This window comes from Streptomyces sp. NBC_01012, from assembly GCF_045162755.1.
In the GTDB taxonomy this organism is placed as follows: Bacteria; Actinomycetota; Actinomycetes; order Streptomycetales; family Streptomycetaceae; genus Streptomyces.
The window spans coordinates 1,890,854-2,006,196 of record NZ_CP108688.1; the positions used below are offsets into that span (position 1 = coordinate 1,890,854).

Annotated in this window: 85 protein-coding genes, 1 tRNA gene, 3 rRNA genes, 2 pseudogenes and 1 riboswitch (2 of these 92 running past the window's edge); of the genes and pseudogenes, 29 read left to right on the top strand and 62 right to left on the bottom strand. The window is 69.9% G+C overall.

The window, feature by feature from the left end; translation table 11 throughout:
* Positions 1–372, top strand: partial view of a SpoIIE family protein phosphatase gene (locus OG623_RS08170; RefSeq protein WP_406145547.1) — the 3' end only. The gene continues 2,256 nt to the left of window position 1, outside the view; 372 of the gene's 2,628 nt are visible here — the last part of the coding sequence; the start codon falls outside the window, past its left edge; its stop codon occupies positions 370–372.
* A gap of 73 nt (positions 373–445) precedes the next feature.
* Here OG623_RS08170 and OG623_RS08175 read toward each other — a convergent pair.
* The 7 genes from OG623_RS08175 to thyX form a co-directional block, all read right to left on the bottom strand.
* Positions 446–518: transfer RNA gene (locus OG623_RS08175), tRNA-Thr, on the bottom strand.
* 143 nt (positions 519–661) lie between these two features.
* Positions 662–778 (bottom strand): 5S ribosomal RNA (rrf, locus tag OG623_RS08180).
* Positions 779–857: 79 nt separating this feature from the next.
* A 23S ribosomal RNA gene (locus tag OG623_RS08185) occupies positions 858–3,982 on the bottom strand.
* A gap of 296 nt (positions 3,983–4,278) precedes the next feature.
* Positions 4,279–5,804, bottom strand: a 16S ribosomal RNA gene (locus tag OG623_RS08190).
* Together the 16S, 23S and 5S rRNA genes with 1 tRNA gene alongside form the textbook arrangement of a ribosomal RNA operon.
* Positions 5,805–6,435: 631 nt before the next feature.
* On the bottom strand, positions 6,436–8,121 hold the full coding sequence (locus OG623_RS08195; RefSeq protein WP_406145549.1) for a ribonuclease J: 1,686 nt from the start codon (positions 8,119–8,121) through the stop codon (positions 6,436–6,438).
* 130 nt (positions 8,122–8,251) lie between these two features.
* Entirely contained in the window at positions 8,252–9,151 is a 900-nt protein-coding gene (gene dapA / locus OG623_RS08200; RefSeq protein WP_406145551.1) for a 4-hydroxy-tetrahydrodipicolinate synthase, read from the bottom strand.
* 152 nt (positions 9,152–9,303) lie between these two features.
* Positions 9,304–10,041 carry an FAD-dependent thymidylate synthase gene (gene thyX / locus OG623_RS08205; RefSeq protein ID WP_406145553.1) on the bottom strand — a complete coding sequence of 246 codons (738 nt, stop codon included), beginning with the start codon at positions 10,039–10,041 and terminating at the stop codon, positions 9,304–9,306.
* Positions 10,042–10,259: 218 nt separating this feature from the next.
* Here thyX and OG623_RS08210 point away from each other — a divergent pair, with 218 nt between their 5' ends.
* Both OG623_RS08210 and OG623_RS08215 read left to right on the top strand, forming a co-directional pair.
* Complete coding sequence (locus OG623_RS08210) at positions 10,260–10,499, top strand: hypothetical protein (RefSeq protein WP_406145555.1); 240 nt, start codon at positions 10,260–10,262, stop codon at positions 10,497–10,499.
* Positions 10,500–10,592: 93 nt separating this feature from the next.
* Positions 10,593–11,144 (top strand): hypothetical protein, encoded by a 552-nt coding sequence (locus OG623_RS08215; RefSeq protein WP_406145556.1) that lies wholly within the window; start codon positions 10,593–10,595, stop codon positions 11,142–11,144.
* Positions 11,145–11,220: 76 nt separating this feature from the next.
* On the opposite strand, the gene OG623_RS08220 is transcribed toward OG623_RS08215, so the two are convergent.
* The 6 genes from OG623_RS08220 to eccD form a co-directional block, all read right to left on the bottom strand.
* On the bottom strand, positions 11,221–11,673 hold the full coding sequence (locus OG623_RS08220) for a hypothetical protein (protein ID WP_362891505.1): 453 nt from the start codon (positions 11,671–11,673) through the stop codon (positions 11,221–11,223).
* A gap of 13 nt (positions 11,674–11,686) precedes the next feature.
* Positions 11,687–12,439: a 4-hydroxy-tetrahydrodipicolinate reductase gene (dapB, locus tag OG623_RS08225; RefSeq protein WP_406145557.1), complete on the bottom strand. Its 753-nt coding sequence runs from the start codon at positions 12,437–12,439 to the stop codon at positions 11,687–11,689.
* Positions 12,440–12,470: 31 nt separating this feature from the next.
* On the bottom strand, positions 12,471–13,850 hold the full coding sequence (locus OG623_RS08230) for a M16 family metallopeptidase (protein WP_406145558.1): 1,380 nt from the start codon (positions 13,848–13,850) through the stop codon (positions 12,471–12,473).
* Entirely contained in the window at positions 13,847–16,060 is a 2,214-nt protein-coding gene (locus tag OG623_RS08235; protein WP_406151735.1) for a polyribonucleotide nucleotidyltransferase, read from the bottom strand. Before OG623_RS08235 ends, OG623_RS08230 begins: the two co-directional genes overlap by 4 nt.
* Before the next feature lie 277 nt (positions 16,061–16,337).
* Complete coding sequence (gene rpsO, locus OG623_RS08240; protein ID WP_003965855.1) at positions 16,338–16,628, bottom strand: 30S ribosomal protein S15; 291 nt, start codon at positions 16,626–16,628, stop codon at positions 16,338–16,340.
* A 176-nt stretch (positions 16,629–16,804) separates the two neighbouring features.
* Positions 16,805–18,313: a type VII secretion integral membrane protein EccD gene (eccD, locus tag OG623_RS08245; protein ID WP_406145559.1), complete on the bottom strand. Its 1,509-nt coding sequence runs from the start codon at positions 18,311–18,313 to the stop codon at positions 16,805–16,807.
* A gap of 253 nt (positions 18,314–18,566) precedes the next feature.
* On the opposite strand from eccD, the gene eccCa reads away from it, so the two are divergent.
* Positions 18,567–22,535 carry a type VII secretion protein EccCa gene (gene eccCa / locus OG623_RS08250; RefSeq protein ID WP_406145560.1) on the top strand — a complete coding sequence of 1,323 codons (3,969 nt, stop codon included), beginning with the start codon at positions 18,567–18,569 and terminating at the stop codon, positions 22,533–22,535.
* A 767-nt stretch (positions 22,536–23,302) separates the two neighbouring features.
* The gene (locus OG623_RS08255) at positions 23,303–24,376 is read left to right on the top strand and encodes a (+)-(1(10)E,4E,6S,7R)-germacradien-6-ol synthase (RefSeq protein WP_406145561.1); all 1,074 of its coding nucleotides are present in this window, start codon (positions 23,303–23,305) and stop codon (positions 24,374–24,376) included.
* Positions 24,377–24,518: 142 nt separating this feature from the next.
* Here OG623_RS08255 and OG623_RS08260 read toward each other — a convergent pair whose 3' ends face one another.
* From OG623_RS08260 to eccB, 8 genes are all read right to left on the bottom strand, one after another.
* The gene (locus OG623_RS08260) at positions 24,519–27,086 is read right to left on the bottom strand and encodes an ABC transporter permease (RefSeq protein ID WP_406145563.1); all 2,568 of its coding nucleotides are present in this window, start codon (positions 27,084–27,086) and stop codon (positions 24,519–24,521) included.
* Between the two features lie 9 nt (positions 27,087–27,095).
* A complete protein-coding gene (locus tag OG623_RS08265) occupies positions 27,096–27,866 on the bottom strand; it encodes an ABC transporter ATP-binding protein (RefSeq protein WP_406145564.1) in 771 nt (256 codons plus the stop codon).
* A 373-nt stretch (positions 27,867–28,239) separates the two neighbouring features.
* Entirely contained in the window at positions 28,240–28,539 is a 300-nt protein-coding gene (locus OG623_RS08270; protein WP_406145565.1) for a WXG100 family type VII secretion target, read from the bottom strand.
* A gap of 63 nt (positions 28,540–28,602) precedes the next feature.
* Complete coding sequence (locus OG623_RS08275) at positions 28,603–28,959, bottom strand: WXG100 family type VII secretion target (RefSeq protein WP_406145566.1); 357 nt, start codon at positions 28,957–28,959, stop codon at positions 28,603–28,605.
* Between the two features lie 77 nt (positions 28,960–29,036).
* Positions 29,037–30,296: a S8 family serine peptidase gene (locus OG623_RS08280; protein WP_406145568.1), complete on the bottom strand. Its 1,260-nt coding sequence runs from the start codon at positions 30,294–30,296 to the stop codon at positions 29,037–29,039.
* Positions 30,297–31,982: 1,686 nt separating this feature from the next.
* On the bottom strand, positions 31,983–32,435 hold the full coding sequence (locus OG623_RS08285) for a hypothetical protein (RefSeq protein WP_406145569.1): 453 nt from the start codon (positions 32,433–32,435) through the stop codon (positions 31,983–31,985).
* Between the two features lie 147 nt (positions 32,436–32,582).
* The gene (mycP, locus tag OG623_RS08290) at positions 32,583–33,845 is read right to left on the bottom strand and encodes a type VII secretion-associated serine protease mycosin (RefSeq protein ID WP_406145570.1); all 1,263 of its coding nucleotides are present in this window, start codon (positions 33,843–33,845) and stop codon (positions 32,583–32,585) included.
* 11 nt (positions 33,846–33,856) lie between these two features.
* Entirely contained in the window at positions 33,857–35,383 is a 1,527-nt protein-coding gene (gene eccB / locus OG623_RS08295; protein ID WP_406145571.1) for a type VII secretion protein EccB, read from the bottom strand.
* Between the two features lie 184 nt (positions 35,384–35,567).
* On the opposite strand from eccB, the gene eccE reads away from it, so the two are divergent.
* From eccE to OG623_RS08340, 9 genes are all read left to right on the top strand, one after another.
* Positions 35,568–36,908, top strand: a complete 1,341-nt coding sequence (eccE, locus tag OG623_RS08300) for a type VII secretion protein EccE (protein ID WP_406145572.1) — start codon at positions 35,568–35,570, stop codon at positions 36,906–36,908.
* Positions 36,905–37,615, top strand: a complete 711-nt coding sequence (locus OG623_RS08305; protein ID WP_362891457.1) for a hypothetical protein — start codon at positions 36,905–36,907, stop codon at positions 37,613–37,615. The genes eccE and OG623_RS08305 overlap by 4 nt, the downstream gene beginning before the upstream one ends.
* Before the next feature lie 84 nt (positions 37,616–37,699).
* Positions 37,700–37,933: a DUF397 domain-containing protein gene (locus tag OG623_RS08310; protein WP_406145574.1), complete on the top strand. Its 234-nt coding sequence runs from the start codon at positions 37,700–37,702 to the stop codon at positions 37,931–37,933.
* A gap of 456 nt (positions 37,934–38,389) precedes the next feature.
* Positions 38,390–41,440, top strand: a complete 3,051-nt coding sequence (locus OG623_RS08315) for an SCO5717 family growth-regulating ATPase (protein ID WP_406145577.1) — start codon at positions 38,390–38,392, stop codon at positions 41,438–41,440.
* Between the two features lie 241 nt (positions 41,441–41,681).
* A complete protein-coding gene (locus OG623_RS08320; RefSeq protein ID WP_406145579.1) occupies positions 41,682–43,553 on the top strand; it encodes an ABC transporter substrate-binding protein in 1,872 nt (623 codons plus the stop codon).
* A gap of 3 nt (positions 43,554–43,556) precedes the next feature.
* On the top strand, positions 43,557–44,648 hold the full coding sequence (locus OG623_RS08325; protein ID WP_406145581.1) for an ABC transporter permease: 1,092 nt from the start codon (positions 43,557–43,559) through the stop codon (positions 44,646–44,648).
* Complete coding sequence (locus OG623_RS08330; protein WP_406145583.1) at positions 44,645–45,565, top strand: ABC transporter permease; 921 nt, start codon at positions 44,645–44,647, stop codon at positions 45,563–45,565. Before OG623_RS08325 ends, OG623_RS08330 begins: the two co-directional genes overlap by 4 nt.
* Entirely contained in the window at positions 45,562–46,623 is a 1,062-nt protein-coding gene (locus OG623_RS08335; protein WP_406145585.1) for an ABC transporter ATP-binding protein, read from the top strand. The genes OG623_RS08330 and OG623_RS08335 overlap by 4 nt, the downstream gene beginning before the upstream one ends.
* A complete protein-coding gene (locus OG623_RS08340) occupies positions 46,620–47,618 on the top strand; it encodes an oligopeptide/dipeptide ABC transporter ATP-binding protein (RefSeq protein ID WP_406145586.1) in 999 nt (332 codons plus the stop codon). The genes OG623_RS08335 and OG623_RS08340 overlap by 4 nt, the downstream gene beginning before the upstream one ends.
* A 39-nt stretch (positions 47,619–47,657) precedes the next feature.
* Here OG623_RS08340 and OG623_RS08345 read toward each other — a convergent pair whose 3' ends face one another.
* The 10 genes from OG623_RS08345 to rimP form a co-directional block, all read right to left on the bottom strand.
* Complete coding sequence (locus OG623_RS08345; RefSeq protein WP_406145588.1) at positions 47,658–48,764, bottom strand: XdhC family protein; 1,107 nt, start codon at positions 48,762–48,764, stop codon at positions 47,658–47,660.
* A gap of 77 nt (positions 48,765–48,841) precedes the next feature.
* Positions 48,842–49,795, bottom strand: coding sequence for a bifunctional riboflavin kinase/FAD synthetase (locus OG623_RS08350; protein WP_406145589.1), 954 nt, complete (start codon positions 49,793–49,795; stop codon positions 48,842–48,844).
* Between the two features lie 43 nt (positions 49,796–49,838).
* Positions 49,839–53,390 (bottom strand): trypsin-like peptidase domain-containing protein, encoded by a 3,552-nt coding sequence (locus OG623_RS08355; RefSeq protein ID WP_406145590.1) that lies wholly within the window; start codon positions 53,388–53,390, stop codon positions 49,839–49,841.
* A 213-nt stretch (positions 53,391–53,603) separates the two neighbouring features.
* Complete coding sequence (gene truB / locus OG623_RS08360; RefSeq protein ID WP_406145591.1) at positions 53,604–54,545, bottom strand: tRNA pseudouridine(55) synthase TruB; 942 nt, start codon at positions 54,543–54,545, stop codon at positions 53,604–53,606.
* The gene (rbfA, locus tag OG623_RS08365) at positions 54,542–54,994 is read right to left on the bottom strand and encodes a 30S ribosome-binding factor RbfA (RefSeq protein WP_406145592.1); all 453 of its coding nucleotides are present in this window, start codon (positions 54,992–54,994) and stop codon (positions 54,542–54,544) included. Before rbfA ends, truB begins: the two co-directional genes overlap by 4 nt.
* 25 nt (positions 54,995–55,019) lie before the next feature.
* Positions 55,020–55,316, bottom strand: a complete 297-nt coding sequence (locus tag OG623_RS08370; RefSeq protein ID WP_406145593.1) for a DUF503 domain-containing protein — start codon at positions 55,314–55,316, stop codon at positions 55,020–55,022.
* Between the two features lie 201 nt (positions 55,317–55,517).
* Positions 55,518–58,652 (bottom strand): translation initiation factor IF-2, encoded by a 3,135-nt coding sequence (gene infB / locus OG623_RS08375; RefSeq protein ID WP_406145594.1) that lies wholly within the window; start codon positions 58,650–58,652, stop codon positions 55,518–55,520.
* 150 nt (positions 58,653–58,802) lie between these two features.
* Positions 58,803–59,081, bottom strand: coding sequence for a YlxR family protein (locus tag OG623_RS08380; protein ID WP_406145595.1), 279 nt, complete (start codon positions 59,079–59,081; stop codon positions 58,803–58,805).
* A 108-nt stretch (positions 59,082–59,189) separates the two neighbouring features.
* The gene (nusA, locus tag OG623_RS08385; protein WP_406145596.1) at positions 59,190–60,230 is read right to left on the bottom strand and encodes a transcription termination factor NusA; all 1,041 of its coding nucleotides are present in this window, start codon (positions 60,228–60,230) and stop codon (positions 59,190–59,192) included.
* Between the two features lie 2 nt (positions 60,231–60,232).
* Positions 60,233–60,730 carry a ribosome maturation factor RimP gene (gene rimP, locus OG623_RS08390; protein WP_406145598.1) on the bottom strand — a complete coding sequence of 166 codons (498 nt, stop codon included), beginning with the start codon at positions 60,728–60,730 and terminating at the stop codon, positions 60,233–60,235.
* Positions 60,731–60,901: 171 nt separating this feature from the next.
* Between rimP and OG623_RS08395 the strand changes: the two genes are divergently transcribed.
* The 3 genes from OG623_RS08395 (at position 60,902) to OG623_RS08405 (ending at position 62,921) form a co-directional block, all read left to right on the top strand.
* A complete protein-coding gene (locus OG623_RS08395) occupies positions 60,902–61,441 on the top strand; it encodes a hypothetical protein (protein WP_406145599.1) in 540 nt (179 codons plus the stop codon).
* Positions 61,442–61,446: 5 nt separating this feature from the next.
* The gene (locus OG623_RS08400; RefSeq protein ID WP_406151736.1) at positions 61,447–61,941 is read left to right on the top strand and encodes a ferritin-like domain-containing protein; all 495 of its coding nucleotides are present in this window, start codon (positions 61,447–61,449) and stop codon (positions 61,939–61,941) included.
* A gap of 62 nt (positions 61,942–62,003) precedes the next feature.
* Positions 62,004–62,921, top strand: a complete 918-nt coding sequence (locus OG623_RS08405; protein ID WP_406145601.1) for an aminoglycoside phosphotransferase family protein — start codon at positions 62,004–62,006, stop codon at positions 62,919–62,921.
* 68 nt (positions 62,922–62,989) lie between these two features.
* On the opposite strand, the gene OG623_RS08410 is transcribed toward OG623_RS08405, so the two are convergent.
* The 12 genes from OG623_RS08410 to OG623_RS08465 all read right to left on the bottom strand — a co-directional run bounded on the left by OG623_RS08410 (position 62,990) and on the right by OG623_RS08465 (position 80,103).
* Positions 62,990–64,690 (bottom strand): proline--tRNA ligase, encoded by a 1,701-nt coding sequence (locus OG623_RS08410; protein ID WP_406145602.1) that lies wholly within the window; start codon positions 64,688–64,690, stop codon positions 62,990–62,992.
* Positions 64,691–64,773: 83 nt separating this feature from the next.
* Complete coding sequence (locus OG623_RS08415; protein ID WP_406145604.1) at positions 64,774–65,349, bottom strand: GNAT family N-acetyltransferase; 576 nt, start codon at positions 65,347–65,349, stop codon at positions 64,774–64,776.
* Between the two features lie 29 nt (positions 65,350–65,378).
* Entirely contained in the window at positions 65,379–66,224 is an 846-nt protein-coding gene (locus OG623_RS08420; protein WP_406145605.1) for a GNAT family N-acetyltransferase, read from the bottom strand.
* Between the two features lie 142 nt (positions 66,225–66,366).
* Positions 66,367–67,524: a flavodoxin-dependent (E)-4-hydroxy-3-methylbut-2-enyl-diphosphate synthase gene (gene ispG / locus OG623_RS08425; protein ID WP_406145606.1), complete on the bottom strand. Its 1,158-nt coding sequence runs from the start codon at positions 67,522–67,524 to the stop codon at positions 66,367–66,369.
* Between the two features lie 183 nt (positions 67,525–67,707).
* A complete protein-coding gene (locus tag OG623_RS08430; protein WP_406145608.1) occupies positions 67,708–69,018 on the bottom strand; it encodes a M50 family metallopeptidase in 1,311 nt (436 codons plus the stop codon).
* The gene (gene dxr, locus OG623_RS08435; RefSeq protein ID WP_406145609.1) at positions 69,015–70,277 is read right to left on the bottom strand and encodes a 1-deoxy-D-xylulose-5-phosphate reductoisomerase; all 1,263 of its coding nucleotides are present in this window, start codon (positions 70,275–70,277) and stop codon (positions 69,015–69,017) included. Before dxr ends, OG623_RS08430 begins: the two co-directional genes overlap by 4 nt.
* Positions 70,278–70,347: 70 nt before the next feature.
* Positions 70,348–70,878, bottom strand: coding sequence for a nucleotidyltransferase domain-containing protein (locus OG623_RS08440; protein ID WP_406145610.1), 531 nt, complete (start codon positions 70,876–70,878; stop codon positions 70,348–70,350).
* A gap of 21 nt (positions 70,879–70,899) precedes the next feature.
* Positions 70,900–72,138: a 3-phosphoshikimate 1-carboxyvinyltransferase gene (gene aroA / locus OG623_RS08445; protein ID WP_406145611.1), complete on the bottom strand. Its 1,239-nt coding sequence runs from the start codon at positions 72,136–72,138 to the stop codon at positions 70,900–70,902.
* A 77-nt stretch (positions 72,139–72,215) separates the two neighbouring features.
* Positions 72,216–74,165, bottom strand: coding sequence for an acyl-CoA dehydrogenase family protein (locus OG623_RS08450; RefSeq protein ID WP_406145613.1), 1,950 nt, complete (start codon positions 74,163–74,165; stop codon positions 72,216–72,218).
* 186 nt (positions 74,166–74,351) lie between these two features.
* Positions 74,352–75,797, bottom strand: coding sequence for an aldehyde dehydrogenase family protein (locus OG623_RS08455; protein ID WP_406145614.1), 1,446 nt, complete (start codon positions 75,795–75,797; stop codon positions 74,352–74,354).
* 155 nt (positions 75,798–75,952) lie between these two features.
* Complete coding sequence (locus OG623_RS08460) at positions 75,953–77,533, bottom strand: PucR family transcriptional regulator (protein ID WP_406145615.1); 1,581 nt, start codon at positions 77,531–77,533, stop codon at positions 75,953–75,955.
* A 185-nt stretch (positions 77,534–77,718) separates the two neighbouring features.
* The gene (locus OG623_RS08465; protein WP_406145617.1) at positions 77,719–80,103 is read right to left on the bottom strand and encodes an ATP/GTP-binding protein; all 2,385 of its coding nucleotides are present in this window, start codon (positions 80,101–80,103) and stop codon (positions 77,719–77,721) included.
* Between the two features lie 245 nt (positions 80,104–80,348).
* On the opposite strand from OG623_RS08465, the gene gabT reads away from it, so the two are divergent.
* Positions 80,349–81,689 (top strand): 4-aminobutyrate--2-oxoglutarate transaminase, encoded by a 1,341-nt coding sequence (gene gabT, locus OG623_RS08470; protein ID WP_406145618.1) that lies wholly within the window; start codon positions 80,349–80,351, stop codon positions 81,687–81,689.
* A gap of 421 nt (positions 81,690–82,110) precedes the next feature.
* Positions 82,111–82,659, top strand: a complete 549-nt coding sequence (locus OG623_RS08475; protein ID WP_406145620.1) for a phosphatase PAP2 family protein — start codon at positions 82,111–82,113, stop codon at positions 82,657–82,659.
* Here OG623_RS08475 and OG623_RS08480 read toward each other — a convergent pair.
* From OG623_RS08480 to OG623_RS08515, 8 genes and pseudogenes are all read right to left on the bottom strand, one after another.
* A pseudogene (locus tag OG623_RS08480) lies at positions 82,644–83,660 on the bottom strand (chitinase); the annotation flags it as partial. The gene OG623_RS08475 and the pseudogene OG623_RS08480 overlap by 16 nt on opposite strands.
* A gap of 257 nt (positions 83,661–83,917) precedes the next feature.
* On the bottom strand, positions 83,918–84,379 hold the full coding sequence (locus OG623_RS08485; protein WP_406145621.1) for a hypothetical protein: 462 nt from the start codon (positions 84,377–84,379) through the stop codon (positions 83,918–83,920).
* A 143-nt stretch (positions 84,380–84,522) separates the two neighbouring features.
* Complete coding sequence (locus tag OG623_RS08490) at positions 84,523–85,938, bottom strand: NAD(P)/FAD-dependent oxidoreductase (RefSeq protein ID WP_406145623.1); 1,416 nt, start codon at positions 85,936–85,938, stop codon at positions 84,523–84,525.
* Positions 85,939–85,957: 19 nt separating this feature from the next.
* Complete coding sequence (locus OG623_RS08495) at positions 85,958–86,764, bottom strand: ABC transporter permease (RefSeq protein ID WP_406145624.1); 807 nt, start codon at positions 86,762–86,764, stop codon at positions 85,958–85,960.
* Positions 86,764–87,687: an ABC transporter permease gene (locus tag OG623_RS08500; protein ID WP_406145626.1), complete on the bottom strand. Its 924-nt coding sequence runs from the start codon at positions 87,685–87,687 to the stop codon at positions 86,764–86,766. Before OG623_RS08500 ends, OG623_RS08495 begins: the two co-directional genes overlap by 1 nt.
* Positions 87,684–88,871 (bottom strand): ABC transporter ATP-binding protein, encoded by a 1,188-nt coding sequence (locus tag OG623_RS08505; RefSeq protein WP_406145627.1) that lies wholly within the window; start codon positions 88,869–88,871, stop codon positions 87,684–87,686. Before OG623_RS08505 ends, OG623_RS08500 begins: the two co-directional genes overlap by 4 nt.
* 66 nt (positions 88,872–88,937) lie before the next feature.
* On the bottom strand, positions 88,938–90,188 hold the full coding sequence (locus tag OG623_RS08510; RefSeq protein ID WP_406151737.1) for a spermidine/putrescine ABC transporter substrate-binding protein: 1,251 nt from the start codon (positions 90,186–90,188) through the stop codon (positions 88,938–88,940).
* Positions 90,189–90,237: 49 nt separating this feature from the next.
* A complete protein-coding gene (locus tag OG623_RS08515) occupies positions 90,238–91,752 on the bottom strand; it encodes a gamma-aminobutyraldehyde dehydrogenase (protein ID WP_406145629.1) in 1,515 nt (504 codons plus the stop codon).
* Between the two features lie 217 nt (positions 91,753–91,969).
* On the opposite strand from OG623_RS08515, the gene OG623_RS08520 reads away from it, so the two are divergent.
* The gene (locus OG623_RS08520; RefSeq protein WP_406151739.1) at positions 91,970–92,509 is read left to right on the top strand and encodes an NADAR family protein; all 540 of its coding nucleotides are present in this window, start codon (positions 91,970–91,972) and stop codon (positions 92,507–92,509) included.
* A gap of 67 nt (positions 92,510–92,576) precedes the next feature.
* Here OG623_RS08520 and OG623_RS08525 read toward each other — a convergent pair whose 3' ends face one another.
* Complete coding sequence (locus OG623_RS08525) at positions 92,577–93,287, bottom strand: DUF4190 domain-containing protein (RefSeq protein ID WP_406145630.1); 711 nt, start codon at positions 93,285–93,287, stop codon at positions 92,577–92,579.
* 120 nt (positions 93,288–93,407) lie between these two features.
* Between OG623_RS08525 and OG623_RS08530 the strand changes: the two genes are divergently transcribed.
* The 3 genes from OG623_RS08530 to OG623_RS08540 are packed head-to-tail and all read left to right on the top strand — an operon-like array spanning position 93,408 to position 96,030.
* Entirely contained in the window at positions 93,408–94,442 is a 1,035-nt protein-coding gene (locus tag OG623_RS08530; protein WP_406145632.1) for an adenosine deaminase, read from the top strand.
* 22 nt (positions 94,443–94,464) lie between these two features.
* On the top strand, positions 94,465–95,169 hold the full coding sequence (locus OG623_RS08535) for a glycerophosphodiester phosphodiesterase (RefSeq protein WP_406145633.1): 705 nt from the start codon (positions 94,465–94,467) through the stop codon (positions 95,167–95,169).
* A 51-nt stretch (positions 95,170–95,220) separates the two neighbouring features.
* A complete protein-coding gene (locus OG623_RS08540; RefSeq protein ID WP_406145634.1) occupies positions 95,221–96,030 on the top strand; it encodes an SAM-dependent methyltransferase in 810 nt (269 codons plus the stop codon).
* Between the two features lie 89 nt (positions 96,031–96,119).
* On the opposite strand, the gene OG623_RS08545 is transcribed toward OG623_RS08540, so the two are convergent.
* The 4 genes and pseudogenes from OG623_RS08545 to OG623_RS08560 form a co-directional block, all read right to left on the bottom strand.
* The gene (locus OG623_RS08545) at positions 96,120–97,994 is read right to left on the bottom strand and encodes a right-handed parallel beta-helix repeat-containing protein (RefSeq protein ID WP_406145635.1); all 1,875 of its coding nucleotides are present in this window, start codon (positions 97,992–97,994) and stop codon (positions 96,120–96,122) included.
* Positions 97,995–98,030: 36 nt separating this feature from the next.
* Positions 98,031–99,845, bottom strand: coding sequence for a glycosyl hydrolase family 28-related protein (locus OG623_RS08550; protein ID WP_406145636.1), 1,815 nt, complete (start codon positions 99,843–99,845; stop codon positions 98,031–98,033).
* Positions 99,846–100,190: 345 nt separating this feature from the next.
* A pseudogene (locus OG623_RS08555) lies at positions 100,191–100,367 on the bottom strand (twin-arginine translocation signal domain-containing protein); the annotation flags it as partial.
* A 190-nt stretch (positions 100,368–100,557) separates the two neighbouring features.
* Positions 100,558–101,997 carry a gamma-aminobutyraldehyde dehydrogenase gene (locus tag OG623_RS08560; RefSeq protein ID WP_406145638.1) on the bottom strand — a complete coding sequence of 480 codons (1,440 nt, stop codon included), beginning with the start codon at positions 101,995–101,997 and terminating at the stop codon, positions 100,558–100,560.
* A 177-nt stretch (positions 101,998–102,174) separates the two neighbouring features.
* Between OG623_RS08560 and OG623_RS08565 the strand changes: the two genes are divergently transcribed.
* The 4 genes from OG623_RS08565 (at position 102,175) to OG623_RS08580 (ending at position 106,151) form a co-directional block, all read left to right on the top strand.
* On the top strand, positions 102,175–102,666 hold the full coding sequence (locus tag OG623_RS08565; protein WP_406145639.1) for an Lrp/AsnC family transcriptional regulator: 492 nt from the start codon (positions 102,175–102,177) through the stop codon (positions 102,664–102,666).
* Positions 102,651–104,030 (top strand): aspartate aminotransferase family protein, encoded by a 1,380-nt coding sequence (locus OG623_RS08570; RefSeq protein ID WP_406145641.1) that lies wholly within the window; start codon positions 102,651–102,653, stop codon positions 104,028–104,030. The genes OG623_RS08565 and OG623_RS08570 overlap by 16 nt, the downstream gene beginning before the upstream one ends.
* A gap of 238 nt (positions 104,031–104,268) precedes the next feature.
* Complete coding sequence (locus tag OG623_RS08575) at positions 104,269–105,006, top strand: ABC transporter ATP-binding protein (RefSeq protein ID WP_406145643.1); 738 nt, start codon at positions 104,269–104,271, stop codon at positions 105,004–105,006.
* Positions 104,988–106,151: a hypothetical protein gene (locus tag OG623_RS08580; protein ID WP_406145644.1), complete on the top strand. Its 1,164-nt coding sequence runs from the start codon at positions 104,988–104,990 to the stop codon at positions 106,149–106,151. Before OG623_RS08575 ends, OG623_RS08580 begins: the two co-directional genes overlap by 19 nt.
* A gap of 14 nt (positions 106,152–106,165) precedes the next feature.
* Here OG623_RS08580 and OG623_RS08585 read toward each other — a convergent pair whose 3' ends face one another.
* The gene (locus tag OG623_RS08585; protein WP_406145646.1) at positions 106,166–107,308 is read right to left on the bottom strand and encodes a glycosyltransferase family 4 protein; all 1,143 of its coding nucleotides are present in this window, start codon (positions 107,306–107,308) and stop codon (positions 106,166–106,168) included.
* On the bottom strand, positions 107,305–108,513 hold the full coding sequence (locus tag OG623_RS08590) for a hypothetical protein (RefSeq protein WP_406145647.1): 1,209 nt from the start codon (positions 108,511–108,513) through the stop codon (positions 107,305–107,307). Before OG623_RS08590 ends, OG623_RS08585 begins: the two co-directional genes overlap by 4 nt.
* Positions 108,514–108,656: 143 nt before the next feature.
* On the opposite strand from OG623_RS08590, the gene OG623_RS08595 reads away from it, so the two are divergent.
* Positions 108,657–109,766, top strand: a complete 1,110-nt coding sequence (locus tag OG623_RS08595) for a sensor histidine kinase (RefSeq protein WP_406145648.1) — start codon at positions 108,657–108,659, stop codon at positions 109,764–109,766.
* A complete protein-coding gene (locus tag OG623_RS08600; protein WP_406145649.1) occupies positions 109,760–110,434 on the top strand; it encodes a response regulator in 675 nt (224 codons plus the stop codon). The genes OG623_RS08595 and OG623_RS08600 overlap by 7 nt, the downstream gene beginning before the upstream one ends.
* A 71-nt stretch (positions 110,435–110,505) precedes the next feature.
* On the opposite strand, the gene OG623_RS08605 is transcribed toward OG623_RS08600, so the two are convergent.
* From OG623_RS08605 to rlmN, 4 genes are all read right to left on the bottom strand, one after another.
* Positions 110,506–111,534 (bottom strand): ABC transporter ATP-binding protein, encoded by a 1,029-nt coding sequence (locus OG623_RS08605; RefSeq protein ID WP_406145650.1) that lies wholly within the window; start codon positions 111,532–111,534, stop codon positions 110,506–110,508.
* Positions 111,535–111,536: 2 nt separating this feature from the next.
* Positions 111,537–113,150 carry an ABC transporter permease gene (locus OG623_RS08610; RefSeq protein ID WP_406145652.1) on the bottom strand — a complete coding sequence of 538 codons (1,614 nt, stop codon included), beginning with the start codon at positions 113,148–113,150 and terminating at the stop codon, positions 111,537–111,539.
* Between the two features lie 71 nt (positions 113,151–113,221).
* The gene (locus OG623_RS08615; RefSeq protein WP_406145654.1) at positions 113,222–114,316 is read right to left on the bottom strand and encodes a thiamine ABC transporter substrate binding subunit; all 1,095 of its coding nucleotides are present in this window, start codon (positions 114,314–114,316) and stop codon (positions 113,222–113,224) included.
* Positions 114,317–114,389: 73 nt separating this feature from the next.
* A riboswitch (TPP riboswitch) is annotated at positions 114,390–114,506 on the bottom strand.
* Between the two features lie 74 nt (positions 114,507–114,580).
* Positions 114,581–115,343 carry the 3' portion of a 23S rRNA (adenine(2503)-C(2))-methyltransferase RlmN gene (gene rlmN, locus OG623_RS08620; protein ID WP_406145656.1) on the bottom strand. The gene runs 344 nt beyond the window's last position, so only the last 763 of its 1,107 coding nucleotides appear in the window; its start codon lies beyond the right edge, outside the window; it ends in the stop codon at positions 114,581–114,583.

The following is a 115,343-nucleotide window of genomic DNA, read 5'->3' on the forward strand; positions in this document are numbered from 1 at the left end:
GCCCTCCTGAAGGTGGTCTGCGCCGGCCATCCGCTGCCTCTGCGTCTGCGCCAGGACGGCTCCGTGGAAGCTGCGGCCGAACCGCAGCCGCTGCTCGGCGTCATCGAGGACCTCGAACTCTTCGAGCAGGAGGTCACCTTGGAGCCCGGCGATGTGCTCCTGTGCGTCACCGACGGAGTGACCGAACGCCGTGAGGGCACCCGCATGCTGGGCGACGACGGCCTGGCCGATGTCCTGGCCGTGTGCACGGGCCTGACGGCCGGCGCGGTGGCCGGGCGCATCCTGCGGGCCGTCGAGCGCTTCGCGGCTGAGCCCGCGTCCGACGACATGGCCATCCTGGCCATGCGCGTCCCGGAGCCGCAGACCCTCTGACGGACGTTGCAGCGAGCGGATACGCACACATGACAAAGGCCCCCGCCAGTGGCGGGGGCCTTTCTCCGTGCTGAGCCCCAATGCGGAATCGAACCGCAGACCTTCTCCTTACCATGGAGACGCTCTACCGACTGAGCTATTGGGGCCTGCTGCCTTGCGGCAACGAGATAGAGCATACCCCGAACACGGGGGTAATCACAAAACCGCCGGCCACGGATGGGCATGTGTCTCCCATCCGAACGCAGAAAAGCCCCGTGCCACAAGGGCACGGGGCTAGTCCGCAATAATAGTTCGGCGGCGTCCTACTCTCCCACAGGGTCCCCCCTGCAGTACCATCGGCGCTGAAAGGCTTAGCTTCCGGGTTCGGAATGTAACCGGGCGTTTCCCTAACGCAATGACCACCGAAACACTATGAAATTAACCAACACCGGACAAAAACACGGCCGTTCGTTATTTCAGAACCAACACAGTGGACGCGAGCAACTGAGGACAAGCCCTCGGCCTATTAGTACCAGTCAGCTCCACCCGTTACCGGGCTTCCACATCTGGCCTATCAACCCAGTCGTCTACTGGGAGCCTTAACCACTCAAGGTGGTGGGAACACTCATCTCGAAGCAGGCTTCCCGCTTAGATGCTTTCAGCGGTTATCCTTTCCGAACGTAGCCAACCAGCCATGCCCTTGGCAGAACAACTGGCACACCAGAGGTTCGTCCGTCCCGGTCCTCTCGTACTAGGGACAGCCCTTCTCAATATTCCTACGCGCACAGCGGATAGGGACCGAACTGTCTCACGACGTTCTAAACCCAGCTCGCGTACCGCTTTAATGGGCGAACAGCCCAACCCTTGGGACCGACTCCAGCCCCAGGATGCGACGAGCCGACATCGAGGTGCCAAACCATCCCGTCGATATGGACTCTTGGGGAAGATCAGCCTGTTATCCCCGGGGTACCTTTTATCCGTTGAGCGACAGCGCTTCCACAAGCCACTGCCGGATCACTAGTCCCGACTTTCGTCCCTGCTCGACCCGTCGGTCTCACAGTCAAGCTCCCTTGTGCACTTACACTCAACACCTGATTGCCAACCAGGCTGAGGGAACCTTTGGGCGCCTCCGTTACTCTTTAGGAGGCAACCGCCCCAGTTAAACTACCCATCAGACACTGTCCCTGATCCGGATCACGGACCCAGGTTAGACATCCAGCACGACCAGAGTGGTATTTCAACGACGACTCCACAACCACTGGCGTGGCCGCTTCAAAGTCTCCCACCTATCCTACACAAGCCGAACCGAACACCAATATCAAACTATAGTAAAGGTCCCGGGGTCTTTCCGTCCTGCTGCGCGAAACGAGCATCTTTACTCGTAGTGCAATTTCACCGGGCCTATGGTTGAGACAGTCGAGAAGTCGTTACGCCATTCGTGCAGGTCGGAACTTACCCGACAAGGAATTTCGCTACCTTAGGATGGTTATAGTTACCACCGCCGTTTACTGGCGCTTAAGTTCTCAGCTTCGCACACCCGAAAGTGCACTAACCGGTCCCCTTAACGTTCCAGCACCGGGCAGGCGTCAGTCCGTATACATCGCCTTACGGCTTCGCACGGACCTGTGTTTTTAGTAAACAGTCGCTTCTCGCTGGTCTCTGCGGCCACCCCCAGCTCACCGAGTAAATCGGATCACCAGAAATGGCCCCCCTTCTCCCGAAGTTACGGGGGCATTTTGCCGAGTTCCTTAACCATAGTTCACCCGAACGCCTCGGTATTCTCTACCTGACTACCTGAGTCGGTTTAGGGTACGGGCCGCCATGAAACTCGCTAGAGGCTTTTCTCGACAGCATAGGATCATCCACTTCACCACAATCGGCTCGGCATCAGGTCTCAGACTATATGCACGACGGATTTACCTACCGTGCGTCCTACACCCTTACCCCGGGACAACCACCGCCCGGGCTGGACTACCTTCCTGCGTCACCCCATCGCTTACCTACTACAAGTCTGGTTCATCGGCTCCACCACTACCCTCAACTCCGAAGAGATCAGGCCGGCTTCACGGACTTAGCATCGCCTGATTCAGTACTGGGCGTTTCAAAGCGGGTACCGGAATATCAACCGGTTGTCCATCGACTACGCCTGTCGGCCTCGCCTTAGGTCCCGACTTACCCTGGGCAGATCAGCTTGACCCAGGAACCCTTAGTCAATCGGCGCACACGTTTCTCACGTGTGTATCGCTACTCATGCCTGCATTCTCACTCGTGAACCGTCCACAACTCGCTTCCACGGCTGCTTCACCCGGCACACGACGCTCCCCTACCCATCCACACAGGCGTTGGCCCTATATGTGTGAATGACACGACTTCGGCGGTACGCTTGAGCCCCGCTACATTGTCGGCGCGGAATCACTTGACCAGTGAGCTATTACGCACTCTTTCAAGGATGGCTGCTTCTAAGCCAACCTCCTGGTTGTCTCTGCGACTCCACATCCTTTCCCACTTAGCGTACGCTTAGGGGCCTTAGTCGATGCTCTGGGCTGTTTCCCTCTCGACCATGGAGCTTATCCCCCACAGTCTCACTGCCGCGCTCTCACTTACCGGCATTCGGAGTTTGGCTAAGGTCAGTAACCCGGTAGGGCCCATCGCCTATCCAGTGCTCTACCTCCGGCAAGAAACACACGACGCTGCACCTAAATGCATTTCGGGGAGAACCAGCTATCACGGAGTTTGATTGGCCTTTCACCCCTAACCACAGGTCATCCCCCAGGTTTTCAACCCTGGTGGGTTCGGTCCTCCACGAAGTCTTACCTCCGCTTCAACCTGCCCATGGCTAGATCACTCCGCTTCGGGTCTAGAGCGTGCAACTCAAACGCCCTATTCGGACTCGCTTTCGCTACGGCTTCCCCACACGGGTTAACCTCGCTACACACCGCTAACTCGCAGGCTCATTCTTCAAAAGGCACGCAGTCACGACTGCATGTGCAAGCACACACAGCGACGCTCCCACGGCTTGTAGGCACACGGTTTCAGGTACTATTTCACTCCGCTCCCGCGGTACTTTTCACCATTCCCTCACGGTACTATCCGCTATCGGTCACCAGGGAATATTTAGGCTTAGCGGGTGGTCCCGCCAGATTCACACGGGATTTCTCGGGCCCCGTGCTACTTGGGTGTCTCTCAAACGAGCCGCTGATGTTTCAGCTACGGGGGTCTTACCCTCTACGCCGGACCTTTCGCATGTCCTTCGCCTACATCAACGGTTTCTGACTCGTCTCACAGCCGGCAGACTATGAAAAAGAGATCCCACAACCCCGCATGCGCAACCCCTGCCGGGTATCACACGCATACGGTTTGGCCTCATCCAGTTTCGCTCGCCACTACTCCCGGAATCACGGTTGTTTTCTCTTCCTGAGGGTACTGAGATGTTTCACTTCCCCTCGTTCCCTCCACACTGCCTATGTGTTCAGCAGCGGGTGACAGCCCATGACGACTGCCGGGTTTCCCCATTCGGAAACCCCCGGATCAAAGCTTGGTTGACAGCTCCCCGGGGACTATCGTGGCCTCCCACGTCCTTCATCGGTTCCTGGTGCCAAGGCATCCACCGTGCGCCCTTAAAAACTTGGCCACAGATGCTCGCGTCCACTGTGCAGTTCTCAAACAACGACCAGCCACCCACCACCCCACCCTTACAGGCGAGTTCACTGGGGCCGGCAACCAAAGGCAGCCTTACGGCCATACCTTCAGATACCCAACAGCGTGCCCGACCCGACCGATCACCCTCACGTTCCACGCCGAAGCAGTACTAGTGAAAACAACCTGTCGCGCCGAATAGTCAACGTTCCACCCATGAGCAACCACCGTCGAACATTTGCCGACGAAATGGTCTCTGGATTCCCCGAAAGGAACCTAGATGCTCCTTAGAAAGGAGGTGATCCAGCCGCACCTTCCGGTACGGCTACCTTGTTACGACTTCGTCCCAATCGCCAGTCCCACCTTCGACAGCTCCCTCCCACAAGGGGTTGGGCCACCGGCTTCGGGTGTTACCGACTTTCGTGACGTGACGGGCGGTGTGTACAAGGCCCGGGAACGTATTCACCGCAGCAATGCTGATCTGCGATTACTAGCAACTCCGACTTCATGGGGTCGAGTTGCAGACCCCAATCCGAACTGAGACCGGCTTTTTGAGATTCGCTCCGCCTCGCGGCATCGCAGCTCATTGTACCGGCCATTGTAGCACGTGTGCAGCCCAAGACATAAGGGGCATGATGACTTGACGTCGTCCCCACCTTCCTCCGAGTTGACCCCGGCAGTCTCCTGTGAGTCCCCATCACCCCGAAGGGCATGCTGGCAACACAGAACAAGGGTTGCGCTCGTTGCGGGACTTAACCCAACATCTCACGACACGAGCTGACGACAGCCATGCACCACCTGTATACCGACCACAAGGGGGGCACCATCTCTGATGCTTTCCGGTATATGTCAAGCCTTGGTAAGGTTCTTCGCGTTGCGTCGAATTAAGCCACATGCTCCGCTGCTTGTGCGGGCCCCCGTCAATTCCTTTGAGTTTTAGCCTTGCGGCCGTACTCCCCAGGCGGGGAACTTAATGCGTTAGCTGCGGCACCGACGACGTGGAATGTCGCCAACACCTAGTTCCCAACGTTTACGGCGTGGACTACCAGGGTATCTAATCCTGTTCGCTCCCCACGCTTTCGCTCCTCAGCGTCAGTAATGGCCCAGAGATCCGCCTTCGCCACCGGTGTTCCTCCTGATATCTGCGCATTTCACCGCTACACCAGGAATTCCGATCTCCCCTACCACACTCTAGCTAGCCCGTATCGAATGCAGACCCGGGGTTAAGCCCCGGGCTTTCACATCCGACGTGACAAGCCGCCTACGAGCTCTTTACGCCCAATAATTCCGGACAACGCTTGCGCCCTACGTATTACCGCGGCTGCTGGCACGTAGTTAGCCGGCGCTTCTTCTGCAGGTACCGTCACTTTCGCTTCTTCCCTGCTGAAAGAGGTTTACAACCCGAAGGCCGTCATCCCTCACGCGGCGTCGCTGCATCAGGCTTTCGCCCATTGTGCAATATTCCCCACTGCTGCCTCCCGTAGGAGTCTGGGCCGTGTCTCAGTCCCAGTGTGGCCGGTCGCCCTCTCAGGCCGGCTACCCGTCGTCGCCTTGGTAGGCCATCACCCCACCAACAAGCTGATAGGCCGCGGGCTCATCCTTCACCGCCGGAGCTTTTAACCCCGTCCCATGCGGGACAGAGTGTTATCCGGTATTAGACCCCGTTTCCAGGGCTTGTCCCAGAGTGAAGGGCAGATTGCCCACGTGTTACTCACCCGTTCGCCACTAATCCACCCCGAAAGGCTTCATCGTTCGACTTGCATGTGTTAAGCACGCCGCCAGCGTTCGTCCTGAGCCAGGATCAAACTCTCCGTGAATGTTTTCCCGTAATCGGGATCACAACACGAGAGCGGAACAACCAAGTCGGAATAAGACCGGTCGTTCACAGCGTCCTCGCTGTTGTTGCCTACCCGACCCGAAGGACCGGTAGGACTTTTCAAAGGAACCACCAACCTGCCGAAGCAGGCCGGGGTATCAACATATCTGGCGTTGACTTTTGGCACGCTGTTGAGTTCTCAAGGAACGGACGCTTCCTTCGGTCCCGTTTCACCGGGCCCCTCCGGGCGCTTCCCTTCGTGTTCTTGCGTTTCCGACTCTATCAGACTCTTTCGTGTCCGATTCCCGGCCGAAGCGGGATCTCACTGTTTCGCGTCCAGTTCTTCGCTTTCGCGTTTCCCTTTCGGCGTTTCCAACTTTACCAGACTCTTTTCGTTCCGTTTCCGGTCCGAATTTGATTCCAGCGGCCTGTGGAGTGGCCTTTGCCCTTCGGCGGACCCGACTTTATCAGAGATTCTGAGCCGGATTTCCCGCCTCCTCGAAGGGCTCCCGGCGCACATGTGCGCGGAGGGCTTCCCGTTCGGGCGGAATGGCAAACGTACTGGAGCGGGGCGCCCCGATGCAAATCGGGGCGCCCCGCTCCTGGTTGGCGGCCCAGCGGCCGCGCGTACGTCAGACCTCGACGACGACCGGAAGGATCATCGGACGCCGGCGGTAGGTGTCCGACACCCACTTGCCCACCGTGCGCCGGACCAGCTGCTGGAGCTGGTGCGGCTCCATCACGCCGTCCTGCGCCGACTTGTTGAGCGCGTCCTCGACCTTGGGCACCACCGCGGTGAACGCACCGTCATCGATGCCTGAGCCGCGGGCCTGGATATGGGGCCCGCCCACGATCTTGCCGGAGGAGCTGTCGACCACGATGAAGACCGAGATGATGCCCTCGTCACCGAGGATGCGGCGGTCCTTGAGCGAGGTCTCCGTGACATCGCCGACCGAGAGGCCGTCGACGTACACGTAACCGGCCTGGACCTTGCCGACGATCTTCGCCTTGCCGTCGATGAGGTCGACGACCACGCCGTCCTCGGCGATGACGATGTGGTCCTTCGGCACGCCGGTCAGCGCACCGAGTTCGGCGTTGGCCCTGAGGTGGCGCCATTCGCCGTGCACCGGCATCAGGTTCTTCGGCTTGCAGATGTTGTAGAAGTACAGCAGCTCGCCGGCCGAGGCGTGGCCCGAGACATGGACCTTGGCGTTGCCCTTGTGGACGACGTGCGCGCCCCAGCGGGTCAGGCCGTTGATCACGCGGTAGACCGCGTTCTCGTTGCCCGGGATCAGCGACGACGCCAGGATCACCGTGTCGCCCGGAACGATCCGGATCTGGTGGTCACGGTTGGCCATACGGGAGAGGGCTGCCATCGGCTCGCCCTGCGAGCCCGTGCAGACCAGCACGACCTCGTCGTCGGGCAGATCGTCGAGGGTCTTGACGTCGACGACCAGTCCTGCGGGCACCTTCAGGTAGCCCAGATCGCGGGCGATGCCCATGTTGCGGACCATGGAGCGTCCGACGAAGGCCACCCGCCGGCCGTACTCGTGGGCGGCGTCCAGGATCTGCTGGATGCGGTGGACGTGGCTGGCGAAGCTGGCCACGATGATGCGCTTCTGCGCGTTGGCGAACACCGTCCGCAGGACGTTGGAGATGTCCCGCTCCGGCGGGACGAATCCCGGGACCTCGGCGTTCGTCGAGTCGGAGAGGAGAAGGTCGATGCCTTCCTCGCTCAGCCTGGCGAAGGCGTGCAGGTCGGTGAGACGGCCGTCCAGCGGGAGCTGGTCCATCTTGAAGTCACCGGTTGCCACGGCCATGCCCGCAGGGGTGCGGATGGCGACGGCGAGTGCGTCCGGGATGGAGTGGTTGACCGCGACGAACTCGCAGTCGAACCCGCCGATGCGCTCGCGCTGCCCCTCGGCCACCTCGAGGGTGTAGGGACGGATCCGGTGCTCCTGGAGCTTCGCCTCGATGAGCGCGAGGGTCAGCTTGGAGCCGATGAGGGGGATGTCCGGCTTCAGCCGGAGCAGATACGGGACACCCCCGATGTGGTCCTCGTGGCCGTGCGTGAGGACGATGCCCTCGATGTCGTCCAGGCGGTCCCGGATGGTGGTGAAGTCCGGGAGGATCAGGTCGATGCCGGGCTGCTCCTCCTCCGGGAAGAGCACACCGCAGTCGACGATGAGCAGGCGGCCGCCGTACTCGAAGACCGTCATGTTGCGGCCGATCTCGCCCAGGCCGCCCAGCGGGGTGACCCGCAGGGCGCCCTTCGGCAGCTTCGGCGGGGTACCGAGTTCAGGATGCGGATGACTCAAAAGACTCTCCTTACCACGCGCGCCACGTACCGCTGAGGGCACGTGGCGCGCATGTCGATCGTGCACTTGCTGTTGTCAGGTGGTGTTTCCGTCGCGAGTGTCCTCGCGTATTCAGTTGTGAAGTCCGTGGTTAGAGCTGTACCCCACCGGCAGCCAGATCGATCTTGAGCTGGGCCGTCTCCTGTGCGGTGAGTTCCACCAGAGGGAGGCGCAGCGGGCCGGCGGGCAGGCCCTGGAGGGTGAGCGCGGCCTTGGTGGTGATCACGCCCTGGGTGCGGAACATCCCCGTGAAGACCGGGAGCAGCTTCTGGTGGATCTCCGTCGCCTTCTGTACGTCGCCGCCGAGGTGGGCCTCGATGAGCGCGCGCAGCTCCGGGGTGACGACATGGCCGACGACGGAGACGAATCCGACGGCGCCGACCGACAGCAGGGGGAGGTTGAGCATGTCGTCACCCGAGTACCAGGCGAGGCCCGACTGGGCGATGGCCCAGCTGGAGCGGCCCAGGTCTCCCTTGGCGTCCTTGTTGGCGACGATCCTGGGGTGCTCGGCGAGTCGTACGAGCGTCTCCGTGTCGATCGGCACACCGCTGCGGCCCGGAATGTCGTACAGCATGACCGGGAGTTCCGTGGAGTCCGCGATGGCGCCGAAGTGCCGCAGGAGGCCCTCCTGCGGCGGCTTGTTGTAGTACGGCGTGACCGCGAGGAGGCCGTGGGCGCCGGTGCGCTCGGCGGTGCGGGCCAGCTCGACGCTGTGCCGGGTGTCGTTGGTCCCGATGCCTGCGATGACGAGGGCCCGGTCTCCTACGGCTTCCAGCACAGCCCGTACGAGCTGGTCTTTCTCCGCGTCGCTGGTGGTCGGCGACTCACCGGTGGTGCCGTTGATGATCAGGCCGTCGTTGCCTGCGTCCACCAGATGGGTGGCGAGCCGCTGGGCACCGTCGAGGTCGAGTGCGCCGTCCGCCGTGAACGGCGTGACCATAGCGGTGAGGACCCTCCCGAAGGGGGTCTGCGGAGTGGAGATCGGAGCCATGGGTAACACGCTACTCGTTGCTCGGAGCGCTGTGGCCCCTCGGGGGGACGAGGAAGAGGAGCCCGGCACTGCCTGCTCGGGGGTTCAGGCAGTGCCGGGTCCGTTTGATCAGCCTAGATGAACTTCACGAAACGTCGCAATACGGACACCGCCTACGGGGCTACCCGTCCGTTTTTGTTGAAGGCGGCATGAGTGAGCGGCATCAGGCGCCGCCAGTGGTCTTCCATCTGTTCGCCGACCATTTCGATCTCGCGCTGTGGGAAGGACGGGACCTTGGCCAGCTCGTGCTGCGTACGCAGTCCCAGGAAGTGCATCAGCGAGCGGGCGTTGCAGGTGGCGTACATCGAGGAGAACAGGCCGACGGGGAGCACCGAGCGGGCGACCTCGCGGGCGACTCCGGCGGCGAGCATCTCCTGGTAGGCGTCGTACGCCTGGCGGTAGGAGTCCTCCATGGCGCGGCTGGTGACCCGGTGCTGCTCCGGGGTCCCCTCGACGAATTCGTACTTGCCCGGGCGGCCCTGCTGGATGAGCTTGCGGGACTCCCCCGGGACGTAGAAGACCGGTTCGAGCTGCCTGTAGCGGCCCGATTCCTCGTTGTACGACCAGCCCACGCGGTGCCGCATGAACTCGCGGAACACGAAGATCGGGGCGCTGATGAAGAAGGTCATCGAGTTGTGCTCGAACGGGCTGCCGTGCCGGTCCCGCATCAGATAGTTGATGAGCCCCTTCGAGCGCTCCGGGTCCTTCGCGACCTCTTCGAGGGACTGCTCCCCCGCCGTCGACACACGGGCGGCGAACAGCACATCGGAATCGCCGGCGGCGGATTTCACCAGGTCGACGGTGACGTCGCTGCGGAAATGAGCCTTCGTGGGCTCGGGAGTGTCGGTCACCGACGGGTCCTTCCAATGGCGTCGCTCGGGCGGCGTCCACTCTACGGGCCACGGGACCGGCCCCCTGTCGGCGGGAAAGCCGGTGGGAAGCCATGGGAGGTCGATGGGAAGTCGGTGGGAAAATCTGGACGGGTTCGGCGATTCGGGGCACGGATCGGGCTCCTCGTACGTCTGACTCATTAGCAGCACCCGTCACAGAGTTCAAGGAGAGCTTCCTCATGTTCCGCCGGCGTGAGTCCGTCCCGTTCTCGTTCGTTGCCGAGGCCGACCGATTCCGCAGTAATGTCACTCCCCCTCCCCGTCGTCGCGCCAGCCGCTCCCAGCTGGCCGCTCATTCGCTCCTGGGCCTGACCCTGGTCGCCGGCTTCGCCGGTTCGCTGCTCTTCGGTCTGCCCGCTCTCGACACCGAGCGGACGCCCGCGCACAGCCAGACGTCCGAGGCCTCGCAGCACCGCTGACCCGTACGGGCCCCCTGGGGTGGTCGGCCGCGGGGCTGCTCGGTAGCCTCACCGGGCACAGCAATCGAGCGTGCTTGTGAGTGAGGATCAGTCGTGCCCCTGCCCTTCCTGACGGCCGACCGCGCATTCGACGCGGGCGCAGAGGACATCGCGCTGCCGTTCGACGACCACGACAGCTGGCGGCGGCCCTACCGCCCCGGCCCGTGGCGGGTCGCGGCGGCAGCCACTCTGCTGCTGCTGGCGTCCTTCGTCCTGCTGGCCGCGATGATCATCACGTTCGCCGGGTCCCTGTCCGGTGCCACCGTGTGTTTCGTGCTCGCCGCCCTGGTGATCGCCGGAGCGCTGCGGCTGCTTCGGGTCGGTGCCTGGGTGAGCCGGCACGGCGTGCGCAGGGTGGGCTTCTTCCGTACGACCACCCTGCGGTGGCGGGACACCGCGGTGGTCCGCACGGTGCAGCAGCCGGTGAAGTGGCTCGGTTTCCCACGCACCGTCCAGGGACAGGCCCTGGTCGTGGTGCGCAGGGGCGGCGAGCAGCTGGCCCCGCTGGTCACCGACCACAACGCGGACTTCCTGTCCCGCGCCGAGGCGTTCGAGCGTGCCACGGACTCCATCGAGGCCTGGGCCGACGAATACCGCCGGAGCTGACGGCATGGGCCCCCAGGGGTCCGCAGCCAGGCCCCCAGGGGCCGCAGCCACACCCCACAAGCCGGTACGGCGCCACTCAGGCGCGTACCGGCTTGTTCATGTGGAGGGCGATGGCGCGCTGCATCGCCTTACGGGCGCGAGGGGTGTCCCTCGCGTCCTGGTAGGCGACCGCGAGGCGGAACCAGCAGCGCCAGTCGTCCGGGCTGTCCTCGGTCTCCTCCCGGCGCCGCGCGAACACGGCGTCGGCGGAGTCACGGTCGATGCGTCCGGAGGGCGTGCGCACCAGCTCGTCGACGGGAAGGCCGTCCTCCGCGTCCAGTTCGGCGGCCAGGGCGTTGGCCCTGCGCACGAACTGGGTGTTCTTCCAGAGGAACCAGACGCCGATCACCGGCAGGATCAGTACCGCCACGCCGAAGGTGACCGTGAGCAGTGTGCCGTGCCGGATGAGCAGCACTCCTCGGCTGCCGGCCAGGACGAAGTAGAAGACCAGGACGGCGGCGGTGACGACGTAGGTGAGCTTTGCGCGCATGGGGTGGGCCCAGTCAGTTCAGGTCGAGGAAGTGTTCCAGGCCGAAGGTGAGGCCGGGAGTGGTGACCACGCGTCGGGTGCCGAGCAGGATGCCCGGCATGAAGCTGCTGTGGTGCAGTGAGTCATGGCGCAGGGTGAGGGTCTCGCCCTCGCCGCCCAGCAGGACCTCCTGGTGGGCGAGGAGGCCGCGGAGCCGGACCGAGTGGACCGGGACCCCGTCGACGTCCGCGCCGCGGGCCCCGTCGAGTGCGGTGGCGGTGGCGTCGGGCTGCGGCGCGGCTCCGGCCTTCTCGCGGGCGGCGGCGATGAGCTGGGCGGTGCGGGTGGCGGTGCCGGAGGGGGCGTCCGCCTTGTTCGGGTGGTGGAGCTCGATGACCTCCACCGACTCGAAGTAGCGGGCGGCCTTCTCCGCGAACTTCATCGTGAGGACCGCGCCGATGGAGAAGTTCGGCGCGATGAGCACACCGGTCTCCGGGGAGCCGGCGAGCCAGGTGTTCAGCTGCGCGAGCCGTTCGTCGGTCCAGCCCGTGGTGCCGACGACGGCGTGGATGCCGCGGCGGACACAGAAGTCGAGGTTGTCCATCACCGACGCGGGTGTGGTCAGCTCGACGACCACTTGGGCACCGCCGGTCTCAAGGGCCTCCAGCGAGTCGCCGCGGCCGAGCGCGGCCACCAGCTCCATGTCGTCGGCGGCCTCCACGGCCCGCACCGCTTCGGACCCGATGCGTCCCTTGGCTCCGAGAACGGCCACGCGCAACTTGCTCATGTGCTCTTTTCCTTACGAGTGGTACGGGTGGTCAGGAGACGGCTTCCTGGAGGCGGTCCGCCTGCTTGTCCTTCAGCGCGCCGATGACCGAGAGCGAGGGCCGCTGTCCGAGGACGTCGGCGGCGACCGCCCTGACCTCGTCCGGGGTGACCGCCGCGATCTTCGCCAGCATGTCATCCACGGACATCTGCTCGCCCCAGCAGAGCTCGCTCTTGCCGATACGGTTCATCAGGGCGCCCGTGTCCTCCAGGCCGAGGACGGTGGATCCGGCGAGCTGGCCGACGGCGCGGCCGATCTCATCGGCGCCGAGACCGTCCGTCGCCACCCGGTCGAGCTCGTCGCGGCAGATCTTGAGGACGTCGTGCACCTGGCTCGGCCGACAGCCCGCGTACACACCGAAGAGGCCGCAGTCGGCGAAGCTCGAGGTGTACGAGTAGACGCTGTAGGCGAGGCCGCGCTTCTCCCGTACCTCCTGGAAGAGGCGGGAGCTCATGCCGCCGCCCAGCGCGGTGTTCAGGACGCCGAGTGCCCAGCGGCGCTCGTCGGTCCTGGCGAGGCCGGGCATGCCGAGGATGACATGGGCCTGCTCGGTCTTGCGGTTCAGCAGGTCGACGCGGCCCGTGGCACGCAGTGTGCGGGAGCCCTGGCGGGGTTCCGTGGGCACGGCGTCGGTGCGGTCCAGCGCGCCGGCGCGCTCGAACGCCCTGCGGACCTGTCGTACGACCGTGGCGTGGTCGACGTTGCCCGCGGCGGCGACGACCAGATGCGTGGGGTCGTAGTGCTTCTTGTAGAAGCGGGAGATCTGGCCCCGGTTCAGCGCGTTGATCGTGTCGACGGTGCCGAGGACCGGGCGGCCGATCGGGGTGTCGCCGAGCATGGTGTGCGCGAACAGATCGTGCACACAGTCGCCCGGGTCGTCCTCCGTCATCGCGATCTCCTCGAGGATGACACCGCGCTCGGCGTCGACGTCCTCGGGGGTGATCAGGGAGCCGGTCAGCATGTCGCAGACGACATCGATGGCCAGCGGGAGGTCAGTGTCCAGGACCCGCGCGTAGTAGCAGGTGTACTCCTTCGCCGTGAAGGCGTTCATCTCGCCGCCGACCGCGTCGATCGCGGACGAGATGTCGAGGGCGCTGCGCTTGGCCGTGCCCTTGAAGAGGAGGTGTTCGAGGTAGTGCGTCGCGCCGTTCAGGGTGGGTGTCTCGTCGCGTGAACCGACGTTGGCCCATATCCCGAAGGTGGCGGAGCGTACGGAGGGCAGTGTCTCGGTGACGACCCGGAGACCGCCGGGGAGGACGGTACGGCGGACGGTTCCGATGCCGTTGCTGCCCTTGAGAAGCGTTTGGGTACGGGCGACGGCCCGCCCCTTCGATGAGGGGCGGGCCGTCGTCACGGAACTACGGGACGTCACTTGGCGGCGTCGTCCTTCTTCTCGTCTTCCTCGCCCTCGATCACGGGGATGAGGGAGAGCTTGCCGCGGGAGTCGATCTCCGCGATCTCGACCTGGACCTTGGCGCCGACGCCGAGCACGTCCTCGACGTTCTCCACGCGCTTGCCACCGGCGAGCTTGCGGATCTGCGAGATGTGCAGCAGACCGTCCTTGCCGGGCATCAGGGAGACGAACGCACCGAAGGTGGTGGTCTTGACGACCGTACCCAGGTAACGCTCGCCGACCTCCGGCATGGTCGGGTTGGCGATGGCGTTGATCGTGGCGCGGGCGGCCTCGGCCTGCGAGCCCTGCTGGGCACCGATGTAGATGGTGCCGTCGTCCTCGATCGTGATGTCGGCGCCGGTGTCCTCCTGGATCTGGTTGATCATCTTGCCCTTCGGGCCGATGACCTCACCGATCTTGTCCACCGGGATCTTGACGGTGATGATCCGCGGGGCGTTGGGGGACATCTCGTCCGGGACGTCGATGGCCTCGTTCATCACGTCGAGGATGTGGAGGCGCGCGTCACGGGCCTGCTTCAGCGCGGCGGCCAGGACCGAGGCGGGGATGCCGTCGAGCTTGGTGTCGAGCTGGAGCGCGGTCACGAACTGCTTCGTGCCGGCGACCTTGAAGTCCATGTCGCCGAAGGCGTCCTCCGCACCGAGGATGTCGGTGAGGGCGACGTAGTGGGTCTTGCCGTCGATCTCCTGCGAGATCAGGCCCATGGCGATACCGGCGACGGCGGCCTTGAGGGGCACACCGGCGTTCAGCAGGGACATGGTGGAGGCGCAGACCGAGCCCATGGACGTCGAGCCGTTGGAGCCCAGCGCCTCGGAGACCTGGCGGATCGCGTAGGGGAACTCCTCGCGCGTCGGCAGCACCGGCACGATGGCGCGCTCGGCGAGCGCCCCGTGGCCGATCTCGCGGCGCTTGGGCGAACCCACGCGGCCGGTCTCACCGACGGAGTACGGCGGGAAGTTGTAGTTGTGCATGTAGCGCTTGCGGGTCACCGGGGAGAGGGTGTCCAGCTGCTGCTCCATGCGGAGCATGTTGAGGGTGGTGACGCCCAGGATCTGGGTCTCGCCACGCTCGAACAGCGCCGAGCCGTGCACGCGCGGGATGGCCTCGACCTCGGCGGCGAGCGTACGGATGTCCGTGACGCCACGGCCGTCGATGCGGACCTTGTCCTTGATGACGCGCTCGCGGACCAGCTTCTTGGTCAGCGCGCGGTAGGCACCGGAGATCTCCTTCTCGCGGCCCTCGAAGGCCGGGAGCAGCTTCTCGCCGGCGATCTCCTTGATGCGGTCCAGCTCCGCCTCGCGCTCCTGCTTGCCGGCGATGGTGAGCGCCTTGGCGAGCTCGGTGCTGACGGCCTTGGAGAGCGCCTCCAGGACGTCGTCCTGGTAGTCGAGGAAGACCGGGAACTCGCCGGTGGGCTTGGCGGCCTTGGCGGCGAGGTCCGACTGGGCCTTGCAGAGCGACTTGATGAAGGGCTTCGCCGCTTCGAGACCGGCGGCGACGACCTCTTCGGTCGGGGCCTCGGCGCCGTCCTTGACGAGCTGGATGGTCTTCTCGGTGGCCTCGGCCTCGACCATCATGATCGCGACGTCGCCGTCCTCGAGGACGCGACCGGCGACGACCATGTCGAAGACGGCGTCCTCGAGCTCGGTGTGCGTCGGGAAGGCGACCCACTGGCCCTTGATCAGGGCGACGCGGGTGGCGCCGATCGGGCCGGAGAAGGGCAGGCCCGCCAGGATCGTGGAGGCGGAGGCGGCGTTGATCGCGACCACGTCGTACAGGTGGTCGGGGTTGAGCGCCATGATCGTCTCGACGATCTGGATCTCGTTGCGCAGGCCCTTCTTGAAGGAGGGGCGCAGCGGGCGGTCGATCAGGCGGCAGGTGAGGATCGCGTCCTCGGAGGGGCGGCCCTCCCGGCGGAAGAAGGAGCCGGGGATCTTGCCGGCCGCGTACTGCCGCTCCTCGACGTCCACCGTGAGGGGGAAGAAGTCGAGCTGGTCCTTGGGGCGCTTGGAGGCGCTGGTGGCCGACAGCACCATGGTGTCGTCGTCCAGGTACGCGACGGCGGAGCCTGCGGCCTGCTTGGCCAGGCGGCCCGTCTCGAAGCGGATGGTGCGGGTGCCGAAGGTTCCGTTGTCGATAACGGCCTCGGCGTAGTGGGTCTCGTTCTCCACTAGTGATTTCTCCATACTCGTCGTCTTTCGTCCTGCCGCCCGTGTGGCGGAGGACGGTGCGGAGAAGCGCACCCTGTGTGCGGGCCGGTCTTCGATCGAAGCTCCCGGGCGTTGTCCCGGGGGCCACTACCGAGGACCGGCGGCGGCCGTGGGGCGCTTCTCCTCGTTCTGTTGTCGTGCGTCCAGGTTACTGAGCACTGCCCGGGTCACGCACGTACACGTACAGCAAAGGGAGCGGCCCCCTGGAATCGGGGTGCCGCTCCCTCCCACAGCGTCCTTACTTGGCGCCGCCGGCCGCACCACGGCGGATGCCGAGGCGGTCGACGAGCGCACGGAAGCGCTGAATGTCCTTCTTGGCCAGGTACTGCAGAAGACGGCGGCGCTGGCCGACGAGGATCAGCAGACCCCGGCGGGAGTGGTGGTCGTGCTTGTGCGTCTTGAGGTGCTCCGTCAGGTCCGAGATCCGGCGGGAGAGCATGGCGACCTGGACCTCGGGGGATCCGGTGTCACCCTCCTTCTGGGCGAACTCGGACATGATCTGCTTCTTCGTAGCGGCGTCGAGCGGCACGCGTACTCCTCTTGATGTTCGATGCGCCCACGAGTGCCCCTGGTCTTGATCTCAGGGGAGCTTCCATGACTCGGAGGCGAAGGTCCGATGAGCGCAGCCCCCAGGATGATCCGGGGACGCGTACACAAACGGCCACTGGTCAGAGTACCAGTCGTTCGGAGCGCCCCCGACGGGCGTCAGCTGGTGAGGGCCCGGATCGAGTGGTAGACGTCGAAAACGGCGAGGCAGAGCGGCAGCAGCGTCAGGAGCACGGCGGCCTCGGCGACCTCCAGGAAGCGTCCCCAGAACGGGGTGACTCCCTTGCGCGGCACGATCAGCCCGATGGCGGTGATCAGCGCTGCGACACCGGCGACCGCGGCGGTGAGCCAGATCGTACGGATGTCGAGTCCCGCGCTGTCGCCCATGAGCGCGTCCCGGAACAGCTCGACCGGCGGGTTGAGCGAGAGCCCGAGGCCGAGGAGCACGAGCGCGGCGAGGCCGGCCCCCAGGGCGCAGCCGACCTGCGCGGTGTAGCGGAACAGATGGGCGCGCATCAGCATCGCGGCGCCGGTGGCGAGAGCCAGCAGCTGGCCCCAGACGCTGTCGGAGAAGCCGAGCACCGCCGCGGCGCCCACGGCGACCAGGGCGCATCCGCCGACCAGGCCGAGGAGCAGTTCGTGGCCGCGCCGCGCCTGGGCGGTGATCCGGTCGGCGTCGACGGGGCCCTGCGGGGCCGGCTCGGACGTGCCGTAGTCACCGACGGTGGTGCGGGGCGGCTCGAAGCCGATCGGGAGGCGGGCGAAGCGGGTGGAGAGTCCGGGGAGGAAGGCGAGGAGGCCCACGGAGAGCGGCGCGCACACGGCGGCGGTCTCGGCCGGGGCCATGCCGGTCATGATCGCGATGAAGGTGACCAGTACGCCGATGGCGGAGGCGAACACGAACGCGACGAAGGTGCCGTCGCCCTCGGGCGCCGCGATCATGAGGATCACCGATGCCACCAGCACGGCGGCGCAGGCGAGCAGGAACTGGAGCCTGCCGATGCCCTGCCCCGCGCTGAGGGGCAGCAGCCCGGCGCCGGCGACCGCGGTGCTGGTGAGGGCGCCGATCCCGAGCGCGATGGACGACCCGCGGTCCGCGTAGACACGCGCGCGTACACACGCGAGCGCGAGAAGGAGCAGGGCGGTGACGGCGGCCAGGATGCCCGGCAGCCCGTGCATGTCGTGCCGGATGTCGGAGGTCCACAGCACGAAGCTCAGCAGGGCCAGCAGGACCGAACCGCCGAAGAGGCCGGCCGAGCGCATGAGGCCGTCGCCCCAGAGGGTGCGGTCCCGGGCGACGGCGGTGGCCACGGCGTCGGATACGTCGTCGAAGACCGCGGGGGGCAGCGACTCGGCGAAGGGCCGCAGGGACAGCAGCTCGCCGTCGAGGATGCGCTGGCCTGCCAGCGTGCGCCCGCTGTCGAGCACGGTGCCGTCACGGCGCACCAGGTGATAGCCGACCGGGGCGTCCTGGGCGGGGCTCTGTCCCGACAGCCGGAGGATCTCCGGGTAGAGGTCGGCGACGGGGATGTCCTCGGGCAGCGCCACGTCGACGCGGCTGTCGGGCGCGACGACCGTGACGCGGCAGAAGCCGGTCGCGTTGCCGGCGGGTACTCCGGGACCCGGCCGGCCTGATCCGGTGGCCGCCGTTTGGGCCGTCGTAGTCACGTGCTGCTCCCCCTCATGATTCTCCTGGACCTCCCGTGGCACGCACCCCTGGATCACGGGCTTCCGCAGCGTCCCGAATGACCCGTTTTTTTGCGGTAGTTAGCGGATGCGTACACGCGTCGCGACACCCTACCGCCCTCGGGTCGCCGGGTACGGTCGCCGGGTACGCCAGTAGGATCCTCCCGCGGACGGAGCCCGTCGCCACGGGGGCGCCGATAGGAACAGTTCCGTCCGGCAAGGGAATTGGTGAGCTGTGAGCCAGATTGTCGTCAAGCGCCCACCGCGGGCCCTCCCCGCCGAGATTCCGGGCGAGCAGGTGCAGTTGCAACCTCCTCCGGAGTTGCCCCGAGGGCAGCAGGAGGGCGTGATGATGCAGCTGCTGCCGATGCTCGGCATGGGTGGCTCCGTCGTCTTCTTCTTCATGACGCCGAACCCGATCATGCGGATCATGGGCATGATCATGATCGCGTCGACGGTCGCGATGGCGATCTCGATGGTCATCCGCTTCCGGCGCGGCACCCAGGGTCAGCTGGCGGACATGCGGCGCGACTATCTGAAGTACCTGACGCAGACCCGGCGGGCCGTGCTGAGGACCGCAAGGCAGCAGCGTGACGCGCAGTTCTACCTCCACCCGTCCCCCGAGCAGCTGTGGGCGCTCGTCGCCGAGGGCAGCCGGGTGTGGGAGCGCCGCGTCGGGGACGCGGACTTCGCGCACGTACGGATCGGGCTGGGCAGCCAGGAGCTCGCCACGCCGCTCGTCGTGCCCGACACCGCGCCGGTCGACGAGCTGGAACCGCTGACCGCGGGGGCCATGCAGCAGTTCCTGACGACGCACAGCACGCTGGACGGGCTGCCGATGGCGGTCTCGCTCCGCGCCTTCTACCACCTGACGATCAGCGGCGACGCGGAGTCCGCGCGTGCCACGGCCCGCGCGATGGTCGGGGCGCTCGCCTCGCTGCACTCCCCCGAGGATCTGATCATCGCCGTCGCGACCGGCCGCGAGGCCGCTCCGCGCTGGGAGTGGACGAAGTGGCTCCCGCACGTCCAGGTGCCCGGCGCCATCGACGGCGCCGGCAGCCGGCGTCTGATCACCACGAGCGTCGCCGAGCTGGAGGAACTGCTCGCGGGCCGCCTCGACGGACGCCCCCGCTTCCAGCCCGGCGGCCAGCCCATCCTCGACCAGCCGCACGTCGTGGTCGTGCTCGACGGCCAGTCCGTACCGGCGACGTCCGCGCTCGCATCGGCGGAGGGCCTCCAGGGCGTCTCGGTCGTCGAGATCGTCGGCGGCGAGGTCACCGGGGCGCGCGGCGGCCTCTCCATCGTGGTGGACCCCCGCTCGCTCCAGCTGGAGTCGGGCCACGGCCTGGTGTACGACGGCCTTCCCGACCTGCTGAGCCTCGAGGCCGCGGAGGCCCTGGCACGGCAGCTTGCCCCCCTCCACGTGGCCTCGGGCGGGGACGACGACGAACCGCTGCTCGCCAACCTGGAGTTCACGGACCTGCTGAATCTCGGTGACGCCGCATCGGTCGACGTCAGCCGGACCTGGCGGGCCCGCTCGCAGGCCGAGCGGCTCCGGGTCCCGATCGGCGTCGGTGAGGACGGCGCCCCCGTGATGCTGGACCTCAAGGAGGCAGCGCAGGAGGGCATGGGGCCGCACGGCCTGTGCGTCGGCGCCACCGGTTCCGGCAAGTCCGAACTGCTCCGTACGCTCGTGCTCGGCCTGGCCGTCACCCATACATCGGAGACGCTGAACTTCGTCCTCGCCGACTTCAAGGGCGGCGCCACCTTCGCCGGCATGGCGCAGATGCCGCACGTGGCCGCGGTGATCACCAACCTCGCGGACGACCTGACGCTGGTGGACCGCATGGGCGACTCCATCAGCGGGGAGCTCAACCGCCGCCAGGAGATGCTGCGCGACGCCGGCAACTACGCCAACATCCACGACTACGAGAAGGCGCGCGCCGCGGGTGCGCCCCTTCAGCCCATCCCCTCCCTCGTCCTGGTCATCGACGAGTTCAGCGAACTGCTCACGGCCAAGCCGGACTTCATCGAGATGTTCGTGCAGATCGGGCGTATCGGCCGTTCGCTGGGCGTCCATCTCCTGCTGGCCTCGCAGCGCCTGGAGGAGGGGCGGCTGCGCGGCCTGGAGACCTATCTCTCGTACCGGATCGGTCTGCGGACGTTCTCCGCGGGCGAGTCCAGGTCGGCGCTGGGCGTGCCCGACGCCTACCACCTGCCCAATGTTCCCGGCTCCGGCTATCTGAAGTACGGCACGGACGAGATGGTGCGCTTCAAGGCCGCGTACGTCTCCGGGGTGTACCGCTCGGGCGCCGAGCCCACCGTGTCCTCCGGGCCCCTGCCGGTGGACCGCAGGCCCGTGGTCTTCACGGCGGCTCCGGTGCCGGTGCGCTACGTGCAGCCGGAGGCCCAGGCGGGCGTGCCCGACGCCCGTAAGTCCGAGGACGACGCCCTGGCCGACACGGTGCTCGATGTGATCGTGCGCCGGCTCGAGGGCCGGGGGGCCTCCGCGCACCAGGTGTGGCTGCCCCCGCTGGACAATCCGCCGTCGCTGGACGAGATCCTGCCGGGGCTGTCCGCGGTGGAGGGCCGCGGGCTGACGCAGCCGGGGTTCGAGGGCGCGGGACGGCTCGTCGTACCGCTGGGTGTGGTCGACAAGCCGTACGAGCAGCGCCGCGACACGCTGTACCGGGACTTCTCCGGCGCGGCGGGCCACATGCAGATCACCGGTGGCCCGCAGTCGGGCAAGTCGACGCTGCTGCGCACGCTCATCGCGGGCTTCGCTCTCACCCACACACCCCAGGAGGTCCAGTTCTACGGCCTGGACTTCGGCGGTGGCGGCATGGCCTCCGTCTCCGGGCTGCCCCATGTCGGCGGGGTCGCCTCCCGTCTCGACCCCGAGCGGGTACGTCGTACGGTCGCCGAGGTGTACGGGGTCATGACGCGCCGCGAGGAGTACTTCCGCAGCGCGGGCATCGACTCCATCGCCACCTACCGCAGGCTCAGGGCGCGCGGCGAGATCTCGGTGACGGACCAGCCGTGGGGTGACGTCTTCCTGCTCATCGACGGCTGGGGCAACTTCCGCACGGACTACGAGGCCCTGGAACCGGCCGCCGTGGACATCGCACAGCGCGGCCTCGGCTACGGCATCCACCTGATCGTCACCGCGTCACGCTCCATGGAGGTCAGGGCCAACCTCAAGGACCACCTGATGAACCGGCTGGAGTTGCGGCTCGGTGACGTCATGGACTCCGAGCTGGACCGCAAGTCCGCGGTCAACGTGCCCGCGGGCGTCCCCGGACGCGGTCTCACCCCGGAGAAGCTGCACTTCATGGCCGCGGTGCCGCGGATCGACGGCATCAAGTCCGACAGCGACCTCTCCGAGGCCACGGCCGCCATGAACCAGGAGGTCGCCCGGCACTGGACAGCGGCGCCGGCCCCGGCGGTGCGACTGCTGCCGCGTCAGCTCCCGGCGCACGAGCTGCCGGCCGGCTACGCGCAGAGGGATCGGGGCATCGCGTTCGGGATCGACGAGAACAACCTGGAGCCGGTCTACCTGGACTTCGACCGGGACCCGTTCTTCCTGGTGTTCGGCGAGAGCGAGTCCGGCAAGTCCAACCTGCTGCGCCTGCTCATCAAGCAGCTCACCGAGCGGTACGACGGGAGCGAGGCCAAGTTCTTCGTCATCGACAACCGGCGAGCGCTGCTGGACGTCACCCCGGCGACGCACCTGGCCGAGTACGTGCCCATGTCCAACAACATGGAGCACCACGCGGACGCGATGTACGACCTGATGAAGCGCCGCACCCCGTCGTCCGAGGTCACGGCCCAGGAGCTGCGCGAACGCAGCTGGTGGAGCGGCCCGTCGGTGTTCGTGGTGGTCGACGACTACGACCTGGTCTCGACGTCCAGCGGGAACCCGCTGGCGAAGCTGACGGAGATGCTGCCGTTCTCGCGTGACGTCGGCGTACGGTTCATCATCGCCCGCAGCACGGCGGGCGCGAGCCGCGCCCTGTACGAGCCCTTCATGCAGCGCATCCTGGAGCTGGGCGCACAGGGCCTAATGCTCTCGGGCGACCCCATCGAGGGCGACATCCTCGGCAACGTACGGCCGCGCCCGATGCCACCGGGGCGCGGGGTGTTCGTCACGAGGCGCCGCGGGAATCCGCTGGTGCAGTCGGGGCTGATGGACGGGGAGAGGTAGACGTACGACGGCAGTACCGGGCGGGCGGCGACAGGCAGGCGGATCCATCCGCGCCACTGTTGCCGCCCGCTTCGGCTTGCGGGGGCGGGGGGCGGGGGGCGGGGCCCGCCTTGCGGGGTCGCCGCCCTGGCTCTGCTTCAGATGCTCCGCGCTTCCAGATGCAGATCGGCGATCTCCTCAACCGTTTCGCGGACGAATTCCTTCTGACTGCGGCGTTCAAGCCTGCCCGGTCAGCGCGGCGGCCCGGCGGCCCGCGCAGAGGTTCCGGCCCTGCAACTTCGCTGCCGCCCGGCTCGTCGTCCCCGCACCGTCCTTGTACGTGCTGGTGAGATGTGCCACCTCGCGCTCGACAGGTACGGCGTGCCGCCGTGTTCACGCTTGGCCGGAGTGGTTCGCGGGGCACAGGTCCTCGTCGGCCGGCCCATGCTCGCCGGTCCGGTTCCCCCTGAAGGGCGATCACCTGGGCGCGTGCCACTCCGCAGAGCGCCGAGGGCCCTTTCGTATGCGCGAAATTGATGAATCCTGAACTGGCAAGAGGCACTTTCGGGCCAACTCCACGCCGGAACCGATCAACCGCAAACGGTGCGTGATCAACCGCTTACGCACGTCTCACGAGCGCCGGAAACCCAGCCAGAACCCTGCCCCCTCGCTGGAGGCGACAGCCTCCGCGAGCCAACCAGGCTGGAAACGGCTGTACCCGTTCCCCCTACACCTTGCTAACTTCCGGATCTCAGAGGCATTGAAAAGTACATGCGAAAGGGCGGTAGATGACCTCGCCAGCTCCAGCGCCGAAGATCCCTCAGCTTTGGGTTCCGCTCCCGTCCGGGATCCATCCCGGTTGGCGCGAGATCGACGAAGGCTCGGCCGCCTGGTTGGACCGATTCGGCCTCTACTCCGACCAAGAGCAACGCGATCGGCTGACACGGATCTCCGTGGGCGAGATAACCAGCCGCGGCGCCCCCTCCGGACGCCTGGCGGCGTTGCAGTGGACCTCGGACTTCCTGATGTGGCTCTTCGCCTTCGACGACGAGTTCTGCGACGAAGGGCCGGTCGCCGCATCCCCGGACGCCACCCTGCTCATCGTCACCAAGCTCCAGCGCATCGTCGAGGTCCCCTGGGCCGCTCCGACCGACGACAACTACAGCGCGGCGCTGCGTGAATTACGTCTGCGACTCGACGACCTGACCACGCCCGTACAGACCGCCCGCTGGTCAGCCAGCTTCCGCACCTACCTCCAGGGCCAGATCTGGATGGCCGCCAACAGTGCCGAGGGACGGATACCCACCCTCTCCGACCACCTGGCGGTTCGGCTCGACTCCTCCGGGGTCAAGATCTTCTCGACCCTCAGCGAGATCATCCATGGCTACGACCTCCCCGCGTCCGACTACGAACGCCCCGACATCCGCGGGTTCGTCGAGGTCTTCGCCTCGATCATCGGCTGGTCCAACGACCTGGTCTCCTACCACAAGGAGCGCGAACGCAGCCAGGAGGGATACGGCAACATCGTCGACCTGATCGCGTACGAGCGGAACTGCTCACTCGACGAGGCGGTCAGCGAGACCGCCATGATGCACACCCGTGCCATGGCGCTGTATCTCCGCCTCCGCGACCAGATCCTGCGGGACGCCGGTCCTGAACTCCATCGCTGGATCACGGACTGCGACTCCTGGATCCGCGCCGACTACGACTGGTCCCTGACGACGAATCGCTACGTCAATCCGGAGAATCCGGCCGACCTGCCCGCCGGCAGCGCCGTTTCGCCCTTCCAGGAGCGGGAAGCGGACCAGCCGCTGCCGATCGCCAGCATCGCCTGGTGGTGGGACCTGGTGGAGGACCGGTAGGGCCCGGCCGGGTACGACCTGTGCCGGCGGGTCTCGCCGATCGGCAGCTTGCTGATCCCCTGTGCGGAACGTCCGGCAAGGGATCCACCGTTGAGACGGCGGTGACCGCCGGCGGTTTACCGCGGGCGGTCACTCCGTTCACTCACTCACCCGCGTACACCGCGTCGATGGGGCGGCCCCGCAGTGCCGAGCGGGTCGGCAGGCTGATCGACAGCCACCCCAGCAGGGCGACGAAGACCACGATGCCGCCCGCGACCAGCGGTTGGATGTACGGGATCGGCTGGCCCGTGGTGCCCAGCGCGGCGCCCACGCTCGGCGGGACGGCGATGGCGATGCCGACGACGACGGCGGTGAGGATCACGACCCAGGACTCCAGAAACATCATTCGCCGCGTCTGCTGCTTGCTGGTGCCGAACAGCCGCAGCATGCCGAACTCGCGGCTCCGGCCCGTCGTCGCCATGACCAGAGTGTTCACCACGGCGATGAGGACGTAGAGAATCAGCAGCGCGTTGGCGATCAGGCTCGTCCAGGACTGCTGGGTGAACTGCCCCTGCTCCATGGCCCCGAACTCCTGCGGGCTCTGCACCCCGACGCCGGGGGTGGCCTCGGCCAGCTTCCGCAGCCCGGCCTCCACCTGCCCGCCCGAACTGTCGTCGGCGGCGCTGACCAGCAGGGCGGAATCCTGCTGGTGCGCGGTGTGCTCGGTCAGCATGCCGTGCGGCAGGGTCACGTCGCCGAAGCCCAGGCCCTTGCCGTAGAGGGCGACGACCTTGAGGTCCTTGTGGGTGCCGTCGCCGAGGTCCACGTCGGCGGTGTCACCGACCTCCAGCCGCGCGGTATCGGCGGCGATCCGGCTGAGCGCCACCGTGTCTCCCCGGAGCTGGTCCATGCTGCCCTCGCGCACGTCCAGGTCGAGGGTGCGGTCCAGGTCGCGCGGCTCCAGGCCCTGGGCACCGAAGGGGTTGGAGACCGGCTTGTCGATCTCGACGTAGGTGATGATCACCTGCGAGCGGGCCACCGGTGTGACGGTCCCGACACCGTCGACGGCGCGGACCTTCTGCGCCAGGTCGGTGGACAGGCCCGTGGTCCCACTGGTGATCACGTAGTCGGAGACGACACCGGTCGCCGCCTGGTCCTGCGCCGTCGCCTCGACCGTGTTCAGCATCGAGAGCTGCATCAGCGCCATCGCCGTACCCAGTGCCAGGGGCACGACCGCGCTGCTGAGCCTGCGGGCGTTCGCGCTGCTGTTGGCCGCGGCCAGATAGCCGCTCACCCGGGAGCGCATGAGCAGCGGCGTCAGCACACGGGTCGTCGTCCGCACCAGGACGGGGCTGATCAACGCGCTGCCCACCATGAGCAGCACGAGCGACCCGCCGGCCCCTGCGATCGCCAGCTGTCCCGGGATCAGCACCGGCAGCACGATCGACGTCACCAGGCCCAGCGCGAGCAGGCCCACTCCGACGCCCTTGCGGGTACGGCCCAGCTCGCCCTGTTCCACCTGGGACTGGCTCAGCGCCTCGATCGGCTTGGTCTTGGCGATCCGGAAGGCCGCGATGAACCCGGCCAGCAGCGCGCCCAGTACGGACAGCAGCACAGCGGCCACGGCCGGCAGCGGGTTGAGGGACAGGTCGAAGTCGGACGGCAGTACGCCGATGTCCGCGAAGGCGTCCCGCAGCAGCCCGGCCACCAGGAAGCCCGGCACCGCGCCCAGCACCGCACCGACGGACGCCACCAGCAGCACCTCGCTGCCGATCAGCTTGTGCACCTGACGGGGCGTCGCCGCGATGGCACGCAGCACGGCCAGTTCGCGACGGCGCTGGTGGATGACCAGACCGAGGGTCGAGGAGACGACGAAGACGACCACGCCGAGCGCCGTGCCTCCGAACGAGGCGGACAGCAGAACCAGGAAGCCGCGGGACTGGCCGACGTCCAGGAATTCCAGGTCTCCGATCGCGTCACCGGTGTAGGTGACGACCTCGGTGCCGCTGACGGCATCCTCGATCTTCCCCGCGAGATCGCCCGCGTCGGCGCCGTCCTCGCCCAGGACGCCGATCGCCGTCAACTGATCGGGACGCTGGGAGAGGTGCTCGGCCTGTGCGTCCGTGAAGAACGCGGCCGACTGCCGGTCCAGGCCGTTGGCGGGCGTGTCGACCAGGCCGACGACCTTGTAGACGCGCGGTGTGGTCCCGACCGAGAGCTGCGCGGTGTCCCCGACCTTCAGCCCTGCCGTACGGGCGAGGCCGGCGTCCAGCACCGTCTCCCCGGCGCTGCCCGGCTTGCTGCTGCCCTCAGTCAGCTCGAAGGGGCCCAGAGCGGCTGACGACCAGCCGTGGCCGTAAAGGGGGTGTTCCAGTGGCAGGGGCTCGCCGCGTGCGCTGCCGTCGTCCTTCTGCAGGCTCATTTCGACGGAGTGGTCGCGGACGACCTTGTCGACGCCGTCGACGCGTGAGATTTGCTCGGCCACCGAGGCCGGAACGGTGACGCGCTCGGCGTAGTACGGGTCGAAGTTCTCCTTGACGTCCTTGGTCTGCCGGCCGCCGACCATCACGGTCGCAGCGGCGTACCGCTCAGGGGCGACGCCCGAGAGCAGCCCTGACGTGAACAGCACGCCACAGGCGGTGATGACGGCCGAGCCACAGATCACGGCGATGAAGGCCGCGATGAAACCGCCCTTGCGGTTCTTGATGGTGCTCCATGCGATGTCGAACACGGACGCCCCCTACCAGTTGCCGAGGCGCGTCATGCGCTCCGCGACCTCGGACGGTGAGGGCCGGTCCAGTTGGCCGGCCAGCTGGCCGTCGGCGAGGAAGAGCACCGTGTCGGCGTAGGAGGCGGCGACCGGGTCGTGCGTCACCATCAGCACGGTCTGGCCTATCTCGTCCACGATCTGCCGGAACAGCCTGAGGACGTCCTGGCTGGTGCGGGTGTCCAGCGCGCCGGTCGGCTCGTCCGCCAGCAGCGCGTCCGGGCGCGTCGCCAGAGCACGGGCGATCGCGACACGTTGCTGCTGACCGCCGGAGAGCTGGTTGGGCAGGCGGTCGACGTGTTCGTGCATCCCCACCCGGGTCAGCATCTCGCTCAGCCACGCCTCGTCCACGATCTTGTCGGCCAGCCGCGCGACGAGGGTGATGTTCTGCTTGACCGTCAGCGCCGACATGAGGTTGTAGGCCTGGAAGACGTAGCCGATCCGTTCCCGGCGGACTGCGGTCAGCTCCGCCTCCTTCAGGGCGGACAGCTCGGTGTCACCCAGGAAGACGCGGCCGGAGGTCGGCTGGTCGAGCCCGGCGATGCAGTGCAGGAACGTGCTCTTGCCTGAACCCGACGGGCCCATGACAGCGGTGAACGTACCGCGTGGAACGTCCAGGGAGATCCCCCGCAACGCGGTGACGGCACCGTCTCCCTTGCCGTACGTTTTAGTGACGGAGTCCAGCCTCATGGCCGTTGCCCGCGTGCCCACCGTGGCCGCGAACTCTCCCCATTGCGTGGTCATTTCCTTGCCTTCCCCTTGTTGGCAGCTTCACCGTAGGTGGTCGCCGGGGAGAGACTCGAACCCCCTGCACCCCGTATCGATGGTGGAGCCAGCTACACCGTCGTCGGGGTGGGCACCAGCCGGACGGTTCGGCCCTGCTGGGCACGTCATGGCCCGGAGGGGATGGTGGTGGGCAAGAAAACGGCGGTACGGGGTGTCCTGGTCGAACTCCACGGCGAGTGGGGCTCCTTGCGCTCGCCGCTGCCTCTCCACAGGGGGCGTGGACAGGCCTTCCTCCACCTGTTCGGTCCCACGACCGCGCCATGACAAAGGTCAGGGTGGGCACCTCCCGTGCGTGCCCACCCTGACCCGGTTGTTCGTCGGCGCGTGCGTCCTAGTCGAAGTTGGCCCTCGCCCGCTTGTCACCGGCGTGGTAGGACGTGCTGGCGTCGCGCACCTTGCGGGAGATCTCGCCCAGGGCGGCGTGGATCCCCTTGGCGTCGCGGTCCCAGCCGGCCTGCGCGTGGTCGTACGCCGACTTGGCCTCGCCCTGCCAGAGCTCGGAAGCACTGGCAACCATCCGCTTGATGGCCGCAAGGTCTTCGTCGAGCCGCTTGCTCTGCCGGTCGATGTCACCGGCGGCCAGCTCCAGGCTCGCGTAAGTGACAACCATCGTGCCGTCGTTGGTCGACATATGGTCCTCCAGTTCAATCTAGTTCGGTGTCATGGCCCGTACGCGGTACGGGAACAGCAACGTTCAGAGGTTGTTGATCGCCGACGTCCTGGCCTCGGAGCCGGTCGAGTGACCGGGGACGACGTCCACCCCCTGGAGCGCCTGCCTGATCTCGTCCTCGTTGTTGCCCGAGATGGTCCGCGCCGCCTTGATGGCTTCCTGGAAGTTGACCAGCCGGGTGGCCATGTGGCCCATCCGCTTGTTGAGTTCGTCCTGCTTGACATTGAAGGCGTTGGCCCCAATGCCCTTCCAGGCGCCTTCCAGGCTGTCGATCGTGGCCTGCAGCGTCTTCAGCTGGCTCTTCACAGAGTCGAACCGCTGGCCGAGTTCGTTCTCCAGCTTGATGAGCATGTCATCTGAAAGCTTCTGATCTGCTGCCATGGTGCTGGCTTCCTTCCTGGTGCTGTTGTTCGGTCCGACGTTCCCGCCGGGAGGTATATGTGAGGAACTTCGGCCTGTCAGACGCTACGGCGCTTGCGGACGAGCGCGAAGGCGCCGATGCCGAGGACCAGCACTATGGCCACCCCTCCGAGGATCAGACCCAGTTGGCTGTCGCCGTCCTTCTCCGCGCTTGAGCCTGCCATAGCGGCGTCGTCGGCCTTGTCCTTCTTCTCAGGCTGTGACGAAGCTGATGCGGATGCGGCGGGCGAGGCAGTGGATCCGGACGTCTTCTCACCGGTGAGGGGGCTGACGTCCGGGTCTCCGGGGTCCCCCGTGCCCTTGAGGATGTTGACCGCCGGGCGGATGACGCCGTGACCGAGGTAGTTGCTCAGTGTCCCCTTTTCCCAGTCGCCTCGCCCGGCCGTGTCGAAGAGGAGATTGAGGACCTGGTTAGCGGTCCATTCCGGGTGGGCCGACCAGATCAGGGCAGCGGCTGCTGACGTGATCGCCGTGGCTTGGCTGGTGCCGCCTTCAGATTCGCAGTAGTCCTGAAACTTGGAGTCGCACCACAGCGGAATACCGTCACCAGGGGCCGCAATGTCGACAATTTTCCCATGTTGGGAGTAGGCCGAAGCTGCACCACTGCTGTCCGTGGCCGCGACGCCGACTACCTGTGGGTACGCAGCAGGATACTGATCCTTGTTTCCCTTTTTCGCGTTGTTCCCCACACCTGCGAAGAAGAGTTTCCCCTTACTCTCGGCGTATTTGACAGCGTCTCGCTCTCCCCTGCCTGGGAAATCGCTAGCAAACGACATACTGATGATCTGCGCATCACTATCTGCCGCAGCACGGATCGCATCTTCAGTATCATCCGCATTTACTGAATGCTCATTCTGAAACTTCGTGTCGGTGATCCGCATCGGGATTACCCTCGCACCTGGCGCGAGACCCTTCAGGCCCCCGCCCTCGCCGGTTCCAGCAATAAGCTCAGCCATCGTCGTGCCGTGGCCGTCGTAGTCGTCGTACTCGTCGCCGTCTGCCCCTGTGGCGTCGTACCCCTTGAGTACCTGCCCCTTGAGGGACGGCGTGGTTGGATTGACCCCGGTGTCAATGACAGCAACCTTGATGCCTTCACCTGTGGTCGTCTTCCACATCTCCTCGGCATGCATGGGTTCGAGATACCACTGCTTCGACTGCGCTTCCACAGCGACCGCAGTGGGAGTAACCCCTACAAATCCCACGGTCCAGGCAGCAGCCACAGCCATCGTGCTGAGCAGGCGTCCTCTCCACCTGAGAGGCACACGACGCTTCCGGGGCTGGCCCATTCCTGCTGTCATCCTGACTTCCGAACCTTCCGTGTGCCTACTCGATGACCGGCGGTGCGGATCCGCGTCGGCCGGCCTCCCACGTCTCCCTGTCCTCCGTCAGGTAGTCGGGGCGCTGCGTGCCGTCGTCCTGATCCTCATCTCCGGAGTCCTTGCGACCCGCAGGGCCACGCACAAGACCTGCACCCCCGGAGGTGAAACCCTTACCTCCCGCACCCGGGCGCACGGCGCCTCCACGGGGTGTGCCAACCACTCCGTTGGTGCTAGGGGTGCCTCGCCCCGTGGGACGAGACGCATTGTTCACGCCGCCTGTTCCGATCACCTTGCCCCGGGGGACCCCACGCGCTCCCCCGGACGTACCCGCCCCAGGAACGGCCTTCTGCGGTGTCCCGCCCACGATGCCGCCTCGGCCGGCACGTGGGCCGGTGGCTCCCTGAGCGCCTGCACGGTTTGTTGGCGTCGGCCTGCCGCCCGTAATACCTGAACGGCCGGCGTGAGGGCTCTGCCCCCCGCCTCCTCCGCGTCCGGTGGTTCCCGAGGATGATCCTCCCTGCGTGGGCGCGGGGCGCCCCATGGGGGGTTGGGTGCGACTGTTCGCCGCAGGGCCGCCGCCCGATCGGGTGCTGCCGTTACCGGTCTGGCTGATGGTCCTGGGAGCGTTGGTTGTTCCCTGAAGCCCTCGCGAAAAACTCGTCATGGGGTTGACGGGACCTGGAGACCCGGATGGCGTCCAGCCTCCCCCCGGCGCTGTGGGGCCTGTGGTCGGAGTTACAGGAGGTGAATTGGGGGTGGTCACCGAGGGTGCTGGTGTGGCGACACTGTCGATGACTACCGACGTACTGTCGTCGGGGACAGGTGTCACCGTTACGGGTGCCTCATAGCCGTGGCCTCCGGCATCAGCCTGGCTGTTGCTCACCGAGTGATGGGTTACGCCTCCAGGGTCCACGTGGCCAGATGATCCAGGACCTTCCGCCCCGTGCCCAACTACGGGGGGCCGCTCACCGACGCTGCTCGTCGGCCGCGGCATCGCAACATCAAGCTTCTTGTCGAACCGCGGCGGCTCCTGCGCCGCCAGCAGCTCCTCCGACACCGCGTAGTACGAAGCCAGCCGATTGGCCTGGTTGATGGCCTCTTGGCGGTCCTTCTCGACCTTCACCGCCGCCGCGTACTCCGGGTTCGTCTCGATCCGCGCCGGGCTCGCGATATCGTCCGGGCCCTTACGGATGAGTCGGCTGTCCCGGGGTGGGAGAGAGCTCCGGACCGACGCGAGGCCTGTCCCCGCCACGGTGATCTGCGTACCGGCCGTCTGCGCGAACTCACCCAGCTTCTCGGCATGGGCGACCAAGCCGTTGCCCCACTCGCGGAAGGCGACTCCGGATTCGCCCTCCCATTCGACGTCCTTGATGAAGTCGCCCAGTTCCTTTGCCGCGTCGTTGATCGAGGTCCTGGCCTTGAGCAGTGCCTGACCCGCGTCTTCGAGGTCCTCCGGCTTGGAGCTCTCGATCAGATCGATCAACGCGTTGAGCTGATGGCCCTCGAAGGACGTACGCCCCGAGGAGCCAGAGCCCCCGAAGCCGAATGTCTCCATCACGGCTTGCATCTGGCGGCTCATGTCGGTGACAACCAACTGCCCCTGGACTCGCCCCTCGTCCTCCTGCCGCTGTTCCGCAGGAGTCAGTTCCGGCTGGTCGTCGCTCATCAGCTATCACCCAAGTCGTCGTAAGCAGAGCCAGTCTTTTCGTCGAAACGCGGCTGCTCGGACTTGCCGTGGTTCTCGCCCCGTGCCTTCTCACGCTCCGCGTCCATGTGCGCCTGGATCTCGTAGAACCGCCGCCGGGTGTCCTCGTCCACGTTGTCGAAGCCGACCGCCGCCGCGTGCACGCCCAGGCTCAGGTATTCGATCTGCTCGCCCAGCGACTTCGACAGCGTGACGAGTGACTCGTGGACGCGGTTGTACTGGACGTAGAGCCCGTCCGCTTCCGCGAAGGACGCGTTCTGGCCGCTGAAGGCGTTGCGCGACACCGTCTGAGCCGCGACCTTCGACTTGCCTGCCGGTGAACTCTCAAGGTCTGCCAGCAACGCGTTCACGCTCTTCTGGAACTTCTCCAAGGCACCTACGCCGCGCTGGAGATCCCCTGTTCCTTTGCCCACGTTGCTGCCCTTCCCCGTTTCCCCGTTTGCTCAGGCCGTTCAGCGTTGCTATCGCACTCACCCGAACAGCACTGACCCCATACCATCACTCTAGCCAATGCCACTGACAGGACCAACCGTCTTGTCCATCACGTGACTTCCCGGCCGTCAGGCGCCGCCCGAGGAGCGTCCCAGCCGTCGTTGCCTGTCGCGTACGGCCACCGCCGCACCGGCTATGGCGGCGACCAGCACTCCCCCGCCCACCACGACGTAGGTCGCAAGCCTGGCGTTACGCTCGTCCGCTGTCTCACCCAGGGGGAGTGCGGCCGGGACCGGTGCCGTGCCTTTGCTCACACCCTCGTGTGCCACCGGTTTCTCGATGGGTTTGTCGTCCTCGGTCAGGGCACGTACGGGGTCCACGACGCCCCAGCCGACCAGGTGGTCGTGGCCGGCGATCGAACGCTCCGCCGTCTGCTCGATCTGGGCGACGATTTGCTTCTGCGTCCAGTCCTTGTGCTTGGCCTTGATGAGGGCGGCCACTCCCGCGACGTACGGCGCGGAGAAGCTGGTGCCGTTGTCCGAGCAGTGTCCACCGCCGGGCACCGTGGAGATCATGTCCACGCCGGGGGCCGCGACGCCCACGAAGTCGCCCGACTGGGAGAAGGCCGCGCGTTCGTTGTTGCGGTCCGCGGAGGCGACGGCCAGGACACCGTCGAAGGAGGCCGGGTAGGTCTCCTTGACGTTTCCTCCCAGCCCGTCGTTGCCCGCCGAGGCGACGACCACGATGTTCTTGGCCAGCGCGGCGTTCACCTCCTGTTGCAGCACGGCGGCGGGCTTCACCGCGTTCGCCGTGTCCTGGGAGATGTTGATGACGTCCGCGTGCGCGTCGTTGGCCGCGTAGTGGATGGCCGATGCCAGCGTCTCCGCCGTGCCGTGGCCCTCGGCGTCGTTCTGCTGGATCGGGATGATCGTGGCGTCGGGAGCGAGGCCGGTGAAACCGGTGCCGCCCGCCTTGCGTGCCGCGATGATGCCCGCGACCTTGGTGCCGTGGCCGACCACGTCCGTGGTGCCGTTCTCCTTGCCGCGCTCGACCTTGTTGCCGTTCTCGTCCTTGAGGTTCTTCGGCAGGTAGTTGCGACCACTCCCGGTGTCCACTGCCTTCGTGAGCTGAGGGTTCTTGACGTCGACACCCGTGTCGATGACCGCCACCCGTACGCCCTTGCCGGTGGACTGCTCCCACAGTTCGTCCATCAGCACGCGTTGAAGTGACCAGGGCCTGCCCGCGTACTTCTTCGAGGGGAAGGTGCACTGGGTGGAGTCGTCAGCGGCAGCGGGCATCACCGGCAGCGTGACCAGCAGAACAGCCGTTGCCGCCGCAGCCGTCAGGAGGCGGCGGCCATGAGGATGGCGAGAGGAGCGCGTGGTGGTCACGTGGTCGCTCCTCACGAACCCTGCGGCTGGCGGGCCGCCCCGGTCGACAGACGGGGGCCGGTCGGCAGGAAGGCGGACCAGGCGGCGGGAATCGGCGTGGGGGTGACGTCCTTGTACCCGAGACGGTTCTGCGCCTGCTGGGCCTCCTGCCGGCTCGCGTCCTTCTCCTTCTGCGTCCCGGACTCACCGATTCCGGAGTCGTCCTCCGCGCTGTCGCCGTTGGACTGCATGGCGTAGCGCAGTCCGGTGTCGGTGACCAGGAACTGCGGTCCCGAGTCGGGGCTCGACCCCTTGAACTGGCGGAAGAGCAGGCCGGATCCGGGAGTGACGTAGGCGCTGCTGGAGCCGGTGGGGAGGGTGGCGGGGAAGCCGGTGCCGGCCCAGGTGCTCAGCGTGCCGGAGCCGTCCTTCTCCGAGACTCCGCGCAGGACGTTGCACACGGTGTTGCGGCTGCCGCTCGTCGCGCTCGCGGAGTTGACGGGCGTCGCCTCGCTCGTCGGCCAGTTCAGCTCCTGCCCGAACGGCTTGCCGGGCTCGAACGCTCCGGCGCTGACGTTCTGCGCCTTGCCGCCCTGGTCGAGCGGGACCAGGGCGCTGCTGCTCAGCAGGAGCTTGGCGACGAAGTCGGACACCGGGGCGACCCTGCCCTGGAGCACCACGTACTGCTGGGTCCCGGTGCCGGAGGTCGCGGCGAGGATCATGCCCACCTTGTCGGCCCCGGACGACAGCGCCCCCGGAACGCCCGCATCCGCACCCGGGGTTCCCTCGATCTCCGGGATGCTGACCGGGTCTCCCTTGTGCAGGGTCTCCAGCCAGTCGGCGGACACCCGCTGGGGGTCACGGTCCGGGCCGACCAGGGTGCGCAGCAGCAGTTCGTCCTTCTCCACCTCGTACGCGGTGCCCGTGGCGTCCACGATGTAGCGCGTCTTGTCCGGGCCCTCGACGTACATCACGTCGCCGCCCCGCAGCTTGCTCGCGCCCTCGGTCTTGCCCTGCTCGCGCTCCGCGAGGACGAACGCCGCCTTCTGGATGGCCCTGCCGCCCTCGCCGGGCTGCTCGCACACCGCCCAGCGCTTGGCGGCGGCCGCCTCCTTGGCGTCCGGCAGGCGGTCGGGGGCGTACGGGATGCCGAGCGTCGCACCATGAGGGATCTTGCCGTTGTCGAGGACCGATTCGTCGACGTTGACGACGGTGCCCTTGTCCGGATCGAGGAGCAGTTTGGCGCTGGTCATGTTGAGCACGGGGTGGAGCTGGTTCTTGCCGTCGGTGTTCAACACCACATAGCGGGTGGTGGACTTGCTGGCGATGATGACGTTCTCGTACGGGGTGTCCCACTTGTCCGGTGCCACCGGCTTGAACATCCCCCAGGCGCCGAACACCGCCAGGACGACCACGCCGACGATCGCTCCGGGTACCACCGCGCGCAGCGGTCGCGGCGCGCCCTCCTCCGAGCCGGACGGGTGGGGCTGCAGGAACTGTGCGACCAACCTCCGCTTCGCGAAGGTGTAGGCATTGAGTTCGTCCCGCCGTGATGCCATGTGCGCGCTGCCCCTTCTCCCCAGTGGGCGACCAGGTTCCCACACCCGCGGTGGACCGCTGCCGTCGACCGGGGACCCCTACTATGCCTGTTGGCACTTGGCTCTCACCGCTCAGGTAGGGTGATCGCCCGATCAACGCCCGTGTAAAAAACGGTGAATACGGACACGAGGGGGCAACGCGGCGATGGCTGCAGCGACGGGGGAGCGCACGGGGCGGGCCAGCCGGCGAACGCCCGGCCCTTCCCGGCGGCAACGCAGCAACGGGCCGGACGCGGGAGCCCCCCTTCAGCCGATGGGCACCCCCGCGGCGGCCACGCTCCATTCGATCTCCAGGACCGGCCGGGTCGGGCCCGCGCTGCGGCGCCTGGTTCTCGTCGAAGCGGCCCTGGCAGTGGCCCTGGTGGGAGCCGCGCTCGGCGGCGCCTGGATGATTCCCGCCGGCGTGATCGCCTGTCTGCTGGTCCTTCTCGCGGTGGTACGCCGCCGGGGCAGGGCCGTGCAGGACTGGCTGTCGACCGTGTCGTCGCTCCGCCGTCGCAGGCGGACCGCCGTGGCGCCGCCCGCCGAGACGGAGCCGCAGCTGGCTCCGGTGACGGAGAACGTCCCGGGGTTCGCTCCTTACATCTATGTGGACGGCGCCCGCCGCACGGTGGGCATGATCGGGGACGGTACGTTCCTGACCGCTGTCGTACGGGTCGAGGCGAGCGGTGAGTCGCTCCGCCGGGCCATGGGCGCCCGGGCGCTTCCGCTGTCGCTCCTGGGCGACGCGCTCGCGGTGGACGACATCGTGCTGGAGTCCGCGCAGCTCGTGCAGCAGGTACGGCCCGCCCCTGCGCCGCATCTGCCGGAGCGGTCGGTGGCCCGGCTCTCGTACGCCCCTCTCCAGGACCGCACCGGGGCACCCGCACTGCGGATGACGTGGGTGGCGGTGAAGCTGGACCCGGAGCTGTGCCGGGAGGCGGTGGAGGCCCGCGGTGGCGGGATAGGCGGAGCCCAGCGGTGCCTGGTGCGGGTCGCGGACCATGTGGCGAGCCGGATCACCGGTGCGGGGTTCCGGGCCTCGGTGCTGGACCAGGATGAGGTGAACTCCGCCGTGGCGACGTCCGCCTGTGCCAACCCCATCCTGTCGGCACGCGCCGGACGCCAGGACGCCGCGCCTCAGCGGCGGACGACGGAGACGACGCGGGTCTGGCGCTGCGACGACCGCTGGCACACCACGTACGCCGTGGACCGCTGGCCCGAGCTGGGCCGGGGAGCGACCCCGCTGCCGAGGCTGGTCGCCCTGCTGACGTCGGTGCCCGCGTACGCGACGACGTTCAGCCTGACGGTGCGCCGCGGCGCACACCAGGGGCATATGTCCGTGCGCGGCCATGTACGGATCACGGGCGGCTCGGACACCGAACTCGTCGGGGTACGCAGGACGTTGGAGCAGGCCGCCCGGCACGCGGAGGTCAGTCTCGTACGACTGGACCGCGAGCAGCTGCCGGGTGTCCTGGCCACGCTCCCGCTGGGAGGCGCGCAGTGACGAAGTCCATCGCTCCGAGGCGGGGACTGCTGGGTCCACGTCATGCCGGCCACACCCTGGCGGCCGACCATCTGGGCGCGCTGTCGCTGCCGGTGGGGGACGACGGGGTGATCATCGGCGACGACGCCGAGGGGCGCCCGCAGATGATCGGGTTCCACCGGCCGGCGCCGTACGACGTCCTGTTGATCGGCGGCCTGTGGACCGCACAGGTCCTGGCGCTGCGCGCTGCCGGTACGGGGGCGCGGGTCGCGGTCGAGACGGGCCGCACCCAGGCGTGGACGACGCTGGCGCAGGCCGCGGGCGCCGGTCTCGAGTGCATCTCGCTCCATGACGTGGGCCGGGTCCCGCCGACCGGCGCGACCGTGGGCAGCCCGGTGGTGGTGGTGCGCGACTGCGGCATGCGTCCGCCCCGTGGCCGGGTGGTGTCGTCGCCGTGGCAGTCGGTGCTGACGCTGCTGCCCTATCTGAGCCCCGTGGCACCCCGGTTGATGCGGGCGGCGACGCTCGTGGGAGTACAGCGGGTGTCGCCGGGTGAGGCCGAGCAGATCGGCCGGATCCTGGGGCTCGCTCGGGCCGAGAGCGAGGCCCTGCCCACTCTGGCCGACGGTGTCACGCTGTGGGTCGCGGGCCGTGAGCGTCACTGGGTGATGACCGGCGCGACGGACGTGGAGACCGGATTGCTGGGCACCGCGCGCAGGATGGACTGAAACCTGTCTCGTTCGCGCCCCTGACCCGCCGCTTTTCTGGATCATTACGGGGGAACGACACAGTTCGACCGAAGGGAAGTGCGTATGGGCACCCAGCAGGAGAAGGACGAGCTCTACGCTCTCGACATCTCGGATGTGGAGTGGCTGAGCGCACCCGGTACCGAGCAGGTCGAGGAGCGGGTCGAGATCGCCCACCTTCCGGGGGGCGCGGTCGCCATGCGTTCGTCGCTGGATCCGGAGACCGTGCTGCGTTACACGGAGGCCGAATGGCGCGCGTTCGTGCTGGGCGCGCGGGACGGTGAGTTCGACCTCAAGTAGGGCGACCGTACGGTGAGACCTGACCGCGCGGTGTGACTTGACCGTACGGTAAGCCCTGACCGCGCGGTGTGATCCGACCTGCGCGGCATGACCTGGCCGGCACGGTGCTATTGGCGCGGTGTTACCAGGCACGACGTGGGGGCGGCTGTCGGGGACGGCCGCCCCTTCTCCGTGTTCCGGCACGTCCCCGTGCACGACAATTCGCCCGTTCCCTTACGTTCTGCCGCACTCGGCCTGCCCCTGGGCCGCAGCCGATCCCAGGGGCAGTTGCCGGTGAGCGATACGCCCTGCCGTAGTCCGCCCCATGGCGATTAGGGTGGGTGTAGGCGCGGCAGAGGAACCTGCGGGCAGGCACTGCGCGTCGACAAGGGGGAGAGCCGGGCGGACCGGACAAAACGGGAACGGTCGCCCCCACCCACCACGGCACAAGGGTGCTCGACCACACCAGGAGGCAAAGTGAACGGCGATCGGGACGAGATCAGCGGGGGATGGAACACACCCGTCGACGAGTCGTCCGACGCGGATCCCGCCGAGATGACGGGTGAGTTCACCATCGACTACACCCCTCCCGCCTGGTACACGCAGAACGCGTCGGGCGACTCCTCGGGAGGAACAGGGTCACACCTGGCACCGCCTCCGCCGCCGCAGGGGGCGCCGGTGTCCGTACCGGGGCTGCCGGCTTCCGGCGGATTCGAGCCGGGGCGGCCTCCGGCTCCGGCCGCGCCGTCCGAAGCGTCCTCCGAAGCGGCGTCCGCCGCCTCGTCGGAGCCGCCCTCACCTTCCTATCAGCCCACTCCCCCGGCATCGGCTCCGGCTTTCCCTGCGACGGGCTCGGACGAGTCCGGCTCCACGGGTGGCGCGGCCGATCCGTTCGGGGGCGGTGATGTGGAGAGCGGCGCCACCATGCGCTTCTCTCCGGCCTCGCTGAAGCGGGAGATCGCCGAGCGCGAGGCGGCCAAGGCGGGCGGGGGCGCCGACACCGGCAGCGATGCCGCGTCCACGGTGTCCGGTTCCGCCGATTCACCCGAAGGTCCCGACTCCCTTGAGTCCTCCGAGTCCCCCAAGTCACCTGAGTCCCCCGAGTTCGCATCTTCCGCCGCCTCCTCCGATCCCGATGGCACGGATCCGGCCGGTCGGATCGGTGCCGATGTGGATGAGGACGCGGATGCGGATACAGATACGGACGAGCAGGGGAATGCCCCGGCGTCCCGGGGGGCCGAGGAGTCCCGCGAGGACCGAGAGCACGCGGCCGGGACCGGCGCCCCGGAGGCGGACGACGAGCAGGCCGACCAGCAGGCCGACGAGTCCACGGACGACTCCGTGACCGACGCGGAGCCCCAGGACACACCGCCGGCGGGTACACCGTTCGATGGCGCGTCACCTTCCGACGCACCGCCCGCCGAAGCACCGCCTGCCGGTACGCCCCAGGCCGCCCCGCCGTCGAACATGCCCGCCCCCTGGTCGCCGGCGCCGCCCGCGCAGGGCGCCCTGCCCCCGCTGCCGCCCGCCTTCCAGCCGGCCGCGCCACAGCCCGGCGCTCCGCAACCCGCGCCCCAGTGGCCCGCACAGCAGCCCGCTCCGCCCGCCGGGGCGGCAGGCGGCTACGGATTCCCGCAGACACCTCCGGGGACGCCCCCGCCCGCGCAGCCCTCCCCTGCGGCGCCCCAGCCGCCGGTACAGCCCAACGCGCCCGCCCCGCAGGGCGGTTACGGCTTCCCGCAGCAGGCAGCACAGCAGGCACCGCAGCAGCCGTTCCCGGCTCAGGGCACTCCTCAGCTGCCGCCGGCCGCGCAGCCCCAGCCCCAGCCCCAGCCCCAGCCCCAGCCCCAGGGTGGTTACGGGTTCCCGGCTCCCCAGGCCGGACAGCCCCCGCAGTACCCCGCACAGCCGCAGCCGGGAGCTCCGCTGCCCCCGCAGGTCCCCCAGCAGCCGGCCCCCGGCACGCCGAACCTGCCCGCCCAGCAGCAACAGCAACAGCCCGAGGCCTACCAGCAGCAGCCCGCGCCCCAGGCCCCGCCCGTCGACCCGCGCACCGGGTCAGCCTGGCCGACGCCGGTCACCCATGACCAGCGCGAGCGCTCCGTACCGGGCGCCCCGCTGGGCTACACCGCCGCCGTGGAGCTGTCGTCCGACCGCCTGGTACGCGGCAAGCAGAAGGCCAAGAGCAGCCGCAACCCGTCCGGCGCCTCCCGCTTCAAGCTGGGCGGGAAGAAGGAGGAGGCCGAGCGGCAGCGCAAGCTGGAGCTGATCCGTACGCCGGTGCTTTCCTGCTACCGGATCGCGGTCATCAGCCTCAAGGGCGGCGTCGGCAAGACCACGACCACCACGGCGCTCGGTTCGACCCTGGCCACCGAGCGGCAGGACAAGATCCTCGCCATCGACGCCAACCCGGACGCCGGCACGCTGGGCCGGCGGGTGCGCCGGGAGACCGGGGCGACCATCCGCGACCTGGTCCAGGCGATCCCGTACCTCAACTCGTACATGGACATCCGCCGGTTCACCTCGCAGGCGCCCTCCGGTCTGGAGATCCTCGCCAACGACGTGGACCCGGCGGTCTCCACGACGTTCAACGACGAGGACTACCGCCGGGCGATCGACATCCTGGGCAAGCAGTACCCGATCATCCTCACCGACTCGGGCACCGGCCTGCTCTACAGCGCGATGCGTGGGGTGCTGGACCTCGCCGACCAGTTGATCATCATCTCGACGCCGTCCGTCGACGGCGCCTCCAGCGCGTCCACCACGCTGGACTGGCTGTCGGCGCACGGGTACGCGGACTTGGTGCAGCGCTCCCTGACCGTCATCTCCGGTGTCCGCGAGACCGGGAAGATGATCAAGATCGACGACATCGTGCAGCACTTCGAGACCCGCTGCCGCGGTGTCGTGGTCGTGCCGTTCGACGAGCATCTGTCGGCGGGCGCCGAGGTGGACCTCGACATGATGCGCCCGAAGACCCGCGAGGCCTATTTCAATCTCTCCGCGCTCGTCGCGGAGGACTTCCAGCGGGCCCAGCAGCAGCAGGGGCTGTGGACGGCGGAGGGCGGGAGTCCGCCGCCGCAGTTCGCCCCGCCGATGCCGGGCCAGCAGGCGCCCGGCCAGCCGATGCCCGGTCAGCAGCCGTACGCACCGCAGCAGCCCGGTCAGCCGTACCCGGGCCAGCCGTATCCCGGACAGCCGTACCCGGGACAGCCGTATCCGGGACAACCGCAGCAGCCGTATCCGCCGCAGCAGCCCTACGGCGGGCAGCAGCAGCCGCCCCAGCAGGCCGCCGCGCCGCAGCAGGGCTACCCGCCGCCCCCGGGTCCCGGTGCGCAGGACAACAGCTGGCAGCAGCAGCCGCCGCCCGCCCAGGCTCAGCCCGGCGGCGGTCAGGCGGGACCGCCCGCACCGCCCGCGCAACACGATGGCCAGGCACATCAGTCCGGAGGGCCCGGACTGCAGGGCCCCGTTCCGCCCGCGGGATGGCAACAGCACCCCCCGCAGCCGCCGCCGGCGCCTCAGCAATGAGGCGGCGATGAGACGGCAGTGAGCCAGTCGTCACGCAGCAGCAAGGCCAAAGAGGTCTAAACCAATGAGGGCCCGCACCGTTCGCACGGTGCGGGCCCTCGTCGTATTCCCGCAGACCACACGCGGTTTGGCGGACCGTTGACGCGACTCGACCGCCGCTGATAAACCTTCGCTTCACCAACTGGCGAACCAGAGATCTGCCCGCCTTCACCATGCGAGTCATGACGCGAGGTCCACGTCCATGGTCACAAGAATCTCACCACGCTCCTCCCGCCCACGCGGCCGTCTGCGCGTTCTTCTCGCCTCCGGAGCCGCCGCCCTGGCGCTGGCCGCCGGTTCGGTCGTCCCCGGAAACCCGTTCGGCCCCGCCCCTCAGGCGCAGGCGGCCGACGGCAAGTCGACCCTCACGGTCGCGGTCGCGCAGAGCGTCGACTCCCTGAGCCCGTTCCTCGCGCAGCGGCTGGTCTCCACCAGCGTCAGCCGGCTGATGTATGACTTCCTGACCAACTACGACGCCAAGGACAACCACGCGATCCCCGGGCTCGCCAAGGAGTGGGAGACCTCGGCGGACAAGCTGACCTGGACGTACACCATCCGGTCCGACTCGAAGTGGTCGGACGGGGAGCAGGCCACCGCCGAGGACGCGGCGTGGACCTTCAACAAGATGATGACCGACGAGGGTGCGGCCACCGCCAACGGCAGTTTCGTCTCCAACTTCAAGAAGGTGACGGCACCCAGCGCGGACAAGCTGGTCATAGAGCTGAAGAAGCCTCAGGCCACGATGACGGCGCTGGACATCCCGATCGTCCCCAAGCACGTCTGGGAGAAGGCCGGCGACCTCTCGAAGTTCAACAACGACACGAAGTTCCCGGTCGTCGGCAACGGGCCCTTCATCCTGACGGACTACAAGGTCGACAGCTATGTGAAGCTGAAGGCCAACAAGGACTTCTGGCGGGGCTCGCCCAAGTTCGACGAGATCGTCTTCCGCTACTACAAGGACCAGGACGCGGCGGTCGCCGCCCTCCGAAAGGGTGAAGTTTCCTTCGTCGCCGGAAGCCCCAGCCTGACCCCCGCCCAGGCCGCCTCGCTGAAGTCGGCGGAGAACATCAAGGTGAACGACGCCCCGGGGCGCCGCTTCTACGCGCTGGCCGTCAACCCGGGTTCGCGGACCAAGGACGGCAAGAAGTTCGGCGACGCGAACCCCGCGCTTCAGGACGAGAAGGTCCGTAAGGCGCTGTTCATGTCCGTGGACCGCTCCACCATCATCGACAAGGTCTTCCAGGGGTACGCCGTGGAGGGCGCGGGCTACATCCCGCCGCGCTTCGACTCGTACTTCTGGGAGCCGCAGGCCGGGCAGAAGGTCGACTACGACCCGGCGAAGGCCGGCGCCCTCCTCGACGAGGCGGGGTACAAGAAGGACGGCTCGGGCAAGCGGACCGGCAAGGACGGCAAGCCGCTCGACCTGCGCATCCTGTGCCACGCCACGGACCCCAACGACAAGGCGGTCGGCAAGTACCTCAAGGAGTGGTGGGGCGAGCTCGGCATCGGTCTCAAGGTCGACTGTCGCGACAACGTCTCCGACCCCTGGTTCGCCGGTGAGTACGACCTCGCCTTCGACGGCTGGTCCGTCAACCCGGACCCCGACTTCGTCATGTCGATCCACACCTGCGCCGCGCTCCCGACCAAGGCGAAGCAGACGGCGGCGACCGACAACTTCATGTGCGACAAGCAGTACGACGAGCTGTACGCGAAGCAGCTGGCCGAATACGACCCCGCCAAACGGGCCGACCTCGTGAAGCAGATGGAGTCGCGGCTGTACGACACGGGGTACATGAATGTCATGGCGTACCCCAATGCCGTCGAGGCCTACCGCACCGACCAGATCGAGTCCCTCACGACGATGCCGTCGGACGCGGGCAACATCTACGGTCAGGACGGTTACTGGAGCTGGTGGTCGGCGGTCCCGGCCGCCGGTGCGTCGGACGGTTCGTCCGGCGACAGCGGCAGCTCCACCGGAGTCCTCATCGGTGTCGGAATCGCTGTAGTCGTCCTCGCCGGTGGCGGGCTGCTGTTCGCCATGCGTCGTCGTTCCACCGCGGAAGACCGTGAATAGTCCATGAGCACAGAAAGCACTCCCGCGCTCGGGCAGGGCGCGGCGGGCGTGGACGCTGTGCAGACCGACGGTCCGGCTCCGGCCGGGCCGTCGGCCCGCAGTCCTCGTGCCCGCAGCACGACCGCGTATCTCCGCTATGCGGCGGGCAAGCTGGCCGGTGCGGCCGTCTCGCTGTTCGCCGTGCTCGTCACCAGCTTCTTCCTGTTCCGGCTGATCCCCGGCGACCCGGTCAAGCACATGACCGGCGGCCGGCAGGTGTCGACCGAGCAGATCGCTGCGATGCGTAAGGAATTCGGTCTGGACCTGCCGCTCTGGCAGCAGTTCACCGAATACTGTGGCAAGGCCCTGACCGGGGACTTCGGCACGTCGTACCAGTTCCACGCGCCCGTCATGGACAAGATCGCGGAGGCGCTGCCCGCGACGCTGTTGCTCACCGGCACCGCGTTCGTGATCTACACGGCGATCGGGATCTGGCTGGGCGCCAGGTCCGCCTGGCGCAACGGCTCGGCGGGCGACCGCTTCCACACGGCCTTCGCGCTGACGCTGTACTCGGTGCCCTCCTTCTGGCTCGGGCTGCTCCTGATCATCACGCTGTCGGTCGGTTTCGGGCCCGTTCCCGGTCTCTTCCCGACGGGAGGCATGGAGTCCGGCGGCGAGAGCGGCTTCGCCCATGTCATCGACGTGGCCCACCACCTCGTGCTGCCGGTCGTCACCCTCGTCGCCGTGGAGTACGCGCGCACCCTGCTGGTGATGCGGTCGTCGCTGCTCGACGAGATGGGCAGCGACTATCTGACGACGGCCCGTGCGAAGGGGCTCCGCGACGACCTCGTACGCCGCAGGCACGCCGTTCCGAACGCGATGCTGCCCACGGTGACGCTGCTCTTCGTCAATCTGGGCAACACGGTGGCCGGTGCCATCCTGGTGGAGACGGTGTTCTCCTGGCCCGGCCTCGGCGGGCTCTTCTACCAGGCGCTGAGCGTGCCCGATCTGCCACTGGTGCAGGCGCTGTTCTTCATCTTCGCCGCCGCGGTGATCCTGATGAACACGCTCGCCGATGTGATCTATCCGCTCCTCGATCCCCGGGTGGGCCGATGACGACCACGACCGACGCCGCGCCCGCCATCGGCCCGCGCGCGCTGACCTGGGCCCGCCGGCGGCAGGCCGCGGCCCGCTTCTGGCGCCAGTACCGCGGACACCGGACCGGCCTCGTGGGCCTGGCCGTGCTCGCGCTGATCGCCCTGACCGCGCTGGCCGCCCCGCTGCTGGTGGGCGCGGACTCGCAGAGCGTCACCGCCGCACCGGGCGGCCCGCTGGAGGCACCGAGTGCGGAGTTCCCCCTGGGCACCGACCAGTTCGGCCGCAGCCTGCTCGCCCTTCTGGTGTGGGGGACACGGGTCTCGCTGACCGTGGGGCTGCTCGCCGCGTTCCTCTCGGTGGCCATCGGGACCCTGGTGGGCATCACGGCCGGCCACTTCAAGGGCTGGTACGGCACCGTCATCATGCGGATCACGGACTGGTTCCTGGTGATGCCGACGCTGGTGCTCGCCATCGCGCTGGCCACCGTGCTCTCGCGGTCCCTGTGGACGACGATCCTCGCCATCGGCGTGACGACGTGGCCGACGACCGCGCGCCTGGTGCGTGCGCAGACTCTGTCCGTGGAGTCGCGTCCGTACATCGAGCGGTCCAAGGCGCTCGGGGGCGGACACGGCCACATCATGTCCCGCCATGTGCTGCCCAACGTGATGCCCCTGGTGCTCGCGCAGACCACGCTGGTGATCTCCACCGCCATCCTCACCGAGGCGACCCTCGCCTTCCTCGGGCTGGGCGATCCCACGATCGTCTCCTGGGGCGGGCTCCTCCAGGACGCCCGTGAGGCCGGGGCTGTCAGCTCCGGCAACTGGTGGTATCTCGCTCCGCCCGGACTCGCCATCGCGGTCGTCGCACTCGCGTTCACGCTGTGCGGCCGCACCATCGAGTCCGTGCTCAACCCCAAGCTGGGGGTGTCCCGTTGACCGCCGTGAAGACCGAGAGCGTTCCGAAGCCGGAGACCGGGCAGCCGTTGCTCGACGTCCGGAATCTGCATGTCACCTACGGCAGCGGGGCCTCGGCCGTCCCCGCCGTACGGGGCGTCGATCTGAAGGTCGAGGCCGGCCAGAAGCTGGGCATCGCCGGGGAGTCAGGCTGCGGCAAGTCGACGCTGGCACTCGCCCTGCTGCGGCTGCTGCCCGCGTCCGCGTCCCTGAGCGGCGAGATCCTGCTGGACGGCGAGGACATCCTCACCATGAAGTGGGGCCGGCTGCGCGCCGTGCGCTGGGCGGGGGCCTCGATCGTCTTCCAGGGCGCGATGCACTCGCTGAACGCCGTGCACCGCATCGGGGACCAGATCGCCGAACCGATCCTGCTGCACAGCAGGACGACCCCGGCCGCCGCACGCGGCCGCGCGGGTGAGCTGCTGGAACAGGTCGGTCTGCCGGCCGCCCGTGCGGACGCCTATCCGCACGAGCTGTCCGGCGGTCAGCGTCAGCGCGTGATGATCGCCATGGCCCTGGCCTGCGACCCACGGCTGATCATCGCGGACGAGCCCACCACCGCGCTCGACGTGATGATCCAGGCGCAGATCCTGCGGCTGATCGAACAGCTCGTCAGCGAGCAGGACCTCGGCCTGATCATGATCAGCCACGATCTGGCGGTGCTCTCCGACACCTGCGACCGGCTGTCGGTGATGTACGCCGGCCGGATCGTCGAGGAGGGCCCCGCCAAGCAGGTGTACGAGGGCGCCAGGCACCCCTACAGCAGCGCGCTCTCGGCCGCGTTCCCCCGTATCGGGGACCTCGCGTCGCGCCACGCGCCGCGCGGCCTGCCCGGCGACCCCCCGGACCCCTCGGCGCTGCCGTCGGGCTGTACGTTCCATCCGCGCTGCACGGCCGCGCTCGACTCCTGCGCCACCGAGGACCAGGAGCTGCGGCCGGCCGGGCGCTCCCGGCGGGCCGCCTGTGTGCTGGTGGAACCCGAAGCGACCGCCCCGGCCGATCCGCACGGCGGTACCGAGGAAGCGAGGAGCACCTCATGACGACCACTCCCCCGGCCCCGCTGCTCAGCGCCGAGGCACTTGAGGTCGCGTTCCCCGGCCGGCGCGGGGCGGCGACCGCGCGGGCCGTCGACGGGGTCGACCTCGACATCCGTCCCGGTGAGATCGTCGCCCTGGTCGGTGAATCGGGCTGCGGGAAGACGACACTGGCACGGTCACTGCTGGGCCTGGTGCCGCCCACGGCCGGCCGTGTCACGTTCGGCGGCGAGCCGCTCGACTACACGGGCCGGGCGCTCAAGGCGTACCGCAAGCGGGTGCAGCTGGTGCTCCAGGACCCCAGCGGCTCCCTCAACCCGCGCCACACGGTGTACGACGCGGTGGCGGAGGGTCTGCGCATCCACGGTTACGCGGGCGACGAGCGGGAGGCCGTGGCCGGGGCGATGGCGCGCGCGGGGCTGCGGCCTCCGGAGCGCTTCTTCCTGCGGTATCCGCACGAGCTGTCCGGCGGTCAGCGCCAGCGGGTCGTGATCGCGGGCGCGTTGGTCCTGGAACCCGAGCTGATCGTCGCGGACGAGCCCGTGGCCTCGCTGGACGCCTCGGTGCGCGGCGAGATCCTGGCCCTGCTGCTGCGGCTGCGTACCGAACTGGGCCTGTCGGCCCTGGTGGTGACGCATGACCTGGGGCTCGCGTGGAACATCGCGGACCGGGTGGCGGTGATGTATCTCGGCCGGATCGTGGAGACGGGTGACGTCGAGCAGATCCTGACGGCGCCCCGGCACCCGTACACCCGGGCGCTGCTGTCCGTGCTGCCGGAGGCGGACGGCGATCCTGTGCTGCTTGCGGGCGAGCCGCCGGACCCCTCGAAGGTCCCGTCCGGCTGCCGCTTCCATGTCCGGTGCCAGGTCCTGGCCTCGGGTGAGGCGGAGCGCGCGGGTGTCGCGGATGCCTGCCGTACGAAGGAGCTGCCTGTGCTGGGCGGGGGCGGCAGCACCCAGGTCGCGTGCCACTGGGCGGCGGCGGAGCAGGTGACAGCCTGAGGGCTGTCCTAGGGTCTGTCGGCAGTTTGACGACAGACCCTAGGGGCCGGGGTGGTGGATCGTTCCTGCCAGCTCGCCCAGCGGGCGGCCCGTGCCGCCCCAGCGGTGCTGGATGATCTCGGCGGCGATGGAGACGGCCGTCTCCTCCGGCGTACGGGCTCCGAGGTCGAGGCCGACGGGTGAGGCGAGGCGGGTCAGTTCCGCCTCGTCCACCCCCGCCTCCCGCAGCCGGGCGACCCGGTCGGCGTGGGTGCGTCTGCTGCCCATGACACCGATGTACGCGGCGGGTGTGCGCAGCGCGGCGGCGAGCAGCGGCACATCGAACTTCGGGTCGTGGGTCAGGACGCACAGGACGGTGCGGGCGTCCACCGGGGTCGATTCGAGGTAGGTGTGCGGCCAGGCGCAGACGACCTCGTCGGCCGTGGGGAAGCGCTCACGGGTGGCGAAGGCCGGGCGGGCGTCGCACACCGTCACCCGGTAGCCGAGGAAGGTCCCGATCCTCGCCGTGGCCGCCGCGTGGTCGATGGCGCCGAAGACGAGCATGCGGGGCGCGGGGGCATAGGTCTGGACGAAGACGGTGACGTCCTGCATGCGGCGCTCGCCGTGCGCGCCGTACCGGGTGCCGGCGGTCGCTCCCTGGGCGAGCAGCCCGCGTGCGTCGTCGGTGACGGCCGCGTCGAGACCCGCGTCGCCGAGCGATCCGCCGACGCGGTCGGCCAGGACCATCAGCCGGGCGCCGGCCGGCGCGGCTCCGGACACCACGGTGGCGAGCGCGACGGGTTCCCCGGCGGCGATGGTGTCGACGAGCTCCCGCAGCGCGTCCCGGTCGGCCGCGTCCACGAAGGGCCGGACCAGGACGTCGATCGTGCCGCCGCAGGTCAGTCCGGTGCCGAAGGCCTCGTCGTCGCTGATGCCGTAGGTCCGCAGCTGTGTACGGCCCGTGGTGAGCGTCTCGGTGGCGGTCTCGTACACATCGCTCTCCACGCACCCGCCGGAGACGCTGCCCGCCACCGCGCCCGTGGCGGTCACCGCCATGACGGCGCCGGGGTCACGCGGCGCGCTTCCCCGTACGGCGACGACGGTGGCCAGGGCGAAGGGGGTACCGGCGGTGTGCCAGTCGCGCAGTTCCGACAGCAGTTCGCGCATGTGTGGACGTCCTCCCGGCTCGACGGCTCCTGCCCCCGACCATGCCCCGGGGCGGGCGCCCGCACCACAGGAAGGCGTCAGGCCTCCGTGTGCGCCGCGATCAGTTCGCTGGACCGCTTCACATCGGCGGCCATCGCCAGGAGCAGGTCGTCGATCGAGTCGAACTTCAGCATGCCGCGTACGTAGGCGAGGAAGTCCACGGCCACGTGCAGCCCGTAGAGGTCGAGGCCGACACGGTCGATCGCGTACGCCTCGACGGTGCGCTCGGTGCCGTCGAACTGCGGGTTGGTGCCCACGGAGATCGCCGCGGGCATCGCCTCGCCGTTCACCGTGAGCCAGCCGGCGTAGACGCCGTCGGCGGGGATCGCGGTGTGCGGCAGGGTCTCCACGTTCGCTGTGGGGAAGCCGAGCTCGCGGCCCCGCTGCGCGCCGCGCACCACGACGCCTTCGACACGGTGCGGACGGCCGAGGATCTCCGCCGCCCCCTCGACGTCACCCTCGGCGATCAGCCGGCGGGTGAGCGTGGAGGAGAACGGCTCGCCGCCGCCCGCGTCACCGGTCACATAGAGGTCGATGACCTCGACCTGGAAGTCATGGGTCGGACCGAGCTCGGCGAGGAAGGTGACATTGCCGGCGGCCCGGTGTCCGAAACGGAAGTTCGGGCCTTCGATGACGAGCTTCGCGTGCAGCCTGTCGACGAGCACCTTCTCGACGAAGTCCACGGGCGAGAGCTTCGAGAACTCGGCGGTGAACGGCAGGATCAGCACCGCGTCCACCCCCAGTCCCGCCATCAGCTCGGCGCGCCTCTGGTGCGGGGCGAGCAGCGGCGGATGGGTGCCGGGGCGGACGACCTCGCTGGGGTGCGGGTCGAAGGTGACGACGACGGAGGGTACGCCCAGCTCGCGCGCCCGCTCCACGGCACGGCCGATGATCAGCTGGTGTCCGCGGTGCACCCCGTCGTAGGAGCCGATGGTGACGACACTGCGCCCCCAGCCCTCAGGGATGTCCTCCAAACCACGCCAGCAGTGCACTGTGACCGCTCCTCGCCCGAACCTGTGTACGTGTGTATGTCCATTACGCAGGTCTAAGACTGCCATGCTCGCGTTCCACGGCCTGCATCGGCACCGGGATCCCGGGCGCCGAACCGTCGGGCTCCTCCATCGTCCGCCGGGCACCGGGGCCCACCAGGGCGGCCCACTCCTGCGGGGCGTCCGCCAGCCACCGGGTGACGAGGGCCGCGAATCCGGGCACGTCCCGGGCGAGTTCGATCAGGCCACGGTCGAAGCGTGCCGCCCCTTCGGCTGTCCGTACGAGAAGCATCCCCGTGCGGTGCACCAGGGCGCGGGTACGGGCTTCGGGGCGGCTGCCGGAGCCCTCGGCGGCAGCCCGCAGCAGGGCTTCGAGGACCTGCGGGTCCTGCCCTGTCTCCTGCTCGAACTCCAGCAGGACCTCCAGCAGCTCGGCCCGCAGCGGCCGTGAGGCCGCGCTCCCCCGGGCGGCGAGCACCTGGGCCAGCGCGGCGCGTACCGGCGGTGGCGCGGGGCGGTCCCGCAGCAGCCCGGTGACGAGGGGCAGCAGGAGCGCGCGGGCGGCGGGGCTGTGCTCCAGCCTGAGGTCGACATAGGCGGCGGTCTGCTCCCCCGCGTCCTCCCCCGGGCGGTCACGGCTGTCGATGTAGCGGCGTACGAGACCGGGGGCGTGCAGCGCCAGGGCGGGCGAGTCCAGGGCCGCGAGCCCGCGCAGGACACCGGCGGCGGCCTCCCCGGGCAGCGACAGACGGGCGCGCAGCGCCTCGAGGACCGGCTCGGGGTGCTCGGGGAACACCTCGGTGAGCAGGGCGAGCGGCAGCCGGGGGTCCCCCGCCGCGAAGAGCCGCAGGGCCGCGGGCAGATGGCGGCCACCGGTGTCCGGGTCCCGTACGAGGACGGTGAGCGCCCGGGCGTGCAGGGCCGTGTCGTCCGGCCGGGCCAGCAGGGTGAGTGCCGCGCCGCGCAGCAGGGCACGGTCGGAGGCGCGGAGGGGTCTGGCGGCGGCGAGCGCGGAGTGGACGGCGGCTGCGGCCCGGCGCTCGGGCCGCTCGTCGTCGCGCGCCCACCGGTCGACGGCCCGGCACAGGGCGGTGGGATCGTCCTCGGCGAGGGTGGTGAGCAGTTCGGCGGCGCGCGGGTGGACGGTGTCGACGAGCGCCTCGGTCAGGTCGTCGACGGCGAGGTCCCGGCGGGCGTACAGGAGGGCCTGCGCGGCGGCGGCCACGGTGAGCCGCATCGGCGGGCCGTCCCCCGCGGGCAGCGGGCTCTCGTCGGTGAACCAGCGGCACAGCAGCGGCTGGACGGTCCTGGGGTGGGTGGCGAGGCGCAGGGACACGGCGTCCAGATAGCGCTCGCCACCGTCCGCGCGGGGGGCGCCGTCGGCGGGCAGGAGGCGGCGCAGGAGGTCGATCCGGTCGTCCTCGGGCAGCCGGATCCGGCGCCAGAACCAGGGCCCGAATTCGGCGTAGGGACCGAGCGCGGCCCGGCCTCCGGACAGGGAGCGCCGGGTGATCCGCCCGGCGAGCACGCGCAGCACCCCGATGCAGGGCCGGGCGTCGGGCACCCTGAGCAGGCTCTCCCGGAGCAGACGGGCCGCCCACCAGCCGGCGTCGGTGAGGGCCTCGTCAGTCCCGGGGCCGTGCGGCAGGCGGTCCATCGCCTCGATGAGGTCCGCCATCCGGTGGGCCAGCGCCGCGTGCCCCTGGCGCCGCTCCAGCAGCAGCATCGCCTGGAGCACCGGGCCGATGCGGTGGCGCGGCACCGGGAGATTGCGGGGTTCGGCCGGGTCACGCGGGGCGGGTTCGGGATCCGTGGACGCGCCGTGCCGGCGGTGGACCAGCGAGTACAGCGCGGCGTCCAGGTCGAGGTGTGCGCCCTGCACCCAGTCGCCGAGCTCCTCGTGGCCGAAGCGGTATCCCGCGCCCGCCGGGACCAGCAGGCCCTCGGTGAGCGCGGCCGAGGCCCAGCCGGTGCGCCAGGGGAAGATCTCCTCGAACGAGGCCCGGTCCAGCTCGCCCTGCCCGGGGCCGAGGCAGCGTCTGGCCGCCTCGTGGACCTGACCGGCCACCTTCGCCGCGAGCCTGCGCACCGCCGTGCCCCGGAGCGTGGGTTCGGCCTGTGCCCCGATACGGACCGCGATCCGGAGGCAGGTGAGGTCCAGATGGGCGGCGAAGACCTCTTCCGTGCCGGGCCTGCCCGGCACGTCGGGGGGCAGCGCGGCGCGCACCTCGGCCAGCAGGCGCAGCGTGAGGGGATGCCGGTCGTGGCCGGGCGCGAGCGCGCCTGGCGGGATGTCGTACCGCTCGGCCGCCCGCTCGGCCTGCTCCGCCGTGAGGTCACCGAGCCGCACGGCGGGCGGCAGTCCGCCGGCCGGGTGCTCCGGACGGTGCAGGGCGCCCGGCGGGTACAGCGCGCCGGCGGTCTCCCAGTGCTCGGGGCGGCAGGCGACGGCCATCCGCACATCGTGGGCCGGCAGCCACTCGGCCGTCGCCGCGGTCCACCCGGGAAGCCGGTGGGCCAGCAGCGGCGGCATCTCCTCGGGGCCGTCCACGACGACCAGGAGCGGGTTCCCCGAGGCCGCGGCGAGTCGGGCCACCCGCTCGGGGGTCGCGGTCGCCATGTCGCCCCTGGCCCCGGCAGCGGTGAGGATCCGCCCCGAGCGTCGCAGCGCCCTGGTCATCGCGTCGGTGACCGAGGTGTCGTCGGCCAGCAGATCGGCTCCGCGCAGCCAGAGCGTCAGGGCGGGCACAGGCCCGCGGGCACGGCGGGCGGCCAGGGCGGCGAGCTCCGTGGTGCGGCCGGTCCCCGGGGCGCCCACCAGCCCGAGCACCGGACCCGTACCCGCCTCGAAGGCCGTGAACTCCGCGCTGGTGTGGGGGCGTTCGACGGCCTCCGTGCCGCAGGGCCGGCTGTCGGCGTGGCCGAGCGAGGTGGCGGTCAGCTGCAGCGCCCCGGCGAGGTTGAGGTCGCGGCCGTACCCGGGGACGCCGCTCGCGTTGCGCCGGAGCACCTCGGCCAGCGGGGCGGGGGCGTCCTGGACGGCCAGCGGTACCGCGAGTCCGGCGGTCTCGCGCCCGGCGCTCAGCGCGGTCGAGAGCACGCCGAGGACGGCCCCGGTGAGCGGGTCGGTCACCGGTCCGCCGACGGCCCCGCCGCCGGAGCGCAGCGCGTCGCGCCCGTCCGTGCCGAGCGCGAGCTCCAGCGCCTCGCCGACGGGGTGGTCGCGTCCCCCCTCGGTGTAGGTCGCGGGGGTGGTCCCCAGCACCCGCGCCTCGCGCCAGCCATGGGCGGCGATCCGCACATAGGCGCCCGTGCCGATCTGCTCGCGTACGGCGACGGGGAGCGGCTCCACCCCCAGGGCCGCGGGGTCGCCGGTGTGCAGCAGGGCGAGGCCCAGAGCGGGCAGCGCGGTGATGTCGTCGGGGCCGACGGGGCAGCTGCGGCCGTCGGCGGAGCGCAGCGTCAGGGGCGCGGAGCGCGCGACGGCCTGATGGCTGGTGACGACCGTGCCCCGGTCGTCCGCGACGAATCCGGTTCCCCGCGGGCGGCCTGCCTCATCGCAGATACTCACAAGTTTCGACCGGTCCCCGCTGCCCATGGTCCGACGTTAGGTCCCGGATGATCGGCACCGGTAACGCGCGGGGCGAAAGCGCCCCCCTCGCACCCCCCGGTCACTCCGAGCGCCCGTCCATTGGGGTGAATCGGCGTGTCCGGATGGACAGAGATGTTCAGGGGGAGGGGAATCGTGGAGCGGGCACGCGCCGGAGGGGGAGCTGCCCGCTCCACGATGGGTCTGGGCCGCCGGGAGGCCTCAGGCGAAGACGGCGAGGCTCTTGGCCTTGCCCTTCTGTTCCTCGACGAGCACGAGGAACGCCCCGTCGGGCCCGAAGACGCCGACCGGCCCCGGCGGATACTCCGGCATGTCGAGACGTACGCCGTTGAGCAGCAGCTTGGCGCGCCTGTCGTCCACGTCCCAGCGCGGGAAGGCCGACGCGGCCGCCTCGGCCACCGGCATCACGGTCAGCTCCTCCTGGTGCTGGTCGAGGGTCCGTGCCGCGTCCAGGCCGTACGGTCCGACCCGGGTGCGCCGCAGCGCGGTCAGATGCCCGCCGACGCCGAGCCCGGCACCGAGGTCGCGGGCCAGGGCGCGGATGTACGTACCCGACGAGCAGACGACGGAGACGACCAGGTCGACCACCGGGGTGCCGTCATCGGCGACCGCCTCACGGACGTCGTGGACCTGGAAGGACGAGATGGTCACCGGACGCGCCGGGATCTCGAACTCCTCGCCGCCGCGCACCCGGGCGTAGGACCGCTTGCCGTCGATCTTGATGGCGCTGACCTTGGACGGCACCTGCATGATCGCGCCGCTCAGCGCGGCGACCCCGGCGTCGATGCCCTCCCGGGTGACCCCCGAGGCGTCGGTGGACGAGGTGATCTCGCCCTCCGCGTCATCGGTGACGGTGTCCTGGCCCAGCCGGACGGTCCCCAGGTACTCCTTCTCGGTCAGCGCGAGATGACCGAGCAGCTTGGTCGCCCTCTCGACGCCGAGGACGAGGACCCCGGTCGCCATCGGGTCCAGCGTGCCGGCGTGGCCGACCCGCCGGGTGCGGGCGATGCCGCGCATCTTGGCGACGACGTCGTGCGAAGTGAAGCCGGACGGCTTGTCGACGATGACAAGTCCGTCCGGCGTCTTCTCCCGCTTCTGCTGCTCGTTCTGCTTGTCCTGCTTGTCCTGCTTGTTCTGCGTCATGCGGAAGGCGAGTCCTCGTCGTTCTCGTTCTCCGGCTTGCGGTACGGGTCCGCGCCTCCGGCGTAGGTGGCACCGGAGGACGCCTCGCGGACCTTGGCGTCCGAGGCACGTGCCCGGTCGAGCAGGTCCTCGATCGCCTTGGCGTTGTCCGGCAGGGCGTCGGCCACGAAGGCCAGCGTCGGGGTGAACTTCGTCCCCGCCGCCGCGCCGACCGCCGAGCGCAGGATGCCCTTGGCGCTCTCCAGGCCCGCGGCCGCGCTGGCCCGCTCCTCGTCGTCGCCGTAGACCGTGTAGAAGACCGTGGCCTCCCGCAGGTCGCCGGTGACGCGGGTGTCCGTGATGGTCACGTGCGTGCCCAGACGCGGGTCCTTGATACCGCGCTGCAGTTTCTCGGCGACCACCACCTGGATGAGGTCTGCCAGCTTCTTCGCCCGCGCGTTGTCGGCCACTGGTCCGTCTCCTATCTGAACGTGCTCAATCGTCTTCGTCGTTGTGCAGCCGCCGTCGTACGGACAGCAGCTCCACTTCGGGCCGGCCCGCGATCATGCGCTCGCACCGGTCGAGTACGTCGGTGAGGTGTCCGGTGTCCCCGGAGACCACGGCAACGCCGATCCTGGCCCTGCGGTAGAGGTCCTGGCCGTCCGTCTCCGCCACGCTCACCCCGAACTTGCGGTGGATCTCGGCGACGATCGGGCGGACGACGGAGCGTTTCTCCTTCAGCGACCGTACGTCGCCGAGGAGCAGATCGAAGGACAGCGTCCCCACGTACATGTGTGTCCGGATATCCCGCCGGTTCGGGTTCGGGTGCCCGGGGATGCCCCCGGGCCGGCACAGCCGTGCCCCGCCCTCACTCGGCGGAGACACCCGAACCGTACACGCAACAGCCGGGGCCGATCGACGGAAATACGACCCGTCGACCGGCCCCGACCGTGCAGGAGGACCCGGGGGTCTCCCCCCGGGCAATCCCGTTGATCAGCCTCGCGGCTTCTCGCGCATCTCGTACGTCGCGATGACGTCGTCGATCTTGATGTCGTTGAAGTTTCCGAGGTTGATACCGCCCTCGAAGCCTTCGCGGATCTCGGTGACGTCGTCCTTGAAGCGGCGCAGACCGGAGATGTTGAGGTTCTCCGCGATGACCTTGCCATCGCGCAGCAGGCGCGCCTTGGTGTTGCGCTTGACCTCGCCGGAGCGGACCAGCACACCGGCGATGTTGCCCAGCTTGGACGAGCGGAAGATCTCGCGGATCTCCGCCGTGCCGAGCTCGACCTCTTCGTACTCCGGCTTGAGCATGCCCTTGAGGGCCGCTTCGATCTCTTCGATCGCCTGGTAGATGACCGAGTAGTACCGGACGTCCACGCCCTCGCGCTCGGCCATCTGCTCGGCACGCCCCGCGGCGCGCACGTTGAAGCCGATCACGATGGCGTCGGAGCCGGTCGCCAGGTTGATGTCCGACTCGGTGACCGCACCCACACCGCGGTGCAGGATCCGGATGTCGACCTCTTCACCGACGTCGAGCTGGAGCAGCGAGGACTCGAGAGCCTCCACCGAACCGGACGCGTCGCCCTTGATGATGAGGTTGAGCTCCTGGACCAGACCGGCCTTGAGCGCCTCGTCCAGGTTCTCCAGGGAGAACCTGACGCCCTTGCGGGCGAAGTTGGCGTTGCGCTCACGGGCGGCACGCTTCTCGGCGATCTGACGGGCCGTACGGTCCTCGTCGACGACCAGGAGGTTGTCGCCGGCACCCGGGACGTTGGTGAGACCCAGGACCAGGACGGGGGTCGAGGGACCCGCTTCCTGGACGTTCTGACCGTTGTCGTCGAGCATCGCCCGGACACGGCCGTACGCGTCGCCGACAACCACCGTGTCACCGATGCGCAGCGTTCCGCGCTGGACCAGGACGGTCGAGACGGCACCGCGGCCGCGGTCGAGGTGGGACTCGATCGCAATGCCCTGCGCGTCCTGCTCCGGGTTGGCCCGCAGGTCGAGCGAGGCGTCGGCGGTGAGGACGACGGCCTCCAGGAGGGACTCGATGTTGAGGCCCTGCTTGGCGGAGATGTCGACGAACATCGTGTCGCCGCCGTACTCCTCGGCCACCAGACCGAACTCGGTGAGCTGACCGCGCACCTTGGTCGGGTCGGCACCCTCGACGTCGATCTTGTTGACCGCGACCACGATCGGCACCTCGGCCGCCTTGGCGTGGTTCAGCGCCTCGATCGTCTGGGGCATCACACCGTCGTTCGCCGCCACCACGAGGATCGCGATGTCGGTGGACTTCGCACCACGTGCACGCATGGCGGTGAACGCCTCGTGACCCGGGGTGTCGATGAAGGTGATCCTGCGGTCCTCGCCGTTGACCTCGGCACCGACCTGGTACGCACCGATGTGCTGCGTGATACCGCCGGCCTCGCCCGCGACGACGTTCGTCTTACGGATCGCGTCCAGCAGCCGGGTCTTACCGTGGTCGACGTGACCCATGACGGTCACGACCGGCGGACGGGAGACCAGGGCCTCTTCGCCGCCCTCGTCCTCACCGAACTCGATGTCGAAGGACTCGAGCAGCTCGCGGTCCTCCTCCTCCGGGCTGACGATCTCGAGGACGAAGTTCATCTCGTCCGCGAGCAGCTTCAGCGTCTCGTCGGGGACCGACTGCGTGGCCGTGACCATCTCGCCGAGGTTCATCATCACGCCGACGAGCGACGCCGGGTTCGCGTTGATCTTCTCCGCGAAGTCCGTGAGGGAAGCACCGCGGGACAGCCGGACGGCCTGCCCGTTGCCGCGGGGCAGCATGACGCCGCCCACCGACGGGGCCTGCATCGACTCGTACTCCTGGCGCCTCTGCCGCTTCGACTTGCGGCCACGACGCGCGGGACCGCCGGGACGGCCGAACGCACCCTGTGTGCCACCACGGGCACCCGGGCCGCCGGGACGTCCACCGAAGCCGGGACGGCCGCCGAAGCCACCGCCACCGCCGGGACGACCTGCGCCGCCACCACCGGGACCGCCGGGACGGCCGGCGAAACCGCCGCCGCCACCACCGGGACCGGCCGGACGGCCGGCGAAGCCGCCGCCACCGGGACGACCGCCGCCGCCACCCGGGCGACCGCCGCCGCCGGGACCACGGCCACCGCCGGGGCCACCACCGGGACGCGGGCCCGCGGCGGGACGCTGCGGCATCATGCCGGGGTTCGGACGGTTGCCCGAGGGGGCACCGCCCGGACGGGGAGCCTGCGGACGGGGCATGCCGCTCGGGGAGGGACGTGCACCACCCTGGCCCTGGGGACGCGGGGCGCCACCGGGACCACCCTGGGGGCGCGGGGCGCCGGGGCGCTCCTGACCGCCGCCGGGGCGCGGGGCACCGCCGGGACGGGGCGCCTGGGGGCGCGCCATGCCGGTGGAACCGCCTGAGGTGAAGGGGTTGTTGCCCGGACGGGGTCCGGACGGACGCGCGCCGCCGGGGCGCGGGGCGCCCTGGCCCGCGGGACGCGCGGGGCGGTCGCCGCCACGCTCGCCACCACGGCCGCCGTCACGCTGACCACCGTCGCGCTGACCGCCGGCCGGAGCCGGACGCGCGGGACGCGGCCCAGGGGTGGCACCCGTGGGACGCGGGGCCTGCTGGGGTGCGGCGGGCTGCTGCGGCGCGGCCGGCTGCTGGGCCGGAGCCGGAGCCGAGAACTCCGCGGCGGGCACCGGAGTGACCGGGGCGGGCTTCGGCGCGGGCCTGGGGCCCGGACGGGGTCCCCCCGACGGAGCGGACGGCGCAGAGGGTGCGGACGGCGCCGCGGGGGTGCTGCTCGCCGGAGTCTCCGCGGCGGCCGGCTTGGGGGCCGGGGCGCCGGGCTTCGGGGCAGCGGGACGTGCCGCGGAGGCCGGAGACGGCGCCGCGGGCTTCGAGGGGGCGGCCTTACGAGGCGCGCCAGGCTTCGCTGCGGGCTTGCCGGCGTTGCCGCCGGGACCCTGCAGTGCGTCAGTCAATTTGCGTACAACCGGCGCCTCGATCGTCGAGGACGCCGAACGGACGAATTCACCGAGTTCTTGGAGCTTGGCCATGACGACCTTGCTCTCCACGCCGAACTCCTTGGCGAGTTCGTATACCCGGACCTTAGCCACTTCGCTCCTTTTAGGTCCGGGTTACCGCCGGACCGTCGCTACTTCATGGGCGTACTCATCGCGTACTCATCGAGTGCTCATCGCAATCTCGACCTACTTCCAACTCGCGAGGTACCTGACCGCACGGGGACCCGTGCCGTTCACTTTCTCCTACGGTGTCACCCGCTCGACGAACCGCCGCACCGCAGCGGAATCGAACGGCCCCTTGGCCTTGAAGGCCCGGGGGAATGCCCGGCGGCGGACCGCCAGGTCGAGACAGACAGGGACGGGGTGTACGTACGCACCCCGGCCGGGCAGCGTACCGCGTGGATCAGGGACAACTTCTCCCTCGTCCACCACGATGCGCAGCAGCTCGCTCTTGACCGCTCGCTCCCGGCATCCCACACAGGTTCGCTCAGGGCAAGCGCGGGCGTGCGTCCGGCCAGACACGTTTAAGTCTACCTCCCCGCATCGACCTCACCCATGGGGGGCAAAAATCGAACGGATGTTGTCGTGATCTCAGCGGCATGGCGCCTCGATCTATTCCTCGGGAGCAGGTCAGCCGCGCTCGGAACGCTCCCGGGCGCGCTCGGCGCGCTCACGGTCGGCGACGTCCCGCTCGGCGTCGGTCTCGGTGTCCGGGCGGATGTCGATGCGCCAGCCGGTGAGCCGGGCGGCCAGACGGGCGTTCTGCCCCTCCTTGCCGATCGCCAGCGACAGCTGGTAGTCGGGCACGGTCACCCGGGCGGAGCGCGTCCCGAGGTCCACGACCTCGACCTTGCTCACCCGTGCGGGTGACAGCGCGTTGGCGACCATCTCGGCCGGGTCGTCCGACCAGTCGACGATGTCGATCTTCTCGCCGTGCAGCTCGGCCATGACGTTGCGCACCCGGCTGCCCATCGGGCCGATACAGGCGCCCTTCGGGTTGAGACCGGCCCGGGTGGAGCGGACTGCCATCTTGGTGCGGTGGCCGGCCTCACGGGCGATGGCCTCGATGACGACCGAGCCGTCCGCGATCTCCGGAACCTCCAGCGCGAAGAGCTTCTTCACGAGGTTCGGGTGGGTGCGCGAGAGCGTCACCGACGGGCCGCGCACGCCCTTGGCCACCCGTACGACGTACGTACGCAGCCGGAGGCCGTGGGTGTACTCCTCGCCCGGCACCTGCTCCTGCACGGGCAGGATCGCTTCCAGCTTGCCGATGTCGACCAGGACGTTCTTCGGGTCCTTGCCCTGCTGGACCAGACCCGTGACGACGTCACCCTCGTGGCCCGCGTACTCGCCGAACGTCCGGTCGTCCTCGGCGTCGCGCAGCCGCTGCAGGATGACCTGCTTGGCGGTGGTCGCGGCGATACGCCCGAAGCCGGACGGCGTGTCGTCGAACTCCTCGGGCTCCTGGCCCTCGTCGAGCTCGGCCGGGTCGTCCTTCGCCCACACCGTGACATGGCCGCCCGCGTCCAGCTCGACGCGCGCACGGCGGTGGCTGCCCTCGGTGCGGTGGTACGCGATGAGGAGGGCCGACTCGATCGCCCCGACGAGCACGTCGAAGGGGATCTCCTTGTCCTGCGCCAAGCCCTTCAGAAGCTTCACATCGATGTCCACGGCTACGCCTCCTCTTCCTTCTTGTCCTTGCGGTTGAATTCGATCTCCACGCGCGCCTTGGCGATCTCGTCGAAGGCGAGGCGCCGCGCGGTGGGCTTGCGGCCCTTCACGCCCGGCACTTCCAGATCGAGTCCCTCGTCGTCCACACCGAGGATGCGGGCCACCAGCTCGCCGCCCTCACTCAGAGTGATCCTGGCCAGCCGGCCGGTGGCGCGTACGTAGTGGCGGTGCTCGGTCAACGGGCGGTCGGCGCCCGGAGAGCTCACTTCGAGGACGTACTCGCCCTCGCCCATGGCGTCGGTGTCGTCCAGCGTCTGCGAGATGTCCCTGCTCAGCTCCGCGCAGGCGTCGAGCTCCACGCCGTCCTCGGAATCCACGACGACCCTCAGCACCCTGCGGCGGCCCGCCTTGGACACCTCGATCTCCTCGAGGTCCAGCTCCTTGGCGCTGACGAGCGGCTCCAGCAGTTCGCGCAGCCTGTCGCTCTGGGTGGTGCTCATCCGGGTGACTCCTCGGCCGCGTGTGCTGTTGTGGGGATCGTCGCGTGTCAGGTCAAAGGGTATCCGGTCCGCAGGGGTGTTGCCGTCCGCCTCCCGCCCGGCCGCGGGTACGCTCACCCCCGGTGATCACTTCAGGTCAGAAACTGTCAAAAACCAGGCTGAAGGAGACAAGTGCACCGCACGGGGACGACGCGCAGGGGTGCGCTCACCGCTACGGGAGCCTTCGCCGTGGGTGCGCTGCTGACGAGCTGTGGGGACGGGTCCGGGACCGGAAGTGGCCCCGGGGGTACGGACGCCGACGCCGCATCGCTCCGGGCGGTCACGGCACTGCGGGCTTCGGCCGCCCGTGACAGCGCCTCGCTGCTGGCCCGCTACGCACAGGTCGCCGCGGACCACCCGGTGACGAAACCGGGGATCGCTCCGCTGGAGGCGGCGGTACGGGAACACCTCGCGGCGCTGGGCGGACCCACGAAGGCCGCGAGCGGCTCGCCCTCCCCCACGCCTTCGGCGGTCCGTCCTTCGCCGTCCGCCGCCGACGCGCGGACCGCGCTGAAGGAACTCGCGGCCGAGGAACGCCGGGTGGCGGACGGCCGCGCCACGGCGCTGCTGACCGCCGAACCGGAACTGGCGAGGCTGCTGGCCTCGATCGCCGCGGCCGGCGCCGCCCACGCGTATCTGCTGACCGAACTGGCCAAGGAGACCTCGGAATGACCGGCATGACACAGCCGGCCGGGAAGGCCGGCACGAAGAAGAGCCTGCGGGCCGCACAGGCGGCACTGGCCGCCGAGCACGCCGCGGTGTACGGATACGGCGCCCTGGGAGGACGTCTGGAGGGCGGCCGCCGCAGCGACGCGGCGGCGGCCTCCGACGCCCACCGGGCCCGCCGGGACACCCTCGCGCGGAAGGTGCGTGACCTGGGCGGTACGCCCGTGGCGGCGCACGCGGCGTACGACCTGCCCTTCGCGGTGCGGGATCCGGCGTCCGCGATGCGGCTCGCCGCCGTCATCGAGGACCGGGTCGCGGGGGTCTACTCCGATCTCGTACGGGCCGCGGACGGCTCGCTGCGGCAGGACGCCGCGGGCGCGCTGCGGGAGGCCGCGGTGCGCGCGGTGCGCTGGCGCGGCACGGGCGTAGCCTTTCCTGGGCTCGCCGAGAAGGCCTCCCCGCCGCAGAACACGGCGGAGGCAGGGGCCACGGGTCTCACGCACTGAGCACACGGGTGCCACGCACCGGGCGACCGAGCACGCACGCTCCGAAAGGGAACAAGGCACGTATGGGTTTCGAACCGCCGCAGCGTCTGGTGCGAGCGCTCGGCGAGACGTACGGGGACGCGGCCGCGGCCGAGTGGCTCGGCCGGCTCCCCTCGCTCACCGACGACGCGCTGTCCGCGCACACGGTCTCCGTGGACCGGGTGTGCGCTCCCGGCGGGCGCAGCAGCCTGGTCCTCCTCGTGCACCGGGCCGACGGCACACCCGCCGTGCTGAAGATCGCGCCCGAAGGGGCCGCTCCCGCGCTCGAGTGGGCCGCGCTCGCCCACTGGAAGGGCTGGGGCGCCGTCGAGCTCCTGGAGCCCCAGGACGCCGCCGGGGCGACCGGGGACGCCCTCCTGCTGGAACGGCTGCACCACGAGGTGTCCCTGCGCTCCCTGCCCGAGGCGAAGGCTCTGCTGGAGGCCGCGGGCACGGTGCGGCGGCTCTGGGTCGAGCCCCCGGCCGGCCACGCCTTCGAGACGGTCACCGAACGCACCGGCAGGCAGGCGGAGCCCATGCGGGCCGCCGCCGTGCGGGACCCGGTACTGGAGCCGCTGGTCTCCGCGGCCCTCGCGGCCCGCGACGAGCTGGTCCAGGACTCCCCCGAGAGCTTCCTGCTGCACGGCAACTTCCGGCAGAGCAAGGTCCTTTCGGGTGAGCGTGCGCCCTGGCTCGCGGTCGGACCCGAGCCGCTCACCGGGGAGCGGGCGTACGACCTGGCGCGGCTGGTGCGTGACCGGGTCGAGGATCTGATCGCATCGCCGGGCGGTGCGGTGACGGCCCGTCGCCGGGTCAAGAAGCTCGCCGAGTCGCTGGAGCTGGACCAGGCGCGGCTGCGCGGCTGGACGCTGTTCCGGGCCGTCGAGTCCGGCACCCGGGCGCTGACGGCGGGGCGCACGCAGGACGGCGAGCTGTCGCTGGAGTTCGCGGGCTGGCTCTGACCGGCCGACACGCACGACAGGGGGCCCCGCGCGGTGCGCGGGGCCCCCTGTTCATGGGTCGGGTCGGATCAGCCCTGGTCGGTCAGGCGGGCGATCGCCTCGTCGACGGTGAGCTCCTCGCGCTCGCCCGTGCGGCGGTCCTTCAGCTCCAGGACGCCCTCGGCCGAGCGGCGGCCTGCGACCAGGATCTTCGGGACGCCGATGAGCTCGGAGTCGGTGAACTTCACACCGGGCGAGATGCCGGGGCGGTCGTCGACCAGGACGCGCAGTCCGGCCGCGCCCAGCTTCTCCGAGACGTCGAGGGCCAGTTCGGTCTGGAGCGCCTTGCCCGCCGCGACGACGTGCACATCGGCCGGGGCGATCTCGCGGGGCCAGCACAGGCCCTTGTCGTCGGCGGTCTGCTCGGCGAGTGCGGCCACCGCGCGGGAGACGCCGATGCCGTACGAGCCCATGGTCACGCGGACCGGCTTGCCCTGCTGGCCGAGGACGTCGAGGGAGAAGATGTCGGCGTACTTGCGGCCGAGCTGGAAGATGTGGCCGATCTCGATGGCGCGGTCCACCTGGAGGCCGGTGCCGCAGTTGGGGCAGGGGTCGCCGGCCTCGACGACGACGACGTCGAGGTGGTCGTCGATCTCGAAGTCGCGGCCCGCGACGACGTTCCTCGCGTGCTTGCCCTCCTTGTTGGCGCCCGTGATCCAGGCGGTGCCGGCGGCGACGCGGGGGTCGGCGATGTAGCGGACCTTCTCCAGGCCCTGCGGGCCGACGTAGCCGCGTACCAGGTCGGTGCGGCCGACGAAGTCCTCGGCGGTGACGAGCTCGACGACGGCGGGGGCGAGGTGCTCGCCGAGCTTGCCGAGGTCGACCTCACGGTCACCGGGCACACCCACGGCCACGATCTCGCCGTCGACCTTGACCAGGAGGTTCTTCAGGGTGGCGGAGGCCGGGACGCCGAGGTGGGCGGCGAGGGACTCGATGGTGGGGGTGTCGGGGGTGTCCAGCTCCTCGACCGGTCCGGCCGTCGAGGCGTCGGCCGTGGTGGCCTTGAAGGTCACGGCCTCGGTGTTGGCGGCGTAGTCGCAGTTCGGGCAGTCGACGAAGGTGTCCTCGCCGGCGGGCGCGGGGGCGAGGAACTCCTCGGACGCGGAGCCGCCCATGGCGCCGGAGACGGCGGAGACGATGCGGTGGTCGAGGCCGAGGCGCTCGAAGATCCGGATGTACGCGCCGCGGTGCAGCCGGTACGCCTCGGCCAGGCCTTCGTCGGTGGTGTCGAAGGAGTACGAGTCCTTCATCTGGAACTCACGCCCACGCAGCACACCGGCGCGGGGGCGGGCCTCGTCGCGGTACTTGGTCTGGATCTGGTAGAGGATCACGGGCAGGTCCTTGTAGGACGAGCACATGTCCTTGACGACCTGGGTGAAGATCTCCTCGTGGGTGGGGCCGAGGAGGTAGTCGGCACCCTTGCGGTCGTTGAGACGGAACAGCAGGTCGCCGTACTCGTCGTACCGGCCGCTCGCCTCGTACGGCTCCTTGGGCAGCAGGGCGGGGAGCAGGACCTCCTGGCCGCCGATGGCGTCCATCTCCTCGCGGACGACGCGGGTGATGTTCTCCAGGACCTTCTTGCCGAGCGGCAGCCAGGACCAGATACCGGCCGCGGTGCGGCGTACGTAACCGGCGCGGACGAGGAGCTTGTGGTTGAGCGTCTCGGCGTCCGCCGGGTCGTCGCGCAGTGTCTTGATCATCAATCGGGACATGCGCTGGACCTGGGCCATGATGAACTCCTGCTCGCAAGGGTGGTGGGCCCGAGGTTAGCCGGGCGGCCCGTGCGGGCGGAAATCGATTCCCCGGCGGCCGCTCAGCCGCGGCGCAGCGGGAGCGGCGCGCCCATCACCGCGTACGGCTTGGGGGCGCTCGGGAAGAGCACCTGCCGGGCGAGGTCTTGGTAGCCCAGGGCTCGGTAGAGCCCGCGCGCGGGGCTCTCGGTGTCGATCGCGGAGAGAATCGAACGGGGCAGGTCGACGGCGTCCGTGATGCCGGTGATCAGCCTCCGGCCGATGCCGCGCTGCTGGAAGTCCGGGTGGACGTGGAGTTCGGTGATCACGAACGAGTCGTCGAGCCAGCCGTCGGACCCGGTGGCGCGCAGATACGGTTCGACGACGGAGGACCACCAGTGGGTCCGGTCGTTCGGCAGCCCGTAGACGAAGCCGACGAGCCGTCCGTCGGCGGCGGTCGCGCCGAGTGCGCGTGCCTGCGGGTGGTCGAGGTGCCGCAGCACGATGTGGCGTCGTACGTCGATCTCGTCCTGGGAGAGGCCGAAGGCGAGGGCCTGCACGGCCAGTGCCTCGTCGACTCGGTCGGCGAGGTCGACCGGTCCGACCACGGTGTCGGGGGTCCCGGAGCCCCAGGAGGACGAGGGGGTTGCTGCTGCCATGCCGGAACCTTACGCGCCGTGCCGTCCGGTCAGAACAGCACGCTCATGAAGGCGCCCGTCTCACGGAAGCCGACGCGGCTGTAGGCCTTGCGCGCGGGGGTGTTGTAGTCGTTCACGTACAGGCTGACGACGGGTGCCACATCGCTGAGCGCGTGGCGCAGGACGGCCGCCATGCCCGTCTCGGAGAGTCCGCGGCCCCGGGCCTCCGGGGAGACCCAGACGCCCTGGATCTGGCAGGCGCGGGGGGTGGCCGCGCCGATCTCGGCCTTGAAGAGGACCTTGCCGTCCTCTATGCGCGCGAAGGAGCGGCCTGTGGTGATCAGCTCGGCGACCCGCGCCTGGTAGAGGAGCCCGCCGTCGCCGGCCAGCGGGGAGATGCCGACCTCCTCGGTGAACATGGCGACGCAGGCGGGCATGAGGACGTCCATCTCCTCCTTGCGGACCCTGCGTACGAACGGGTCGGCCGCGATCTCGTCCGATGGCCGGTCCGTCACCATGAGCGGCTGGTTGGGCCGGACCTCGCGGGCGGGGCCCCAGCTGGGTTCGAGCAGGCGCCACAGCTGGGCCGTGGGGCCTGCGGGGCCGACGATCGAGGAACATCGGCGGCCGGCCCGCCGGGCGCGGTCGGCGAAGGCCCTGACGGCCTCGGGGGTGGCGCAGATGGGGACGAGATTGGCCCCGGAGTAGCAGAGGGAGCGCAGTCGGCCGTCGGCGTACCAGCCCCACATCTCGCCGCCGAGACGCCATGGGTCGAGTCCGGCGACGTGGACGCGGGACGTCACGAAGGCGTTCTCGACGGGGGCACTCTCAAGGATGGTGAGCGCGGCGGGGAGCTCGCCGGGGTCGAGGACCCGGGTAGTGGTCTGCGTCAACACTGGGGCCTCACCAAACGGTCTACTGATGTCCGCACTGTACCGAACAAGGCTGTGGGGTGCCGCTCCGGGCGGGAAGGCCGATGTGCGGAATACATGGCTGTGCCCCGCAGGGCGGGGCCTGCGGGGCACGGGAGGCGGGTGGTCAGCCGGCGATGGAGACCTGGGGTTCGCCCGAGGCGATGCCGTCCTGCTCCATCTGTTCCGCGATCTTCATGGCTTCCTCGATGAGGGTCTCCACGATCTTCGACTCGGGGACGGTCTTGATGACCTCACCCTTCACGAAGATCTGCCCCTTGCCATTGCCCGAGGCCACACCCAGATCGGCCTCACGCGCCTCACCGGGACCGTTGACGACACAGCCCATCACCGCGACACGCAGTGGGACCTCCATGCCCTCAAGACCCGCACTGACCTGGTCCGCGAGCTTGTACACATCCACCTGCGCACGCCCGCACGACGGACACGACACGATCTCCAGACGACGCTGCTTCAGATTCAACGACTCCAGGATCTGAAGCCCGACCTTGACCTCCTCCGCCGGCGGAGCCGACAACGAGACCCGGATCGTGTCCCCGATCCCCTCCGAAAGCAACGCCCCGAACGCCACAGCGGACTTGATCGTCCCCTGGAACGCCGGACCCGCCTCCGTCACACCCAGATGCAACGGATAATCCGACTGCGCAGCCAGCTGCCGGTACGCGTTCACCATCACGACCGGATCGTTGTGCTTCACCGAGATCTTGATGTCCCGGAACCCGTGCTCCTCGAACAACGACGCCTCCCACAGCGCCGACTCCACCAGAGCCTCCGGCGTCGCCTTCCCGTACTTCTTCAGCAACCGCGCATCCAGCGAACCCGCGTTCACCCCGATACGGATCGGCGTACCCGCATCACTCGCCGCCCTGGCGATCTCCTTGACCTTGTCGTCGAACTGCTTGATGTTCCCCGGATTCACCCGGACCGCCGCACACCCCGCGTCGATCGCCGCGAACACATACTTCGGCTGGAAATGAATATCCGCGATCACCGGAATCTGCGACTTCTTCGCGATCGTCGCCAACGCGTCCGCGTCATCCTGCGTAGGACACGCCACCCGCACGATCTGACAGCCCGACGCCGTCAACTCAGCGATCTGCTGCAACGTCGCACCGATGTCCGACGTACGCGTCGTCGTCATCGACTGCACCGACACAGGGGCGTCACCACCGACCGCCACGGAGCCGACCTGGATCTGGCGGCTGACCCGTCGGTCGGCGAGCTTGGTCGGAACGTCCGGCATTCCGAGAGAAATCGCAGTCATGCGCTGAGCATCCCCAAGGTGTGGATCAGTGTGGATCGAGGTCCCGAGAACTGCGGGCTCCAGGGATCGAGGTTACGGCACCGGAGGAGAACGGGCGGCACCCGTGCCGTCGAAACCGCCCGATGGGCGGCAGCCGTGCATCCTCTGTACGACCGGCCGCCACCCGTAGGACGCCCGGGTTGATCAGGTGATCTTCACCGGGTTCACGATGTCGGCGACCAGCACCAGCAGCGTGAAGCAGATGAAGACCCCCGCGACCACGTAGGCGACGGGCATGAGCTTCGCCACATCGAACGGGCCGGGGTCGGGCCGCCTGAAGACCCTGGCCGCGTTGCGGCGCAGGGCCTCCCAGAGCGCACCCGCGATGTGCCCGCCGTCCAGCGGGAGCAGGGGCAGCATGTTGAACAGGAACAGCGAGAGGTTGAAGCCGGCCAGCAGGAACAGCATCATCGCGATCTGGTTCTGGGCCGGGATGTCGAGGTTCATCACCTCGCCGCCGATCCTGGCCGCGCCGACCACGCCGACCGGTGAGTCGTCGCCTCGCTCGCCGTCGCTGAACGCCGCGTTCCAGAGGTCGGGGATCTTGCCGGGCAGGGCGATGATCGAGTCGACGCCGTTCTCGATCATGTCGCCCATGCGGACGACCGAGTCGCCGAAGGAGAGCGGCAGGATCTCCGTCTTGGCGGCGAAGCCGAGGTATCCGGCGCTGATGTACTGGTCGGGGACGACCTCGCCGTGGCCGTCCTTCTTGGCGACGGCGTTCTTCTTCAGGACGGCGTTCAGGGTCTGTTCCTGGCCGTCACGCCGCACGGTGATGGTGGCGGGGCCGATGGTCTGGCGGATCTTGTCCGAGAGCGTGGCCCAGTCGTCGATCTTCTGGCCGTTGAAGGCGACGATGGTGTCGCCCTCCTCCAGACCCGCCGCCTTGGCCGGCGAGACCGGGTCGGACGTCTTGCAGGTGTCGCGGTTCTCGCTCTGTGCGATCACGCACTGCTGGACGCCCGCGACCTCGGTGGTCTGGGTCTGGAAGCCGAAGGTCATGGCGACGCCCATGAAGATCGCAACGGCCAGGACCAGGTTCATGAAGGGTCCCGCGAACATCACGATGACGCGCTTCCACGGCTTGCGCGTGTAGAAGAGGCGCGATTCGTCGCCCGGTTCGAGCTCTTCGAACGCGGCGGACCTGGCGTCCTCGATCATGCCGCGCCACGGCGATGTGGAGCGCGCCTCGATCCGGCCGTCGGGCCCCGGCGGGAACATGCCGATCATGCGGATGTAGCCGCCCGCGGGGATGGCCTTGAAGCCGTACTCGGTGTCGCCCTTCTTGCGCGACCAGATGGTCGGCCCGAAGCCGACCATGTACTGCGGAACGCGGATGCCGAAGAGCTTGGCCGTCGAGAGATGGCCCAGCTCGTGCCAGGCGATCGAGAACAGCAGCCCCACGACGAAGACGGCGATACCGAGAACCGTCATCAGGATCGTCGTCATGCTCATACGTGCGCCTCCGCTGTCGCTGCCGCCGAGAGTTCCCGGGCCCTGGACCGTGCCCAGGTCTCCGCATCGAGGACGTCCGCGACCGTCAGCGAAGTTCCCGTGACGGGGGTGCCGTGTTCGGCCACCACCGCCGTGACCGTATCCATGATGCCGTTGAAAGGCAGCCGTCCTGCCAGGAACGCGTCCACGCACTCCTCGTTGGCCGCGTTGAAGACCGCGGGTGCCGTGCCGCCCAGGGCGCCCACGTGCCTGGCGAGCCCGACGGACGGGAACGCCTCGGTGTCGAGCGGGAAGAACTCCCAGCTGGAGGCCTTCGTCCAGTCGAAGGCCGGGGCCGCGTCCGGGACCCGCTCGGGCCAGCCGAGACCGATGGCGATGGGGCCGCTCATGTCGGGCGGGGTGGCCTGCGCGAGGGTGGAGCCGTCGGTGTACTCCACCATCGAGTGCACGTACGACTGGGGGTGGACCACGACCTCGATCCGCTCGAAGGGGATGTCGTAGAGCAGATGCGCCTCGATGACCTCGAGCCCCTTGTTGACCAGGGTCGCGGAGTTGACCGTGATGACCGGGCCCATGGCCCAGGTCGGGTGCGCCAGCGCCTGTTCCCGGGTCACACCGGCCAGCTCGGCACGCGTACGCCCGCGGAACGGACCGCCGGACGCGGTGACGACGAGCTTGCGGACATCGGCGCGCTTGCCCGCGGCGAGGCCCTGGAAGAGCGCGGCGTGCTCGGAGTCGACCGGGATGATCTGTCCGGGGGCCGCCAGCGCCTTGACCAGCGGGCCGCCGACGATCAGCGACTCCTTGTTCGCCAGGGCGAGGGTGCGGCCCGCCTTCAGCGCGGCGAGTGTGGGGGCCAGGCCGATGGAGCCGGTGATCCCGTTCAGCACGGTGTGGCAGTCGCTCGCGGCGAGTTCCGTGGCGGCGTCGGGTCCTGCCAGGATCTCCGGGAGCGGCTCCCCCGCCCCGTAGGCCTCACGCAGCGCCTCGCGGAGCGCGGGCACCTTGTCCCCGTCGGCCACCGCGACCGTGCGTACGCGCAGCTGCCGTGCCTGCTCGGCGAGGAGCTGGACCCTGCCGCCCGCGGCGGAGAGCGCGGTGACGCGGAAGCGGGCGGGGTTGCGCAGGACCAGGTCGATGGCCTGGGTACCGATGGACCCGGTGGAGCCGAGGATCACCAGATCCCGGCGGCCGTCCGTAGCGTCGAAGACGAGATGCGGATCGGCGAGGGGTGCGGGGCTGTCGCTCATGGCCCCCATTGTTGCCGCATCCGCTGTGCGCCGTGACAGTGCGCCCCGTTCGTCGGACTCGATCGTGCAACATCCGGGGTCAGAGGGATGTGTCGAGGCCGAATCTCTCACTCAGCCGCCGCATGTCCGCCACATCACGCTCGGCGGGTTCGTAGCCCTGGTGGAACAGCGCCTGCTGTTCGGCGGAGATGCAGCGCACGGTGGTCGCCCCGATGGTGCCCGTGACGAAGCAGGAGGCCGGGTAGCGGAAGGGTTCCCCGGGGTCGAGAGAGGACTGGACGGCGGACCCGTCGGCGGCGAACACCAGGGGGTGCAGGTCGATTTCGGGCCCAGCGGGGTGGCTCAGCACGAAGCGGACGGGGCGCCGGTCCAGTGTCTCGGTGTATCCGGCGGCCTCCAGTGCCGCCACGACTGCGCCCTCCTGCTCACGCCGGTGCAGGATGTCGAGGTCACGGTGCTCGCGGGTCTCCTCGCCGAGCAGGGCGTCGATGCCCCAGCCTCCGGCGATCACCACGTCGGCGCCGGCCTCGCGCAGCAGCGTGAGGACGGACAGGACTGCGTCGCGGGACATCATGCGGGCGACCGTAGTGCGCCCCCGCGCGGGGCGCACGGGCTTTTCAGGGCCGCCTTCTCAGGGCTGCGCGGTCCTCGCCACGAAGTCGGCGAACGCCTCGTGGAAGCCGGGGAAGGTCTTCCGTACGCAGCCGGGGTCGTCGTAGCTCATGCCGGGCGCGCGCAGTCCGGCGACGGCGAACGACATCACGATGCGGTGGTCGCCGTGGGTGGCGATCTCGGTGGGGCGCGGGGTGCCGGGGTGGATCTCGATCCAGTCGGGTCCGGTGTGCACGGTGATCCCCATGTTCCGCAGGTTCTCCGCGCAGGCCTCCAGCCGGTCGCACTCCTTCACCCGGGTGTTGGCGACGTCCTCGATGCGCACCGGTGAGGTGGCGTACGGCGCGATGGCGGCGAGGGTCGGCATCGTGTCGGAGATGTCACGCATGTTGACCGTCAGACCGGAGAGCCGGCCCGAGGATCGCACGGTGGTGGCGTCGGCCGTGGTGATGACCTCGGCGCCCATCCCCCGCAGCACCTCGGTGAAGCGCAGGTCGCCCTGGAGCGCGTCCGTGCCGAGTCCGGGGACGGTGACCTCGTGCCCGGTGAGGGCCGCCGCCGCGAAGAAGTACGAGGCCGTGGACGCGTCGGGCTCGACGGGGTACGTGGTGGCGCGGTAGCCGCCGGGAGGGACGGTGAAGGTGTTCCCCTCCCGGGCGACCTCGACGCCGAAGCTGCGCATCATCGCGAGGGTGATCTCGATGTACGGCGCCGAGACGAGCTCCGTGACGTCGATCCGGAGGCCTTCGGCGGTGAGCGGGCCGAGCATGAGCAGCGCGGTGAGGTACTGCGACGACTCCCCCGCGTCGAGGGTCAGTTCGCCGCCCTTGACGCCGGATGCCACGACGGTGAGCGGGTGGTGGCCGTCGGCTCCTTCGTGGCGCAGGTCGACCCCGAGGGTGCGGAGCGCCTCGGTGAGGGGCGCGAGGGGGCGGCGGCGCATCTGTGCGGAGGCGTCGAAGCGGTACGTCCCGGAGGCCGCGGCGGCGGCGAGCGTCGGCAGGAAGCGGGCGGTGGTGGCCCCGTCGCGGCAGTGGACATCGGCGTCCCTCGCGGGTCCGGACGGGCGCCCCTCGATGTGCCATCGGTCCGGCTCGCGCCTCACCCCGTATCCGAGGCCGGCCAGTCCCTCGGTGAACCCCTCGGTGTCGTCGGAGTGCAGGGGGCGCAGGAGGGTGGTGGTGCCGTCCGCCGCGGCGGCCAGGAACAGGGCGCGGGCGGTGACGGACTTGGATCCGGGGATGTCGATGACGGTCACGGGCGACGATTTTGCCCTGCGGCGGGCGTGTTCGCGGGGCGCGTCCAGGCAGTGGACGCGCCCCGCGGGGTACTGCTTCAGCGGATGGGACGGTGGACGTTCTCCCCGGTGGCCGGGCCGGGGGTGGCGTCGGCGATCCAGGGGCCGTCGCCGCTGGGGTCGATGACCCCCTCCTCCAGCCAGGTGTAGGTGCCGGCGAGCACTCCGTCGACGACGCGCCTGTCGATGGCGTCCGTGTTGGTCCAGAGCCGGGCGAAGAGCTCCTCCACCCGGATACGGGACTGCCGGCAGAACACGTCGGCGAGCTGGTACGCCTCGCGGCCGTGGTCGTCGTCGGCCCGCAGGTGCTCGGCCCTGACACAGGCGGCGCTCATCGCGAAGAGTTCCGCGCCGATGTCGACGATCCGGCCGAGGAAGCCCTGCTTGGTCTCCATCCGGCCCTGCCAGCGGGACATCGCGTAGAAGGTGGAGCGGGCGAGCTTGCGGGACGCGCGCTCGACGTACCGCAGGTGGGCGGAGAGGTCGGGGTGTCCGGGGACGCGGAAGTCGCCGTAGGCATTGGGCAGTTGCCCGGGTCCGCTGACCAGCTTGGGGAGCCAGCGGGCGTAGAACCCGGCGGCGTTGGCGCCCGCCTTCGCCTTGTCGGAGAGCGGCTTGTCGGGGTCGATGATGTCGCCGGCGACCTTGAGGTGGGCGTCGACGGCCTCACGGGCGATCAGCAGGTGCATGATCTCCGTGGAGCCCTCGAAGATCCGGTTGATCCGCATGTCGCGGAGCATCTGCTCGGCGGGGACGGCGCGTTCGCCGCGGGCCGCCAGCGAGGCCGCGGTCTCGAAGCCGCGTCCGCCTCGGATCTGGACGAGTTCGTCGGAGATCAGCCAGCCCATCTCGGAGCCGTACAGCTTCGCGAGCGCGGCCTCGATACGGATGTCGTTACGGCTCTCGTCGGCCATCTGCGAGGAGAGGTCCACGACCGCTTCGAGGGCGAAGGTGGTGGCGGCGATGAAGGAGATCTTCGCGCCCACCGCCTCGTGCCTGGCGACAGGCCTGCCCCACTGCTCACGGACCGCCGACCACTCACGGGCGATCTTCAGGGACCACTTCCCGACGCCGACGCACATGGCGGGCAGCGAGAGGCGCCCGGTGTTGAGCGTGGTGAGGGCGATCTTGAGGCCGGCGCCCTCGGGTCCGATCCGGTGGGCCGCGGGGACGCGGACCTGGTGGAAGCGGGTGACGCCGTTCTCGATGCCGCGCAGCCCCATGAAGGAGTTGCGGTGCTCCACGGTGATGCCGGGTGAGTCGGCCTCGACGACGAAGGCGGTGATGCCGCCCTTGTGTCCTTCGGATGCGGAGACCCTGGCCATGACGACCAGCAGGTCGGCGACAACGCCGTTGGTCGTCCAGAGCTTCACCCCGTCCAGGACGTAGTCGTCGTCCCCGTCGGGTACGGCCGTCGTGGCGAGCCGGGCGGGGTCGGAGCCGACGTCGGGCTCGGTGAGGAGGAAGGCGGAGATGTCCGTCCGCGCGAGGCGGGGCAGGAAGGTGTCCTTCTGCTCCTGGGTGCCGAACATCTTCAGCGGCTGCGGTACACCGATCGACTGGTGGGCGGAGAGCAGCGCGCCGATGGAGGGGCTCGCCGAACCGGCCAGCGCGAGCGCCTTGTTGTAGTAGACCTGGGTCAGTCCGAGACCGCCGTACTTGGTCTCGATCTTCATGCCGAGGGCGCCGAGCTCCTTGAGGCCGTTGACCACGTCGTCGGGGATCCTGGCCTCGCGCTCGATGAGCGCACCGTCGACCCGGGTCTCGCAGAACGCGCGAAGCCGGGCGAGGAAGGCCTCGCCGCGCCGTACGTCGTCCGGGGCCGGCAGGGGGTGGGGGTGGATCAGGTCCAGCCGGAAGCGTCCGAGGAAGAGTTCCTTGGCGAAGCTCGGCTTGCGCCAGTCCTGTTCACGGGCGGCCTCTGCCACCTGCCGCGCTTCGCGCTCGGTGACCTTGGGGGCCTGGGGGGTGTCGGATGGGGCGGACATGAGGAGCTCACCTCGCCGCGAGTCGGGGTATGGATCGTGCCGTACGCGTGCCGATAGGTACCACCTGTCCGTATCTACCCGATCCACGCACGGCCCACCACCGGTGCGAGGGGCTCCCCAGGGCACACGGAACCGGCCGGAGCCCCCGTGCGGCGGGCTCCGGCCGGTCCGTGGCGGATGTACGGGCTACAGGGCCAGGCCGGTGAGGACCAGCACCCGCTCGTAGGTGTAGTCGTCCATGGCGTAGCGGACGCCCTCGCGGCCCACTCCGGACTGCTTGGCGCCGCCGTACGGCATCTGGTCGGCCCGGTAGGAGGGCACGTCGCCGATGACCACACCGCCCACCTCGAGGGCGCGGTGCGCGCGGAAGGCGGTCTGCAGGTCGTGGGTGAAGACGCCCGCCTGGAGCCCGTACCTGGAGTCGTTGACGGCGGCGAAGGCCTCCGCCTCGCCCTCGGTCCGCTGGATGTACAGGACCGGGCCGAAGACCTCCTCGCGGGCAATGGTCGTGGTGCCGGGGAGGTCGGTGAGGACCGTCGGGGCGTACGTGGCGCCGTCGCGCTTGCCGCCCGTCAGCAGGGTGGCTCCGGCGCCGACGGCCTCGTCGACCCAGGACTCGACGCGGCGGGCGGCGTCCTCGCTGACCAGCGGGCCGACGTCGGTGGCCGCGTCGGAGGGGTCGCCGGTCACCAGGGCCTCGACGGCCGCGACGATCTTCGGGACGAGCCGGTCGTACACGGAGGCGTCGGCGATGACGCGCTGCACCGAGATGCAGGACTGGCCGCCCTGGTAGTTGGAGAAGGTCGCGATGCGGGTCGCGGCCCGGTCCAGGTCCTCCTCGGAGGACCAGTCGCCGAGGACGACCGCGGCGCCGTTCCCGCCGAGCTCCAGGGTGCAGTGCTTGCGCGGCACCGACTCCATGATCGCGTAGCCGACCGGGCCGGAGCCGGTGAAGGAGATCACCGGCAGCCGCTCGTCCTCGACCAGGGCGGGCATCCTGTCGTTGGGCACGGTCAGCACGGACCAGGAGCCGGCCGGGAGGTCCGTCTCGGCCAGCAGTTCGCCGAGGATCAGGGACGAGATCGGGGTGGCCGGGGCGGGCTTCAGGATGATCGGGGCACCGACGGCGATGGCCGGGGCGACCTTGTGGGCGCTCAGGTTGAGCGGGAAGTTGAAGGGCGCGATACCGAGGACGGGACCGCGCGGGAAGCGCCGGGTCAGCCCGAGGCGGCCGGTGCCGCCCGCGTCGGTGTCCAGCCGCTGGGCGTCGCCGCCGTTGAAGCGGCGGGCCTCCTCGGCCGCGAACCGGAAGACCGAGACGGCACGGCCGACCTCGCCGCGGGCCCACTTGATGGGCTTGCCGTTCTCGGCGGAGATCAGCTGGGCGATCTCCTCGGTGCGCTCGGTGAGCCGGCGTACGACGTGGTCGAGGGCGCCTGCCCGTACGTGCGCCGGGGTCGCGGCGAACTCGTCGCGCACGGCGTACGCGGCGGCGACGGCCTCTTCGGTCTGGGCGTCGGTCGGCACGGCGACCGTCCCGACGAGGCGGCCGTCCCAGGGACTGGTGACGTCGAAGCTGTCCTCGCCGGTGGCCTGCCGGCCTGCCAGCCAGAAGGCGTGGGTGGAAGTCATGGCGGTTCCGGCCCTTCGGGGGTGGTGAACGACGATCGCCGGGCGCCGCGCGGGCACCCGTCGGCCCCACCGTAGGGCGGCGCCGCCCGGATGAGGCTTGTCCACCGTGGAGTGGAGCCCAGGCCCGATGCGACGGTTTGTCGTGGCCGGGGCGGCTACGGCGTCCCCGTGGAGGCGGCCGTCGCCTTGAGGGCCAGCCACAGCTCCATCCGGACGTCCGGGTCGTCGAGCGAGCGGCCCAGGATCTCCTCCACCCGGCGCATCCGGTAGCGCAGGGTGTGACGGTGGACGCCCAGGTCGGCCGCGGCGGCGTCCCACTGGCCGTGCCGGGACAGCCAGGCGCGCAGGGAGGCGACCAGATCGCCCCGGCCCTTCGCGTCGTGTTCCCGCAGCGGTCGCAGCATCCCGTCCGCGAAGGCCCGTACGGCGTCGTCTGCCAGCAGCGGCAGGACGGAGCCGTTGGCGAGCTCCTCGTGCTCGACCATGGTCCTGCCCTTGCGGCGGGCGACGGAGAGTGCCTGTTCGGCCTGCTTGTACGCGGCGGAGACGGCGATCGGGCCCGAGGGGGCGGACATGCCGACGACCACACCGGCCCCTTCGCCGTCACCCGCCTCACGCCCCGTGAGGCCGTCCATGGCCCGGGCGTGGGCCACGCCGGCCGCCACGGCGGCGCCGGCGTCCTCGGCCAGCACCACGAGGCGCTCGCCGTCGGGCACCATCAGGAGGTTCTCGCCCGACCGGGAGGCGGCGGCCTCCAGTACCCCGGCGAGCAGCTCCGTCCCCTCGGGCGCGGGCGACTCGGCGATCAGCAGCCGGAAGGGGGCGTCGAGCAGCCCGCCGTACAGGTCACCGGCGACCGCCCGTGCGTGGACGGACTCCCCCGCCAGCAGCATACGCAGGACGGCGGCACCCAGGCGCTGCTCCGCGCCCTGGAGCGCGCGGGACCTGGCCGTGGTCAGGGTCAGCAGGGCGACCGCGGAGTGCACCGCGTAGCGCTCGGCCGTGCCGAGCGCGGCGCCCGTACCGACGGCCAGCGCGCCGCGGTTGCCGCGTCCGGTACCCAGGGACTGGAGCTCCACCCGGTCGTCGCCCTCGCTGTCGCCGACGACCACGCTGGCCGGGGCGGGGCGGTCCCTGAGCCGCTCCACCTCGGGGCCGAGCCGCGCGGCGCGGCGTGCCGCCCAGTCGGGTGCGGCGGCGACGACGGCACCCGACGCGTCGTAGAGCGCGGCCCATCCGTCGATGTGCACGGCGAGCCGGGTGAGCAGCTCCGCGGGGCCGTCCCCCGCGACCGCGGCCCGGGTCAGCTCCCGCTGGGCGTCGAAGCCCGCGGTGACCGAGCGGTACTGGTCGGCGGCGATGGCCGCGGACACGGCCTTGCTGATGGCGAGGAACGGTGTGCGCCGGGGCACTTCGAGGAGCGGCAGCCCCGCTTCCTCGGCGGCGTCCACGAGCGCGGGCGGGATCTCGTCGTAGGTGACGCCCACGGCGAAGCCGAGCCCCGCGATTCCCGCCCCCGCCAGCCGCTGTACGTACCGGCGCATCGTCCCCGGGTCCCGGGCGTCGAGGTTGGTCGCGGTGACGAGGAGCAGCTCGCCGCCGTCCATGTACGGGACGGGGTCGGCGAGCTCGCTGGCGTGCGCCCATCGCACGGGCGTGCCGAGCCGGTCGGCGCCGGCCCGGACGGTGAGCTTGAGCGCCGAGTGCTGGACGAGCGAGGCGAGAGTAGGAGGCATGGGGCCGACGGACCTCTGGGAGTCGATGGCACCGCCTGTGCGGGCGGCTCGATTGACGCCGCCCCGCACGCGCGGCCCGAATGCTCCGCACCGTACAGGCGGTCGGCGTCAATTGTGCCAGGGCGGCAGATTCGCCGTAACGGCCTGATCCGCTCTGCGTCGCGCACCAGGTCGTGACCTCCCGGTCAGCCGTCGAGCCGGACGAGCAGCGGCGGGGCGTGCTCGCCGCGCACGGTGGTCAGGGACAGGACCGCGTGGCCGGGGGGCAGCTCGTACGCCAGCTCCGAGGCGGACCAGCGCTCTCTCTCGACCCGCCGCACCGTCACGGCGTCCCTCGTGACGGCCTTGCCGGTGACGAGCTTGCGCAGGCCGTGCAGGGCGCGGGTGAACGGCTGGTCGGCGAAGACCGCGTGCTGGGCGACCTCGCGGGTCTCCACCCACTCCTTGCCCCAGGCCTCGGCGAAGTGCTTGCCGTCCCAGGTGGTGACCCCGCTGAAGGCCATGCAGCAGCCGACCGCGCCGAGCAGTGCGGTGTGCAGCCCCTCGGGGACGTCGTCGACGGTGCGCAGCGTCAGGAGGACTCCGGCGTTGACCGACCGCAGCCGTCGCACACCCCGGACGGTGTGGGGGGTGACGGTGTGTGTGGCGTCGTCCAGGACGAGGCACATGAAGAGCGACCGTTCGGTGCGGGCGGCGGCGATCGCCGTGAACTGGGCGAGGACGAGCCGGGTGAGCAGCCGCGACGCCTCTGCGTGCGCCCGCTCGGGCAGCTCGATCCTGACCCGGAGCGGCAGGTGTTCGACGGAACGCAGCGAGAAGGGCCTGGATTCCTGCCCGGTGGCGAAGAACGGTGCGAAGGCGGGGCGGTCCAGAAGGGCGATCCGGTCGGCGAGCACCGGCCCGGGGTCCCCGGATCCGGCCGTCTGCCGGGTGCGGGCCTCCAGCTCGCGCAGCAACGCCTGATGGCCGCCCGCGGCGAGCGCCTCGCGCAGCGCGTCGAGTGCGGCGAGGTCGCCGTCCAGGAGTTCCCGGAGGGCGGGCACCCCGGGGAAGTGCCCGTGTACGGCTCGGTAGGGGCCCAGCAGCTGGGCGAGCACGGTGGCGGCGCGCCTGCTGTCCAGGTCGGTCACATCGCCCACCAGGCCCTCGGCGAGCACGCTCGCGGCCTCGTCCGGGTCGGTCGTACCGCCGTACAGGTCGAAGTCGTGCGCGGAGGCCGGGTCGCCGATCCGCACCACCACGTCGAACGTGTCGTCCGTGCCGAGTTCGCCCCCGGCGCCGCCGACGGCGAGCACCGCGGCCCGGCCGGCGAGCGCCTGAAGGGCGAGCGACTCGACGACCGGCCTCACCAGCCGGGCGGACTTGCCCGCGCCCGGCGGACCGACCGCCAGCAGCGAGGTACCGAGCAGCGCGGGTTCCAGGGCGAGGCCCGAGCCGCGCCGTGCGTACGGGTTGTGCGGGTCGTCCGCGCAGCTGCCGAGCCGCACCTGGCCGGTCAGCAGGTCGTGCCGGGCGGTGCGGTGCGGCAGGTCCCTGGCGCCCGAGGGGTGGAGGGCAGCGGCGCCGCCGGTGCGCAGTACGGCTTCGGTGAGCGCGGCGATGCGCTCCGGGTGCCCCTGGCCGACGCTCCAGGCGTGGCGCAGACGCGCGACGTCGACGTCGTTCATACGGCCGGTGCGCACCTCGGCGGTGAGGGTCTCGGCGGCGTCGGTCCGTCCTGCCGCGCGGAGTTCGGGCCACTGTTCGGCGGCGGGGGCGTCCGGGGGCGTGGAGGGGGCCGCGGGCGTCGTGGCCGTGTCCTTGCCGAACCGGCCCGCGAGGAGTCGGCGCCAGTGGCCGAGTCGGGCGAACGGCCAGAGCACCCCGGCGGCGATCAGGGCGTAGATCACGTTGACGACGGCCTGGCTCTGGTAGATCTCGCCGCCGGCGACCGAGGCGACGAGGATCAGGACCGGCCGTACGAGCGGCACGGCGTCCTTCCACACGAGGAGCTCGGCGACGGCCCCGGCGGCGACGGTGGCCAGGCCGAGGAAGGGCTGCCCACGGCCCGCGACATGCCGCCGGAAGATCTCGGACCAGTTGCCCAGACGCCCGCAGCCGTAGACGAGGAGCCCGAAGAGGACGGCCTCGTAGACGGTGAGGGCGTCGGCGCCCTCGATGGTCCTGGGCCCGCCGAACGTACCGGCGTACCACCAGTCCCCCGGGGTGAACAGCTTCACCGGGACCAGCCGGTAGGGGATGTACCCGTTGCGCCACAGGGACCACAGGAGCAGTCCGCTGAGTACGGAGATGAGCACGCCGACCAGCAGCGAGCGGTCGGACACCCCCTCGGGCTTCTCGGGCGGGCGCGGGGTGTAGCCGTAGCGCCAGACGCCCGGTTCCTCGGCGGGGCGCGGGGTGCGCAGCCATGCCTCGACGCCGGTGTCCTCCGTCGGCGGGCGCCTGGGGTGCGGGGCATACCCGGGGGGTGGTGACGTGGGGGGCGGTGGCGCGGCCGGGGGCGGCCCCGCGGGCCGTGGCACCCGGTCCGCGCCCGTGCCCCGTGCGTCGTACGTGCCTTCGGTGTCCATGAACCGCTGCCCCCTGACCAGCCAGGTCCCGCCTTCTGCACCGGCCAATCTAGTGCCCGTGCACGGGGAGTTCAGCCATGTGGGCGCATGACCCTGCCGGGAGTCATCCGGGCACCCCGCGGTGCCTTCTGTCCGCCACGGACAACGACACGGCCCCAGCACTCCCGATCGGAGCATGACCGGCGCCCGCACCCGCCTCTAGCCTGCAGAAACAGAAGCGTCCGAAACACCCCCAGGAGCCCCGCATGTCCGACATCCCGCAGGAGCGCCGCCTCGTCACCGCCATCCCCGGCCCGAAGTCGGCCGAGCTGCAGGCCCGCCGTGTCGCGGCGGTCGCCGCGGGTGTGGGGTCCACGCTGCCGGTCTTCGCCGCTCGGGCGGGCGGCGGAATCATCGAGGACGTGGACGGCAACCGGCTGATCGACTTCGGTTCCGGTATCGCCGTGACCACGGTGGGCGCCTCCGCCGAAGCAGTCGTACGCCGTGCGTCGGCGCAGCTCGCCGACTTCACCCACACCTGTTTCATGGTCACGCCGTACGAGGGGTACGTCGAGGTCTGTGAGCAGCTCGCCGAGCTGACACCCGGCGACCACGCGAAGAAGTCTGCGCTGTTCAACTCGGGCGCCGAGGCCGTCGAGAACGCGGTGAAGATCGCCCGTTCCTACACCGGGCGCACCGCGGTCGTCGTCTTCGACCACGGCTACCACGGCCGCACCAACCTCACGATGGGCATGACGGCGAAGAACATGCCGTACAAGCAGGGCTTCGGCCCGTTCGCGCCCGAGGTGTACCGCGTGCCGGTGGCGTACGGCTACCGCTGGCCGACCGGCGCCGAGAACGCGGGGGCCGAGGCGTCCGCGCAGGCCATCGACCAGATCACCAAGCAGATCGGCGCGGAGAACGTCGCCGCGGTCATCATCGAGCCGGTGCTCGGCGAGGGCGGCTTCATCGAACCGGCCAAGGGCTTCCTGCCGGCCATCGCGCGGTTCGCGAAGGAGAACGGCATCGTCTTCGTCGCGGACGAGATCCAGTCCGGCTTCTGCCGCACGGGGCAGTGGTTCGCCTGCGAGGACGAGGGCATCGTGCCCGACCTGATCACCACGGCCAAGGGCATCGCCGGCGGACTCCCGCTCTCCGCGGTGACGGGCCGCGCCGAGATCATGGACGCCGCGCACGCCGGCGGACTCGGCGGGACGTACGGCGGGAACCCGGTGGCCTGCGCGGGTGCGCTCGGCGCCATCGAGACGATGCGCGAGCTGGACCTGAACGGGAAGGCGAAGCGGATCGAGGAGGTCATGAAGGGCCGCCTCGCCGAGATGCGGTCGAAGCTCCCGAACGGCGGGGCCATCGGGGACATCCGCGGCCGGGGCGCCATGATCGCGATCGAGCTGGTGAAGCCGGGCACCAAGGAGCCCGACGCCGCCACCGCCGGGGCGCTGGCCAAGGCCTGTCACGCCGAGGGCCTGCTGGTGCTGACCTGCGGCACCTACGGCAACGTCCTGCGCTTCCTGCCGCCGCTCGTCATCGGCGACGACCTGCTGAACGAGGGCCTGGACATCATCGAGCAGGCGTTCGCGCGGCTCTGAGGCGTACGGATGACCTGGGCGTCGGCAGCGTCGCCGTGGCCGTCGTCGACGGCGAGAACCGGCGCCCGGGTGGAGGCGTGTGAAGAGAGTGTGGGAGGGCCATGGGGGGATACCGTTGCCACTTCCGGTGCCTCCTTCCTCTGACGTACGGTCTTCCCAGATGAGAGAAACCCCCCGCCCGCAGGAGACTGCGGGTGATGCCGGGACGGGGCTCCCCCAGCTTCGTACCGGCCGTGCCATCGCGCACAACGCTGGAGCTTCGGGCTCCGGGACTCCTCACCGATCGGATGGCCGCTCGCCCCACACCCCCCGGGGCGCGCGGCAAACCGATCCGACCGGCCACCTCGGAACAATCCCCCCTGTTCCCCGGTGGCCGGTTCTTCTCGTTCCCACGGCCTGTGCGCTGCTGGTACTTCTCCTCGTGATCACCTGGCAGGTGCTGGCCGACGGGCCGCTGCTCGGCCCCGACGAGCGCCTCGGCCTGGAGCTGGCGGGCAGCGGACCCACCCGGCTCGCGGAGCTGTTCGCCGATCTCGGCAACATGCAGGTCGCCGTTCCCGTGCTGGCGTGCGCGGTCGTCGTCGCCTGGTTCCGTCGCGCCGGACGTGCGGCGGTGTACGCGGTGGCTGCCATGGCCGCGGTACCGGCACTCGTCGTCCCGCTGAAGCTGTGGACGGACCGCCAGGGACCGCTGACCGAGGCGACGGGCTACTACCCGTCGGGGCACACGACCACGGCGATGGTGGCGTACGGGGCTGCCGCCCTGCTCCTGGCCCGGTGTCCGAAGCGGTCACGGGTGCGCTCATGGGTGACGCCCGCCGCCGCCGTCCTGCTGACGGCGGCGACGAGCGTCGGTCTGTTGCTGCGCGGCTACCACTGGCCGCTGGACGTGGTAGCCGGCTGGTGCGTCGGCGGTCTCGTGCTGCTCGCCCTGTGGGCGGCCGTGACGAGCGCTCAGCGCCCGAAGTAGGCGTCGAAGTTCTTCGAGAACTCCCAGTCGGAGAACCGGTCCCAGTTGATGGACCAGGTCATCAGACCGCGCAGCTCCGGCCAGGTGCCGTGGGTCTCGTACGAGCCGCAGTCGGTCTTCTTCGTCAGGCAGTTCAGCGCCTTGGTGACCTCGGCGGGCGGGGTGTGGCCGTTGCCCGCCTGGGTGGAGGCCGGCAGGCCGAAGGCGACCTGCTCGGGACGCAGCGCCGGGAAGACCTGGGTCTCGTCACCCGCAACGGGGAAGCCGGTGAGCAGCATGTCGGTCATGGCGATGTGGAAGTCGGCGCCGCCCATCGAGTGGTACTGGCCGTCCAGGCCCATGATCGAGCCCGAGTTGTAGTCCTGGACGTGCAGCAGGGTGAGGTCGTCGCGCAGGGCGTGGATGACGGGCAGATAGGCGCCGGCGCGCGGGTCCTGGCCGCCCCAGGGGCCCGCTCCGTAGTACTGGTGGCCGAGCTGCACGAAGAAGGTCTCGGGGGCCATGGTGAGGACGAAGTCGTCGCCGTACTTGGCCTTGAGGGACTTCACCGCGGAGATGAGGTTGACGATGACGGGGGTCGTCGGGTTGCGGAAGTCGGTGTCGTCCGTGTCGAGCGAGAGCGAGTGGCCCTCGAAGTCGATGTCGAGGCCGTCGAGTCCGTAGGTGTCGATGATCTCGCTGACGGAGGAGACGAAGGCGTCGCGTGCCTCGGCCGACGCGAGCTGCACCTGGCCCTTCTCGCCGCCGATCGAGATCAGCACCTTCTTCCCCGCGGCCTGCTTCTCCTTGATGGCGGCCTTGAACTCCTCCTCGCTCTCCACGTCGGGGCACTCGGCCACGGGGCAGAGGGAGAAGCGGATGTCGCCGGAGGTGACGGACGTCGGTTCGCCGAAGGCGAGGTCGATGACGTCCCAGGAGTCGGGGACGTCCGCCATCCGTGTGTAGCCGGAGCCGTTGGCGAAGCTGGAGTGCAGATAGCCGACGAGGGCGTGGTCGGGGAGCCCCGCGTCCGCGGCGTCCGTGGCCACCGTTGCGGCGGTGGCCGTGGTGTCGCCGGCCAGGGCCGCCGGTGCCGTCGCGGTCAGAGCGCCGGCGGCGAGCAGGGCGGCCGTGAGGACGGCCAGGGGACCCGACAAGCGGGCGGTCGGTCCGGTGCGCGATCCGGTACGTTCCACAACAGCCTCCGTGCAGGGGGGAATTGAACGGTGCGCACAACATGGTCCAGACCAATCGGGTTGTCAAGACCTCTGGCGGCACCTCACCCCCGGCCACCACGTGCGCCCCGGGCCGCCGCCGCCTCGTGCAGGGCGAGCTCCAGGACGCTCGCGTCGGTGAGCGTGCCCGAACCGTCCGGCGGGATCAGCCATCGCACTGCGCCCACGGTGCTGCCCGGCAGCGGGACGACGATCCACGCCCCCTCGCCGACGCCGCGGATTCCTGTCCCGATCCAGCGGGCCGCTGTGCCCGGGGGCACGAAGAACCCCATCCGGGAGTCACCGAAGTCCGCGAGAACGGGCCCCGGCCTGTCGAGCAGCCGGGTCAGCACATCGAGTGCGGTATAGCCGAGATCCCCCGGAACGATCAGCACGTCCCAGCGTTTTCCGGCGGGCAGGAGCGCCATCCCCTGCGGATCGCGCTCCCATTCCCTCCGGCAGGCCCTGGGATCCGGTGCCACCGATACGAGCCAAGCGACCGCGGCCTTTGCCCCCGTGCCGGTCATGGGCTGCCTCCCCCTCCTGGGCACCGGCAGGGGGTCCTGCCGGTGCGTGTACGGGAGAGAGCGGGCGGGCCGCGCATCATGACGCGGGTTCCGTCACCGATCGATGGTGAGCTGGGTCACCCGGGCTCAGCGCTGCGGCCGGCTCAGCTGTCGAAGCCGAGCCCCAGCCGGTCCATGGTCCGCAGCCACAGATCGCGGTGGCCTCCATGGCTGTCCGCCCGCGCCATGGACCTTTTGGTGAGCTCGATCCCGGTCCAGGCGAACGGCTCGGGCGGAAAGGGCACCGGCTTGGAGCGGACCATCCGCAGAGCGGTCCGCCCGGTCTCCCGGCCCGAGAGCAGGTCGAGCATGACCTCGGCCCCGAAGCGGGTGGCCCCGACGCCCAGACCCGTGTATCCGGCGGCGTACGCGACCCGGCCGCGGTGGGCCGTACCGAAGAACGCGGAGAAACGGGAGCAGGTGTCGATCGCCCCGCCCCAGGCGTGGCTGAAACGCACACCGGAGAGCTGGGGAAAGCACGTGAAGAAATGGCGGGCGAGCTTCAGAAAGGTCTCGGGACGCTGGTCGAGCGAGGAATTCAGCCGGCCTCCGTACGGATAGACGGCGTCATATCCGCCCCACAGGATCCGGTTGTCGGCGGAGAGCCGGAAATAGTGGAACTGGTTGGCGCTGTCCCCCAGTCCCTGACGGTTGTGCCAGCCGATCGAGGCGAGCTGATCCGCGCCCAGGGGCTCCGTCATCAGCGCGTAGTCGTACACCGGGACCGTGTACGGGCGCACCCGCCGCACCAGCGAGGGGAAGACGTTCGTGCCGAGGGCGACGTCACGGGCGAACACCCTGCCGTACGGGGTGCGCACGGCCATTCCGGCGCCCGACCGGGCGAGTTCGAGGCCGCGGGTGTGCTCGTGGATCCGTACGCCGAGGCCGGCGCAGGCCTCTTTCAGGCCCCAGGCGAGCTTCGCCGGATGCAGCATGGCGACGCCGTGCCGGTCCAGCAGCCCGCCCAGGAATGTCGGTGAGTCGACTTCGGCGCGCACCTGCTCCCGGTCGAGGAGCTCCGTCCCCCCGAGGCCGAGCTCCTCGGTCCTGCGCTGCCACTCCCGCAGCTCTTCGAGCTGGTGGGGCTGGGTGGCCACATCGATCTCGCCGGTGCGCTCGAAGTCGCAGTCGATGGCGTAGCGGGTGACGGCGGCCTCGATGGCATCGAGGTTGCGCGCGCCCAGCTCCTCCAGCTTCCCGATCTCGTCCGGCCAGCGCTCAAGCCCGTTGGCCAGGCCGTGGGTGAGCGAGGCCGCGCAGAATCCGCCGTTGCGCCCCGACGCGGCCCAGCCCACCTCGTCGCCCTCGATGAGCACGACATCGCGCCCCGGGTCACGCTCCTTGGCGATCAGCGCGGTCCACAGTCCGCTGTAGCCGCCGCCGACGACCAGGAGGTCACAGTGCTCGTCGCCGGTCAGCGCGGGGCGGGCACCCGGCCTTCCCGGATCGTCGAGCCAGTAGGACAGGGGGCGCGCCTCGGAGAGTGACTGTGCGGCGGTACGCATGGCATCCGGTGCCATGGTTTCCAACTCCTTCGGTTCATCGATGTCCCGCGTTGCTCCTGCGCCGGTTGGCGATGAGCTGTCCGGCGAGAACCACCGTCACGGCGATGACGAACATGGCCGTGCCGATGACGTTGATCTGCACAGGTGTTCCACGCTGCGCCGATCCCCATACGAACATGGGGAACGTCACCGTGGAGCCCGCGTTGAAATTGGTGATGATGAAATCGTCGAAGGAGAGCGCGAAGGCGAGCAGCGCTCCCGCGGCGATTCCCGGGGCGGCGATCGGGAGGGTCACCCGGACGAAGGTCTGCACCGGGCCCGCGTACAGATCGCGGGCGGCCTCCTCCAGCCTCGGGTCCATCGACATCACGCGCGCCTTGACGGCGGTCACCACGAAGCTGAGGCAGAACATGATGTGGGCGATCAGGATGGTCCAGAAGCCGAGCTCGGCGCCCATGTTGAGGAAGAGTGTGAGCAGCGAGGCCGCCATGACGACCTCGGGCATCGCCATCGGGAGGAAGATCAGCGAGTTGATCGCCCCTCGGGCCCTGAAGCGGTAACGGACCAGCGCGAAGGCGATCATCGTGCCGAGCACGGTCGCGCCGACGGTCGCCCAGACCGCGATCCGCAGCGAGAGGGAGAGCGAGCCGCAGAGGTCGGCGACGCCGCAGGGGTCCTTCCAGGCGTCCAGGGAGAACTCCTGCCAGGCGTAGTTGAAGCGTCCCCTGGGCCGGTTGAAGGAGAAGACCATCACCACGACGTTCGGCAGGATCAGGTAGGCGAGGGTCCCCAGGCCCGCGATCACCACCAGGTTCCGGCGGAGCATACGCAGTACGGACATCAGACCAGGTCCTCCGTCCCGGAGCGGCGGATGTAGACGGTGACCACGAGCAGGACGACCGCCATGAGGATGAACGAGAGCGCGGCGGCCGTCGGGTAGTCCAGGACCCGCAGGAACTGGGTCTGGATGACGCTGCCGACCATCTTGGTGTCGGTGGAGCCGAGGAGTTCCGCGTTGACGTAGTCGCCGCTGGCCGGGATGAAGGTCAGCAGGGTGCCGGAGACGACGCCCGGCATGGACAGCGGCAGCGTCACCTTGCGGAAGGTGGTGGCGGGGGTGGCGTACAGATCGCCCGCGGCCTCGTGCAGCCGGCCGTCGATGCGTTCCAGCGAGGTGTAGAGCGGAAGGATCATGAACGGCAGGAAGTTGTACGTCAGACCGCAGACGACGGCCATCGGTGTGGCCAGGATGCGGTTGTTCTCGGTCCAGCCGAGCCAGGCGGTGACGTCCAGGACATGCAGGGTGTTCAGCGCGTCGACGACCGCGCCGCCGTCCGCGAGGATCGTCTTCCAGGCCAGCGTCCTGATCAGGAAGCTGGTGAAGAACGGCGCGATGACCAGCACGAGCACCAGATTGCGCCAGCGGCCCGCCTTGAAGGCGATGAGATACGCGAGCGGGTAGCCGAGCAGCAGGCACAGGAGGGTGGCGGTGCCCGCGTACAGCAGGGACCTGATGAACTGCGGGTAGTAGTCGGCGAAGGCGTCCCAGTACGTCCGGAAGTGCCAGGTGACCTCGAAGCCCTTCTCCAGGGATCCGGTCTGTACGGAGGTCGACGCCTGGTAGACCATCGGCAGCGCGAAGAAGACGACCAGCCACAGGATGCCGGGGAGCAGCAGCCAGTAGGGCACGAGCCGCCTGCGGACTGAGGGCTTACGGATCTCGGCTTCGGCGGGGTGCGCCGGCGGCGCGTCGGTGACGCTCACGCCGCCTCCTCCTGGCCGTCCGCCCCCGCGGCCGAGGCCACACCCGCGTCGATGGACTGGGCGGCGTCGAGTCCGAAGGTGTGCTCGGGGTTCCAGTGCAGGACGACATCGGCGCCGGGCACGAGCCGGCCGTCGCGTTCGATGTTCTGCTCGTAGACCTGGAGCGCGGTGCCCGCCGGGCTCTCGACGACGTACTGCGTGGAGACGCCGATGAAGCTGGAGTCGGTGATGCGTCCTGTGACCCGGTTGCGGCCGCCCGGTATCGCCGCCGCGTCGTCGCTGTGCGCGAGGGAGATCTTCTCGGGCCGGACGCCCACGAGCAGCTTCCCGCCGCCCCGGGCAGGGGAGGGACATCGCCCGCCGGGCAGCCTGAGCTTCCCGCCGCCGGCCGCGACGACGACATCCGTGCCGGCGCCCGTGCCCGCCCCCGAGGGGACGACCTCCCCCTCGATGAGGTTGGAGGTGCCGAGGAAGTTCGCCACGAAGGTGGTCGCCGGGTTCTCGTAGAGGTCGGCGGGCGCGCCGAGTTGTTCGACCCTGCCGCCGTTCATCACCGCGACGGTGTCGGCCATGGTCATGGCCTCCTCCTGGTCGTGGGTGACATGGACGAAGGTGATGCCGACCTCGGTCTGGATCCGCTTGAGTTCGAGCTGCATCTGGCGGCGCAGCTTGAGGTCGAGGGCGCCCAGGGGCTCGTCGAGCAGCAGGACCTGCGGGTGGTTGATGAGCGCGCGTGCCACGGCGACACGCTGCTGCTGGCCGCCGGAGAGCTGGTGCGGCTTGCGCCGGGCGAAGTCGCCGAGCTGGACGAGGTCCAGCATCTCGCCGACCTGCTTCGTCACGGACTTGATGCCGCGGCGGCGGAGCCCGAAGGCGATGTTCTCGGTGACGTCGAGGTGCGGGAAGAGCGCGTAGCTCTGGAAGACGGTGTTGACGGGCCGTTTGTACGGGGGCAGGCCCGTGATGTCACGGCCGCCGAGCGAGACGGTGCCGGTGGTGGCGTCCTCCAGGCCCGCGATCATGCGCAGGGTGGTGGTCTTGCCGCAGCCGGACGCGCCGAGCAGGGCGAAGAAGGAGCCCCGGGGGACGGTCAGATCGAGGGGGTGCACTGCGGTGAAGGAGCCGTAGGTCTTGCTGATCCCGGTGAGACGGACATCGCCGCCCTCTGTCTGCTGCTGTGTCATGGGTCGCGGTCCCAGGGGTGTCGGGGGTGATCTGGAGAGGAGGGCCTTCCGCGTCCTGCGTGCGGGTCAGGCGCCGATGAGCTTGGCGAACTTCGCCTCGTACGCCGTCTCTTCGTCGGGGCTGAGGGAGCGGAAGGCCCGCGACTTCGCGACCATCGCCCTGTCGGGGAGGATCAGCGTGTTCGACGCCATCGACGCGTCGATCTTCGCCAGTTCGCCGGCGACCCCGTCCACCGGGCAGACGTAGTTGATGTAGGCGGCCAGCTCGGCCGCGACCGGGGGCTCGTAGTAGTAGTCCATGAGCTTCTCGGCGTTCGCCCTGTGCCGTGCTCCGGCCGGGACCAGCATGTTGTCGCTCGAGGTGATGTAACCGGCGGAGGGGATCGAGAACTTGATCGCCGGATTGTCGTTCTGGAGCTGGATGATGTCGCCCGCCCAGGCCACACAGGCCGCGATGTCCCCCTTGCTCAGGTCCGCGGTGTAGTCGTTGCCGGTGAAGCGGCGTATCTGCTGGGTGGCGACGCCCTTCTGCATCCGTCCGACGGCCGCGTCGAAGTCGGCGTCGGTGAAGGACCCGGGGTCCTTGCCCATGTCGAGGAGCGTCATACCGACCGAGTCGCGCATCTCGGAGAGGAAGGAGACCTTCCCCTTGAGCTTCGGGTCGTCGAGGAGCTGGGTGACGGAGTCGACCTTCCGGCCGCCGGTCGCCTTCTCGTTGTAGGCGATGATGGTCGGGATGCCGCTCCACGGATAGGAGTAGGCCCGTCCGGGGTCCCAGTCGGGCCTGCGGAACTGGGCCGACAGATTCGCGAAGGCGTGCGGGAGGTTGGTGGGGTCGAGCTTCTGCGCCCAGCCGAGCCGGATGATGCGTGCGGCCAGCCAGTCCGTCACGATGACGAGGTCGCGGCCGGTGTCCTGGCCCGCGGCGAGCTGTGGCTTGACCTTCCCGAAGAACTCGACGTTGTCGTTGATGTCCTCGGTGTACTTGACCGTGATCCCGGTGCGTTTCGTGAACGCCTCCAGGGTGGGGCGGCTCTTCCCGTCGTCGCCGACGTCCATGTACTCGGTCCAGTTGGAGAAGCTGATCCGCTTCTCCTGCGCCGAGTGGTCGTCGGAGGCCGCCGCGGCGTCCCCTTCCCGCTGGGCGGGCGGGATACCGCAGGCGCTCAGCGCCCCGAGGCCGCCGAGCGCGAGGGATCCCGTGCCCGACGCCCTCAGAAGCGAACGGCGGGTGAGCGCACCCCTGCCGTTGGTGAGGCTGCGCCTCATGGCGGCCAGCTGCGGCGCGGAGAGGCGCTCGGGCTCGTACTGCTCCATACGCATGTGCCCTTCCGGGTGGGTGGGGCCGCCGGCCGGCGGCCCGCTGCTATCGGTCCCCGAAGACGGTGCGGTGCCAGTCCTTCCTCGCCACCGCGGTGTTGTCGTACATGACGTGCTTGACCTGTGTGTACTCCTCGAAGGAGTACGACGACATGTCCTTGCCGAAGCCGCTGGCCCGGTATCCGCCGTGCGGCATCTCGCTGATGATCGGGATGTGGTCGTTGATCCACACGCAGCCCGCCCTGAGTTCACGGGTGGCGCGGTTGGCCCGGTACAGACCGGTGCTCCACGCGGAGGCGGCCAGTCCGTACGGGGTGTCGTTGGCGAGACGGATTCCCTCGTCGTCGGTGTCGAAGGGCAGCACGACCAGGACGGGGCCGAAGATCTCGGTGCTGACGATCTCGCTGTCCTGGGCGGCGCCGGTGATCAGGGTCGGCCGGTAGTAGGCGCCGTCGGCGAGTGCGCCGCCGGGGGCCTCGCCGCCGGTGACGACCGTGGCGTGGGCGCGGGCCCGGTCGACGATCGCGGCGACCCGTTCGCGCTGCTGACGGCTGACCAGCGGGCCGAGGTCCGTCCAGGGGGCGAAGGGGTCACCGAGCCTGACGCTCTCCATCAGGGCGGCGACCCCGCTCACGAACGCGTCGAAGAGGGGGCGCTGGACGTAGGCACGGGTGGCGGCCGTGCAGTCCTGGCCGGTGTTGATGAGCGCTCCCGCGACCGCCCCGTGGATCGCGGCCTCCGGATCGGCGTCGTCGAACACGAGGAAGGGGGCCTTGCCGCCGAGCTCCAGGTGCAGGCGCTTGACGGTCGATGTGGCGAGCGCGGCGACCCGCTTGCCGACGGCGGTCGATCCGGTGAAGGAGGTCATCACGACGTCGGGGTGGCTCACGAGGTGCTCGCCCGCGTCCTGCCCCGCCCCGGAGACGATGTTGACGACGCCGTCGGGGATGCCGGCCTCCGTGGCCGCCTGCGCGAACATCAGCGAGGTCAGCGGGGTGATCTCGGCGGGCTTCAGCACGATGGTGTTGCCCGCGGCGACGGCCGGGAGGATCTTCCAGGCGGCCATCTGGAGCGGGTAGTTCCAGGGGGCGACCGAGCCGATGACGCCGAGTGCCTCACGGCGCACGTAGGAGGTGTGGTCGCCGCTGTACTCTCCGGCCGACTTCCCTTCCAGCTGACGGGCGGCGCCCGCGAAGAAGGAGACGTTGTCGATGGTGCCCGGGACGTCGAACCCGGTGGTGAGCTTGAGGGGCTTTCCGCACTGCAGGGATTCGGCGTACGCGAGGTCGTCGGCCCGGCCCGCGAGTACGGCGGCGAAGCGGTGCAGGGCGTCGGACCGTTCGGCCGGGGTCAGTCCCGACCAGCCGGGGAACGCCTCCCGGGCGGCGGCCACGGCGGCGTCGACGTCGTCGGTGCCCGCGCGTTCGTAGCGGTGGACCGTGCGGCCCGTCGCCGGGTCCACCACGTCTTGGTGCAGTCCCGAGGTGCCGGGGCACAGCCGTCCGCCGATGTACTGCGCGCCTCCGGCGAAGCGGTCCTGCAGCTGGAATCCGTTGCCCATGACGTACTCCTCCGCTGCCCCGTGTCCTGGGGCGGCGTAGCCACTTCTGGAATTGAAGGCCGATCCTGACAGAGGACACCGCCACCAACAAGGGATTCCGTTGTTTCCTTTTGGTTACGCGACGGAATCTGTCGACGGAGTGTCTCGTGGTGACGGAAAACCCTGTACCGGCTGTCAGTGGCGGATGCCAGACTCGGCTGCCATGGGACAGGAGCACATGGAAGCCCTGCGGGCACGCGCGGCCCGTGGGGAAAGGGTGAAGTACCTACCGTTCTGGGGGCATCGGCCCCGCCGCGACGGCAGGCTCGGGGAGAGCTGCCTCAGTCAGTGGTGGCCCGCGCCGTTCACGGTCGGATCGGTGAGGTACGCATCGGCCGAGCACTGGATGATGGCCGGCAAGGCGCGGCTCTTCGGGGACGCCGAGGCGGAGGCAGCGGCCGTGGCGGCGGGCAGTCCGGCGGCGGCGAAGAGGGTGGGCCGGCAGGTCAGGGGCTTCGACGACGCCGTGTGGGCGCGGGAGCGGTTCGGTCTGGTCGTCGAGGGCAGCGTGCACAAGTTCGGTCAGGACCCGGCGCTGCGGACGTATCTGCTGGGTACGGGTGAGCGCGTGCTCGTCGAGGCCAGCCCGGTGGACCGGATATGGGGCATCGGACTCGCCAAGGACGATCCGCGGACCGCGAATCCCGCGTCCTGGCGGGGGCTGAATCTGCTGGGCTTCGCGCTCATGGAGGCGCGTACACGGCTGCGCGCGGGGTGACACGGCCCGCGGCCGGGCCCGGGGCACGCTTCCCCCGGCCCGTCCACGGGCGTTCGTCCACCGCGGTTCAGCGGGAGGTGCCGACGACCAGTGATGTGGAGTACGGGTCGTTGTAGTCGTAGCGACTGCTCGAATCGTCGTTGGCGACGGCCCAGATCAGGAATCCCAGGAAGATCGCGCTGATGACGATCGAGATCGATCCCAGGATGATCCCGGAGAGCGCCATGCCCGGGTTGGTCGCCTCGCCGCGCCTGGCGCGGCCCCGGCCGACGATGCCGAAGATCAGGGCGAGGATGCCCAGGATGATGCCGAAGCCCCACATGCAGAAGCCGGCCACCGCGATGATCCCGAGGACCATCGCCGTGATCCCCAGCCCGTTCGCCGGTGCCGGGCCCCAAGGCTGCTGGCCGCCGTAGCCCGGGTATCCCGGGTAGCCGTAGGACGCCGACGGCGCGGCGGGTGCCGCCGGGTAGCCGTACGGCGCCGACGGCGCGGCGGGCGGGGTCGGATAGCCGTACTGCCCCTGCTGTCCGGGGCCGTTCGGGCCGACCGGCGGCGCCGGTACCGGGGGTTCCTGCGGGCCGAAGGACCCGGCGGGTCCTGGTATCGGCCCGGTGCCCCCGTCGGCGCTCGGCATGGATGTGACCGTGGGCTGGTTGTGCACGGCCGGCGGAGCCGCGTCGGCGGGCTTCTTGCCGAGGTCGGCCCTGGTGTCCGGCGGAGCCCAAGGGTCGCGCCGCGCGTCCTCGCCCCCGGGCTGCTGTGTGTTGTCTGACATGGGCCTCCCCCATCGTGGTCCCGCCATGCTACGGCCCGGCACCCGACGTCAGAGCCCCCGCCTACGATGATCGGTGCAGCCGGTGACACCCGGCCGAGAACAGAGATCCGGGAGTATCCGATGAACGATCCGCGCCCCTTCATCGCGGGGCTGCCCAAGGCCGAGCTCCACGTCCACCACGTCGGGTCGGCCTCACCGCGCATCGTGGCCGAACTGGCCGCCCATCACCCCGACTCCAAGGTCCCCACGGACCCGGAGGCACTGTCGGACTTCTTCACCTTCACCGACTTCGGGCACTTCATCGACGTCTATCTCTCGGTGGTGGACCTGGTCCGCACCCCCGAGGACGTGCGGCTGCTGACCTTCGAGGTCGCCCGGGACATGGCACGGCAGAACATCCGGTACGCGGAGCTGACCGTCACCCCGTTCAGCTCGACCCGCCGCGGCATCCCGGAGCAGGGCTTCATGGAAGCCATAGAGGACGCCCGCAAGGCGGCGGAGGCCGAGCTCGGCACCGTCCTGCGCTGGTGCTTCGACATCCCGGGCGAGGCCGGCCTGGAGGCCGCCGAGGAGACGACCCGGCTCGCGGTCGACCTGCGGCCCGAGGGCCTGGTCTCCTTCGGCCTGGGCGGGCCCGAGGTCGGGGTGGACCGCCCGCAGTTCAAGCCCTACTTCGACCGCGCGATCGCCGAGGGCCTGCACTCCGTCCCGCACGCCGGGGAGACCACCGGCCCCGGGACCGTCTGGGACGCGCTCACCGCGCTGCGTGCGGAGCGCATCGGCCACGGCACCAGCTCCACCCAGGATCCGAAGCTGCTGGACCATCTCGCCGAGCACCGCATCGCGCTGGAGGTCTGCCCCACGTCGAACATCGCCACCCGGGCGGTCGCGGACATCGAGCGCCACCCGATAAGGGAGATGGTCGAGGCAGGCGTCCTGGTCACGGTCAACAGCGACGACCCGCCCATGTTCGGCACCGACCTCAACAACGAGTACGCGGTGGCGGCCCGGCTGCTGGGCCTGGACGAGCGTGGAGTGGCCGGTCTGGCGAAGAACGCCGTGGAGGCCTCCTTCCTCGACCCGGCGGGCAAGCGGAAGCTGGCCGCCGAGATCGACACGTACACGACGAACTGGCTGGAGGCTCCCGGCCGGTGACTCCGACGGTCACAATGGCCTCATGACCATCACTGTCACCGCCGTGGCGCACCGCGGCGACCCGTACCGCGCCCGCGAGAACACCCTTCCCTCGATCCGGTCCGCCGTGGACCGGGGGGCGGACGCGGTCGAGATGGATGTCCGTCTCACCCGGGACAGGGTGCCCGTGCTGCTCCACGACTCCACGCTGGAACGCCTGTGGGGCCACGACGTACGCATCGACCGGCTGGACCACCGGGAGCTGCTGGAGCGGACCGGCGGCGGGGTGCCGACCCTGCGTGACGCGCTGTCCGCCGCCGGCGACCGGCGGGTCATGGTCGATCTGCCCGGCGCGAGCGACACCTGCGTACGGGAGACCGTCGGGGTGGTGCGGGAGTGCGGGGCGGGCGAGCGGGTGTACTACTGCGCCGACACGCACGCGATGCTGAAGGTACGCGCGGCCGATCCCTCCGCCGAGATCGCGCTGACCTGGACGACGCTCGCGCCCCCGCGCCCGGTGCTGCTCGAAGCGGTGCGTCCGCGCTGGCTGAACTACCGCTTCGGGCTGCTGAGCCGTGAGCTGGCCGACCGTGTCCACTCCGACGGGCTGCTGGTGTCCGCCTGGACGGCGGACACCCGGCGCACCATGCGCCGGCTCCTCGCCTGCGGCACCGACTCGATCACCACCAACCGGATCGACGCGCTCCGGGCCCAGTTGGCCAACTCCTCACCCGTGGGCGCCCGTTGATCCTTCCGGCATCATGGGCGGTCCGTACCGTCCGTGATCCCAGGAGCAGACGTGACCGAGCCCGGTCCCCGTACCGCACCCGCCCGTGTCCGTGCCGACATCGCCCACAACGCCCGGGTGTGGAACTACTGGCTGGGCGGCGGCGACCACTACCCCGTCGACCGTGTGGTGGGCGACCGGGTCACCGGCATGTATCCGAGCATCGGCGAAGTGGCACGTGCCGACCGGGCGTTCCTGGGCCGGGTGGTGCGTCATCTGGCCGGTGACGCGGGCATCGGCCAGTTCCTGGACATAGGCACCGGACTGCCGACCGCGGAGAACACCCACGAGGTCGCCCAGCACACCGCGCCCGACGCGCGGGTCGTCTACGTCGACAACGACCCGATCGTCCTGGCCCACGCCCGCTCCCTGCTCAGCAGCTCGCCCGAGGGCGCGACCGAGTACATCGAGGCCGACGCCCGCGATCCCGAGCGGATCCTGCGCGCGGCCGGAAGGACCCTGGACCTGGAGCGCCCGGTCGCGGTGATGATGCTGGGCATCCTCAACTTCGTCCTGGACACGGACGAGGCGCGGGGCATCGTGACGCGGCTGATGGACGCCCTGCCGTCCGGCAGCCATCTGGTGCTCACGCATCCCACCCTTGAACTGGGCGGCGAGGGCAACGAGGCCGCGATGCGCTTCTGGAACGAGAACGCCACCCCGCCGATCACCGCGCGCAGCCGTTCCGAGGTCGCTTCGCTCCTCGACGGGCTGGTCGTCCTGGAGCCCGGCATCGTGTCCTGCTCCCGCTGGCGGGCGGGCGCGGCGGCGAGCAGGACGCCCGAGGTGGCCCAGTTCGGGGCGGTGGGCCGCAAGCGCTGAGGAGCGAACGTGAGGGCCGCCCGGATCCGGGACACGGATCCGGGCGGCCCGGTGGAGCGGCGGCCCGGTGGAAGCGGGCTCCTCCGTCCCTACTCGTTGATCACGAACTGTGAACCGGGCTCGACGAGGACGTCCCCGTCACGCGAGCCGCTGATCGTCACATCGGTGAGCGTCGCACTGCCCCGCGCGCCGCCCATGGCGAGGATGCCGGACCCGTTGGGCGACCCGGAGATCGTCACATTGCTGATGTCGACGTCCGGCATCTCACCCCCGCCGGTCTTGAACTGGATGCCGTCGTACGTGGAGTCCTGGATGTCGGTGTCACGGATCGTGACGCCGGGGATGTCGGAGCCCTGCGCGAACAGGGTGATCGCGCCGAACTCCTGGTCCTCGTTCCAGAACGCCCCGCCGGTGCGGGACAGCCCGTTGTTCGCGATCAGCGTCTCCCCGGAGAAGGGCACCGGGTCGTGGTCGGTGGCCAGCATGATGCCGGGGTAGTTCATGGTGTCGGACACCAGGTTGTTCTCGATCTTGTTGCCGTAACCGCCGTACACCGCGATGCCGTTGGCCCGCCAGGGCAGCTGGATCGTGTTGTTGCTGAAGGTGTTGTCGTGGCCGACGTCCACCGCGGGGTCCTTGACGTACTTGCTGGCCCACACCGCCAGCGAGTCGTCCCCTGTGTTGCGGAAGGACGAGTCGGTGACGGAGGAGTTGCGGGTGCCGTTGGTGAAGTTGATGCCGTCCGCGTAGGTGTTGCGGATGCGCATCCCGCTGAATTCGAGTCCGTCACCGGGTCCCCACAGCTCCGGGATGTTGCTGTAGTCGCGGCCGACCCAGGTGCCGACGTTGGCGTGCTCGATCCAGACGTTGCTGATCCTGGTGTTCTCGCCGAAGCGGCCGTTGAGACCGACGCCGCCCTCGGCGTTCCCGTCGCCGCCCCTGATGGTGCCGGAGCCGAAGATCGCGATGTCCGAGATCTGGGTGTTGTCGTCGATGTCGAAGCCGAAGTTGCCCTCGTGCGGGTGGTTGATGCCGCCCGCGTCCTGCGGCGGGGTCAGGGAGTACAGCTGCGAGTGCCACATACCGGCGCCGCGGATCGTGACATCGCTGATCCCGACCTGGTTGTACTCCCCGCGGTCCTGCGGGTCGTCGGTGAGGATCTTCTGCTCCTGGCGCCACTGCCCGGCCGGGATCCACACACAGTCGATCTCGCCGTTCTGATCGGCGGTGACGGCCTCCTGGATCGCGTCCGTGTCGTCCTTCCCGTCGTCGGGGACGGCGCCGTACTCGGTGATCGAGGTGCACGCGTCGGGCTTGCTCGCCGGCGGCGCGACCTGCTCCAGGTCGACCAGGTCGACGACGTAGTACGCGGCGTCGTCATCGGCGTCCTGCTGGAGCCGGAAGGTGGTGCCCTCGGGGTAGGTCTCGTCGAGCAGTGCGTGCGACTCGTCGAACAGCCGTCGCGCGTCACCGCCGGGGGTGTTCGTCAGGCCTTCCGGATCGTCCGTGCTGCCGTAGAGCCAGCTGTGCTTGGACGACAGGTCCAGCTTCTGCACGAAGGTGCCGTCGGCGTAGAGGCTCAGCGTCTTCTCCTGGCCGCCTCCGCCCGGTGCGTCGGGTATGGAGTTGCGGACGACGATGGAGTTGGTGGAGACGGTCGAGGTGAACTCCACGTACTGGCCGGTGGAATCGAGGCGTACCGACGTGCGGCCCGAGGACTCGGTGGCGAAGTTGGTGTGCCCGAAGGTGCGTGTGGCGTCGGACTCCAGCAGGGTGCCGTCGTAGGTGCCGTCCTCCGCCTCGTACTCGGTGTACGGGGTCGCGGCGCCCCGGTCGGCCGCTGCGACGGATGTTTCGGGTACCGCCGGTGCGGCGTGTGCGGCGGTCGGCAGCAGCCAGGCGGCCGTCAGTGCGGCGCCGAGCGTGACGGCGATGCCCCGCCTGCTCCGGTCTCTCCTTGTCACGGTGTTCCTCTCGGTGTGGGGTGCGTACGGTCGCTGTCAGTTCCCGCTGTTCTTCGGCTCGGGCCAGGCCTCGCAGTCGTCCCAGGTGCTGTCCCAGCCGGAGTTGCCGCCGCCGTCGGTGAGCGTGAAAGTGCCCGAGCCCTCGGGGAAGGGGCAGTTGTAGACACCGGACGCACCGACCTCGGTGGCGGTGACGTTCGACACCGCCACCTCGCCGGGTGTCTCGGCCTGCACGACGACCGTGCCGACCCCGTCGACCGCGGCCCCGTCGACGGTGACGTTCTTGACGGCCTGGCCGGTGCCACCGCCCGAGACGAACTCGAAGACGCTGTAGGGGCTGTCCTTGACGGTGGTGTCGGTGATCTCCACGTTCGCCTCGATGGCACTGTCGTACGCGTCCACGCGCAGCGCGCCCATCGGGTGGTCCCAGTTGGGGTTGATCGCCCCGGTGCGTACGAGGGTGTTCCCGGACACCGTGATGGTGCCGGCGAGCGGGAAGAACGGGTCGGCGAACTTCTGGTTGGAGATCGCGATGCCGCTGCCGAGTGCGTTGGTGTCGCTGATCAGGTTGTCCTTGACGGTGATGTCGGTGCCGCCGTAGATCGCGATGCCGTTCGCCAGGTTGGGCTGGGAGATGGTGTTGTTAGCGAAGGTGGAGTCGGTGTCGGCGGCGTTCAGCGACCACATGGCGAGTGAGTCGTCGCCCTGGTTGCGCAGGAAGTTGTTACGCACCTGCACGCCCTTGGCGCTGCCGTTGAGGTTCAGGCCGTCCGCCGTGGTGTCGAGGATCCGGTTGTTCTCGACGATCAGGTTGTCGTTGTTGCCGGTCAGCCAGAGGCCGACCTTGAGGTGCTGCAACCACATGCCGCTGACCTGGGAGTCCGGGCCGAGCGATCCGTTGACGAAGTTGTCCGGGTTGCTGTCGACGCGCTCGGTGACCTCGCCGATGACCGCGAAGTCCTTGATGACGGCCTTGCCCGCGGTGCCGGTCTGGTTGATGAAGCGCGAGGCGTGCACGACCGAGTGCCAGCTGCCCGCGCCCTGGATCGTCACGTTCTCGACGCCGCTGAGCTCCGAGTTCACGGCGAAGTCGCCTGCCGGGATCCACACCGTGCCGCCGGTGGCCTTGGCCTCGGTGATCGCGTCGCGGAAGGCCTGCGTGGAGTCCTGCTGTCCGGTGGGGTCGGCGCCCTTGTCGACGACGGAGACCGCGCCCGACGGTGCGGTGGCGGGCGCGTCGACCTGTTCGAAGTCGGCGACGTCGACGGTGACCTCGGTGGAGGCGGCCTCCAGCTTCACCGTGTCGCCCGCGGCCAGGTCCTGGCCGAGGAGGAGACGTGCGTTGTCGAAGAGGTGATGGGTCTCGGCTCCGGCGATCCAGGGGGTGTCGACGTAGCTGTACTGGGAGGTGACGGCCAGGGACGCGTCGATCTTCGTGCCGTTGACGTAGACGGCGAGTGAACCGCTCTGCCCGTCGGGCACGTTGTAGGCGACGTTCACGGCGTTGGCCGCCGCGTCGAGGGTGAACTCCACGCTCTGCCCGCTGTCCAGGCGCACCGCCTGGCGGCCCGACGCCTCGGAGGCGAGGGTGCCCTGGGTGTGGTCGGGGCCGATCTTCTGTCCTGTGGTGGAGGCGGACTCCGCCTCGGTGGAGGTGAAGGGAAGCGTGGCTCCCGCGGCGTCGGCCCGCGTGGCCTGCTGGGGCTGTTGGGTCTGCTGGGTCTGCTGGGTCTGCTGGGTCTGCTGCGTCTGCTGAGCGGAGGCCTGACCGGTGACGCCGACGACCGTGCCCACGAGGGCGACCGCGACGGCAAGGATGTACGAACTGCGCGTGGCAGATGACGTGCGCATGACACTCCAGTTCTTGTAGGACCGCGCTTCCCGGTGGGGGAGGTGGGGGGAAAGAGGAAGCGCTGACACTGAAGCATCGCGCACACATGAACACAAGATGTCGCGCGAATAATGCAAATCTTTGACAGCCGCGCGAAACAATCAAGTGGTAGGCAGCCGGGGGCCGGGTGGGGCGGATGTGCCGGGCGAAAGCCCTGGCCATCGGCGTCAGGGGCGGTGCCTCACAGGCCGACGACGGAGTTCCACTTCTTGGCGAACCCGGTGCGCTCGTCGGCGCTGATGTCGCGGGCGATCGCCAGCCGCTTGCCCATGGCGTCGTCCGGGAAGATCAGCGGGTCGTCGGCCGTCGCCGGTGTCGATGTAGAGCGGCCAGTTGGCGAAGTGCAGGGAGCGCTCGCTGTCCGAGCGGTCGGGGCCCGAGCGGTCCCCGGGCCGCACATAGGCGGCGGGGACACCGCAGCCGGCCAGGGCGGCACCGGCCGCTCCCGCACCGAGGGCGCGTAGCAGGGAACGACGGGACATGAGGTGGTCCTGAATCGAGCGCACCCGCGCAGGATGCCGCTCCGCCACGTCGGCGGACAATGGACCAACCGTCCGGCGCGGGCGCCCAGGCCCGCACACCATGTCGCGCACGGCGCCCGGGGACGCGGGACGGCCCCGGGGCTCGAAATTCGCCCGAGCTCCCGGGGCCGTGGTGATCGCTGTGCTCGGGTCAGTCGTCGAGCGAGGTCATGACGTGCTTGATCCGGGTGTAGTCCTCGAAGCCGTACGCGGAGAGGTCCTTGCCGTAGCCGGACTTCTTGAACCCGCCGTGCGGCATCTCGGCGACGAGCGGAATGTGGGTGTTGATCCACACACAGCCGAAGTCGAGCTTCTTGGACATCCGCATCGCGCGGGAGTGGTTCTTGGTCCACACCGAGGAGGCCAGGGCGTACTCGACACCGTTGGCGTACTCGACGGCCTGAGCCTCGTCCGTGAAGGGCTGGACGGTGATGACGGGCCCGAAGACCTCGTGCTGGATGATCTCGTCGTCCTGCCGCAGCCCCGACACGACGGTGGGTGCGTAGAAGTAGCCCTTGTCGCCGACCCGGTGACCGCCGGCCTCGACCTTGGCGTGCGCGGGGAGCCGCTCGATGAAGCCGCTGACCTGCGCCAGCTGGGCGGCGTTGTTGAGCGGGCCGTACAGCACGTCCTCGTCGTCCGGCAGACCGGTCTTCGTGTCGGCCGCCGCCTTGGCGAGCGCGGTGACGAACTCGTCGTGGACGGACTCGTGGACCACCACACGGGTCGCGGCCGTGCAGTCCTGGCCCGCGTTGAAGTAACCCGCGACGGAGATGTCCTCGACGGCCTTGGCGATGTCGGCGTCCTCGAACACCACGACGGGGGCCTTGCCGCCCAGCTCCAGGTGGACCCGCTTGAGGTCCTTGGCCGCGGACGCGGCGACCTGTGTACCGGCCCGCACCGAGCCGGTGATGGAGGCCATCGCCGGGGTGGGGTGCTCGACCATCGCACGGCCGGTCTCGCGGTCGCCGCACAGGACGTTGAACACGCCCTTGGGCAGGATCTGCCCGATGATCTCGGCGATGAGCACGGTCGACGCCGGAGTGGTGTCGGACGGTTTGATGACGACGGTGTTGCCCGCGGCGAGCGCGGGGGCGAACTTCCACACGGCCATCATCAGCGGGTAGTTCCACGGCGCGACCTGGGCGCAGACGCCCACCGGCTCGCGGCGGACGATGGAGGTGAGGCCCTCCATGTACTCCCCGGCCGAGCGGCCTTCGAGCAGCCGGGCGGCACCCGCGAAGAAGCGGATCTGGTCGACCGCGGGCGGGATCTCCTCGGTACGGGTGAGCCCCAGCGGCTTGCCGGTGTTCTCCGACTCCGCCGCGATCAGGTCCTCGGCCCGCTCCTCGAAGGCGTCCGCGATCTTCAGCAGTGCCTTCTGGCGCTCGGCGGGCGTGAGGTCACGCCAGCCGGGGAACGCGGCGGCCGCGGCCTCCATGGCGGCGTCGACATCGGCCTGCCCGGAGAGCGGGGAGGTCGCGTAGACCTCTTCCGTCACCGGGTTGACCACATCGATGGTCCGCCCGTCCGCGGCGTCCCGGAACTCTCCGTCGATGTAGTTGCGCAGACGGCGCACCTCGGTGGTCACAACCACCCCTCCTGTCAGCTGTCCGATGGGTGAGACACCCACACTAGCCCGTCGGGTGACGCTTTCGACATACCCACCCGCCGAGAACTTCGGATTCAGTGAGATCTAGGCTCTCAGACAACGAATTTCATCGATTCGGGCTTGCCAGACAGTCGAGGCGCGGTGCAGAGTGGGGGTGTGGCCAGTCGTAGCGCAGACTCCAGGAACGGGAACGGATCGGCACCAGCGGTCGATGCCGTCTCCCTCGCGATCATCGAGCAGCTCCAGGAGGACGGCCGCCGGCCGTACGCGGCGATCGGCAAGGCCGTCGGCCTTTCCGAAGCCGCTGTGCGCCAGCGGGTCCAGAAGCTGCTCGACCAGGGCGTGATGCAGATCGTCGCCGTCACCGACCCGCTCACCGTGGGACTGCGGCGCCAGGCGATGGTCGGCATCAATGTCGAGGGCGACCTCGACCCCGTGGCCGAGGCCCTGTCGGCCATGGACGAGTGCGAGTACGTGGTGATGACCGCGGGCTCCTTCGACCTCATGGTGGAGATCGTCTGCGAGGACGACGACCACCTGCTGGAGACGATCAACAAACGCATCCGGGCCATTCCCGGAGTGCGCTCCACCGAAAGCTTCGTCTACCTCAAGCTCAAGAAGCAGACCTACATGTGGGGAACCCGATAGCCGTGAGCAAGGACCTCAGCCGCACCGCGTACGACCACCTGTGGATGCACTTCACCCGCATGTCGGACTACGAGAACGCGCCCGTCCCCACCATCGTGCGTGGCGAGGGCACCTACATCTACGACGACCAGGGCAAGCGCTACCTCGACGGCCTCTCAGGACTGTTCGTCGTCAACGCCGGACACGGCCGTCACGAGCTGGCCGAAACGGCGTACAAGCAGGCGCAGCAGCTGGCGTTCTTCCCGGTGTGGTCCTACGCCCACCCCAACGCGGTCGAGCTCGCCGAGCGCCTCGCCCACCACGCTCCCGGCGACCTCAACAAGGTCTTCTTCACCACCGGCGGCGGCGAGGCCGTGGAGACGGCCTGGAAGCTGGCCAAGCAGTACTTCAAGCTCACGGGCAAGCCTACGAAGTACAAGGTCATCTCACGCGCCGTCGCCTACCACGGCACCCCCCAGGGCGCGCTGTCCATCACCGGCCTGCCGGGCCTCAAGGCGCCCTTCGAGCCGCTGGTCCCCGGTGCGCACAAGGTGCCGAACACCAACATCTACCGCGCCCCCCTCCATGGTGACGACCCCGAGGCCTTCGGCCGCTGGGCCGCCGACCAGATCGAGCAGGAGATCCTCTTCGAGGGCGCGGACACCGTCGCCGCGGTCTTCCTGGAGCCGGTGCAGAACGCCGGCGGCTGTTTCCCGCCGCCGCCCGGCTACTTCCAGCGCGTGCGCGAGATCTGCGACCGGCACGACGTGCTGCTCGTCTCCGACGAGGTCATCTGCGCGTTCGGCCGCCTCGGCACGATGTTCGCCTGCGACAAGTTCGGCTACGTACCGGACATGATCACCTGCGCCAAGGGCATGACATCGGGCTACTCCCCCATCGGCGCCTGTGTCGTCTCCGACCGGCTGGCCGCGCCGTTCTACGAGGGCGACAACACCTTCCTGCACGGCTACACCTTCGGCGGCCACCCGGTCTCCGCCGCGGTCGCTCTCGCCAACCTCGACATCTTCGAGCGCGAGGGCCTCAACCAGCACGTCCTGGACAACGAGAACGCGTTCCTGACGACGCTGCGGAAGCTGCACGACCTGCCGATCGTCGGCGACGTACGCGGCAACGGCTTCTTCTACGGCATCGAGCTGGTGAAGGACAAGGCCACCAAGGAGACCTTCACCGACGAGGAGACCGAGCGCGTCCTGTACGGCTTCCTCTCGGGGGCGCTGTACGAGAACGGCCTCTACTGCCGGGCCGACGACCGCGGCGACCCGGTCGTCCAGCTCGCGCCGCCGCTCATCTCCGACCAGTCGACCTTCGACGAGATCGAGGGCATCCTGCGCGGTGTCCTCACGGAGGCGTGGGCGAAGCTCTGACCGGAGCCCGCGACCACCGCCGGCAGGGTCAGCCAGTCATTTCATACGGCGCCGACGCGGCCCGGATGCACCCGTTCGAGTGAGAAGGGGGGCATCCGGGCCGCGTACTGTCCCGACACCCCGCCCCAGCTGCCTAGCGTGCCGAGTGACCGATCAGCCTCTTTTTCGTTGTATGCGTCCCCCCTTCATCCCCCCCGTGCGGGGGACGGGACAACTGATCCGAACCGAGGTGTACGCCATGGTGGCCCCGCCCGACAACGACGTGATCTGGGCACGTTCCCTGCATCACTCCCACAACGGATCGCCGGGGCTCGGCGGTGTCTCCCTCGGTGTCCGCGACGGCGAGATCCTCGCCGTCACCGGTCCTCGCGGCAGCGGTAAGACGACGCTGCTGCACTGCCTCTCCGGGCAGCTGGTGCCCGAGCAGGGCGAGGTCTGGTTCAACAGCGTGCCCGTGCACACCATGGGCCCCCGCCTGCGCGAGCAGCTCCGCCGGGACAGATTCGGCTGGATCGCGGCAGAGCCGCAGCTCGTGCCCGAGCTCAGCACCTGGGAGAACACCGCCCTGCCGCTGCTGCTGCGGGGCGTCTCGCACCGGGCGGCGAAGAAGGCCGCCACCGAGTGGCTGGAGCGCCTGGACATCGGCCCGCTCGCCAGGAGACGGCCGCACACCCTGCTCCAGGCCCAGCGCCAGCGGATCTCCGTCGCCCGTGCGCTGGCCGCCTCGCCCTCCGTGATCTTCGCGGACGAGCCGACCGCGACGCTGCGCCACGCCGAGCGCACACAACTTCTGCGCACCCTCACCACAGCGGCCAGGTCCCACGGCATCACCGTCGTGATCGCCACCCACGACGCGGAGGTCGCCACACTCGCCGACCGTGTGATCGGCATGCTGGACGGCCGCCGCGTCACCAACGTCTCCCTGCCCGCCGCGTCCGATACGGAAGGCCGCTCGGCGTGCTCGCTCTCCGTCTGACCCGCGGCTCGCACCCCCTGGTCCTGATGCGGCGTCTGCTGCTCGCCGCCGCGTCGGCCGGGGTCGGCTTCCTGCTCCTGTGCACCCTGGGGTACGCCTCCGGGCACCCGGCGCGCGCGTCGGAATCCGTGCTGCGGCTGCTGTGGTGCGCCGTACCGCTCGCCGCGACCGTCCAGTTCGCGGTGGCGGTCGCGCGTACGGACCCGAGCACCCGCCCACGGCCCGGGCTGTTCGCCGCCGGCCTCGGCCCCGCCCGTCTCTCCGCACTGGCGGCGATCTCGACGGCGGTGTCCACCACGCTGGGCTCGGTGGTGGCGCTGCTCTTCTTCCTGCATCTGCGCGGCGATCTGACCGGGCTGCCGTTCGACGGCGAAGCGGCCGAGTTCCTGGGCGCCGGCACCCCGCTGCCCCTCGCCGCGGCGCTCACGCTGCTGGCCGTGGCGCCGCTGGCCTCCTCCGCGGCCGGCGGACTCGCGCTGCGCTCCAGGCCGGTCGCACCGTCCGAGACCCAGGAGTCGGAGGAGGAGCTCGCGCCCTCCCCGGTACCGAAGGGGCTGCCCTGGGGCGTCGCGCTCACCGCGGCCGGACTGGCGGTCGAGGCGTACACGAGCCGGGGCTCGGCCGGCGAACCGTTCCCGCTGCCGGGCCGGCTCGACTCCACCCCGGGCGCCGTGCTCGTGGGCTGGACGCTCACCGCGATCGGTCTGGCCATGGCGGGGCCCGGCCTCACCCATCTGTGCGGACGGCTGCTCCAGGCGGTGCGCCCGGGGGCCGTACGCCTGCTGGCCGGCCGGGTCCTGATGGACGAGGCATGCCGCATCGGCCGCCCGCTGGGCATCGTGTGCGCGGTGCTCTCCGGGGTGCTCGCGGGCTCCGTGCTCTACACCGGCGGTGAGCGCCCCTTCGGCCCGCTCACCGCGCTCGGCGCCGTACTCGTACTCGGCTGCACCGTGGCGACCCTGCTGACCACCGCGCTCGAGGCCAGGCAGGCACGCGCGCGTACGGCCGGGACCCTGCTGCGGCTCGGCGCCCCCGCCTCCGCACTGCGCCGGGCCGCCACCCTGCGGGCGCTGGTGCTGCTGGCCGTCTTCGCACCGCTGACCTGGGCCATCGCCGAGCTGGCGGCGCTGCCGCTGACGGGGTGACAGCTCTCGGCGGTTCACACGTCGAGAAGCGTCGCCAGCCGGTCGTACGTCCTGTCCCAGCCCCACCGGGTGCGGACCCACTCCCGTCCACGCTCGCCCATGGCCGCGGCCCTCGCGCCGTCCCTCAGGAGTCCGACGAGCAGCGAAGCGATCGCGGGCACGTCACGGCCGTCGACGACGTGGCCCGTCTCCCCGTCGCGTACGGCGTCGGGCGCCCCGCCCGAGTCCCCGGCGACGACGGGCAGTCCGGCGGCGGCGGCCTCCAGGAAGACGATGCCGAGCCCCTCCACCTCCAGGCCCGCTCTTCGGGTGCGGCACGGCATCGCGAAGACATCGGCCGCGGCGAAGAATGCGGGCATGGCGGCATGCGGCTGCCCGCCCGCGAGGATCACGGATCCCTCGGCACCGGTGGTCCCGGCCAGGCGCCGCAGGGCGCGTTCGTAGGGGCCGTCCCCGACCAGCAGGAGCACGGCCCCTGGTACGGCGCGCCGCACCGCGGGCAGCGCGCGGATCAGCATGTCCTGCCCCTTGCGGGGGACGAGCCTGGCGGCGCAGAGGATCAAGGGCCGCTCGCCGAGCCCGTACCGCGCCCGGATGCCTCCGGGGTCACCGCCGGATCCGGGCGGGACACGGAACGCGTCGCTGTCGACGCCTGGCACCAGACGCACCATTCGGCTCGCCGCGGCCGGTCCGAGCGCGGCGGCGATCGGTGCGCGCGTGGCCGCGCCGAGGTAGGTGACGGTGTCGGTCCTGTCCCCTGTCCGGCGAAGGAGTGCGCGCGTGCCCGGTGTTCTGGCCCACCACACCTCGTGTCCGTGCGTGGTGGCGACGATCCGGCGCGCCCCCGCATCCCGGCGCAGCCGGTCCGCCATCAGACCGAGCGGTGCGGCGGCCCCGAACCACACGCTGTCGCAGCGGTGGTGGCGGGCGAGCGCCACAGCGCGTGCGGCGACGCGCGCGGTCGGCAGCAGGGTCCTGGCGGGGTCGCGGATCACCGGGTAGGGCAGGGTCGCGTCATGGCCGGCGGCCCCCGGCTCGGCGGAGGTGTACACGACGACGGAGTCGGTGGGGAAGCGACTGGTCATCGCGTGGACGAAGGTCTCGATGCCTCCCTGACGCGGCGGGAAGTCGTTCGTGATGACGAGAGTGCGGGTCATCGGGAGACCTCCCGTGCGCCCCGGCCGGGCGCCACATGTGCCGCCCACACCGCGAGGACCAGCGGGTACACGAGGTAGCCGAACCGGCTGGCGGGTATGAACGCGATGGCCACGAGCAGTCCGAGCGCGAGCCGCAACGCGGCGGCGGACGCGGTCGCCGGAGGATGCACGAACAGGGACACGACCATCGCGAGCGCGCCCGCCGCGAGCAGGACGAGCGCCACACCACGGCCAGCGGGCAGATGCTCCGCGACGAGGTGGCCGGGGAAGGGACTCGCCGCTGCGGACACCGTGTCGGTCAGGCCGAGGGGGAAGGCGACGGCATGGGTGGCGAAGGCCCCCGCGTCGCACAGGGCGGCCGGCAGGACGAGCAGGGCCGCTGCCGCCAGGGCCGTCGCACCGCAGCGCAGCGCGGCCCGAGCGCCGAGGCGGTGAGGCTCCCCCTTTCTGCGGCTCAGGACCACCAGCAGGGCCAGGGCCACCGGCAGCGCCGGCCACGCCGTCCATTTGAGTGCCGCCGCGAGGCCCAGTACGAGCCCCGCGCGGCCCGCCTCACCGCGCCCCGCCGCCGCGAGCCCCAGGCACATCAGACCGACGACGGGCAGGTCGACCCCGCCGACGGCGAGCGGCAACGCGACGACCGGACAGGCCGCGATCCACAGCAGCGGCAGCCGGCGCGCGGAGAGTGCCAGCGCGCCGAGGAACGCCGCCCCCGTCCACAGCCGTGGGTCGGTGAACGGGCCGCCACCCGACAGGGCGTCAGGGATCCCGAACACGGACATGCCCGGCAGGTACGGGTTGAAGTCCGCGCTCCCGACGGGATGCGGCAGATACGGGCTGCCGGTGGACAGCAGCAGAGAGGCGGAGCGCGAGATCACCTCGACCTCCAACTGCGCCCGCCCCGCGACGAGAAGTACCAGCAACGGCAGCGCCACGGCTCCGGCCGCCGCCACCGCACGCGCGGTGGAATTCCGGGCTCCGCCGCCCCGCGCGGACAGCAGCGCCGCCGCCGTGTATCCGGCCGCAGCCGACGCGCCCCACACCCGGTGCGGGGTGAGCGTGGAGAGGCACGCGAGGGCGAGGGCCGCGAGCGCGCAGCCGGCCCACCACCCCGTACCGCCCATGAAGGTGCCCGTCCACGCCCGGCCCGCCACCGCCCGGCTGTGCTCCCTGACGGGGGCGCTGAGAACCGCTGGTCTGCTCATGGAACCGAGGCTAGAAAGGCCCAGGTCACAGCGCGTCACACCAGGATTCGGTCCTCTCCGTCAACCCGTGGCATGACACCGCTCCCGGATATCCACCCGCGCTCCGATGCCGTCCGGGCCCCTCCTGCAGAAGAATCGCCCCCATGAACAGCACGACCCCTGACCCGGGGCCCACCCTGACCGGACGTGTGCGGTGGCGACTGCGCCGCTGGACGGCCACGCCCGCGTATCCCCGGCTGACGGGCGGCGTCCTGACCGCGGTCGCGGTCGTGGAGCTGGCCCTCGTGCCGGGTTCGGTGATCACGGCGCTCGGCGTGCTGGTGTGCACCCTGTCCCTGATGTGGCGGCGTGCCCACCCTGCCGTCGGGTTCCTGACCGTCGGTGCGGCGCTGCTCAGCTTCGGAACCGACGGCAACATGGCGTACGCGACGGTCGTCGGCACGCTCATGGGCAGCTACACCCTGGGGCGCCACCGGGTGCAGCACCCCGCGCTGCTGGTGATCTGCGGGGCGCTCGCGTCGCTCACCGTGAATCTCGTGCACATCGACCGCTGGACGCGCGACGGGTCGCCCGGTCTGCCGGTGCTCCAGGGCAGTGACCGCTTCAGCCTGGGTCTCTACGCGGAGACGCTGGTGCTGACCGTGGTGATCCTGGGCGCGGTGAGCATGGGGGACGCGGTGCGCTCCCGGGAGGAGACCCGCCACGAGCGGGCGGCAGCGCAGTCCAGGCTTCTCATGATGGAGCGCCGTCAGGCGGCCGAGACGGAGAGAGCGACCATCGCCAGGGAGTTGCACGACATGATCGCCCACTCGGTGTCCATGATCGCGGTGCAGGCCGAGAGCGCCACGTACACGACGGCGGAGCTGCCCGGGCCGGCCGCCGACGCCTTCCAGCAGATAGCCGGGACCGCCCGTTCCTCGATGGCGGAGCTGCGCCGGCTGCTCGGTGTGCTGCGGGCGGGCACCTCGACGGCGGCGCTGCGGAGTCCGCAGCCGTCGCTGGCGGGTCTTGAGGACCTCGTGGAGCAGCACCGTGCCGTGGGGGGCTCCGCCGAGCTGCGTGTCATCGGCGAGCGGACGGAACTCCCCGCGTCCTGGGAGCTGTCGGCGTACCGGATCGTCCAGGAGGCCCTGACCAACGCGCGCCGTCACGCCCCCGGAGCGCACACCCTGGTGGAGATCGGCTACCGGCCGGGCGTCCTGTCCGTCCGGGTCAGTGACGACGGTCCCGTGGAGGCGGAACTCCCGTGGTGATCAGAGTGCTCGTCGCCGACGACCAGGCGGTCGTGCGGACCGGTTTCGTCGGACTGCTCAACACCCAGCCCGACATCGAGGTGGTGGCCGAGGCGGAGGACGGGGCCGAGGCCATCCGCAGAGCGGCCGAGCTCTCCCCCGACCTGGTGCTGCTGGACATACGGATGCCGGGGGTCAACGGCATCGAGGCGGCGCGCGAGATCGTCGCGGCGTCCGGCGGAAGCACCAGGGCGCTGATGCTGACGACGTTCGGCCTCGACGAGTACGTCTACGACGCCCTGGCGGCCGGGGCCGGCGGGTTCCTCCTCAAGGACGCGACGTTCGCCGAACTGCTGCACGCCGTGCGGGTCGTGGCGGACGGCCGTGCGCTGCTGGCCCCCGAGGTGACGCAACGGCTGATCGCGGAGTTCGTGCGGCACCGGCCCGGGACGGGGCCGCATCCCGGTGTGGAGGGGCTCACCGCCCGCGAGGCGGAGGTACTCGTCCTCATCGCCCGCGGTCTGTCGAACACCGACATAGCGGACCGGCTCGCCATCACGGATCACACGGTCAAGACCCACATCAACCGGCTCTTCGCGAAGATGGGGCTCCGGGACAGGGCCCAGGCGGTGATCCTGGCGTACGAGCTGGGCCTGGTGGTCGCGGGCCGGGAGAACCACCGGCACTGAGCACGCCGTCCGGGCCGGGGCAGAGCGGGCGGTGCCGTCACGGCCGGGGCGGGGCGGCCCGGTCAGGGCCGTCAGGGCAGGGCTGGTGGGAGGACCACCGTCTCGGCCGGGTCGAACGTCACGCCGACGTCGGCCCCCTCCTCCGGGGTGTCCCGCAGACCGCACTCCGCCTCCAGGGGCGGGGCGTCGGCCGGGTGCAGGACGACGGTGACATGGTGGCCGCGGAAGGTGCGTACGCCCACGGTGCAGCGCAGGCCGTCCTTCGGACCGCCGATCCGGACCCCGCCCGGCCGCACCAGCAGCTCGCACGCGCCCTGGGGCGAGTCGTCGGGCACCGGCACCTTGCCCCAGACGGTGTCGGCGGCCGTGCCCGTCACCGTGGCGTCCACCAGGTTGTCGAAGCCGAGGAAGCGGGCGACGAACGCCGAAGCGGGGTGCTGCCAGACCTCCAGCGGGGTGCCGGCCTGGGCGATGCGGCCGTCCCGCATGACCACGACCCGGTCGGCGAGCGCGAAGGCCTCACCCTGGTCATGGGTGACGGCGAGCACCGTCGTGCCCAGCCGGCCGAAGAGGGTGCGCAGTTCGACGACGAGCCGTTCGCGCAGGCTCCGGTCCAGCTGCCCCAGGGGTTCGTCCAGCATCAGCAGCTTGGGGCGCGGTGCCAGGGCGCGGGCGAGCGCGACCCGCTGCTGTTCGCCGCCGGACAGTGCGGCGACGGCCCGCCGCTCGGCCCCCGGCAGACCGACCAGGTCCAGGAGTTCACCGGCCCTGCGGTCGCGCTCGGCGCGCGGGACGCCGTGCATCCGCAGTCCGAAGGCGACATTGGCGCCGACGTCCCGGTGCGGGAACAGCTGGTGGTCCTGGAACATCAGGCCGAGCCCGCGCCGGTGCACGGGCAGGGACGCCTGGTCGGCGCCGTCCAGGAACACCCGCCCGCCGTCCAGGGGCTGGAGCCCGGCCACGGCCCGCAGCAGCGTCGACTTGCCGCTGCCGCTCGGCCCCAGCACACACACGATCTCGTGGTCCTCGACATCCAGGTCCACCGCGTCCAGCGCGGTCCGTTTCCCGAACCTGACCGTCGCCGACTCCACTGCCAGCATCTCTAGAACTCCCCGGATCGGTCGGTGCGGATACGTTCGAGCAGGAGCAGCGACACCGCGCAGACGAGCATCAGAATCGTGCTGAGGGCCATCGCCTGGCCGTAGTTGAGCTCACCGGAACGCCCCAGCAGCCTGGCGACGGCGACCGGCAGGGTGGGGTTGTCGGGGCGTGCGATGAACACGGTCGCGCCGAACTCACCGAGCGACACCGCGAAGGCGAATCCCGCGGCGACCAGCACCGCCCGCCGCACCAGCGGCAGATCGACCTCACGCCAGGCCCGCAGGGGCGAGGCCCCGAGCACCGCGGCGGCCTCCCGCAGCCGCTCGTCGACCGCGCGCAGGACGGGAAGCATGGTCCGTACGACGAAGGGGACGCCCACCAGTGCCTGTGCGAGCGGCACGAGGATCCATGACGTACGCAGGTCGAGCGGCGGCTTGTCAAGCGTGATGAGGAAGCCGAAGCCGACGGTGACCGCCGACACCCCGAGCGGCAGCATCAGCAGGGCGTCGAAGCCACGCACCAGCCTGCCCGCCCGCCTTGTCAGCGCGGCGGCCGCGAGGCCCCCGATCACCAGGGCGATGAGGGTCGCGACCAGCGCGTAGCGCAGGGAGTTGCCGATGGCGTCGAGCGGCGGGACCAGGAACGTGGAGCCGTTGGCACCGGCGGACCGCAGGGCGCGGTAGAAGTCGAATCCGTAGCCGCCCGGGGTGTCCAGCGAGCGTTCCACCAGCACCCCGAGCGGCACCAGGATGAGGAGCAGCACGGTCAGCAGTACGCCGCCGAGCAGCGCCCGCTGGCCGGCGCCGCGGGGCGGCCGTGCGGTCTGCGCCGGGTCGACGAGCTTCAGGGCCGTCTCCCGTCGCCGTACGGTCCAGGCGTGGACGGCGAGGATCCCTCCGACCGCGGCGAACTGCACCAGGGTCAGCACGGCGGCCGTCGGCAGGTCCAGCAGCTGGGCGGTCTGCCGGTAGATCTCCACCTCCAGCGTGGAGTAGGACGGGCCACCGAGGATCTGGACGACACCGAAGGAGGTGAAGGTGAAGAGGAACACCATCAGAGCCGCCGCGGCGACGGCGGGCGCCAGCGCGGGCAGCGTCACTCGCCGCCAGGCGGCGATGCGGCCGGCCCCGAGCACCCGGGCGGCCTCCTCCTGGCGGGGGTCGAGCTGGGACCACAGGCCGCCGACGGTCCGTACGACGACCGCGTAGTTGAAGAACACATGGGCGAGCAGGATGGCCCACACGGTCGTGTCGAGCCTGACGCCCCAGAGCTCGTCGAGGAACCCGCCGCGTCCCAGCAGCGCCAGGAACGCCGTACCCACGACGACGGTCGGCAGGACGAACGGCACGGTCACGACGGCCCGCAGGAGCTGTTTGCCGGGGAACTCGAAGCGGGCGAACACATAGGCGCCCGGCAGTGCGATCAGCAGGGTGAGCACGGTCGACGCGAGGGCCTGCCAGGTGGTGAACCAGAGGACGTCGAGGATGTCGGACCGGCCCAGCACCGCGCCGATCCGGCCGAACTGCCAGTCGCCTCCGGACTTCAGCCCCCGGCCGACGATCGAGACGACCGGGTAGGCGAAGAACAGGCCGAAGAACGCGACGGGCACGGCCATGAGGCCGAGCCGCACCGCGTTCCCGCGTGCGTTCCCGCGCCCCGCGTTTCCCCGGCGAGCGGGCCGCGCGGCTACTTCACGACGAGCGAGGACCATGACTGGACCCACTGCTCACGGTTCTTGGCGATCTTCTCGGGGGACACGGTCGCCGGCTTGTCGACGGTCGCTCCGAACTCCGTGAAGAGCTTCGGCAGCTTCGCGTCCTTCACCACCGGGTTCACGAACATGTTCAGCGGCATGTCCTCCTGGAAACGCTTGCTGATCAGGAAGTCCAGCAGCGCCTTTCCGCCCGCCTCGTTCTTCGCGCCGTCCAGCAGACCGGCGAACTCGATCTGGCGGAAGCAGGTGCCGGTGGCGACGCCGGTCGGGGCCTCGGTCGGCTTCGGATCGGCGTACTCCACCTCGACGGGCGGGCTGGAGGCGTACGAGACGACGAGCGGCCGGTCGGCCTTGGCCTTCTTGCCGCCTGCGGAGCCGGAGAACTCCTCGTTGTAGGCCTGCTCCCAGCCGTCGACGACCTTGACGCCGTTGCTCTTCAGCTTCTTCCAGTAGTCCTGGTAGCCGCTCTCACCCTGGGTGGCGACCGTGCCGAGGAGGAAGGCGAGTCCGGGCGACGACGTCGCGGCGTTCTCGGTGACCAGCAGGTTCTTGTACGCGGGCTTCAGCAGGTCGCCGAAGGTCTTCGGCGGGTCGAGCTTCTTGTCGTCGAAGTACTTCTTGTCGTAGTTGACGCAGATGTCGCCGGTGTCGACGGGCGTGACGCGGTGCTTGTCCGCGTCGAGCTGGGTGCCGGTGTCGACCCGGTCGAGGCCCTTCGCCTCGTACGGCGTGAAGAGGTCGTTGTCCAGGGCGCGGGAGAGCAGGGTGTTGTCGGCGCCGAAGAACACATCGCCGCGCGGGGAGCCCTTGGTCAGGATCTCCTGGTTGAGCGCCGCACCGGCGTCCCCGCTCTTGAGCACCTTGACCGTGTAACCGGTCTCCTTCGTGAACGCCTTCAGGACGGCGTCCGAGGCGTTGAACGAGTCATGGCTGACGAGCGTGACGGTCCTGGAGCCGGCCCCCGTGTCGCCGGAGGCCTTGCCGTCGGAGCCGCCGCAGCCCGCTAGTGTGCTGACGCCGAGGGCGGCGGCGAGCGCCGTCGCCGCGTACTTCGTCGTGGTGTTCATGGTGTTTTCCTCCTGGAGGTGACCAGGAAGAGACGCGGCCCCGCCCGCTCGGTGAGCGGGCAGGGCGCAACAGCTTGAGTAAGGTCCGAACTTCCTACCCGGAATGACCCGGGCGAGGTTCAGAGGGTCTGCGGCCGACCTGTACTCGGTGCCGCACTCTCAGCGCTGTGGCGCTCCCCTGTCGGAATATGAAGTTGATTTCCGGGCCAGGCTACACCGGCCGGATCACGCCGGACCGGCCGGATCACGTACGCCCGGACCGCCTCAGCGCTCGGCCGCCGCCAGCTGCCCGCAGGCCCCGTCGATCTCCTGGCCGCGGGTGTCGCGGACGGTGACCGGCACACCATGGGCGGCGATGGCCTCCACGAACGCCTTCTCGTCCTCGGGCCGTGACGCGGTCCACTTGGAGCCCGGGGTCGGGTTCAGCGGGATGAGGTTGACGTGCACCCGCTTGCCCTTGAGCAGCCGGCCGAGCCGGTCGCCGCGCCAGGCCTGGTCGTTGATGTCGCGGATCAGCGCGTACTCGATGGAGATACGGCGGCCGGACTTCTCCGAGTACTCCCACGCGGCGTCCAGGACCTCGCGGACCTTCCAGCGGGTGTTCACGGGCACCAGGGTGTCGCGCAGCTCGTCGTCCGGGGCGTGCAGGGAGACCGCGAGACGGCACTTGAAGCCCTCGTCGGCGAAGCGCAGCATCGCCGGGACCAGGCCCACCGTGGACACGGTGATCCCGCGCTGCGAGAGCCCCAGGCCGTCCGGCTCGGGGTCCGTCAGCCGGCGGATGGCCCCAACCACGCGCTTGTAGTTGGCCAGCGGCTCGCCCATGCCCATGAAGACGATGTTGGACAGCCGCGCGGGGCCGCCGGGTACCTCGCCGTCGCGCAGGGCGCGCATGCCGTCCACGATCTGGTGCACGATCTCGGCCGTCGACAGGTTGCGGTCGAGTCCCGCCTGCCCGGTCGCGCAGAACGGGCAGTTCATCCCGCAGCCCGCCTGGGACGAGATGCACATGGTCACCCGGTCCGGA

Coding starts and splice junctions, on each gene's coding strand:
- dapA (WP_406145551.1), bottom strand. CDS start 9,151: ATGGCTCCGATCTCCACTCCGCAGACCCCCTTCGGGAGGGTCCTCACC.
- OG623_RS08210 (WP_406145555.1), top strand. CDS start 10,260: ATGTTCCGCCGGCGTGAGTCCGTCCCGTTCTCGTTCGTTGCCGAGGCC.
- OG623_RS08220 (WP_362891505.1), bottom strand. CDS start 11,673: ATGCGCGCAAAGCTCACCTACGTCGTCACCGCCGCCGTCCTGGTCTTC.
- dapB (WP_406145557.1), bottom strand. CDS start 12,439: ATGAGCAAGTTGCGCGTGGCCGTTCTCGGAGCCAAGGGACGCATCGGG.
- OG623_RS08255 (WP_406145561.1), top strand. CDS start 23,303: ATGACCTCGCCAGCTCCAGCGCCGAAGATCCCTCAGCTTTGGGTTCCG.
- OG623_RS08265 (WP_406145564.1), bottom strand. CDS start 27,866: ATGACCACGCAATGGGGAGAGTTCGCGGCCACGGTGGGCACGCGGGCA.
- OG623_RS08270 (WP_406145565.1), bottom strand. CDS start 28,539: ATGTCGACCAACGACGGCACGATGGTTGTCACTTACGCGAGCCTGGAG.
- OG623_RS08275 (WP_406145566.1), bottom strand. CDS start 28,959: ATGGCAGCAGATCAGAAGCTTTCAGATGACATGCTCATCAAGCTGGAG.
- OG623_RS08280 (WP_406145568.1), bottom strand. CDS start 30,296: ATGACAGCAGGAATGGGCCAGCCCCGGAAGCGTCGTGTGCCTCTCAGG.
- eccB (WP_406145571.1), bottom strand. CDS start 35,383: ATGGCATCACGGCGGGACGAACTCAATGCCTACACCTTCGCGAAGCGG.
- eccE (WP_406145572.1), top strand. CDS start 35,568: ATGGCTGCAGCGACGGGGGAGCGCACGGGGCGGGCCAGCCGGCGAACG.
- OG623_RS08310 (WP_406145574.1), top strand. CDS start 37,700: ATGGGCACCCAGCAGGAGAAGGACGAGCTCTACGCTCTCGACATCTCG.
- OG623_RS08320 (WP_406145579.1), top strand. CDS start 41,682: ATGGTCACAAGAATCTCACCACGCTCCTCCCGCCCACGCGGCCGTCTG.
- OG623_RS08325 (WP_406145581.1), top strand. CDS start 43,557: ATGAGCACAGAAAGCACTCCCGCGCTCGGGCAGGGCGCGGCGGGCGTG.
- OG623_RS08330 (WP_406145583.1), top strand. CDS start 44,645: ATGACGACCACGACCGACGCCGCGCCCGCCATCGGCCCGCGCGCGCTG.
- OG623_RS08340 (WP_406145586.1), top strand. CDS start 46,620: ATGACGACCACTCCCCCGGCCCCGCTGCTCAGCGCCGAGGCACTTGAG.
- OG623_RS08345 (WP_406145588.1), bottom strand. CDS start 48,764: ATGCGCGAACTGCTGTCGGAACTGCGCGACTGGCACACCGCCGGTACC.
- OG623_RS08355 (WP_406145590.1), bottom strand. CDS start 53,390: ATGGGCAGCGGGGACCGGTCGAAACTTGTGAGTATCTGCGATGAGGCA.
- truB (WP_406145591.1), bottom strand. CDS start 54,545: ATGACGCAGAACAAGCAGGACAAGCAGGACAAGCAGAACGAGCAGCAG.
- OG623_RS08370 (WP_406145593.1), bottom strand. CDS start 55,316: ATGTACGTGGGGACGCTGTCCTTCGATCTGCTCCTCGGCGACGTACGG.
- rimP (WP_406145598.1), bottom strand. CDS start 60,730: ATGAGCACCACCCAGAGCGACAGGCTGCGCGAACTGCTGGAGCCGCTC.
- OG623_RS08400 (WP_406151736.1), top strand. CDS start 61,447: ATGACACAGCCGGCCGGGAAGGCCGGCACGAAGAAGAGCCTGCGGGCC.
- OG623_RS08405 (WP_406145601.1), top strand. CDS start 62,004: ATGGGTTTCGAACCGCCGCAGCGTCTGGTGCGAGCGCTCGGCGAGACG.
- OG623_RS08410 (WP_406145602.1), bottom strand. CDS start 64,690: ATGGCCCAGGTCCAGCGCATGTCCCGATTGATGATCAAGACACTGCGC.
- OG623_RS08415 (WP_406145604.1), bottom strand. CDS start 65,349: ATGGCAGCAGCAACCCCCTCGTCCTCCTGGGGCTCCGGGACCCCCGAC.
- ispG (WP_406145606.1), bottom strand. CDS start 67,524: ATGACTGCGATTTCTCTCGGAATGCCGGACGTTCCGACCAAGCTCGCC.
- OG623_RS08430 (WP_406145608.1), bottom strand. CDS start 69,018: ATGAGCATGACGACGATCCTGATGACGGTTCTCGGTATCGCCGTCTTC.
- dxr (WP_406145609.1), bottom strand. CDS start 70,277: ATGGGGGCCATGAGCGACAGCCCCGCACCCCTCGCCGATCCGCATCTC.
- OG623_RS08450 (WP_406145613.1), bottom strand. CDS start 74,165: ATGTCCGCCCCATCCGACACCCCCCAGGCCCCCAAGGTCACCGAGCGC.
- OG623_RS08455 (WP_406145614.1), bottom strand. CDS start 75,797: ATGACTTCCACCCACGCCTTCTGGCTGGCAGGCCGGCAGGCCACCGGC.
- OG623_RS08460 (WP_406145615.1), bottom strand. CDS start 77,533: ATGCCTCCTACTCTCGCCTCGCTCGTCCAGCACTCGGCGCTCAAGCTC.
- OG623_RS08465 (WP_406145617.1), bottom strand. CDS start 80,103: ATGGACACCGAAGGCACGTACGACGCACGGGGCACGGGCGCGGACCGG.
- gabT (WP_406145618.1), top strand. CDS start 80,349: ATGTCCGACATCCCGCAGGAGCGCCGCCTCGTCACCGCCATCCCCGGC.
- OG623_RS08485 (WP_406145621.1), bottom strand. CDS start 84,379: ATGACCGGCACGGGGGCAAAGGCCGCGGTCGCTTGGCTCGTATCGGTG.
- OG623_RS08490 (WP_406145623.1), bottom strand. CDS start 85,938: ATGGCACCGGATGCCATGCGTACCGCCGCACAGTCACTCTCCGAGGCG.
- OG623_RS08495 (WP_406145624.1), bottom strand. CDS start 86,764: ATGTCCGTACTGCGTATGCTCCGCCGGAACCTGGTGGTGATCGCGGGC.
- OG623_RS08505 (WP_406145627.1), bottom strand. CDS start 88,871: ATGACACAGCAGCAGACAGAGGGCGGCGATGTCCGTCTCACCGGGATC.
- OG623_RS08510 (WP_406151737.1), bottom strand. CDS start 90,188: ATGGAGCAGTACGAGCCCGAGCGCCTCTCCGCGCCGCAGCTGGCCGCC.
- OG623_RS08515 (WP_406145629.1), bottom strand. CDS start 91,752: ATGGGCAACGGATTCCAGCTGCAGGACCGCTTCGCCGGAGGCGCGCAG.
- OG623_RS08520 (WP_406151739.1), top strand. CDS start 91,970: ATGGAAGCCCTGCGGGCACGCGCGGCCCGTGGGGAAAGGGTGAAGTAC.
- OG623_RS08525 (WP_406145630.1), bottom strand. CDS start 93,287: ATGTCAGACAACACACAGCAGCCCGGGGGCGAGGACGCGCGGCGCGAC.
- OG623_RS08530 (WP_406145632.1), top strand. CDS start 93,408: ATGAACGATCCGCGCCCCTTCATCGCGGGGCTGCCCAAGGCCGAGCTC.
- OG623_RS08535 (WP_406145633.1), top strand. CDS start 94,465: ATGACCATCACTGTCACCGCCGTGGCGCACCGCGGCGACCCGTACCGC.
- OG623_RS08550 (WP_406145636.1), bottom strand. CDS start 99,845: ATGCGCACGTCATCTGCCACGCGCAGTTCGTACATCCTTGCCGTCGCG.
- OG623_RS08575 (WP_406145643.1), top strand. CDS start 104,269: ATGGTGGCCCCGCCCGACAACGACGTGATCTGGGCACGTTCCCTGCAT.
- OG623_RS08585 (WP_406145646.1), bottom strand. CDS start 107,308: ATGACCCGCACTCTCGTCATCACGAACGACTTCCCGCCGCGTCAGGGA.
- OG623_RS08590 (WP_406145647.1), bottom strand. CDS start 108,513: ATGAGCAGACCAGCGGTTCTCAGCGCCCCCGTCAGGGAGCACAGCCGG.
- OG623_RS08595 (WP_406145648.1), top strand. CDS start 108,657: ATGAACAGCACGACCCCTGACCCGGGGCCCACCCTGACCGGACGTGTG.
- OG623_RS08605 (WP_406145650.1), bottom strand. CDS start 111,534: ATGCTGGCAGTGGAGTCGGCGACGGTCAGGTTCGGGAAACGGACCGCG.
- OG623_RS08610 (WP_406145652.1), bottom strand. CDS start 113,150: ATGGCCGTGCCCGTCGCGTTCTTCGGCCTGTTCTTCGCCTACCCGGTC.
- OG623_RS08615 (WP_406145654.1), bottom strand. CDS start 114,316: ATGAACACCACGACGAAGTACGCGGCGACGGCGCTCGCCGCCGCCCTC.